105 protein-coding genes and 3 pseudogenes (1 of these 108 only partly in view) are annotated in these 113598 nt (G+C 62.3%); 43 read left to right on the top strand and 65 right to left on the bottom strand.

Going from position 1 to position 113598, the window contains the following annotated elements; all coding sequences use genetic code 11:
• Positions 1–151 carry the 5' portion of an N-acetylmuramoyl-L-alanine amidase gene (locus tag VCJ09_RS00540; protein WP_324732692.1) on the bottom strand. It extends 629 nt beyond the left edge of the window, so only the first 151 of its 780 coding nucleotides appear in the window; it begins with the start codon at positions 149–151; the stop codon falls past the left edge of the window.
• The gene (locus VCJ09_RS00535; protein ID WP_324732691.1) at positions 148–741 is read right to left on the bottom strand and encodes a MarC family protein; all 594 of its coding nucleotides are present in this window, start codon (positions 739–741) and stop codon (positions 148–150) included. Before VCJ09_RS00535 ends, VCJ09_RS00540 begins: the two co-directional genes overlap by 4 nt.
• 122 nt (positions 742–863) lie before the next feature.
• Here VCJ09_RS00535 and VCJ09_RS00530 point away from each other — a divergent pair, with 122 nt between their 5' ends.
• On the top strand, positions 864–2282 hold the full coding sequence (locus tag VCJ09_RS00530) for a DASH family cryptochrome (RefSeq protein ID WP_324732690.1): 1419 nt from the start codon (positions 864–866) through the stop codon (positions 2280–2282).
• A gap of 209 nt (positions 2283–2491) precedes the next feature.
• Here VCJ09_RS00530 and VCJ09_RS00525 read toward each other — a convergent pair whose 3' ends face one another.
• The 5 genes from VCJ09_RS00525 to VCJ09_RS00505 all read right to left on the bottom strand — a co-directional run bounded on the left by VCJ09_RS00525 (position 2492) and on the right by VCJ09_RS00505 (position 7042).
• The gene (locus VCJ09_RS00525; RefSeq protein WP_324732688.1) at positions 2492–4408 is read right to left on the bottom strand and encodes a diguanylate cyclase; all 1917 of its coding nucleotides are present in this window, start codon (positions 4406–4408) and stop codon (positions 2492–2494) included.
• Positions 4405–5286, bottom strand: a complete 882-nt coding sequence (locus tag VCJ09_RS00520; RefSeq protein ID WP_324732687.1) for an endonuclease/exonuclease/phosphatase family protein — start codon at positions 5284–5286, stop codon at positions 4405–4407. The genes VCJ09_RS00525 and VCJ09_RS00520 overlap by 4 nt, the downstream gene beginning before the upstream one ends.
• A 22-nt stretch (positions 5287–5308) precedes the next feature.
• Positions 5309–5935: a thiol:disulfide interchange protein DsbA/DsbL gene (locus tag VCJ09_RS00515; RefSeq protein ID WP_324732686.1), complete on the bottom strand. Its 627-nt coding sequence runs from the start codon at positions 5933–5935 to the stop codon at positions 5309–5311.
• 164 nt (positions 5936–6099) lie between these two features.
• Entirely contained in the window at positions 6100–6705 is a 606-nt protein-coding gene (locus VCJ09_RS00510; RefSeq protein WP_324732685.1) for a c-type cytochrome, read from the bottom strand.
• 46 nt (positions 6706–6751) lie between these two features.
• The gene (locus tag VCJ09_RS00505; RefSeq protein WP_079204171.1) at positions 6752–7042 is read right to left on the bottom strand and encodes a c-type cytochrome; all 291 of its coding nucleotides are present in this window, start codon (positions 7040–7042) and stop codon (positions 6752–6754) included.
• Positions 7043–7290: 248 nt separating this feature from the next.
• Between VCJ09_RS00505 and yihA the strand changes: the two genes are divergently transcribed.
• Complete coding sequence (yihA, locus tag VCJ09_RS00500; RefSeq protein WP_324732684.1) at positions 7291–7941, top strand: ribosome biogenesis GTP-binding protein YihA/YsxC; 651 nt, start codon at positions 7291–7293, stop codon at positions 7939–7941.
• A 317-nt stretch (positions 7942–8258) separates the two neighbouring features.
• On the opposite strand, the gene polA is transcribed toward yihA, so the two are convergent.
• Complete coding sequence (polA, locus tag VCJ09_RS00495) at positions 8259–11072, bottom strand: DNA polymerase I (RefSeq protein ID WP_324732683.1); 2814 nt, start codon at positions 11070–11072, stop codon at positions 8259–8261.
• Positions 11073–11146: 74 nt separating this feature from the next.
• Here polA and VCJ09_RS00490 point away from each other — a divergent pair, with 74 nt between their 5' ends.
• Positions 11147–11431, top strand: a complete 285-nt coding sequence (locus VCJ09_RS00490) for a DUF2782 domain-containing protein (RefSeq protein WP_324732682.1) — start codon at positions 11147–11149, stop codon at positions 11429–11431.
• Between the two features lie 15 nt (positions 11432–11446).
• Positions 11447–12397 carry a homoserine kinase gene (locus VCJ09_RS00485; protein ID WP_324732681.1) on the top strand — a complete coding sequence of 317 codons (951 nt, stop codon included), beginning with the start codon at positions 11447–11449 and terminating at the stop codon, positions 12395–12397.
• A gap of 39 nt (positions 12398–12436) precedes the next feature.
• Here VCJ09_RS00485 and VCJ09_RS00480 read toward each other — a convergent pair whose 3' ends face one another.
• The 4 genes and pseudogenes from VCJ09_RS00480 to VCJ09_RS00465 form a co-directional block, all read right to left on the bottom strand.
• A complete protein-coding gene (locus tag VCJ09_RS00480) occupies positions 12437–13135 on the bottom strand; it encodes a TSCPD domain-containing protein (protein ID WP_324732680.1) in 699 nt (232 codons plus the stop codon).
• Positions 13136–13198: 63 nt separating this feature from the next.
• Positions 13199–15349 carry an adenosylcobalamin-dependent ribonucleoside-diphosphate reductase gene (locus tag VCJ09_RS00475; RefSeq protein ID WP_324732679.1) on the bottom strand — a complete coding sequence of 717 codons (2151 nt, stop codon included), beginning with the start codon at positions 15347–15349 and terminating at the stop codon, positions 13199–13201.
• Between the two features lie 100 nt (positions 15350–15449).
• Positions 15450–15698, bottom strand: a pseudogene (locus VCJ09_RS00470) (zinc ABC transporter substrate-binding protein); the annotation flags it as partial.
• 134 nt (positions 15699–15832) lie between these two features.
• Positions 15833–16621, bottom strand: coding sequence for a class I SAM-dependent methyltransferase (locus tag VCJ09_RS00465; protein WP_324732678.1), 789 nt, complete (start codon positions 16619–16621; stop codon positions 15833–15835).
• 288 nt (positions 16622–16909) lie between these two features.
• Here VCJ09_RS00465 and VCJ09_RS00460 point away from each other — a divergent pair, with 288 nt between their 5' ends.
• A complete protein-coding gene (locus tag VCJ09_RS00460) occupies positions 16910–17980 on the top strand; it encodes a methyltransferase (RefSeq protein ID WP_324732677.1) in 1071 nt (356 codons plus the stop codon).
• A gap of 42 nt (positions 17981–18022) precedes the next feature.
• Here the strand turns inward: VCJ09_RS00460 and znuA are convergent, their stop codons facing one another.
• Positions 18023–19033 carry a zinc ABC transporter substrate-binding protein ZnuA gene (gene znuA / locus VCJ09_RS00455; RefSeq protein ID WP_324734736.1) on the bottom strand — a complete coding sequence of 337 codons (1011 nt, stop codon included), beginning with the start codon at positions 19031–19033 and terminating at the stop codon, positions 18023–18025.
• Between the two features lie 18 nt (positions 19034–19051).
• On the opposite strand from znuA, the gene VCJ09_RS00450 reads away from it, so the two are divergent.
• The 7 genes from VCJ09_RS00450 (at position 19052) to VCJ09_RS00420 (ending at position 24784) form a co-directional block, all read left to right on the top strand.
• Positions 19052–19537, top strand: coding sequence for a Fur family transcriptional regulator (locus tag VCJ09_RS00450; RefSeq protein ID WP_324732676.1), 486 nt, complete (start codon positions 19052–19054; stop codon positions 19535–19537).
• Positions 19534–20340 carry a zinc ABC transporter ATP-binding protein ZnuC gene (znuC, locus tag VCJ09_RS00445; RefSeq protein ID WP_324732675.1) on the top strand — a complete coding sequence of 269 codons (807 nt, stop codon included), beginning with the start codon at positions 19534–19536 and terminating at the stop codon, positions 20338–20340. Before VCJ09_RS00450 ends, znuC begins: the two co-directional genes overlap by 4 nt.
• A complete protein-coding gene (gene znuB / locus VCJ09_RS00440) occupies positions 20333–21121 on the top strand; it encodes a zinc ABC transporter permease subunit ZnuB (protein ID WP_324732674.1) in 789 nt (262 codons plus the stop codon). The genes znuC and znuB overlap by 8 nt, the downstream gene beginning before the upstream one ends.
• Positions 21122–21252: 131 nt before the next feature.
• The gene (locus tag VCJ09_RS00435) at positions 21253–22086 is read left to right on the top strand and encodes a tetratricopeptide repeat protein (RefSeq protein ID WP_324732673.1); all 834 of its coding nucleotides are present in this window, start codon (positions 21253–21255) and stop codon (positions 22084–22086) included.
• A 172-nt stretch (positions 22087–22258) separates the two neighbouring features.
• Complete coding sequence (locus VCJ09_RS00430) at positions 22259–23266, top strand: methionine ABC transporter ATP-binding protein (RefSeq protein WP_324732672.1); 1008 nt, start codon at positions 22259–22261, stop codon at positions 23264–23266.
• Positions 23266–23931, top strand: a complete 666-nt coding sequence (locus VCJ09_RS00425; RefSeq protein WP_324732671.1) for a methionine ABC transporter permease — start codon at positions 23266–23268, stop codon at positions 23929–23931. Before VCJ09_RS00430 ends, VCJ09_RS00425 begins: the two co-directional genes overlap by 1 nt.
• Positions 23932–24007: 76 nt before the next feature.
• The gene (locus VCJ09_RS00420; protein WP_079204158.1) at positions 24008–24784 is read left to right on the top strand and encodes a MetQ/NlpA family ABC transporter substrate-binding protein; all 777 of its coding nucleotides are present in this window, start codon (positions 24008–24010) and stop codon (positions 24782–24784) included.
• Positions 24785–24920: 136 nt separating this feature from the next.
• Here the strand turns inward: VCJ09_RS00420 and VCJ09_RS00415 are convergent, their stop codons facing one another.
• Positions 24921–25793: a LysR substrate-binding domain-containing protein gene (locus VCJ09_RS00415; RefSeq protein ID WP_324732670.1), complete on the bottom strand. Its 873-nt coding sequence runs from the start codon at positions 25791–25793 to the stop codon at positions 24921–24923.
• A 110-nt stretch (positions 25794–25903) separates the two neighbouring features.
• Here VCJ09_RS00415 and VCJ09_RS00410 point away from each other — a divergent pair, with 110 nt between their 5' ends.
• Positions 25904–26329 (top strand): VOC family protein, encoded by a 426-nt coding sequence (locus VCJ09_RS00410; protein ID WP_324732669.1) that lies wholly within the window; start codon positions 25904–25906, stop codon positions 26327–26329.
• A 40-nt stretch (positions 26330–26369) separates the two neighbouring features.
• On the opposite strand, the gene VCJ09_RS00405 is transcribed toward VCJ09_RS00410, so the two are convergent.
• The 5 genes from VCJ09_RS00405 to VCJ09_RS00385 are packed head-to-tail and all read right to left on the bottom strand — an operon-like array spanning position 26370 to position 30357.
• The gene (locus VCJ09_RS00405; protein WP_324732668.1) at positions 26370–27005 is read right to left on the bottom strand and encodes an SCO family protein; all 636 of its coding nucleotides are present in this window, start codon (positions 27003–27005) and stop codon (positions 26370–26372) included.
• Positions 27006–27016: 11 nt separating this feature from the next.
• Positions 27017–27916, bottom strand: a complete 900-nt coding sequence (gene cyoE, locus VCJ09_RS00400) for a heme o synthase (RefSeq protein WP_079204154.1) — start codon at positions 27914–27916, stop codon at positions 27017–27019.
• A gap of 21 nt (positions 27917–27937) precedes the next feature.
• Entirely contained in the window at positions 27938–29038 is a 1101-nt protein-coding gene (locus VCJ09_RS00395) for a COX15/CtaA family protein (RefSeq protein ID WP_324732667.1), read from the bottom strand.
• Between the two features lie 28 nt (positions 29039–29066).
• Positions 29067–29651: a hypothetical protein gene (locus VCJ09_RS00390; protein ID WP_324732666.1), complete on the bottom strand. Its 585-nt coding sequence runs from the start codon at positions 29649–29651 to the stop codon at positions 29067–29069.
• A complete protein-coding gene (locus VCJ09_RS00385; RefSeq protein WP_324732665.1) occupies positions 29626–30357 on the bottom strand; it encodes an SURF1 family protein in 732 nt (243 codons plus the stop codon). The genes VCJ09_RS00390 and VCJ09_RS00385 overlap by 26 nt, the downstream gene beginning before the upstream one ends.
• A 75-nt stretch (positions 30358–30432) precedes the next feature.
• On the opposite strand from VCJ09_RS00385, the gene VCJ09_RS00380 reads away from it, so the two are divergent.
• Positions 30433–30636 (top strand): twin transmembrane helix small protein, encoded by a 204-nt coding sequence (locus VCJ09_RS00380; protein ID WP_079204151.1) that lies wholly within the window; start codon positions 30433–30435, stop codon positions 30634–30636.
• Positions 30637–30689: 53 nt separating this feature from the next.
• Here VCJ09_RS00380 and VCJ09_RS00375 read toward each other — a convergent pair whose 3' ends face one another.
• The 4 genes from VCJ09_RS00375 to coxB all read right to left on the bottom strand — a co-directional run bounded on the left by VCJ09_RS00375 (position 30690) and on the right by coxB (position 34943).
• The gene (locus VCJ09_RS00375) at positions 30690–31577 is read right to left on the bottom strand and encodes a cytochrome c oxidase subunit 3 (RefSeq protein ID WP_324732664.1); all 888 of its coding nucleotides are present in this window, start codon (positions 31575–31577) and stop codon (positions 30690–30692) included.
• Between the two features lie 11 nt (positions 31578–31588).
• The gene (locus VCJ09_RS00370) at positions 31589–32140 is read right to left on the bottom strand and encodes a cytochrome c oxidase assembly protein (protein WP_324732663.1); all 552 of its coding nucleotides are present in this window, start codon (positions 32138–32140) and stop codon (positions 31589–31591) included.
• 69 nt (positions 32141–32209) lie between these two features.
• Positions 32210–33814, bottom strand: coding sequence for a cytochrome c oxidase subunit I (ctaD, locus tag VCJ09_RS00365; RefSeq protein ID WP_324732662.1), 1605 nt, complete (start codon positions 33812–33814; stop codon positions 32210–32212).
• Between the two features lie 4 nt (positions 33815–33818).
• Positions 33819–34943: a cytochrome c oxidase subunit II gene (gene coxB / locus VCJ09_RS00360; protein ID WP_154067123.1), complete on the bottom strand. Its 1125-nt coding sequence runs from the start codon at positions 34941–34943 to the stop codon at positions 33819–33821.
• Positions 34944–35296: 353 nt separating this feature from the next.
• Between coxB and VCJ09_RS00355 the strand changes: the two genes are divergently transcribed.
• The gene (locus VCJ09_RS00355; RefSeq protein WP_324732661.1) at positions 35297–35953 is read left to right on the top strand and encodes a hypothetical protein; all 657 of its coding nucleotides are present in this window, start codon (positions 35297–35299) and stop codon (positions 35951–35953) included.
• Between the two features lie 87 nt (positions 35954–36040).
• On the opposite strand, the gene VCJ09_RS00350 is transcribed toward VCJ09_RS00355, so the two are convergent.
• The 15 genes from VCJ09_RS00350 to prlC form a co-directional block, all read right to left on the bottom strand.
• Positions 36041–36754, bottom strand: coding sequence for a carbonic anhydrase (locus VCJ09_RS00350; RefSeq protein WP_324732660.1), 714 nt, complete (start codon positions 36752–36754; stop codon positions 36041–36043).
• A gap of 302 nt (positions 36755–37056) precedes the next feature.
• A complete protein-coding gene (locus tag VCJ09_RS00345; RefSeq protein WP_324732659.1) occupies positions 37057–38316 on the bottom strand; it encodes a maltoporin in 1260 nt (419 codons plus the stop codon).
• A 180-nt stretch (positions 38317–38496) separates the two neighbouring features.
• Positions 38497–40161: a glucose-6-phosphate isomerase gene (gene pgi / locus VCJ09_RS00340; RefSeq protein ID WP_324732658.1), complete on the bottom strand. Its 1665-nt coding sequence runs from the start codon at positions 40159–40161 to the stop codon at positions 38497–38499.
• A 38-nt stretch (positions 40162–40199) separates the two neighbouring features.
• Positions 40200–41141: a carbohydrate kinase family protein gene (locus tag VCJ09_RS00335; protein ID WP_324732657.1), complete on the bottom strand. Its 942-nt coding sequence runs from the start codon at positions 41139–41141 to the stop codon at positions 40200–40202.
• Positions 41142–41209: 68 nt separating this feature from the next.
• Positions 41210–42697 (bottom strand): xylulokinase, encoded by a 1488-nt coding sequence (xylB, locus tag VCJ09_RS00330; RefSeq protein ID WP_324732656.1) that lies wholly within the window; start codon positions 42695–42697, stop codon positions 41210–41212.
• Between the two features lie 16 nt (positions 42698–42713).
• A complete protein-coding gene (gene tal / locus VCJ09_RS00325) occupies positions 42714–43679 on the bottom strand; it encodes a transaldolase (protein ID WP_324732655.1) in 966 nt (321 codons plus the stop codon).
• 15 nt (positions 43680–43694) lie between these two features.
• On the bottom strand, positions 43695–45170 hold the full coding sequence (locus VCJ09_RS00320; protein ID WP_324732654.1) for a mannitol dehydrogenase family protein: 1476 nt from the start codon (positions 45168–45170) through the stop codon (positions 43695–43697).
• A 32-nt stretch (positions 45171–45202) separates the two neighbouring features.
• Entirely contained in the window at positions 45203–46306 is a 1104-nt protein-coding gene (locus tag VCJ09_RS00315; RefSeq protein ID WP_324732653.1) for an ABC transporter ATP-binding protein, read from the bottom strand.
• Between the two features lie 15 nt (positions 46307–46321).
• A complete protein-coding gene (locus tag VCJ09_RS00310) occupies positions 46322–47155 on the bottom strand; it encodes a carbohydrate ABC transporter permease (RefSeq protein ID WP_324732652.1) in 834 nt (277 codons plus the stop codon).
• A 13-nt stretch (positions 47156–47168) separates the two neighbouring features.
• On the bottom strand, positions 47169–48098 hold the full coding sequence (locus VCJ09_RS00305) for a carbohydrate ABC transporter permease (RefSeq protein ID WP_324732651.1): 930 nt from the start codon (positions 48096–48098) through the stop codon (positions 47169–47171).
• Between the two features lie 92 nt (positions 48099–48190).
• Complete coding sequence (locus tag VCJ09_RS00300; protein WP_324732650.1) at positions 48191–49501, bottom strand: ABC transporter substrate-binding protein; 1311 nt, start codon at positions 49499–49501, stop codon at positions 48191–48193.
• A gap of 226 nt (positions 49502–49727) precedes the next feature.
• Complete coding sequence (locus tag VCJ09_RS00295) at positions 49728–50633, bottom strand: AraC family transcriptional regulator (RefSeq protein ID WP_324732649.1); 906 nt, start codon at positions 50631–50633, stop codon at positions 49728–49730.
• Between the two features lie 161 nt (positions 50634–50794).
• Positions 50795–51856 carry a PA0069 family radical SAM protein gene (locus VCJ09_RS00290; RefSeq protein WP_324732648.1) on the bottom strand — a complete coding sequence of 354 codons (1062 nt, stop codon included), beginning with the start codon at positions 51854–51856 and terminating at the stop codon, positions 50795–50797.
• 332 nt (positions 51857–52188) lie between these two features.
• Positions 52189–52473 carry a YheV family putative zinc ribbon protein gene (locus tag VCJ09_RS00285; RefSeq protein ID WP_324732647.1) on the bottom strand — a complete coding sequence of 95 codons (285 nt, stop codon included), beginning with the start codon at positions 52471–52473 and terminating at the stop codon, positions 52189–52191.
• On the bottom strand, positions 52470–54554 hold the full coding sequence (gene prlC, locus VCJ09_RS00280; RefSeq protein WP_324732646.1) for an oligopeptidase A: 2085 nt from the start codon (positions 54552–54554) through the stop codon (positions 52470–52472). The genes VCJ09_RS00285 and prlC overlap by 4 nt, the downstream gene beginning before the upstream one ends.
• 88 nt (positions 54555–54642) lie before the next feature.
• On the opposite strand from prlC, the gene VCJ09_RS00275 reads away from it, so the two are divergent.
• Both VCJ09_RS00275 and VCJ09_RS00270 read left to right on the top strand, forming a co-directional pair.
• On the top strand, positions 54643–55185 hold the full coding sequence (locus VCJ09_RS00275) for a gamma carbonic anhydrase family protein (protein ID WP_324732645.1): 543 nt from the start codon (positions 54643–54645) through the stop codon (positions 55183–55185).
• A 14-nt stretch (positions 55186–55199) separates the two neighbouring features.
• Positions 55200–55847, top strand: a complete 648-nt coding sequence (locus tag VCJ09_RS00270) for an HAD family hydrolase (protein ID WP_324734734.1) — start codon at positions 55200–55202, stop codon at positions 55845–55847.
• Positions 55848–55950: 103 nt separating this feature from the next.
• Here the strand turns inward: VCJ09_RS00270 and VCJ09_RS00265 are convergent, their stop codons facing one another.
• Together VCJ09_RS00265 and pdxR are read right to left on the bottom strand one after the other, a co-directional pair.
• Positions 55951–56181: a DUF1161 domain-containing protein gene (locus VCJ09_RS00265; protein WP_324732644.1), complete on the bottom strand. Its 231-nt coding sequence runs from the start codon at positions 56179–56181 to the stop codon at positions 55951–55953.
• A 307-nt stretch (positions 56182–56488) separates the two neighbouring features.
• Complete coding sequence (gene pdxR / locus VCJ09_RS00260) at positions 56489–57946, bottom strand: MocR-like pyridoxine biosynthesis transcription factor PdxR (RefSeq protein ID WP_324732643.1); 1458 nt, start codon at positions 57944–57946, stop codon at positions 56489–56491.
• Positions 57947–58073: 127 nt separating this feature from the next.
• Between pdxR and VCJ09_RS00255 the strand changes: the two genes are divergently transcribed.
• The 3 genes from VCJ09_RS00255 to VCJ09_RS00245 all read left to right on the top strand — a co-directional run bounded on the left by VCJ09_RS00255 (position 58074) and on the right by VCJ09_RS00245 (position 61879).
• Positions 58074–59129 (top strand): TlpA family protein disulfide reductase, encoded by a 1056-nt coding sequence (locus VCJ09_RS00255; protein ID WP_407693000.1) that lies wholly within the window; start codon positions 58074–58076, stop codon positions 59127–59129.
• Between the two features lie 152 nt (positions 59130–59281).
• Positions 59282–61237: a protein-disulfide reductase DsbD family protein gene (locus tag VCJ09_RS00250; protein WP_324732640.1), complete on the top strand. Its 1956-nt coding sequence runs from the start codon at positions 59282–59284 to the stop codon at positions 61235–61237.
• Between the two features lie 15 nt (positions 61238–61252).
• On the top strand, positions 61253–61879 hold the full coding sequence (locus VCJ09_RS00245) for an FMN-dependent NADH-azoreductase (protein WP_324732639.1): 627 nt from the start codon (positions 61253–61255) through the stop codon (positions 61877–61879).
• A gap of 11 nt (positions 61880–61890) precedes the next feature.
• On the opposite strand, the gene VCJ09_RS00240 is transcribed toward VCJ09_RS00245, so the two are convergent.
• A complete protein-coding gene (locus VCJ09_RS00240; protein ID WP_324730628.1) occupies positions 61891–62919 on the bottom strand; it encodes an IS30 family transposase in 1029 nt (342 codons plus the stop codon).
• Positions 62920–63147: 228 nt separating this feature from the next.
• Positions 63148–64221, bottom strand: a complete 1074-nt coding sequence (locus VCJ09_RS00235) for an aminopeptidase (protein WP_324732638.1) — start codon at positions 64219–64221, stop codon at positions 63148–63150.
• An 81-nt stretch (positions 64222–64302) separates the two neighbouring features.
• Between VCJ09_RS00235 and VCJ09_RS00230 the strand changes: the two genes are divergently transcribed.
• The gene (locus tag VCJ09_RS00230) at positions 64303–64716 is read left to right on the top strand and encodes a PA0061/PA0062 family lipoprotein (RefSeq protein WP_324732637.1); all 414 of its coding nucleotides are present in this window, start codon (positions 64303–64305) and stop codon (positions 64714–64716) included.
• Between the two features lie 27 nt (positions 64717–64743).
• On the opposite strand, the gene VCJ09_RS00225 is transcribed toward VCJ09_RS00230, so the two are convergent.
• The 4 genes from VCJ09_RS00225 to VCJ09_RS00210 all read right to left on the bottom strand — a co-directional run bounded on the left by VCJ09_RS00225 (position 64744) and on the right by VCJ09_RS00210 (position 67693).
• The gene (locus VCJ09_RS00225; protein ID WP_324732636.1) at positions 64744–65169 is read right to left on the bottom strand and encodes an OsmC family protein; all 426 of its coding nucleotides are present in this window, start codon (positions 65167–65169) and stop codon (positions 64744–64746) included.
• A 67-nt stretch (positions 65170–65236) separates the two neighbouring features.
• Entirely contained in the window at positions 65237–66238 is a 1002-nt protein-coding gene (locus VCJ09_RS00220; protein ID WP_324732634.1) for an LLM class flavin-dependent oxidoreductase, read from the bottom strand.
• Between the two features lie 246 nt (positions 66239–66484).
• A complete protein-coding gene (locus VCJ09_RS00215) occupies positions 66485–66700 on the bottom strand; it encodes a dodecin (RefSeq protein WP_079204136.1) in 216 nt (71 codons plus the stop codon).
• Positions 66701–66805: 105 nt separating this feature from the next.
• A complete protein-coding gene (locus tag VCJ09_RS00210) occupies positions 66806–67693 on the bottom strand; it encodes a LysR family transcriptional regulator (RefSeq protein ID WP_324732633.1) in 888 nt (295 codons plus the stop codon).
• Between the two features lie 140 nt (positions 67694–67833).
• Between VCJ09_RS00210 and trpB the strand changes: the two genes are divergently transcribed.
• The 7 genes from trpB to VCJ09_RS00175 all read left to right on the top strand — a co-directional run bounded on the left by trpB (position 67834) and on the right by VCJ09_RS00175 (position 75378).
• Positions 67834–69045: a tryptophan synthase subunit beta gene (trpB, locus tag VCJ09_RS00205; RefSeq protein WP_324732632.1), complete on the top strand. Its 1212-nt coding sequence runs from the start codon at positions 67834–67836 to the stop codon at positions 69043–69045.
• A complete protein-coding gene (trpA, locus tag VCJ09_RS00200) occupies positions 69042–69851 on the top strand; it encodes a tryptophan synthase subunit alpha (RefSeq protein ID WP_324732631.1) in 810 nt (269 codons plus the stop codon). The genes trpB and trpA overlap by 4 nt, the downstream gene beginning before the upstream one ends.
• A gap of 179 nt (positions 69852–70030) precedes the next feature.
• Entirely contained in the window at positions 70031–70945 is a 915-nt protein-coding gene (locus tag VCJ09_RS00195; RefSeq protein ID WP_324732630.1) for a LysR family transcriptional regulator, read from the top strand.
• A 6-nt stretch (positions 70946–70951) separates the two neighbouring features.
• Positions 70952–71857, top strand: a complete 906-nt coding sequence (locus VCJ09_RS00190; RefSeq protein ID WP_324732629.1) for a LysR family transcriptional regulator — start codon at positions 70952–70954, stop codon at positions 71855–71857.
• Positions 71858–72102: 245 nt separating this feature from the next.
• On the top strand, positions 72103–72729 hold the full coding sequence (locus VCJ09_RS00185) for a glutathione S-transferase family protein (protein ID WP_324732628.1): 627 nt from the start codon (positions 72103–72105) through the stop codon (positions 72727–72729).
• A 67-nt stretch (positions 72730–72796) separates the two neighbouring features.
• Positions 72797–74872 carry a pyridoxamine 5'-phosphate oxidase family protein gene (locus VCJ09_RS00180; RefSeq protein ID WP_324732627.1) on the top strand — a complete coding sequence of 692 codons (2076 nt, stop codon included), beginning with the start codon at positions 72797–72799 and terminating at the stop codon, positions 74870–74872.
• 29 nt (positions 74873–74901) lie between these two features.
• Positions 74902–75378: a nuclear transport factor 2 family protein gene (locus tag VCJ09_RS00175; protein ID WP_324732626.1), complete on the top strand. Its 477-nt coding sequence runs from the start codon at positions 74902–74904 to the stop codon at positions 75376–75378.
• 116 nt (positions 75379–75494) lie between these two features.
• Here VCJ09_RS00175 and pbpG read toward each other — a convergent pair whose 3' ends face one another.
• Both pbpG and VCJ09_RS00165 read right to left on the bottom strand, forming a co-directional pair.
• On the bottom strand, positions 75495–76406 hold the full coding sequence (gene pbpG, locus VCJ09_RS00170) for a D-alanyl-D-alanine endopeptidase (RefSeq protein ID WP_079204128.1): 912 nt from the start codon (positions 76404–76406) through the stop codon (positions 75495–75497).
• Between the two features lie 133 nt (positions 76407–76539).
• A complete protein-coding gene (locus tag VCJ09_RS00165) occupies positions 76540–77460 on the bottom strand; it encodes a choline sulfate utilization transcriptional regulator (RefSeq protein WP_324732625.1) in 921 nt (306 codons plus the stop codon).
• Positions 77461–77571: 111 nt separating this feature from the next.
• Between VCJ09_RS00165 and betC the strand changes: the two genes are divergently transcribed.
• The 3 genes from betC (at position 77572) to VCJ09_RS00150 (ending at position 81747) form a co-directional block, all read left to right on the top strand.
• Entirely contained in the window at positions 77572–79080 is a 1509-nt protein-coding gene (gene betC / locus VCJ09_RS00160) for a choline-sulfatase (protein WP_324732624.1), read from the top strand.
• A gap of 92 nt (positions 79081–79172) precedes the next feature.
• A complete protein-coding gene (gene choX / locus VCJ09_RS00155) occupies positions 79173–80060 on the top strand; it encodes a choline ABC transporter substrate-binding protein (RefSeq protein ID WP_324734733.1) in 888 nt (295 codons plus the stop codon).
• A 118-nt stretch (positions 80061–80178) separates the two neighbouring features.
• Positions 80179–81747, top strand: a complete 1569-nt coding sequence (locus tag VCJ09_RS00150) for a SulP family inorganic anion transporter (protein ID WP_324732623.1) — start codon at positions 80179–80181, stop codon at positions 81745–81747.
• A 57-nt stretch (positions 81748–81804) separates the two neighbouring features.
• On the opposite strand, the gene aroE is transcribed toward VCJ09_RS00150, so the two are convergent.
• Positions 81805–82623 (bottom strand): shikimate dehydrogenase, encoded by an 819-nt coding sequence (aroE, locus tag VCJ09_RS00145; RefSeq protein WP_324732622.1) that lies wholly within the window; start codon positions 82621–82623, stop codon positions 81805–81807.
• Positions 82624–82847: 224 nt separating this feature from the next.
• Positions 82848–83762: an oxygen-dependent coproporphyrinogen oxidase gene (gene hemF, locus VCJ09_RS00140; protein ID WP_324732621.1), complete on the bottom strand. Its 915-nt coding sequence runs from the start codon at positions 83760–83762 to the stop codon at positions 82848–82850.
• Between the two features lie 190 nt (positions 83763–83952).
• Here hemF and VCJ09_RS00135 point away from each other — a divergent pair, with 190 nt between their 5' ends.
• The gene (locus tag VCJ09_RS00135; protein WP_324732620.1) at positions 83953–84930 is read left to right on the top strand and encodes an NADPH:quinone reductase; all 978 of its coding nucleotides are present in this window, start codon (positions 83953–83955) and stop codon (positions 84928–84930) included.
• Positions 84931–85103: 173 nt separating this feature from the next.
• Here VCJ09_RS00135 and VCJ09_RS00130 read toward each other — a convergent pair whose 3' ends face one another.
• The 3 genes from VCJ09_RS00130 to VCJ09_RS00120 form a co-directional block, all read right to left on the bottom strand.
• Positions 85104–85661, bottom strand: coding sequence for an L-threonylcarbamoyladenylate synthase (locus VCJ09_RS00130; RefSeq protein ID WP_324732619.1), 558 nt, complete (start codon positions 85659–85661; stop codon positions 85104–85106).
• 149 nt (positions 85662–85810) lie between these two features.
• A complete protein-coding gene (dprA, locus tag VCJ09_RS00125) occupies positions 85811–86923 on the bottom strand; it encodes a DNA-processing protein DprA (RefSeq protein WP_324732618.1) in 1113 nt (370 codons plus the stop codon).
• A gap of 108 nt (positions 86924–87031) precedes the next feature.
• Entirely contained in the window at positions 87032–88057 is a 1026-nt protein-coding gene (locus VCJ09_RS00120; protein WP_324732617.1) for a LysM peptidoglycan-binding domain-containing protein, read from the bottom strand.
• A gap of 152 nt (positions 88058–88209) precedes the next feature.
• On the opposite strand from VCJ09_RS00120, the gene def reads away from it, so the two are divergent.
• The 5 genes from def to VCJ09_RS00095 all read left to right on the top strand — a co-directional run bounded on the left by def (position 88210) and on the right by VCJ09_RS00095 (position 92936).
• Positions 88210–88716 carry a peptide deformylase gene (gene def, locus VCJ09_RS00115; protein WP_324732616.1) on the top strand — a complete coding sequence of 169 codons (507 nt, stop codon included), beginning with the start codon at positions 88210–88212 and terminating at the stop codon, positions 88714–88716.
• A gap of 68 nt (positions 88717–88784) precedes the next feature.
• A complete protein-coding gene (fmt, locus tag VCJ09_RS00110; RefSeq protein ID WP_324732615.1) occupies positions 88785–89729 on the top strand; it encodes a methionyl-tRNA formyltransferase in 945 nt (314 codons plus the stop codon).
• Complete coding sequence (rsmB, locus tag VCJ09_RS00105; RefSeq protein WP_324732614.1) at positions 89726–91030, top strand: 16S rRNA (cytosine(967)-C(5))-methyltransferase RsmB; 1305 nt, start codon at positions 89726–89728, stop codon at positions 91028–91030. Before fmt ends, rsmB begins: the two co-directional genes overlap by 4 nt.
• Before the next feature lie 116 nt (positions 91031–91146).
• Positions 91147–92520 (top strand): Trk system potassium transporter TrkA, encoded by a 1374-nt coding sequence (gene trkA / locus VCJ09_RS00100; RefSeq protein WP_079204116.1) that lies wholly within the window; start codon positions 91147–91149, stop codon positions 92518–92520.
• A 92-nt stretch (positions 92521–92612) separates the two neighbouring features.
• The gene (locus VCJ09_RS00095) at positions 92613–92936 is read left to right on the top strand and encodes a hypothetical protein (protein WP_324732613.1); all 324 of its coding nucleotides are present in this window, start codon (positions 92613–92615) and stop codon (positions 92934–92936) included.
• A 64-nt stretch (positions 92937–93000) separates the two neighbouring features.
• Here VCJ09_RS00095 and VCJ09_RS00090 read toward each other — a convergent pair whose 3' ends face one another.
• The 4 genes from VCJ09_RS00090 to VCJ09_RS00075 form a co-directional block, all read right to left on the bottom strand.
• Complete coding sequence (locus tag VCJ09_RS00090) at positions 93001–93660, bottom strand: 7-cyano-7-deazaguanine/7-aminomethyl-7-deazaguanine transporter (protein WP_324732612.1); 660 nt, start codon at positions 93658–93660, stop codon at positions 93001–93003.
• Between the two features lie 128 nt (positions 93661–93788).
• Positions 93789–94052 (bottom strand): PilZ domain-containing protein, encoded by a 264-nt coding sequence (locus tag VCJ09_RS00085; RefSeq protein ID WP_079204113.1) that lies wholly within the window; start codon positions 94050–94052, stop codon positions 93789–93791.
• A gap of 99 nt (positions 94053–94151) precedes the next feature.
• Positions 94152–95039: a lysophospholipid acyltransferase gene (locus VCJ09_RS00080; RefSeq protein ID WP_324732611.1), complete on the bottom strand. Its 888-nt coding sequence runs from the start codon at positions 95037–95039 to the stop codon at positions 94152–94154.
• Positions 95040–95201: 162 nt separating this feature from the next.
• On the bottom strand, positions 95202–95756 hold the full coding sequence (locus VCJ09_RS00075; protein ID WP_324732610.1) for a DNA-3-methyladenine glycosylase I: 555 nt from the start codon (positions 95754–95756) through the stop codon (positions 95202–95204).
• Between the two features lie 83 nt (positions 95757–95839).
• Between VCJ09_RS00075 and glyQ the strand changes: the two genes are divergently transcribed.
• The 6 genes and pseudogenes from glyQ to VCJ09_RS00045 form a co-directional block, all read left to right on the top strand.
• The gene (gene glyQ / locus VCJ09_RS00070) at positions 95840–96787 is read left to right on the top strand and encodes a glycine--tRNA ligase subunit alpha (RefSeq protein ID WP_324732609.1); all 948 of its coding nucleotides are present in this window, start codon (positions 95840–95842) and stop codon (positions 96785–96787) included.
• Complete coding sequence (gene glyS, locus VCJ09_RS00065) at positions 96784–98838, top strand: glycine--tRNA ligase subunit beta (RefSeq protein WP_324732608.1); 2055 nt, start codon at positions 96784–96786, stop codon at positions 98836–98838. Before glyQ ends, glyS begins: the two co-directional genes overlap by 4 nt.
• Positions 98839–98947: 109 nt before the next feature.
• Positions 98948–99478, top strand: coding sequence for a D-glycero-beta-D-manno-heptose 1,7-bisphosphate 7-phosphatase (gene gmhB / locus VCJ09_RS00060; RefSeq protein WP_324732607.1), 531 nt, complete (start codon positions 98948–98950; stop codon positions 99476–99478).
• 26 nt (positions 99479–99504) lie between these two features.
• Positions 99505–100278, top strand: coding sequence for a lysophospholipid acyltransferase family protein (locus VCJ09_RS00055; protein WP_079204107.1), 774 nt, complete (start codon positions 99505–99507; stop codon positions 100276–100278).
• Between the two features lie 257 nt (positions 100279–100535).
• Positions 100536–100866 (top strand): annotated as a pseudogene (locus tag VCJ09_RS00050) (CDP-alcohol phosphatidyltransferase family protein); the annotation flags it as partial.
• A gap of 91 nt (positions 100867–100957) precedes the next feature.
• Positions 100958–101324: pseudogene (locus tag VCJ09_RS00045) on the top strand (phosphatidate cytidylyltransferase); the annotation flags it as partial.
• A gap of 124 nt (positions 101325–101448) precedes the next feature.
• Here VCJ09_RS00045 and VCJ09_RS00040 read toward each other — a convergent pair.
• From VCJ09_RS00040 to dnaA, 8 genes are all read right to left on the bottom strand, one after another.
• The gene (locus tag VCJ09_RS00040; RefSeq protein WP_324732606.1) at positions 101449–102585 is read right to left on the bottom strand and encodes a BCCT family transporter; all 1137 of its coding nucleotides are present in this window, start codon (positions 102583–102585) and stop codon (positions 101449–101451) included.
• Positions 102586–103794: 1209 nt separating this feature from the next.
• Positions 103795–106182 carry a TOTE conflict system archaeo-eukaryotic primase domain-containing protein gene (locus tag VCJ09_RS00035; RefSeq protein ID WP_324732605.1) on the bottom strand — a complete coding sequence of 796 codons (2388 nt, stop codon included), beginning with the start codon at positions 106180–106182 and terminating at the stop codon, positions 103795–103797.
• A gap of 53 nt (positions 106183–106235) precedes the next feature.
• Positions 106236–106523 (bottom strand): type II toxin-antitoxin system RelE family toxin, encoded by a 288-nt coding sequence (locus VCJ09_RS00030; protein ID WP_324732604.1) that lies wholly within the window; start codon positions 106521–106523, stop codon positions 106236–106238.
• Entirely contained in the window at positions 106513–106752 is a 240-nt protein-coding gene (locus tag VCJ09_RS00025) for a type II toxin-antitoxin system RelB/DinJ family antitoxin (protein WP_324732603.1), read from the bottom strand. The genes VCJ09_RS00030 and VCJ09_RS00025 overlap by 11 nt, the downstream gene beginning before the upstream one ends.
• A gap of 623 nt (positions 106753–107375) precedes the next feature.
• Positions 107376–109793, bottom strand: coding sequence for a DNA topoisomerase (ATP-hydrolyzing) subunit B (gene gyrB, locus VCJ09_RS00020; protein WP_324732602.1), 2418 nt, complete (start codon positions 109791–109793; stop codon positions 107376–107378).
• A gap of 3 nt (positions 109794–109796) precedes the next feature.
• Positions 109797–110900: a DNA replication/repair protein RecF gene (recF, locus tag VCJ09_RS00015; protein ID WP_324732601.1), complete on the bottom strand. Its 1104-nt coding sequence runs from the start codon at positions 110898–110900 to the stop codon at positions 109797–109799.
• Positions 110901–110907: 7 nt separating this feature from the next.
• Positions 110908–112011, bottom strand: a complete 1104-nt coding sequence (gene dnaN, locus VCJ09_RS00010) for a DNA polymerase III subunit beta (RefSeq protein WP_079204102.1) — start codon at positions 112009–112011, stop codon at positions 110908–110910.
• A 32-nt stretch (positions 112012–112043) separates the two neighbouring features.
• Positions 112044–113498 carry a chromosomal replication initiator protein DnaA gene (gene dnaA / locus VCJ09_RS00005; protein WP_324732600.1) on the bottom strand — a complete coding sequence of 485 codons (1455 nt, stop codon included), beginning with the start codon at positions 113496–113498 and terminating at the stop codon, positions 112044–112046.
• Between the last annotated feature and the right edge of the window lie 100 nt (positions 113499–113598).

The raw sequence follows: 113598 nt of genomic DNA, 5'->3' as shown, positions 1-113598 counted from the left end.
ACGAGTTCGACAGATTGGTCGAGGTGTAATGCAGGACGATGTACTGCACCCGGCTGTTCTGGCCGATCGCCGTGTAACGACTGTCGATGCGCGGACCGCTGGCACAACCGGCGAGCAGGCAAAGCAACAGGGCAAGGCAAAGGATTCTCATGGGCTGATATGCAACACGCTTTGCAGGTTATCCAGCAGCATGTCGACGCTGAGCATGATCAACAGCATACCCATCAGTCGCTCCACTGCGGTCAGCCCGCGAGGGCCGAGGAAACGCTGCAGGAACGAGGCCTGCAACAAGATAAAGGCGGTCGCCGCCCACGCCAGGATGACGGCCAGGTAGAGCTCCCAGAGCGGCCCTTCGTGGGTATTGCGCAGGGTCATCAATACCGCCAGGGCCGAGGGCCCGGCTACCGCCGGGGTGGCCAGCGGCACCAACATCGGCTCGCCATCCGGCACATCGCCGAGCACGCCCTGCGGGCCGGGAAAGATCAGGCGCATGGCAATCACGAACAGGATGATACCGCCGGCAATCGCGGTTGCCTCGCGCGACAAACCCAGGGCGCTGAGTACTTTGTCACCAAAGGTAAGGAACAGCAGGAGGAAGGCCAGAGCACAGAGCAACTCGCGCCCCGCCACCCACAGCCGGCGCTTGGGCGCGACGTTCTTCAGCGCGGCGATAAAAATGGCGATATTGCCGAACGGGTCGGTCACCAGAAAGATCAACACCGCGATCCCGAAAATATCCATGCAGCACTCCTCGACAGGTCACGACAGTCTAATGTTGTAGTAGGCGTGAGTCTGTCGGCAAAACGCCTTCGTGAGGCTAATCGGCGGCAAGCGCACCTTCGCCGATGCTTGAGGAACCCACCATGCGCGCACTGCTGTGGTTCAAACAGGATCTGCGTCTCGACGATCACCCGGCCTTGCAGGCCGGACTGAGTGCCGAGTGCCTGCTGCCGGTGTTCGTCTTCGATCCGGCGCAGTTGCAGACCTGCGCCCTCGGCACCCGCCGGCTCGGCGTGCACCGTGCGCGCTTTCTCCTGGAGAGCCTGATGGTGCTGGATGGCGCGCTGCGCCAGCGTGGTTCGCACTTACTGGTTCTGCCGGGTACGCCAGAGCAGGTGCTCCCCCGACTGGTCAGCCAGCTCGGCCTGGATCAGGTGCTGACCCTGGAAGAAATCGCCCCGGACGAACGCGCGCAACTCGCCCGTGTGCAGGGCGCGCTTGCCGGCGTCGCGCTGCAGCAAGTACCTGGCAACAATCTGCTGCACGCCGAGGAACTGCCCTGTCCAGCCGAACAGCTGCCGCCGGTATTTAGCCAGTTCAAGAACCTGGTCGAGGAACGCCTGCACGTGTTCCAGCCCCGCCCCCCGCCGCAGTTTCTGCCGCCCTTACCGGACGGCGCGCAGGCGCTGCTGCAAGTGCTGCCAAGCCTGTCTCGGCTGGGCCTGGGCGAGCCGCTCAGCGTGCCGGCCAGCGCCTTCCCCTTCTCCGGCGGAGAAACCGCGGCCCAGGCTCGCCTGCGCGATTACCTGTGGAACAGCCAGGGGGTGCGCCACTACAAGGACACGCGCAACGGCATGATCGGCAGTGAGTACTCGTCGAAACTCTCCCCCTGGCTGGCCAACGGCAGCCTCTCGGCGCGGCGGGTGGTGGCCGAATTACGCCGGCATGAGGCGCAATACGGGGGCAACGACTCAACCTATTGCTTGTGGCTGCAGCTGCTCTGGCGCGATTTCTTTCGCTGGACCCTGGTTCGTCACGGCAGCGCACTATTCAAGGCGGGCGATTTGAAAGCCACGGAGCACGCCCCGCAACGCCTCGATCGAGGCTTCGACCGCTGGTGCCAGGGCCGTACCGGCATGCCGCTGGTGGACGCCAATATGCGCGAACTGGCCGATACCGGTTTCATGTCCAACCGTGGTCGGCAAGTCGTCGCCAGTTACCTGATCAACGACTTGCAACAGGATTGGCGATACGGCGCCGCCTGGTTCGAGGAACACCTGATCGACTACGACCCGGCGAGCAACTGGGGCAATTGGGCCTACCTGGCCGGCGTCAGCTGCGACCCGCGGCAGCAGCGGCCCTTCAACGCCCTGCGCCAGGCCCGCCACTTCGATCCGGACGCCAGCTATGTCAGCCTCTGGCTGCCGGAACTGCGCCATCTGCCGCCGCATTTACGCCACACGCCGTTTCTGCTCTCGCAACTGCAGCTGGACGCGCTCAACTACCCGCGCCTGGAACAGATTCCCGAAACCTGGCGACCTTATCTGCCCAGGGCAGCCTGAGGCCATCCGACCCCTCCTGCGACTAATGTCGCGACCCAGCTCAAGCCGCGATTAAACGGCCTCTCGGAGGCCGGCTTAGGCGCACGCGGGGTGATCCAGCAAGACCCGTTGCGTCGTGACCCATCATCGGTGCAACGCGGCCAGTATCGCGGCAATGCGCTTGATGTGGCGCGCCACGATGGCGGTGCCTGAGCGCGCAGATACCTTGCTCAGCCGGCCTCGACACAGTTCCGGCCGCCGCGCTTGGCCCGGTACAGCGCCTGGTCGGCGCGCTCGAATACCTGTTCGCTGCGCTCACCGCTGACGAAGGCACTGATCCCGGCGGACAGAGTGATGGTCACCCGCTCGCCCCTGAAGTGGAACGGGCAGGCTTCGATGCCGGCACGCAGGGTTTCCAAGAGCTGCAGACCACCGGCCAAGGGGTTCGCCGGAATCAGCAGGGCGAACTCTTCACCGCCGAAGCGGGCGATGAAGTCAGTCTTGCGCAGGCGCTTGTGCAGTTCGCCGGCGATGATTTTCAGCACCTTGTCGCCGGCCAGGTGGCCGTACTCGTCGTTGATCCGCTTGAAGTGGTCGATATCGATCACCGCCATCAGCAATTCGCCGCCATAGCGCTGCCAGCGTGCCAACTCCAGATCCAGGCGCTCGTTCCAGGCCGCGCGATTGGGCAGGCCGGTAAGCGGATCGAGCAAGGCTTTCTGCCGCTGCTCTTCCAGGTGCTGACGAAAGCCCTTGGCTTCCTGCTCCATGTTCGCCACTCGCTCGACCAGGGTTTGCAGGCGCCCGGCCACTAGCTGCTCGCGCTCGTCACGCTGACGCTGGTATTGCTCCATGGTGCCCAGCAAGCCGTCCAAGCGGTTTTCCACCAATTCCTTGAGACTCGGCAAATCCGTTGCCTGCTGCACGCTGCTGTGCAATCCGTCGACCTGCTGGCGCAGCTCGCTGTCCAGCTCACGTGCGGCATTGACCGAATCGGCGTAACCATCGTGGGCGTCTTGCAAACCGCCCTGAAAGGTCGCCAGGCGTTCATTGAGCTGCTTGAGGTAACCCTCGAACTCGCGCTGCCCGACATCGGCAATGGCCAGCATCAGCACGGCCAGATCTTCCAGCACCGGCACCAGCTCATATAGGTTCAAGCCAGCCAGAATGCGCTCGCGCAGCAGATCGGCCTGGTCCTGGTGGCGCTCCGGCAAGGCCAATTCGTCCAACAGACCGAGCAGAGTTGCCTCGACATGGCTGGCGATGGCGCTGTACCCAGGTTCTGGCGGCGATGGCAGGGCGAACTCGGGATCCGCCTCGGGGGGCTTATCAGCGGGGCCAGTCTCTTGTGCCTGCGCCGCCGGAGGTAACAGGCCGGCAGGTAGTGGCAGGCTGTCGAGCCTACTCGCCAGCAGGGTCGAGGCTGGCGCGTGAACAGCGCTCGGCTCGGCCTGGCTGGCGGCAACCAGCGTGGGTTCGACCACGGGGCGGGCGGACACCGGCGCCGGCAAGGACGCGACTGTCGATGGCATTAACGCCGACTGCAGCGGCATCTGCTGGGCCACAGACAGCGACGCCGGCACAGGCACGAATTCGGACGCGGCTGGCAGGTCACTGGCCGTCACGGCGCGGCCGGCGAACAGCCGCTGGAGCAAGCTCGGACGCTCGACCTGTTCGTGCCCCAGGACTGCCAGCGCCTGTTGCTGCAGGGTACTCAACTCGGCCAGCAACAGCGGCAACTCGCGTACCTGCTCGGCACGGCTATCGAGCTGCTTGGCGTAGTCTTTCAGCGGCCTGCGCACTTCGCGCGGCAGATCCAGTTCGAGCAGCTGGTCAACCAAGGCAACCAGCGCGCTGGAAACCTGCGCGACTCGTTGCTGGCGCCGCTGCTCGGAATCCAGAACGGCTTTTTCCAGACGCGGGATCAACCCAGCAAGGCCCGCATCCATGTCATCACGGCGCAGGATTTCACGCAGATCCTGCATGCACTGATCGACTGCTTTATCGGCGCCCTCGGCCGCCAGGCTGCTGCGCACCAGGCCACGCCGCAGCAGGTCGACCCGGGCATCCCAGCGCCGCTCGAGGACTTCCTGCTGCTCGAGGCTGGCCAGGTACTTGTCTTTCCAGCGCTGAACGTCGTTGTTCATTGCGATTTTTCGCCAGCGGACAGGTTAAGTGCAGGCAGCTGCGAGCTGCCCAGTGCTTGGGGCAGGCGAATTTCCACGGCCACGGGCAGATGATCGGAGATCGGCAGAGCCAGTACCTCAAACCGCTCCAGCGCCAGGCCAGGGCTGAGCAGGATATGGTCGAGGCAGCGCTGTGGCCGCCAACTGGGAAAGGTCGCTTCGATCTGTGGCGCCACCAGGCCGAGGTTGCGCAAGGGCGAGTTCAGCAGCAGGTCGCTGGCGTGGGTATTCATGTCGCCCATCAGGATCTGGTGCCGGTAGCCGCCAATCAATTCGCGGATATAGCTCAACTGCCGGGTGCGGGTACGCGCCCCGAGCGACAGGTGCATCATCACCACGACAATCGCGTCCTCGCCTTCGCCAATGCGTAATAGCATCGCACCGCGGCCCGGCGGGCCAGGTAGCGGGTGATCCTCCAACAGGCTGGGGCGCAGCCGGCTGAGCACGCCGTTGCTGTGCTGGGCCAGGCGGCCAAGATTGCGATTGAGCTGCTGGTACCAGTAGGGAAAGGCGCCGAGGCGGGCCAGGTGTTCGACCTGGTTGACGTAGCCGGAACGCAGGCTGCCACCATCGACTTCCTGCAGGGCAACCAGGTCGTAATCGGCGAGCAGAGTGCCGATGCGCTGCAGATTGCCGGCACGACCGTTGTTGGGCAGCAGGTGCTGCCAGCTGCGCGTCAGGTAGTGATGGTAACGCTGGGTGGTGATGCCGACCTGGATATTGAAGCTGAGCAGCCGCAGGAGCCCGCCGCAGGGCCAATCGACGGCAGCAGTGCACTGCGAGTTGACCTGCGGATCACACAGGCCAACTTGGCGGCTGCTCGTCCAACGACGCAGCATGCTCGGCGCTCGTGGCGGCCGCCTACTGCGCGGCGCGCTCTTTGTCGATCAGGAAATCGGCCACTTGCAGAGCCTGCTCGGCACCGCCTGCGCTGCCGATGTCGAAACGGTACTTGCCGTTGACGACCATCGTCGGCACACCGCTGATCTGGTAGGCCATGCCCAGTTTCTTGGCCTTTTCCATCTGGCTCTTCACGCCGAAGGAATTGTAGGTCTTGAGAAAGGCGTCTTTGTCGACCCCTTGGGTGGCGAGGTACTCGGCCATTTCTTCTGCCGTTGCCAGCTTCTTGCCTTGCTTGTGAATAGCGTCGAATACGGCGGCATGCACCGCAGGCTCCACCTTCAGCGCTTGCAGGGTGATGAAGCCCTGACCATGCACGTTCCACAGGCCACCGAACAAGGCCGGAACGCGCACGAAATTGACGTCGTCTGGCAACTGCTCGACCCACGGGTTGATGGTCGACTCGAACTGATAGCAATGCCCACAGCCGTACCAGAACAACTCGACCACCTCGATCTGCCCGGGCTTGGATACCTGCACAGGGCTGGCGAGTTCGACATAGTTCTTGCCGGCTTCGGGTTCCGCCTGAACAGCCAGCGCGAACAAGCTGCTGATGGCCAGGGCGGCGCCGAGGATCAGTTTACGCATGGGGGTACTCCTTGCTTGGTTGTTAAGCGTCGCCCAGCGACGAGTCGGTAGTCAGACCCTGTGCGACGGGCCAGGTTCCAGCCATTGTAGCGGGCTGACAAATGAAAAAGGGTGGCCGCAGCCACCCTTTTCGTTGCGGGTTCTTACGTCCCGCGCTGTTAGGCTCAGTGCAGGCCCTGGATGAAGCTGGAGACCGCCTCGATATCCTTGTTGCTCAGCTTGGCGGCGATGCCGCGCATGATCATGTTGTCGCCGTCGTTGGTGCGATTGCCTTCACGGAAATCGGTCAACTGCTTGGCCACATAGGCAGCATGCTGGCCACCGATTTGCGGGAAGCCGGCAGCGTCGAGACCCGCACCATCGGGCGAGTGGCAACCGGTGCAGGCTGGCATGCCTTCGTTCAACTTGCCGCCACGGAACAGCGCTTCGCCGCGGGCGACCAGTTTCGGGTCGGCTGCGCCAACGCTCATCGTCTGGCTGGAATAGTAGGCGGCGATATCGGCCAGATCCTCATCGCTGAGGTTATTCAGCAGGCCGGTCATTTCCACGACCTGGCGCTCGCCGGACTTGATGTCGTTAAGCTGCTTGAGCAGGTAGCGCTCGCCTTGACCGGCCAGCTTGGGGAAATTCGGTGCAGCACTGTTGCCATCGGCACCGTGGCAAGCGCCACACACGACAACTTTGCCCTGACCTGCAGCTGCATCCCCGGCGGCCTGGGCCAAACCGGTGATGCCTAGGGTCAACAGCAGACTCACGAGTATTTTGTTCATCAGCTAATCCAATTACGGCTAAGGGAAAAAGAGTTATGGGCCGGATTTACTCGGTCATCCACTGTATGACGGCTTGGTAATCCTCGGCGCTGCAGTCCATGCACAAACCACGCGGCGGCATCGCATTAAAACCATTGGTGACGCTGGTGACCAGCATCTCCATGCCTTTAGCCAAACGTGGCTCCCAGGCAGCTGTGTCGCCTTTTTTCGGTGCCATTGGCAATTGCCCATTGTGGCATGCCCCGCAAGCGCGGTTGAACACCGTTTGTGGATCCTGGGCAGCCTGGCTGTTGTAGGAAAACACCAACACAGCAGCGGCAAGCAGCATTTTAGTCATCAGATCTGACTCATCAGGGAAGGCAATGCACCGCCCTCTATGGACACCAAGGTCTAATTCGTCCCCGCAATACTCATCCAGCGGATGGGACAAAGCGCACACAAAATTTGCGGCATTATATACTGGCACCACTGAAACGGAAACGACGCCGCTTGCCGCGCCGCGTAGCGCCCGGCAGGATGTGCGCAAATGTCGCAAGGGCTGCGCACCTGCAATTTCTATTATGCCCGCCCTCACCGGATACCCTGATGCAAGCTAAGAACCCCATTATCGGCCTGTGCCAACAAGCCACCTTCCAGATCAGCGCCGCCAAAGTCGACCAATGTCCGGACGATCTGGGCTACGAAGTGGCCTTTGCCGGCCGCTCCAACGCCGGCAAGTCCAGCGCGCTGAACACCCTGACCCACGCCAGTCTGGCGCGCACCTCGAAAACTCCGGGGCGCACTCAACTGCTGAACTTCTTCCGCCTGGACGATGAGCGGCGCCTGGTCGATCTGCCCGGTTACGGCTACGCCAAAGTTCCCATCCCGCTGAAGCTGCACTGGCAAAAGCACCTGGAAGCTTATCTGGGCAGCCGCGAGTGCCTGCGCGGGCTGATGTTGATGATGGATATCCGCAAGCCGCTGACCGAGTTCGACATTTTGATGCTGGATTGGTCGACAGCCAGCGAGATGCCCATGCACATTCTTCTGACCAAGGCCGACAAGCTGGCTTTCGGTGCGGCCAAGACGACGCTGCTCAAGGTGCAGCAGGATATCCGCCAGCGCTGGGGTGACCGGGTGAGCATCCAGTTGTTTTCCGCACCCAAGCGTATGGGCATCGAAGACGCCCAGGCGGTGCTGGCTGAATGGCTGCAATTGGGTGAGTTCGCGCTGAGCGAGCCGGAAACTGAAGACTGAATCAGCGGCCGAGTACTTTTCTGCGGACAAAAAAAACCCCGAGCCTCATATGGGGAGAGAGAAGCTCGGGGTCTAAGGTCTGAACCGCTAGGGCGGGGTTCAGATATCTGCCAACACTTAACACAACAAGGAGCATTGAAAGGCTTTCTGGGCCATTCGTAAGTTCTGACTACTGGTGCAAACGCAAAGTTCAGTGGCGTCTTAGAATCTATTGGGCATAAAGCATCTGCACTTGATGCTTTCCGGTTTGAAAAGTCGGCAACCCAGGCAGTGGCCGCCCCCATCCGCTGCCTGATTCACCCGGCCAAACCGCCGTTTTAGTGCGCCTCGTCCCAGTTATCGCCCACGCCCACTTCCACCAGCAGCGGCACATCCAGTTCGGCGGCGCCGCTCATCAGTTGCTTGATCTGCTCGCGCACCTGCTCGATCAGGTCTTCGCGCACCTCCAGCACCAGTTCGTCGTGCACCTGCAAGATCACCTTGGCATCCAGCCCTGACTCGCTCAGCCAGTTGTCCACCGCGATCATCGCGCGCTTGATGATATCCGCGGCGGTGCCCTGCATCGGCGCGTTGATCGCGGTGCGTTCGGCGCCCTTGCGCAGGCCCTGGTTCTTCGCGTTGATTTCCGGCAGGTACAGGCGACGGCCGAACAGGGTCTCGACATAGCCCTGCTCGGCAGCCTGTGCGCGGGTGCGCTCCATATAGGCGAGCACGCCGGGGTAACGGGCGAAGTAGACGTCGATATAGGCCTGGGCCTGCTTACGGTCGCAACCAATCTGCTTGGCCAGGCCGAAGGCGCTCATGCCATAGATCAGGCCGAAGTTGATCGCCTTGGCGCTACGCCGCTGGTCGCTGCTGACCTCATCCAGGGGAACGCCGAACACCTCGGCCGCGGTGGCCTTGTGCACATCGCGGCCATGGCGGAAGGCGTCCAGCAAGCTCTCGTCCTTGGCCAGGTGGGCCATGATGCGCAGCTCGATCTGCGAGTAGTCCGCCGCCAGCAGCTTGTAGCCCTTGGGCGCGATGAAGGCCTGGCGAATGCGTCGACCCTCGGCGCTGCGGATCGGAATGTTCTGCAGGTTGGGGTCGGTGGACGACAGTCGTCCGGTGGCCGCCACCGCCTGATGGTAGCTGGTGTGGATGCGCCCGGTGCGCGGGTTGATCTGCTCCGGCAGGCGGTCGGTGTAGGTGCTCTTGAGCTTGCTTAAGGAGCGGTACTGCATCAGCACCTTGGGCAGTTCGTAGTCTTGCTCGGCCAGCTCGGCGAGCACCGCCTCGGCCGTGGAAGCCTGGCCCTTGGCGGTCTTGCTGATGATTGGCAGGCCGAGTTTCTCGTAGAGAATCACCCCGAGCTGCTTGGGCGAGGACAGATTGAATTCCTCACCGGCGATGTCGAAGGCCTGGCGCTCCAGCGCCACCAGCTTGTCGCCCAGCTCGACGCTGTGTTCGCCGAGCAGCTTGGCGTCGACCAGCGCCCCCTGGCGCTCGATCCGCGCCAGCACCGGCACCAGCGGTATCTCGATCTCGCGCAAGACCTTGGCCAGGCTCGGTTCGGCTTCGAGCTTGGCCCACAAGGTCTGGTGCAGGCGCAGGGTCACATCGGCGTCTTCCGCCGCATAAGGCCCGGCCAGTTCCAGGGCGATCTGGTCGAAGGTCAGCTGCTTGGCGCCTTTGCCGGCGATGTCCTCGAAACGGATGGTGCTGTGGTCGAGGTACTTCTGCGCCAGGCTGTCCATGTCATGGCGGGTGGCCGTGGAGTCGAGCACATAGGACTCGAGCATGGTGTCGAAGGCCACGCCCTGTACTTCGATCGGCGTCGAGGCATTGGCGAGGATATTGATGTCGTACTTGGCGTGCTGGCCGACCTTGGCCTTGTGCGGGTCTTCGAGAATCGGCTTGAGCGCGGCCAGCACCTGATCCCGATCGAGCTGCGCCGGTACGCCCATATAGGAGTGGGCCAGCGGAATATAGGCGGCCTCGCCAGCCGTGACCGCAAACGACAAGCCCACCAGCTGCGCCTTCTGTGCATCGAGGCCAGTGGTTTCGCTGTCGAAGGCGATCAGCTCGGCTTCGTTGAGTTTCTCCAGCCAGCGATCGAACTGCGCCTGGTCGAGAATCGTCTGGTAGCCCGTCGAGGCGGGGATCACGACGGCCGGCTCGGCTTGCGGCGCAGCGCTGGCGACCAGGTCAAACAGCTCATCGGCAGCTGGCGCGACGCTGCCGAGCTTGGCGCTTTTGGCAACCTGGCCCTTGTTCTGGCGCAACAACTCATCGCGCCAGCTCTTGAATTCCAGCTCGTCGTACAGCTCGAGCAACGCGGGCACATCGGCGGGGCCAGGATGCAGCGCGTCGATTGCCAGGTTCAAGGGCACGTCCAGCTTGATGGTCGCCAGCTCGTAGGACAGGTACGCCATGTCGCGGTGCTCGGTGAGCTTGGCCGCCAGGGTCTTGGCCCCGCGAATCGGCAGCCCGGCCACCTGATCGAGGTTGGCGTAGATCACGTCGAGACCGCCACCGATACCGACCAGCAGGCCTTGTGCGGTTTTCTCGCCGACCCCCGGTACTCCCGGAATGTTGTCGACCTTGTCGCCCATCAGCGCCAGGTAGTCGATGATCAGTTCAGGACCGACACCGAATTTCGCTTTCACGCCATCGATGTCATAGATGCTACCGGTCATGGTATTGACCAGCGTAACGTGCGGGCAGACCAGCTGGGCCATGTCCTTGTCGCCGGTGGAAATCACCACGTCACGGCCTTCGCCGGCGCACTGGCGGGCCAGCGTACCGATCACATCATCGGCTTCGACGTTATCGACACACAGCAGCGGGAAGCCTTGCGCCCTGACGCTGGCGTGCAACGGCTCGACCTGCACGCGCAGATCATCGGGCATCGACGGCCGGTTGGCCTTGTACTCGGCGTACAGCGCATCGCGGAAGGTTCCGCCCTTGGCATCGAAAACCACGGCGAAGGGGCTGTCGGGGTACTGCTTGCGCAGGCTCTTGAGCATGTTCAATACGCCCTTCACCGCACCGGTGGGCAAGCCCTTGGAGGTGGTCAGCGGCGGCAGGGCATGGAAGGCGCGGTACAGGTACGAAGAACCGTCGACCAGGACGAGAGGAGCTTGGCTCATGAGCAGGATCAACCTTTTCGGCGGGGGCGGCGTTAGAATGACCGCACCATTGAAAACAAAGGGACAAGGTTACCATGCGCACACTCAATCGCTTGTTGCTGGCCAGCCTGTTGGCAGTCACTTCGCTCGCGGCATTTGCCGATGATGCGCCCTCGGCCGAGCCGGATGTAACCATCCGCCAGGAAGGCGATCGCACCGTTAAGGAATACCGGGTCAATGGTTTCCTCTATGCAATCAAAATCACCCCCAAGACCGGCAAGCCCTACTTTCTGGTGCGCGCCGACGGCAGTGACGGCAACTTCGTCCGTTCGGATTCTCCGGACATGCTGATTCCGTCCTGGGAAATCTTCAAATGGTAAGTCGGCGGTTCTGATATGTCGGTATTCACCCCCTTAGAGCGTCACGAACTGGAAGCCTTTCTCGCACCTTATGGCCTGGGTCGCCTGCGCGACTTCCAGGGCATCGTCGCGGGCAGCGAGAACAGCAACTTCTTCGTCAGCCTGGAGCAGGGCGAATTCGTCCTGACTCTGATCGAACGCGGCCCCAGCGCCGACCTGCCGTTCTTTATCGAACTGCTCGATGTGCTGCATGCGGCCGGCCTGCCGGTGCCCTATGCCCTGCGCACCGAGAGCGGCGAAGCGCTGCGCAGCCTGGCAGAGAAACCGGCGTTGCTGCAGCCGCGCCTGCCGGGCAAGCACGTCAACCTGGCCAACCCGCACCACTGCCAGGAAGTCGGCGGCCTGCTCGCGCATATTCACCTGGCCACCCGCGCCCATGTGCTGGAACGGCAGAGTGATCGTGGCCTGGACTGGATGCTCGAAGAGGGGCCGAGCCTGGCGCTGAGACTGCCGGAGACGCAATTGCCGTTGCTGCGCGATGCCCTGGCGGAGATTCATGCGCTCAAGCCACGCATCCTCGCCTTGCCGCGGGCCAACCTGCACGCCGACCTGTTCCGCGACAACGTGTTGTTCGACGGTAATCACCTGGCCGGGGTGATCGACTTCTATAACGCCTGCGCCGGGCCGATGCTCTACGACCTGGCAATCGCCCTGAATGACTGGTGCTCGGACGCCGATGGCAGTCTCGATGCGCACCGCGCCCAGGCCCTGCTCGGCGCCTATGCCGCCCTGCGTCCCTTCACCCCGGCCGAGGCCGAACTGTGGCCGGCCATGCTGCGCATCGCCTGCGTGCGCTTCTGGCTGTCGCGGCTGATCGCCGCCGACTCCTTCGCCGGCCAGGAAGTGTTGATCCATGATCCGGGCGAGTTCCAGCACCGTCTGCTGCAGCGCCAACGGGTCGAGGTGGCGCTGCCGTTCGCCCTGTAACGGCGGCGCGCGGGTGTGGGCAGCGGCGTTACCCGGCGACTAGCCGCATTTGGAGTGGCCGCAGTTGAGGCAGGTCGCGCAGCCGTCCATCTGCACCACTGCCTGGGTATTGCACTTGCCACACAGCTGCGCACCGGCCGGGAAGCCGTCGCCCGGCTCCAGCGTCACGGCACCCAGGCTGGCCTCGTAGGCGGCGCGCTTCTCGGCCAGGTACTGGCGCTGGGTTTCGTCCAGTGCCTGCCCCTCAAGCATGCCGATGGCGATCAGGTGGCGCTCCAGCACTACACCGATCTCGGCGACTATGGAGGGCATGTACACCCCGCCCTTCTTCAGGTAGCCGCCGCGCGGATCGAACACCGCCTTCAGCTCCTCGACCAGGAAGGTGCAGCCGCCGCCCTTGCGGAACACCGCGGACATGATTCGGGTGAGCGCGACGATCCATTGGAAATGATCCATGTTCTTCGAGTTGATGAATATCTCGAACGGCCGGCGCTGCTCGTGGGGCGTGCCGGCATTGAGCACGATGTCGTTGACGGTGACATAGAGCGCGTGCTCGAACAGCGGCGACTTAATCTTGTAGGTGATGCCAATCAGGGTCTCCGGACGCTGCAGGCTTTCGTGCATTTCCACCACGCTGCTCTTGCTGGCCTTGTCGGGGGTGGTGCTGGCGGCGGAGCGTTCGAGGGCCTCGTCGACTACTTTGAAACCCGTGATACGCTGGCTGATCTTGACGGTCATGGTGCAATCTCTCCTGTCGGGCAGCGGCGGCGGCCCGAGTCTTGAACGGTGGCGGCGCCCGGCTCAGTACTTGCCGTAGTAGCCTTCTTTGAGTGCGTCGAACAGGTTGGCGGCGGAGTTCACCTCGCCATCGTATTCGACCTCCTGGTTACCCTTGAGCTCGACCGCGCTGCCGTCCTCAAGGACGAAGCGGTAGAGGGTCTTCTCCAGGTCGGCTTCCTTGACCAGTACGCCCTGGAAGGCCGCCGGGTTGAAGCGGAAGGTGGTGCAGCCCTTGAGGCCCTGGAGCCAGGCGTAACGGTAGATGTCCTTGAACGCCTCGAAGGGGTAGTCGGTCGGCACATTGGCGGTTTTCGAGATCGACGAGTCGACCCATTTTTGCGCCGCAGCCTGGATATCCACATGCTGGGTTGGGCTGACGTCGTCGGCGGTGATGAAGTAGTCCGGCAGCTGCTCGCCCGGCTCGATCGAACCCGGTGTGGCCCGCTGATTGATCAGGGTGCGGTAGGCCAGCAGCTCGTAGCTGAACACCTCGATCTTCTCCTTGGCCTTGCGCCCAGGACGGATCAGATTGCGCGAGTAGTGGTGGGCGAAGCTCGGCTCGATACCGTTGGAGGCGTTGTTGGCCAGGCTCAGGCTGATGGTGCCGGTGGGGGCAATCGAGCTGTGGTGGGTAAAGCGCGCGCCCCGCGCGGCCAGATCTTCGATCAGTTGCGGGGCGAATTCCGCCAGTTTCTGCATGTAGCGCGAATACTTGGCGTGCAGCACGCGACCGGGAATCTGGTCGCCAACCTTGTAGCCATCCGTCTTCATCTCCGGGCGCTTGCGCAACATCTCGGCGGTGACCTTGAAGTCTTCCACCAGCAGCGGTGCAGGGCCTTTCTCCCTGGACAGCTCGAGCGCCTCTTCCCAGCCGACCAACGCCATTTCGCGGGCGACTTCTTCGGTGAACACACAGGATTCCGGGCTGCCGTAGCGCAGCTTGAGCAGGGTCAGGGTCGAGCCGAGGCCGAGGAAGCCCATGCCATGCCGGCGCTTGTGTTCGATCTCGTGCCGCTGCTGCTCCAGCGGCAGGCCGTTGATCTCCACCACGTTGTCCAGCATGCGGGTGAAAATACGCACGACTTGGCGGTACTTGTCCCAGTCGAAGCGCGCCTCGACACCGAACGGGTCGATCACGAAGCAGGTCAGATTGATCGAGCCCAGCAGGCACGAGCCATAGGGCGGCAGCGGCTGCTCGCCGCAGGGGTTGGTGGCGCGGATCGCCTCGCACCACCAGTTGTTGTTCAGCTGGTTGACCCGGTCGATGAGGATAAAGCCCGGCTCGGCGTAATCGTAAGTGGAGACCATGATCATGTCCCACAGATGCCGCGCCTTGACCCGGCCGTAGATACGGCAGGCGACCAGGCCGTCCTCGCGGACGATATAGCCGTCGTGCACCGGCCATTCGCGCCAGAGCACCTGCTCCGGATCGTCCAGCTCCAGCTCGGCCTTTTCCTTGTGGTGCAGTGGGAAAATCAGCGGCCACTCGCCGTCGTTCTCCACCGCCTGCATGAACTCGTCGGTGATCAACAGGCTGAGGTTGAACTGACGCAGCCGGCCGTCCTCGCGCTTGGCGCGGATGAATTCGCGCACATCGGGATGGCCGATGTCGAAGGTGCCCATCTGTGCGCCGCGACGACCGCCGGCGGAGCTGACGGTGAAACACATCTTGTCGAAGATATCCATGAACGACAGCGGCCCGCTGGTATGCGCGCCGGCACCCGAAACGAAGGAGCCCCGCGGACGCAGGGTGCTGAACTCATAGCCGATGCCGCAGCCGGCCTTGAGCGTCAACCCTGCCTCGTGAACCTTGCCAAGGATGTCGTCCATCGAATCGGTGATGGAGCCGGAGACCGTGCAGTTGATGGTCGAGGTGGCCGGCTTGTAGTCCTGCGCGCCGGCGTTGGAGATGATCCGCCCGGCGGGAATCGCGCCGTTGCGCAGAGCCCAGAGAAATTGCTGATACCAGTGCTCGCGTCCTTCTTGCGGCTCGACATCCGCCAGCGCCCGGGCGACACGCTGCCAGGTGTCGTCGACGCTGTCGTCGACCGGCGTGCCGTCCTTGCGGGTGAGACGGTATTTCTGTGCCCAGATATCCTCGGAGGCCGCCTGCAAAGCGATACCGGAAATGTTGTCAATACCTGCCGCGATGGATCCGCTCGTCTTCGCCATGCCCTGCGTATCCTCGTGTCGATACTAAGAAATCAAAGCACTACAGGATAAACAAACTTACGCCGTACACCTTAACCTGCGTCAATTAGTGCACTACGAGTTACCGCGATTTCAGGCAACCAGCCGGTTGCGCGCCGAGGTTATCCAGCAAGGCCGCATAGCCATCGCCATCCACTGCCAGGGTGACGCCCAGGGTATCCAGTTCAGCCAGAGTCGCGGACAGTCCGGCGCTCAGGGCTTCGGCCAGGCGCGGGCGCCTCGCCGGCTCGCTGAGTACGCAGCTCGGGCCGGCCTGCTCCAGGCGGGTGCGCATGGCCGCGACCTGGCGGGCGCCCGGTTGCACTTCCCCTGGCAGCCTGTCGGGCTTGAACTCATCAATGGGCGGGGGCGGGGTGAATCGCTACGGCTTTCGTAGACACATTCGCGCTTACTCTTTTGGCCATTTTCGGCCTGAGCCACCAGTAGCTTCACGCCCCGAGGAAGTCATTCCCGCCAAGCCGGCGCACCCACATTGGTTGCGCCACTGTGCAGGGGATTCTCTGCGCACATCGGGCTGGGCGCCCTGAAATTGCAGGTCAGGTAGCGATTGCTGAAGCCGTAGCGCAGCATCGAGCGCAGACGTAGCAGCAGGTAGAAGGGGTGCTTGCGGTAATACTGCAGCACGGCGTTGCCCACCCCTTCGGAGCGGTGCTGCTTGATCGGACGTTTGACAAACAAGCCTTTGAATTGCCACCACTGGATCTGCTCGAACTGCTGATCCGGGCGTAGGCCATGGGCGCGGAACAGGGTGAAAAACGAGGATTTGCTGAAGTCATGCAAGTGGTGCGGGTTGCCGTCCAGGGTCGGGGTGATCGGCACCGAGGCGATCACCTGGCCATGCTCGGCCAACAGCGCGGCATAGTTGGCGACCAGTTGCTGCGGGTTTGGCAGGTGCTCGATGGTTTCCAGGCTGACGATGCTGTCGAAGCGCTGCTCGGCGCTGAAGCTCTGGGCATCGGCGCAGCGGTAGCTGAGGTTGGGCAGGCGGTAGTGCGCCTCGGCATAGGCAATGGCCGCCGGGTCGATGTCCACCCCCACTAGAATCTTGTCCGGGTGCAGCTCGGCCAGCAAGGCGGTGCCGTAGCCGCTACCACAGGCCATGTCGAGGATGCGCTCGCCGCTCAGGCAGGCAGCGGCAAAACGATAGCGCTGCAGATGAATGTTCAGGGTGTTCTGGTCGTCGACATTGTTCTGGTCGAGTTGCTTGGGGTAAATGCGTTCAATGGTCAGCATGCAGGCCTTCCCTGGTGAGCCAGCGGTGGCGTCGATAACGCCGGACTATAGGGCAGTGCCGCGCGTTTAAACAGGCGCGCAGCCCAAGAGCGTGCCGGGTTGGTGAGTTGGACTGAAACTGTCAGCAATCAATGCGCACGCAGGCATGATCGGGCAGGCTCTGGCGAGAATGTGCTGATAAAAAGCCCTATTGCAGCGAACTACCTTGAAGAGCCCGCCTATTCACGCGGTCAGAATGACCAGACCCTGGTGATTCTCTGTGTTCCACGCCCAACAACCGGAGTGACCATGACGAAGTGGTACCAGCACGACCCTCTTTCCGCCCTGCAGGCCAAGGAAGAAGCACAGCGACTGGCGTTTGCGCCAATCGCTTTTCAAACCGCACTGAGCTTGCGTGACCTGGGCATTCTCGAGGTGCTCGACCAGGCTGGCGATAGCGGTTTGCCTTCGGGCGTGATCGCCGAGCGTAGCGGCGTCAGCGAATACGGGGTCAAGGTGCTGTTGGACATGGCCCTCAGTGCACGCATCGTCACCGAGGACGGGCCCTGTTATCGGCTGGCGCGGCTGGGCCACTTCCTCCTGCACGACGGCATGACCCGCACCAATATGGATTTCACCGCCGACGTCTGTTACCGCGCCATGAGCCATCTGACCGAGGCCATCCGCACGGGCCGGCCGGCGGGACTGAAAGAATTCGGCGACTGGCCGACGCTGTACCAGGGCCTCTCGCGCATCCCGGAAAAGGCCCGGCAAAGCTGGCTGAGCTTCGATCATTACTACAGCGACAGAGCCTTCCCCGAACTGCTGCAGCGGGTGCTGGCCGAGCGCCCGCAACGCCTGGTGGACATCGGTGGCAACACCGGCAAGTGGGCCTTGCAGTGCTGCAAGCATGACCCCGATGTGCAGGTCACCCTGGTCGACTTGCCGGGACAGCTGGACATGGCCCTGAGTAACATCCATGTCGCCGGTTTTGCCGGGCGCGTGCAGGGCCATCCGATGAACATCCTCGACCCTGGGCAGAGCCTGCCGCAGGATGCCGATATCTGGTGGATGAGCCAGTTCCTCGACTGCTTCGCGCCCATGGAAATCCTCGCCATCCTGCGCCGTGTGCGCGCCGCCATGCGCGCCGACGCCAAGGTCTACATCCTGGAAATGTTCTGCGACCGTCAGCAATTCGAAGCGGCCACCTACAGCCTGAATGCCACCTCGCTGTATTTCACCTGCCTGGCCAACGGCAACAGCCGCTTCTACCGCAGCGACGACTTTATCGCCATCGTGCGCGAAGCCGGTTTTGTGCTGGTCGAGGATATCGACGATATCGGCCTTGGCCATACGCTGCTGCGTTTGCAGGCGGGCTGAGGAGCGATAAGAGGCAGAGCTGGGGCATGGCTGTCGTGGTTGTTACAGCCCTTCCAGGCACCCCGCCAACTCGCCCGCCAGATTCTCCAACAGGGTTTCATAGCCGTGGCCATCCACTGCCAGCGCACCGCCCATGGTATCCAGTTCGGCCAGAGTCGCCGGCAGGCCGGCGATCAGGGTTTCGGCCAGGCGCGGGCGCCTCGGCGGCTCGTAGAATACGCAGCTCGGCCCAGCCTGCTCCAGGCGGGTGCGCATGGCCGCGACATGGCGGGCGCCCGGCTGCACTTCCCCTAGCACGCTGAATACCCCGGCGTGCTGAAGGCCGTAGGCCGCCTCGAAGTAGTCGTAGGCTTCGTGGAAGACGAAATAGGGCTTGTCGGCCACCGCGCCAAGACGCTGTTTCAGACGCTGGTCGAGGGCCGCCAGACGCTTGCCGAAGGCGCTTAGGTTGGCCTGGTAACGCGCGGCGTTGGCCGGGTCGGCGGCGCTCAGATCGGCAGCCATCCGCGTGGCGATCACCCGTGCATTGGCCGGCAACAGCCAGAGGTGCGCATCCACAGTACCGGGGCGGTGATCCTGATCGTGCTGGTCGGCGACCGCCTGCTCATCCTCGGCGTGCTCGTGATGGGCCTGCTCGTGGTCATCATGCTCGGCATGCTTGTCAGCGAAGTGGCGCAGGTGCATGCCGGGCAGAGCCTGCACGGCGACGCTGGGCTTGCTGCGCCCGGCGAGCACCCGCGGCAGGAAGCTTTCCAGGTCGGGACCGATCCAATAGAGCAGCGCCACGTCGCGCACCCGCCGCACATCGGAGGGGCGCAGTGCGTAGTGATGCGGCGAGGCGCCGGGCGGCAGCAGCACTTCAGGGCTGCCGACACCGTCCTGCACGGCCGCGGCGATCAGCTGCAAGGGCTTGATGCTGGTCAGCACGCGCGCCTCGGCTAGGGCGGCAGAGCTGGTGAGGAAAACGGCGCAGAGCAGGCTGACAGCAGAAAAAAGACGCAACACGGAAGACACTCTGACGGGGAGGAAAGGGTAATATAATAACGTCTCCAGTCTCTGCCGTCCCTGCCCATGACTCAGCCACCGCTCGCCTCACGCCCCCACGACCATTCCCACTGCGTCAGCCATGCCCTGGCCGAGGCCGAAAGCATCTGCACGCATCAGGGGCTGCGCCTGACCGCCCTGCGCAAGCGCGTGCTGGAGCTGGTCTGGCAGAGCCACAAGCCGCTCGGCGCCTACGACATCCTCGCCGTGTTGAGCGAACTGGATGGCCGCCGCGCCGCGCCGCCGACCGTCTATCGGGCGCTGGATTTTCTCCTGGAAAACGGCCTGGTGCACCGCATCGCCTCGCTCAACGCCTTCGTCGGCTGCAGTCACCCAACGCATACCCATCAGGGCCAGTTCCTCATCTGCCGCAGTTGTCATGCGGCCATCGAACTGGAGCACGCGCCGATCAGCGCAGCGATCATCGGTGGCGCGCAGAGCGTCGGTTTCGTGGTCGAAGGGCAGACCGTCGAAGTGCTCGGCCTGTGTGCCGGCTGCCAGGAGGCCACATGAGCGATGCGCTGATTCGCCTCGCCGGGATTGGCGTCAGCTTCCGCGGCCAGAGCGTGCTGCAGGATGTGCAACTGAGCGTCAACCCCGGCCAGATCGTCACCCTGATCGGCCCCAACGGCGCCGGCAAGACCACCCTGGTGCGCGCCGTGCTCGGCCTGCTCAAGCCCGATAGCGGCAGCGTCTGGCGCAAGCCGAAACTGCGCATCGGCTATATGCCGCAAAAACTCCATGTCGATGCCACCCTGCCGCTCAGCGTGCTGCGCTTTCTGCGCCTGGTGCCCGGCGTCGATCGCGCCAGTGCCCAGGCGGCACTGGCCGAAGTCGGCGCCAACCAGGTGATCGACAGCCCCTTGCAGAGTATTTCCGGCGGCGAGCTGCAGCGCGTGCTGCTGGCCCGCGCGCTGCTGCGCGAGCCGGAGCTGCTGGTGCTCGACGAGCCGGTGCAGGGCGTCGACGTCAGCGGCCAGGCCGAGCTGTATCGCCTGATCACCCAGTTGCGCGACCGCCATGGTTGCGGCGTGCTGATGGTCTCGCACGACCTGCACCTGGTGATGAGCACCACCGATCAGGTGGTCTGCCTGAATCGACATGTCTGCTGTTCCGGCCATCCGGAGCAGGTCAGCGGTGACCCGGCCTTTGTCGAACTGTTCGGCCAGGACGCCAAGAGCCTGGCGATCTATCACCACCGCCACGACCATGAGCACGACCTGCACGGCGCCGTGGTCAACGAACCGAGCGCCGGCCTGAGCATCAAGGGTCCGGTCCAACCACACGTTCACGGAGATGGCTGCAAGCATGGCTGATTTTCTACTCAACGCCCTGCTCGCCGGCCTGGCCCTGGCCATAGTCGCCGGCCCCCTCGGCTCCTTCGTGGTCTGGCGGCGCATGGCCTATTTCGGCGACACCCTGTCGCATGCCGCGTTGCTCGGCGTCGCCCTCGGCCTGATGCTTGACGTCAGCCCGACCCTGGCGGTGACGGTCGGCTGCGTGCTGCTGGCGGTGCTGCTGGTGACCTTGCAAACCCGCCAACCGCTGGCCTCGGACACCCTGCTCGGGATCCTCGCCCACAGCACCCTGTCGCTCGGTTTGGTGGTGCTGAGCTTCATGAGGGATGTGCGCATCGACCTGATGGGCTACCTCTTCGGTGACCTGCTCGCCGTTGGCCCCAGCGATCTGGCCTGGATTCTTGGCGGCAGCGCCCTGGTGCTGCTGCTGCTGTGCCTGCTCTGGCGGCCCCTGTTGGCGATTACCGTGCACGAGGAGCTGGCCCGCGTCGAAGGCTTGCCGGTGGCGGCGATCCGCCTGAGCCTGATGTTGCTGATCGCCGTGGTGATCGCCGTGGCGATGAAGATCGTCGGCGTGCTGCTGATCACCTCCTTGCTGATCATTCCCGCGGCGGCGGCCCAGCGCCACGCGCGCACCCCGGAGCAGATGGCCCTGGGTGCCAGCCTGCTGGGCATAGTCGCCGTTTGCGGCGGCCTGAGTCTGTCGTGGTTTCAGGACACCCCGGCCGGACCCTCGATCGTGGTATCGGCGGCCAGCCTGTTCCTGCTCAGTTTCGCCTTGCCACGACGCACGGCCTGAGGCTCAGGCTACGCTGTAGCAGGCCTTGTGCATGAACATAGGAACTACCGGGCAATCGCAGCAAGGTTTGGTTGCGCTCGACTCGGCGGTGTAGAATTGCACGTTTTTTGCCCAACATGAGACTCGCAGAAATGATCTCGTTCGCCTCACGTTGTCTTTCCATCCTCGCCATTTCGCTGCTGCTGGCCGCGTGCCAGAGCACGCCGCAAGGGCCGGGCCAGGCCACCGACGAGCTGCTCGGTGACTTTCGCCTGCTCGAGCAGAACCTGGCCAGCGGTCAGTTGAGCGAGGCCAAAAGCCAGCTCAAATCCCTGCACGTGCGCGCCAGCGGCGATGCTCGCCTGGAGCTGTATCAGCGCCAGCTGGCCGAGGCCTATCTGCGGCAAGGACAAACTGCCCTGCAGACCGGCGATCTGGACCGTGCAGCCAAGGCCCTCAGCCAGGCGCGTCAATTGATGCCGCAGGCACCCGCGCTGACCACCGGGCTGGGTGGCGCCATTGCCCAGGTTCGGCAAACCGAGCTGGATGCGGCGGATCTGGCCAGCAACGCCGCCGAACAGGCTGCCGCCCAGGCCCAGGCCGCACGCGGCGAGCAGGCGCGCCAATTGCGCCAGGCGGCAGAACGCCAGGCGGCCGCGCTCAGGGCGATCCAGTTGCCCGAAGTGGCGCCGGAGCCGCACGCCCAACTGATCGACCCGGCCGCGCCCAGCAGCGTGGTTGCCCTGCCGATGCTGGACAGCCGGGACAACCAAGGCCTGTACCGTCTGCTCGATGCGGTCGCCGCAGATGTGATCAAGTTCCGCTGCACAGTGGAGATCCAGGTCCGCCAGGCCAGTGACTACCTGTGGCTCGCCCCGCTGCTCAACGCGCGGATCGAACGTCTCGATCCGCGCTTCAGCCCGACCATGAGCCAGGTGCTTGCGCCCGAGCAGACCCCGCAACTGCGGCTTAGCCCGCAACGCTAGGTCGGGAAACCGCCTGCCGCAACGACGTACGTAAGTGTTTGGCACTGCCCGCACTCATACGATCTGGCTATAACCATAGGTCTACAAAGATTTTTGCGGCCTAAACAGCGCCGGGTAGACTAGGCGCCTTTTCGCCTACCCGGCAGCTCGACAAACCCAAAAGGTTTAACGCGTGATCAATTTTCACCAGGTCCACAAGGCGTATCGCGTCAGTGGCCACGATATCCCCGCCTTGCAGCCGAGCGACCTGCAGATTTCCCGTGGCGAAGTGTTCGGCATCATCGGCCATTCCGGTGCCGGCAAGAGCACCCTGCTGCGTCTGATCAACCGCCTGGAAGAGCCGTCCGGCGGACGCATCCAGATTGACGGGGAAGATGTCACCGCGCTGGACGCGGCTGGCCTGCGGCGCTTTCGCCAGCGGGTAGGGATGATCTTCCAGCACTTCAACCTGCTCTCGTCGAAGACCGTCGCCGCCAACGTCGCCCTGCCGCTGAAGCTGGCCGGGACGCTGTCAGGCAGCGCCATGGCGGCGCGGGTGGCCGAACTGCTGGCGCGGGTCGGTCTCAGCGAGCACGCCAACAAATACCCGGCGCAGCTGTCCGGCGGACAGAAGCAGCGGGTCGGCATCGCCCGCGCGCTCGCCACCGAGCCGAAGATCCTGCTGTGTGACGAGGCCACCAGTGCCCTCGACCCGCAGACCACCGCCTCGGTATTGCAACTGCTGGCGCAGATCAACCGCGAACTGAACCTGACCATCGTGCTGATCACCCACGAGATGGACGTGATCCGCCGAGTCTGCGACCGCGTGGCGGTGATGGACGCCGGCGTGATCGTCGAGTCGGGGCCCGTGGCCGATGTGTTTCTGCATCCGCAACACGCCACCACCAAGCGTTTCGTCCAGGAAGCCGAGCAGGTTGATGAGGACGAATTGCACGACGACTTCGCCCATGTGCAGGGGTGCATCCTGCGCCTGACCTTCCAGGGCCAGGCGACCTATGCGCCGCTGCTCGGTACCGTGGCGCGCGAAACCGGGGTGGATTACAGCATCCTCGCCGGGCGCATCGACCGCATCAAGGACACACCCTACGGTCAATTGACCCTGGCCCTGACCGGTGGCGATCTGGATGCCGCGCTGGCGTGCTTCAAAGCCGCCGACGTACACATGGAGGTGCTGCGCTGATGGACGCTCTGCTCCCCAATGTCGACTGGCTGGAAATCTGGCAGGCCAGCCTGGACACCCTGAGCATGCTCGGCGGTTCGCTGCTGTTCACCATAGTCCTCGGCCTGCCGCTGGGCGTGCTGCTGTTCCTCACCAGTCCACGGCAGATGTTCGAACAGAAAACCTTCTACGGCTTTCTGTCGCTGCTGGTGAATATCCTGCGTTCGGTGCCCTTCGTCATCCTGCTGATCGTGATGATTCCCTTCACCGTGCTGGTCACCGGCACCTCGCTGGGCGTGGCCGGGGCTATTCCGCCACTGGTGGTGGGCGCCACGCCGTTCTTCGCCCGATTGGTGGAAACCGCGTTGCGCGAGGTGGATCGCGGCATCATCGAGGCGACCCAGGCGATGGGCGCGACTACCCGGCAGATCGTGGTCAACGCCCTGCTGCCCGAGGCGTTGCCGGGGATCTTCGCCGCCGTGACAGTGACCGCCATCACCCTGGTGTCCTACACCGCCATGTCCGGCCTGATTGGCGGCGGCGGCTTGGGCGATCTGGCGGTGCGCTATGGCTACCAGCGCTACCAGCCAGACGTGATGGTGGTGACGGTGATCCTGCTGCTGGTGCTGGTACAAATTCTGCAAACCGCCGGCGACAAGCTGGTGGTGCATTTCTCCCGGAAATAAAAAGCTCTCGAAAATAAACAGCCCAGAAAATAGGCCGGCCACCCGCCGCCACCCCTGATCCCACAAGGAGTCCTTCATGAAAAAATTGCTGACTGCCATCGCCGTCGTCGCCGCGTTTTCCAGCGCTGCCCAGGGTGAAGCCCTGAGCGTGGCGGCCACCGCCGTGCCGCACGCGGAAATCCTCGAATTCGTCAAACCAGCCCTGGCCAAAGACGGCGTCGAGCTGGAGATCAAGGTCTTCACCGACTACGTGCAACCCAACGTGCAGGTCGCCGAGAAGCGCCTGGACGCCAACTTCTTCCAGCACCAGCCGTACCTCGACGAGTTCAACAATAGCCGTGGCACCGAGCTGGTCAGCGTTGCCGGCGTGCACGTCGAGCCGTTTGGCGCTTACTCGAGCACGGTCAAAACCCTGGTTGAACTGCCGCAAGGCGCCAACGTGGTCATCCCCAACGATGCCACCAACGGTGGCCGCGCCCTGCTGCTGCTGCAGAAGGCCGGGCTGATCAGGCTCAAGAACGGCGCCGGAATCACCGCCACCGCCAAGGACATCGTCAAGAACCCGAAAGGCATCAAGATCCGCGAACTGGAAGCCGCGACGCTTGCGCGCGTACTGACTCAAGTCGACCTGGCGCTGATCAACACCAACTACGCCCTGGAAGCCAAGCTCAACCCGACCCAGGATGCGCTGATCATTGAAGGCAGCGACTCGCCCTACGTCAATATCTTGGTGGCTCGCCCGGACAACAAGGACAGCGCCGCCATGCAGAAACTGGCCAAGGCGCTGAACAGCCCCGAAGTCAAAGCCTTCATCCTGGAGAAATACCAGGGCGCGGTAGTGCCGGCGTTCTAAGCGCTCGCCTGCACGCCTCGAAAGCCCGCCCCGTGCGGGCTTTTTGTTGCCGGTAAGTGCTGCTGCGCAGGCACGCCAGAACCAGACTGGGCTTTAGCGCAGCGGTCATTTTACGGGGCTGCAGCGGATCGTCGCCCTAGCCATTCGACGTCGTCGTTCCGCGCAGGCACTCCAGCAGACACTCCAGGGCCGGCTGCTGCTGGGCGCGGCGCAGCAGCGCAACCAGTTCGCGGTGGAAGGTTAGTTCGCCCAACTCGAGCACCCGCAGCTGGGTCGGCCGCTGCAGCCACAAGCCGGCGCGCGGGATCAGCGAGACGCCGAGGCCGCATTCGACCATGCGTACGATGGCCTCCAGTTCGTCCAGCTCCAGCGCCTCGTGCACGCTCAGGCGCTGCTCGCGAAGGAACTGGCTGACCAGCCGGCCACCGAAGGAGCGGCGCTCGTATCGTACGAACGGCTGCTCGGCGAGAATCTGCAGCGGGTCATCGCCGGTAACGCCCATGGGCGTGATCAGAACGAAGGGCTCGCGCGCCAGACTGATTTGCAGCAGTTCCTTGGGCAACTCGAATGGCGGCTTGATCAGCAGCGCCAGGTCCAGTTCGCCGGCATCCACCTGGCTCAGCAGATTCAGCGACACGCCGGGCACCAGCTTCAGCTCGACCCGCGGCGCAGCGGCACGAAAGCGCGGCAGGGCTTCGGGCAACAGGCCGGTCTGCACACTGGCGATGGCGCCGACCTTCAGCTCGCCCTGCCACTCGGCAGCCGAAGTCGGCAGCGCCATCTGGGCATAGAGCGCGAGCATCTGCTCGGCCAGCGGCAGGGCATGCCGGCCGGCGGCATTGAGCATGGCGGCGCGGCCACTGCGGTCGAACAGGCGGACACCCAAGCCCTGTTCCAGCACGCGCATCTGCGCGCTGACCGCCGACTGGGTCAGGCTGACCTGCTGGCCGGCGGCGGCGAAGGTGCCGTGGCGGGCGACCATCACGAAGGTTCTCAACTCACGCAACATCGCCGCCTCGACTGATCAATTTTATTTGTGCTTGCGAACAAGAATATTCGCTTTCACTCAGTATCGCTGTTGCTGAGAATTAGCGGACAGTCACCACAAGGAATCTCTCCATGGCTCTCGCCCCCTTTCACCTGGCCATTCCGGTCCACGACCTGGCCGCCGCCCGACACTTCTACGGTGAGGAATTCGGTTGCGCCGAAGGTCGCAGCAGCGCGCATTGGGTGGACTTCGACTTCTTCGGCCACCAGTTGGTGATTCACCAGGCGCCGCAGATGGAGCATCAAAAGGCCGCGCACAGCAACCCGGTAGACGGTCACGAGGTACCGGTACCGCATTTTGGCGTGGTACTGGAGTGGGACGATTGGCAAGCCTTGGCCGAGCGCCTGCAGGCCAGGCACACCCGCTTCGTCATCGAGCCCTATGTGCGCTTCGAGGGCCAGGTCGGCGAGCAGGCCACCCTGTTCCTCCTCGACCCCTGCGGCAACGCCCTGGAGTTCAAGGCGTTCAAGGATGTAAGTCAGCTGTTCGCCAAATAGCGCTGTGAAGGGGCGTCACCTACGCGGCCCGACCCACCAATCAATTCACTGGTGTAATCAGCCCCGGTAGTTGTACCGCCAGTTTGGCGTTGTTCAAAGGCGCGCGAATAAAGCCGCGTTGGGTGCCGTCCGGGCCGATGATCACCAGGTTGCCGCTATGGTCGACGGTGTAGTCTTCCTTGCTGGTATCAGCCGGAATATAGGGAATGCTCAGCGCATTGGCGAATTTCTGCAGGGTGGCTTCCTCGGCGGTCAGGCCGACAAATCCGGCATCGAAGTAGTCGAGGTATTTCTTCAACTGCTCCGGCGTGTCACGGTTGGGATCGACGCTGACCAGCATCACCTGCAGGTTGGCACGGGCCTGTTCCGGCAGCTGGTCTTGCAGCTGCCGGAGCTGGGCGAGCGTAGCCGGGCAGATGTCCGGGCAGAAGGTGTAGCCGAAAAACAGCAGGCTCCACTTATCCTCGAACTGATCGACGTTAAACGTCTGGCCATTCTGATCAACGAAGCTCAGCTCAGGCAGCGTGCGACTCTGTGGCAGCAGTACGATGCCGGCATCGAGCAGCGCGGTCGGGTCGGCCTGGCCCTTGTTGCTCAGCACCTTGTTGACGGTCAAGCCGAGCACCAGCGCAACGACGGCAACAAGAATGAAAACGGTTTTCTGAGTACGGGTCATAGCACCAACGATTACAGGTTGAACAGCAGGTAATGATCGACCAGCAGGGCGATAAACAGCGAGAAAAGATACCAGATGCTGTATTTGAAGGTATTGATCGCCGCGTGCGGTTTGCTGTCACGGTACAGCACCCAGGCCCAGTGCAAAAAGCGCGCGCCCAGGCCGATAGCGCAGACCAGATAGAGCAGGCCGCTCATGTGGATGGCGTAGGGCAGCAGGGTCACGGCAAACATCACCAGGGTGTAGAGCAGGATGTGCACCTTGGTGTAGTGCTCGCCATGGGTCACCGGCAGCATCGGGATGTTGGCCTTGGCGTATTCGGCCTTGCGGTGAATGGCCAGGGCCCAGAAATGCGGCGGGGTCCAGGCGAAGATGATCAGCATCAGCAGCAGCGGCTCGGCGGTCAGCTCGCCGGTAACCGCGACCCAGCCCAGCAGCGGCGGAGCGGCACCGGCCAAGCCGCCGATGACGATGTTCTGCGGTGTGGCGCGCTTGAGAAAGCCGGTATAGATCACCGCATAGCCGAGCAACGAAGCGAGGGTCAGCCAGGCGGCCAGTTCATTGGTGAAGGTCAACAGCAGGCTAAGGCCCGCCACCGCCAACAGCAGGGCGAAGCTCAGCGCCGCCAGCGGAGTGACCCGGCCTTCGGCCAGCGGGCGTTTGTGGGTGCGCGCCATGATCGAGTCGATGCGCCGGTCCACCACATGGTTGACGGCCGCCGCCCCTCCGGCACACAGGCCGATACCCAGGTTGCCGAAAATCAATACCGTCCAGGGCACGCCGGCACGGGTAGCGAGGAACATGCCGACCAAGGATGTGATCAGCATCAGCACCACCACCCGCGGCTTGGTCAGCTCCAGGTAATCGCGCCAGCTGGCGTGAGCATGTTGTTCGCGCAGTAGAGTAGCCATACGGTCTCTCCTTGTTGTTCTTTATTGACCTGTAGGAGCCATGGGGACGCTTGGTCCTTGCTGGCGATCCGGCGTCCCGGCGTTGTGTTGCCGCACGCCTGGATCGCCAGAATGCCGGACCACAGCAAGCTGGCGGCTATGGGAGTTCAAGCGTACCCGGTAGTTAACCGACACCAGCGTCAGCAGCAATAGCGCACCACCGGCGTTATGCGCCACCGCCACCGGCAGCGGCAGATGGAAAACCACGTTGCTGATACCCAGGCCGACCTGCACGCCCAGCGCCAGCAGCAGCAAGCCGGCCAGACGCGACAAGCCGGCGCGGCGCAGTCGCCAGGCCAGCAGCAGCAGGACCAGAGTCACCACCAGCGCACCCAGACGGTGGGTCATGTGGATGGCCGTGCGCGCGTCGCTGTCGAGCTGGCCGCCGAGGTAGTTCGGACCAATATGCTGGGTAAGATGAAAGCCGTTGGCGAAATCCATCGCCGGCCACCATTCGCCGTGACAGGTCGGCAGGTCCACGCAGGCAACCGCCGCGTAATTGCTGCTGACCCAACCGCCGAGGGCAATCTGCCCGATCACCAGCAGCAGGCTGATCGCGGCCAGACCGCGCAGGCGGGCGGAAAGCGTGGGCAACGGCGGCGCCGCACCAGACAGGCGCAAGGTCAGCAGGAACAGCAGGCTGAGGGTGGCAAAGCCGCCGAGCAAATGGGCGGACACCACTTGTGGCCAGAGCTTGAGGGTCACCGTCCACATGCCGAAGGCGCCTTGCAGGATCACCAGGCCGAGCAGCAACAGCGGCAATTTCAGCGGTTGCCCCGGCTCGCCGCGACGGCGCAGTGCCTGAACCGCCAGACCCAGGATCACCAGGCCGAGACTGCCGGCAAAATAGCGATGGACCATCTCGTACCAGCCCTTGGCGACTTCCACCGGCGCCTCGGGGAAACGCACCTCGGCCAGTGCCTGCGTGTGCTCGCTCATGGGCACCGCGAGGAAACCGTAGCAGCCTGGCCAATCCGGACAACCCAAGCCCGCGTGAGTCAGCCGGGTGTAGGCACCGAGCAGCACTACCACCCCGGCCAGGACGGTGGCGAACAAGGCAAGGCGGTATCCGGGTTTGACCATCGTGGTACTCCTTGTGCCGTCGTCGTGATCAGCCGATCTGGGAAATCTTCAGCAAATGGCGCAAGTCGTTGAGAATCGCCTTGCCCTTGCTGCGGCTACCGTAGCGCAGCACCAGATTGCCACGCGGGTCGACTATCCACAGTTGCGCCCCTTCGGCTTTGCCGGCGACGTCGCCATAGGCCTGGAGTTCGAGTTGATAGCGGGCCAACTGCGGATATTCGCGGCGCAGCAGCGCGTCATAGTCCTCGGCCAAGGGTTGGCTGCTGGCCACGGCATGTGAGGCCCGTGCGGTATCACGATTGAGGCCGATATGAATTTGCCGCGCGAGGAACACCAGTTGCTTGCAATCCGTATCGCAGGCACCCGGGACTGTCACCAGCAACTGCCAGCGCTCCTCCGGCGCACCCGTGACACCGAGATCAGCACGGGACTGGCCGGTGCCAATCAACTCGCCGTGGTAGTTGCGGGTTTCCGGGACCCAGAAGCGCCACTGGTACATGGCGCTGGCCAGGATCATCGGCCCGATAACCACGGCGAGAATCATGATCAGCTGCAGGCGACCGCGCCGACGACGGCTGGGCGACACTTCAGGAAGAGTGGTGGCTGGGTTCATGGCGAGTCTCCCGCGCGTTATACAAACCTAAATAGATGAACAGGCCGAGCAAAGCCGTTGCCAAAGCGAACCATTGAAAAGCATAGCCCAGGTGTTTATCCGGGCTCATGGCGATCACCGGCCAGTCGACCCGAAAAGACCCAGGGCCGGGGGCCAGACGCACCTCATGACTCAGGCCCGCGCGCCCCAACTGGCGCCAGATTTCGTCCGCTTTGACCGCGCTGATCAAGCGTGGCCAGGCACTGCCCTGCGGTACCTGCTGCAGTTGCAAGCCATCGCCCAGGGACACGTATACCGAGGCCTGTAGGCGCAGCGGCGTATCTGGGGTGGCGAAAGTCGGGGTTATGCGGCGATCCGGCCAAGGCAGCCAGCCGCGATTGAGCAACAGCCAGAGACCGCTGGCCTGATCATGAAAGGGTTGCAGGACTTCGACGCCCGCCTGGCCATCACGGGTGCGGTTATCCAGCAAAAAACTGTGCTGCGCATCGAAGTAACCCTGCAGTTTTACCCGCACATAGGCAAGAGTTGCATGGTTCTCGAGTTCGGCGATAGCAATAGGTGCGGCCAACTGCTGCGCTTGATGGACGGCCAGCAATTCGCGCTTTTCTTCGGCGCGTGCCAGCTGCCAGAAACCCAGGCCGATAAGCGTAGGGAACAGCATCAGCACCAGCAGACTGGGCAGCCAGCCGGGGCGAAAAGCGCTCATCGCGCGCGCCCCGAAGCCCGGGCCAAGCTGGTTATACTGCATCTGCAACACATTCCTCTCCCCCCGGAGTTACCCATGCTCAAGATCGCGATCGTCCTCTTGCTACTCGCTACAGTGGTCAGCTTGTTCAGCGGTCTTTTTTTCCTGGTCAAGGACGAGGGTCGCTCTTCCCGAGTGGTCAATTCCCTGACCGTTCGGGTCACGCTCACCGCCCTGACTGTAGCCCTCATTGCCTGGGGCTTCTATAGCGGCCAACTGGCGCCCCAGGTGACGTGGTAGACACAGCTCACACGCCTGCCCCCCTTCCTGCCGCTTTTTCTAGGCCGCGCGGATCAGAGTACATAAACGAAAGTAAACAAGCCGAGCCACACCACGTCGACGAAGTGCCAGTACCAGGCGGCCGCCTCGAAGCCGAAGTGCTGCTCGGGGCTGAAGTGGCCACGAACGACGCGGACCAGCATCACCGTCAGCATGATCGCCCCCAAGGTGACATGGGCGCCGTGAAAACCGGTAAGCATGAAGAAGGTCGCGCCATAGATGCCCGAGCCCAGGGTCAAACCGAGCTCGGTGTAGGCATGGATATACTCTTCGGCCTGGAACACCAGGAACGCCGCGCCGAGTACCAGAGTCAACGCCAACCAGAGTGTCAGCGGCTTACGCTGGTTCTTGCGCAGGGCATGGTGGGCGAAGGTCAGGGTGAAGCTGGAACTCACCAGCAGCACGGTGTTGAGCAACGGCAGACCCCAGGCGCTGATGACCCCGCTGGGGGCCGGGTAGAGTTTGGGATCCGGCGTGTTGAGCAACGGCCAGCTGTACTCGAAACCCGGCCAGAGCATGTTGGCAATGCCTTTGTCGCCTTCGCCGCCCAGCCAGGGCCCGGCCCAGGTGCGCACGTAGAACAGCACGCCGAAGAACGCGGCGAAGAACATCACCTCGGAAAAAATGAACCAGCTCATGCCCCAGCGAAACGAGCGATCCATCTGCGCGCTGTACAGGCCTGAACTGCCTTCCTTGATCACTGTACCGAACCAGCCGAACAGCATGTAGGCGAGGAACATGCCACCAACGAAGAAGATCAGCGGGCCGTTGGAGTCGGCCCGCTCGGCCTTCATATCGTTGAACCAGGTGGCGAGCCCGACGACCGTGATCAGCAAGCCGATAGTGGCGATAATCGGCCACTTGCTCTGGGCCGGAACGTAGTACTGCTCATGAGCTGCCATCTTTATTCTCCTTATTGGCCCACCTGGGCTACAGGCGGTTTACTCGCAGTGATATCGAACAGAGTGTAAGCCAGGGTCAGGTGGCGCACATCTGCGGGTAAATCTCGATCGACGATAAAACGTACCGGCATTTCAATACGCTCACCGGGCTGCAGAACCTGCTGGGTAAAGCAGAAACACTCGGTCTTGTGGAAATACGCCGCCGCCTTGGAGGGGGCAATACTGGGAATCGCCTGAGCAGTCATCGGCTTGTCCGTGGGGTTGTGCGCGACGAATAACATCTGCGTGCTTTCACCCGGATGCACCGTCACTTCATCACCCAGCGGGCGGAACTCCCAGGCCATATCGGCCGCATTGGTGGCGAGAAACTGCACCCGCACCTGACGCGACTGGTCCACGCTTTGCTGCCCGGCCTCATAGACCCCGGCGGTTTTACCGTTAATCCCGAAGGCCTGGCACATCACGTCGTAGATCGGCACCAGGGCGAAACCAAAGCCGAACATCCCCACCACCACCAGCAATAAGCGGATGACCAGACGACGGATGGCCAGGGCGTCACTCATGGCCGGCTCGCAGGGCGGGCCGGTCAGCGGCCGAACGTGCCTGGCGAACTCGGTCTTCGCAGAGATTCATCACTTCACGTCCGGCGGAGTCTGGAAGGTGTGGTAAGGCGCTGGCGACGGCACCGTCCACTCCAGGCCTTCGGCGCCATCCCAGGGCTTGGCCGCGGCCGGCTTGCCGCCACGGATGCACTTGATGACGATGAACAGGAACAGCAACTGGGTCGCACCGAACATGAAGGCACCGATGCTCGAGACCATGTTGAAGTTGGCAAACATCATGTTGTAGTCGGGGATCCGCCGCGGCATGCCGGCCAGACCGACGAAGTGCATGGGGAAGAACGCCATGTTCATGCCGACGAAACTCATCCAGAAGTGCAGCTTGCCGAGGGTCTCGTCATACATATGGCCGGTCCACTTCGGTAGCCAGAAGTAGGCCGAGGCGAAGATGCCGAAGATCGCCCCCGGTACCAGTACGTAGTGGAAGTGCGCCACCACGAAGTAGGTGTCGTGGTACTGGAAGTCCGCCGGGGCGATGGCCAGCATCAGCCCTGAGAAACCGCCGATGGTGAACAGAATGACGAACGCCACGGCGAACAGCATCGGCGTCTCGAAGGTCATCGACCCCCGCCACATGGTACTCGCCCAGTTGAACACCTTAACCCCGGTGGGCACGGCGATCAGCAGGGTGGCATACATGAAGAACAGCTCGCCGGTCAGCGGTATGCCGACGGTGAACATGTGGTGCGCCCAGACGATAAACGAGAGGAAGGCGATCGATGCGGTGGCATAGACCATCGAGGTATAGCCGAATAGCGGCTTGCGCGCGAAGGCCGGGATGATCGCACTGACCGCGCCGAACGCCGGCAGGATCATGATGTACACCTCGGGATGACCGAAGAACCAGAACACGTGCTGGAACAATACCGGGTCGCCGCCACCGGCGGCGCTGAAGAAGCTGGTGCCGAAGTGGATGTCCATCAGCATCATGGTCACGCAGCCCGCCAACACTGGCATCACCGCGATCAGCAGGAAGGCGGTGATCAACCAGGTCCAGACGAACAGCGGCATCTTCATCAGGGTCATGCCGGGGGCGCGCAGGTTGAGGATGGTGGCGACCACGTTGATCGCGCCCATGATCGAACTGATACCCATCAGGTGGATGGCGAAGATGAAGAAGGTCACGCTTTCCGGCGCGTAGGTGGTGGACAGTGGCGCGTAGAAGGTCCAACCGAAATTCGGTCCGCCACCCTCCATGAACAGCGTGCTGACCAGCATGCTGAAGGCCGCCGGCAGCAGCCAGAAGCTGAAGTTGTTCATCCGCGGCAAGGCCATGTCCGGCGCGCCGATCATCAGCGGAATCATCCAGTTGGCCAGGCCGACGAAGGCCGGCATCACCGCGCCGAAGACCATGATCAAGCCATGCATGGTGGTCATCTGGTTGAAAAATTCCGGCTGCACGATCTGCAAACCCGGCTGGAACAACTCGGCGCGAATCACCATGGCCATGGTGCCACCGAGGAGGAACATGGCGAAGCTGAACCACAGGTACATGGTGCCGATGTCTTTATGGTTGGTGGTTAGCACCCAACGCATCAGACCTTTGGCTGGGCCGTGATGATGGTCATCCCCGGCATGGCCATGATCTTTATGATCCGTATCGATCACTGCACTCATGTCCTTACTCCTGAGCTTGTTTGAACGCGAGAACGTCTTGTGGTGTGACCATGTCACCCACTTTGTTGCCCCAGGCGTTGCGTTCGTAGGTGATGATCGCGGCAATGTCGACTTCCGACAGTTGCTTGCCGAAGGCGGCCATGGAAGTGCCTGGCTTGCCGTTGACCACCATGCCGATATGTTCTGCGGCTGGGCCGGTGGCGATGGCCGAGCCCTTGAGCGCCGGGAACATCGGTGGCAAGCCTTCACCAGTAGGCTGATGGCAAGCGGCACATGTGGTGTTGTAGGCTTTTTCGCCACGGGCCAGGAGTTCTTCCTGGGTCCACTCCTTGCTGGTCAGCTCCTTCTCGGCAAGCGCGAGCTGTTTGCGCTCGGCCAGCCAGAGGGCGAAGTCTTCCTTCGACTTGACCTCGACCACGATCGGCATGAAGCCATGGTCCTTGCCGCACAGCTCGGCGCACTGACCCCGATAGATCCCTGGTTCCTCGACCCGCGTCCAGGACTCATTGACGAAGCCGGGAATGGCATCCTTCTTCACCGCCAGGGCCGGCACCCACCAAGAGTGGATCACATCGGCGGAGGTAATCAGAAAGCGTACCTTGGTGCCAACCGGCACCACCATCGGCTCATCGACCTCGAGCAGATAATGCTCGCCTTTCTCGGCTTTATTATTGATCTGGTCTTGGGGAGTGGTCAGGTTGCTGAAGAACTCCACGTCCTGGCCCAGGTATTTGTAATGCCATTTCCACTGGTATCCGGTGATCTGGATATCCAGCTCGGATTCCGAGCTGTCGTAGATGTCGATCAGCGTCTTGGTCGCCGGGATCGCCATCAGCACCAGAATCACCAGCGGCACCACGGTCCAGAGGATCTCCACCGTGGTGCTTTCGTGAAAGTGCGCGGCCTGCTGCCCCGTGGAGCGGCGGTGAACCAGCATCGACCAGAACATCGCGCCGAACACCACCACGCCGATCGCGACGCAGATCCAGAAAATGGTCATGTGCAAGTCAAACACCGAGCGACTGACCTCAGTAGCTCCGGGCGCCATGTTGATCGTCCAGCTGGCGTGAGCCGAGCTGAATACCAAACACAGCAGGAGGCTCATCCAAACGCGTGGATGTCGCATCATTGCGGGTTCCCCTTATCATTCTTGTTATCCCGTCGGCGGAACATGCAGCAAAAGGATCGACGGCCATGACAACTGTCGAAACCTCTCCGTGCCGAAGCCCGTCCGGTGTTATCAGGTACTGTCTTTCGAATTCGAGTATAGACGGCGACTTCAACCTGGCAACGTCAAAACGAAAATCGCCAACACCGCGCAAGCCTTGTGCTAAACGCCACGGTGGGTGTAACACGGCTAGAATCAGGGGTAGCGCGTTATAGCGCTCTCGTATAAGTATGAAAAATTTATGACAATCGCGTCTGAGCAGTCGCCTCCAGCCAGCTATGGTTCACGCCCATGTCCTCACTTCAGGAGTAGTCATGAATACCCCCGCATTGCGCGAACTGATTCAGCGCGCTCACCAACACGAAACCAACAGCAAGCAGCTCTCTGCGCAACTGAGTACGCAACTGGAGCGCCTGCATCCCTCCATCCGCCTACCCGACATTGATACCCTCGAGGTGCTCACGCGCTTTGTCAGCGCCTATATCGAGCAGGTACCCGATGTGTTGGAAGCGGCCAATCAGGTCGCACGCGAAGCCGGCATCGAGGCGCAGATCAAGCCCGTACTGAAAGTCGCCGAACAATTTTTCCTCCAGCCACCCGAGCTGATGGCCGGACATGAGGGCCTCGATGGTCTGCTTGACGAAGCCTACCTGGCCCACCGCCTGGTCGAGGAGGTCAACGACCGCTACATCGCCCACCTCGGCCGACCCCTGATTCCGCTGGACACCACGGTGGCCAACCTGATCGCCCACCAGTTGATCGGCGAGCCATTTGCCAATCAGCTGGACGAGGCTGTGCACCACGCGGTGGATGGCATGCTCGATGAAGCCAGCTTCGACCAGGCCTCCGTGCGCGCCTATCGCGAGCGCTTGAGCGACCCGCACACCGAAGCCGCCTGGAAACGCTGGCCCTGCCTGTCAGGCCAACTGGGGGTTGAACTGCAGCTGGACGAATCGCGCACAGCGGGCTGACGAGCGCTCGCGCACGAACCGGGAACAACGCTTTCCCAGGGCTGAACAGAGCGCCGTCAGACCTTGCACGGCCCAATGCTGCCGGCGTCAGACCTGCAAATAACGTGGCCGCGGTGTGGCCATCGGCAGCGGGCCATCGCCAATCTGGCGGAACTCGCCTTTCTCGGCGTCATAGGCCTTGATCTCGCTGGTCTCGATGTCGTACACCCAGCCATGGATGAACAATTGCCCGCTGGCCAGACGCGAGGCTACCGAGGGATGGGTGCGCAGGTGGTCGAGTTGGGCCACCACGTTCTCCTCGGTGAGGATGCCCAGGGTGTTGTGGTCGGCGCAGCCGCAATTGTCCTCGACCACGATCTTGGCCACTTCGGCATGACGCAACCAGGCTTTTACCGTCGGCATGCGCTCCAGCTCTTCGGGGTTGAGCACCGCCTTCATCGCGCCACAGTCGGAATGCCCGCAGATGATGATGTGCTGCACACCCAGCGCCATCACCGCGTACTCGATGGCGGTGGAGACCCCGCCCATCATCTGCCCGTAGGGCGGCACCACATTGCCGACGTTGCGGGAAACGAACAGGTCGCCGGGATCGCTCTGGGTAATCAATTCGGGGACGATGCGCGAATCGGCGCAGGTAATGATCATCGCCCGTGGCGTCTGCTCATGGGCGAGCTTCTTGAACAACGCCTGTTGCTGCGGAAACACCTCCTGACGGAAGCGCTGAAAGCCTTCGAGGATATGCCGCAGCGCCTCCTCCGCGCTTTCCACCACACGAATGCTCTGCTGCTCTTGTTTATTCATAGGGCTGACCTCGAAAATCTGCGGGGTTGCATCCTTCTGGCGCGGCCAATGTCCCGAGTGAGTGATTGCGCACCCTTACTGGACACTCGACGCGCACCTTGGGTCACCGCGAACCCAGTCACTGGCGGCCGGCCGGGTCGCCTGTTCGATAAATAGCAATTCGCGTTCCAGGTGCCCTCGCGGGCGGACGGCAGAAACAACCCGGCCAGGGGATGCTCTGCAGCAGCCCCCGGCCGGGTTGTCGGCACGCCGGACCAACGCCGCGGCTTAGCCGGCAGCATCGACCCGCTCGGAACTGGCGATCACCACCAGTATTCGACCTGAGCGCCGACGTTGGAGCCATGCAGGGCGGTGTCGAAGGCGCCAGTGTCGGACAAGGCCGAGCCCGCCGCCAATACGTTGGCCGCACGCTGCGCCGCTGCGTTCCAGGTCGCATAGGTGTAGTACAGACGAATTTCTGGACGCACCCAGAAGTCAGGGCCGGACGGCGACCAAGTCGGGGCGATGGTGAACTTGGTCAGCTTGCGCGTGCCGCCAGGCGCCTGGACCTGATCACGACCCAGTTCGCCAATCAGCTTGAACTGCTCGGTGAAGGCATACGTTGTCCGCCCACCCACCGACAGCCAGTTCTGGTAGCTCTGATCCATTTGCTTGTCCTTCTGGTAGACCACCTGAAACTGCCCACCGAGACGCGGAGTCATCTGCCAATCAAAGAACTCGACCAAGCGATAGCGCTTGGCGCTGTCGTCCAAGTTGACATTGCCGGTCGAGCCCAGCGCAGTGCCGGGACCTGCGCCGTACTGCAGGGCAAAGGTGTTGTTGGCGCCGGAGCCGAAAACATCCTTCTGCTTATGCTGAGCCGTGATCGACCAGCCGCTGTAGGCGCCTTCGATATGGCGCGGCTTGTCGATATAGCTCAAGCCGAACTCCAGCTCACCCCCCGGATTGGTATCGAAGCCGGCCACGTTGAAGTCGTGACGGTTGATGTACTCCTGCTGGAACACACTGTCCTTGCGTGAAAAGGCGTAGCTGTATTTCAGACCACCTAACTCATAGTCCTCCACACCGGCACCGGTGGCGCTCTGGTTCCAGTAAAAAAAGTCGGAGATATGGATGTCGTTACGTTTGTAGAAGCGTCGCCCTGCCCACAGAGAACCACCGTTGAGTGCCGGCACCTTGCTCCATTCGGCGAACATCTGGTTCATCCGGGTAAAACCATGCTCGCCGGTGAATTCGGGCGTATGGCCGTATTCGTTGAACAACTGTGCCATGGCCTCGACACTTACCACCGAGCCGTCGTCCAGGGTCAATAGATCCTGGCGCAGGTCCAGTTCGGAGTACTGCTCGCACTCGTTGCCCAGGCGATACTTGGACTGGGCGCCGGGTAACTGGAAGCACGCTTGGCTGTCGCCACTGTCCGCACTACCCACACCGCTGCGCACATAGCCGGTGAACTCCAGGGCCTGGACCTGGGGCAAAGCCAGGGTCAGGGCCAACAGGTAGGGGGCGATACGTGCAGCGCCGGATACACGCGATGGCCGAGGGTTGAGACTGATCTGCATGATTACTCCTGATTGTTTTTTATTGTGTGAGGTGCTGCGGATAACCGCCGAAGCGACGGCTTGTTGCGGGTTATTCAGGCGCACAGCCCCCTGCCGAGCGACGAATCGCTCGGCTTTGAGCTCATGTAACGACTTGAGGGGGACGCTGCCGCGTTTTACGTCAGCCTTGTCAGCGTCCTATCAGCCGCGATGACGGCCGCGGAAGAAGTCGACCAGGCCCTGGGTCGAGCCATCTTCCGCAGCGCCTCTCTCGCTGCCGACCAGGCGTGAATACACGCCCTGACCCAGCACCTTGCCCAGCTCCACGCCCCACTGATCGAAGGCATTGGTGCCCCAGATCACGCTCTGGGCGAACACCTTGTGTTCGTACAGCGCGATCAAGGCGCCCAGGCGTCCCGGGCTGACGCGCTCGAGTACCAGGGTGTTGCTCGGCCGATTGCCGGGGATGACCTTGTGCGGGGCCAGGCGCTGCACCTGATCGTCGTCCAGACCCTGGGCGCGCAACTCGGCTTCGGCCTCCGCGCGGGACTTGCCAAGCATCAGTGCCTGGCTTTGCGACAGGCAGTTGGCGAACAGCCACTGGTGGTGGTCGGCGACCGGGTTGTAGCTGCTCACTGGCACGATGAAATCCGCCGGAATCAGCTGGGTGCCCTGGTGCAGTAATTGGTGATAGGCGTGCTGGCCGTTGCAACCGACCCCACCCCAGATCACCGGGCCGGTGGCACTGGTCACCGCGCTGCCATCCTGACGCACGCGCTTGCCGTTGGACTCCATATCGAGCTGTTGCAGATGCTTGGTGATATTGCGCAGGTAATGGTCGTACGGCAGGATCGCGTGGCTCTGCGCGCCCCAGAAATTGCCGTACCAGATACCCAGCAAGGCCAGCAACACCGGCATGTTGCGTTCGAAGGGCGCGCTCTGGAAATGCTCGTCCATGCGATAGGCACCGGCGAGTAATTCCTTGAAGTTGGAGATGCCGATCGACATGGCGATCGGCAGGCCGATGGCCGACCACAGCGAGTAACGCCCGCCGACCCAATCCCACATCGGCAAGATATTCTCCTCGCGAATGCCGAATGCCAGCGCCGCCTGGGTGTTGCTGGAAACCGCCATGAAATGCCGGTGCAACTCGACCTCGGAGCCGCCTTGGGCCAAGTACCAACTGCGCGCGGCCTGGGCATTCTTCAGGGTTTCCAGGGTATTGAAGGTCTTCGAGGAGACGATGAACAGGGTGGTTTCCGCGCGCAGCTTGGCGGCCAGTTCATGGAACGAGCTGCCATCGATATTGGCCAGGTAATGACAGCGCACGCCACGCTGGGCGAACGGCAGCAAGGCCTCGGAGACCAACTGCGGACCGAGGAAGGAACCGCCGATGCCGATATTCACCACGTCGGTGATCGGCTTCTCGCTGTAGCCGCGCCACAGGCCGTTGTGCACCCGCCCGACCAGCTCGCTCATCTGGTTGAGCACCCGCTGCACCTCGGGCATCACATCGACGCCATCGACCAGCACCTTGTCGCCGATTGGCCGGCGCAAGGCGGTGTGCAGGGCCGGGCGGTGTTCCGAGGCATTGACCAAGGCGCCGTCGAACAAACCCTCAATTGCCTGCTGCAGACCCGCCTCCATGGCCAGGCCGACCAGCAGCTCGCGGGTATCGGTGTTGATCAGGTTTTTCGAGTAGTCGAGAAACAGCCCGCAGTCGTTCAGGGAAAACGTGCTGAAGCGCTGCGGATCCTCGGCGAATGCCTGGCGCAGATTGAAATCATCGAGCTGCGTGCGATGGGCGGCGAGGGCCTGCCAACTGGCCAACTGGGTTACATCGACAGATGAGGGAGAGTGCGGCATAACGGCTCCTGCGGACAATGGATAGGCGGCTGGGCAATTCACAGTGCGTCGAGTTCGTGCCAAAACGGCAGATCCGGACCGACCCGCGAACAGGTCAGCGCGGCGGCCCTGATCGCCAGGTCGAGCATGGCGTCGAGCTGCTCGCGGGAGATGCCGGCCAACCCTTGCGGGCTGTCCAAGCCATGACGGGCCAGGTAGCAGAGCAAGGCAGCCTGGAAGGTATCGCCGGCACCGACCGTATCGCGGGTCTGCACCGCCCGGGCCGCCACTGACCAGTGACCATGGGCGCGACTGTGCACGCTGGCACCCTTGCCGCCATGAGTGAGGCACACCAGCTGACAGCGCTGGTCGAGCCACTGGCGGGCAACGTCCTGGGGATCGCGCTCCGGGTAGAGCAACTGCAGGTCCTCCTCGCTGACCTTGATCAGGTGGGCATGGGCGGCGAAGGCTTCGATGCGCTGGCGCCAGATGGCGATGTCCGGCTCGGGATTGAGCCGCACATTGGGGTCGAGACTGATCAGACGCTGGTCGCGCTCGCGCCCGACCAACTCGAGCAGGGTATCGGCGACCGGCGTGACCACCAGCGAATAGGAGCCGACATGCAGGCCGCGCACCCGCGCATCCAGCACCGGCAGGTGCTCGCGGCGCAGCAGGCGATCGGCGCAGCCCTGGCCGCGGAACGAGTACTGCGGCGAACCCTGGGCATCCACCCCGACCATCGCCAGGGTGGTGGGCGCATCGCTGGCGATCAGGTAGTCAGCGCTCACCCCTTCTTCAGCCAAGACCCGGCGCAGGCGAACGCCGAGGTGATCGCTGGAAATCCCGGTGAACAGCGCCGAATCAATGCCCAGCCGGCGTAAACCGACCGCGACATTGAAGGGAGAACCGCCAGCAAGCGCCTTGAAATCCAGCTCGCTGCTGCGCGCGCCGGGCTCCAGGCTGAAGAAATCGAACAGGGCTTCGCCGCATATCAGGTACATGCTTGTCTCCACATCAGGACCGGGCGCGGGGGCGCCGGGTTGAAAAGGGTTCACCGGGTTGCTCAGCACTACTGCCGCATGACCTGCTCGCGATAGCGCTGGTAAACCTGTTCGTACTGCTCGCTACGGCCGCGATCCGGCCGGGTTTCGCTGCTAGCATCGAAGCTGACGCAGCGTTCGCAAAGCGCCTCCAGCGTGGTCTCATGACCCTGCTCCCGATCCAGGCACCAGGCCGCCTGGATCGCCGCGCCCAGCGCTGCCGCCTCGGTGTGCTGCGGGCAGATCAGGGGAGTGGCCATGATGTCGGCGACGATCTGTCGCCAGATCGGGCTCTTCGCCGCGCCTCCGATCAGGCGGATGCTGCGGCTTTCGATACCGCTGGCGCGCAACAGGTCGAGGCCATAGCGCAGACCAAATACGCTGCCCTCGACCACCGCGCGGCAAAGGTTGGCGCGGCTCAGGTTGTCGCTGCTCATGCCGTGCAGGCTCGCGCGGGCATTGGGCAATGCCGGCACCCGCTCGCCGTTGAAGAACGGCAGCATCAGCACGCCTTCGGCACCGATCGGCGCTTGTGCCACCAGGGCGCCGAAGCTGGCCAGCTCCAGCTCCAGCAGTTGCTGGATGGCGCCAGTGGCACTGGTCAGGTTCATGCTGCAGATCAGCGCCAGCCATCCGCCGGAAGACGAGCAGAAGGTTGCCACCTGCGGCTGCGGGCTGACCCGCGGCTGGTCGGCATAGGCGTAGAGAGTGCCCGAGGTGCCGAGGCTCATGGTGATCGCCCCGGGCTGGATATTACCGGTGCCGATGGCGCCCAGCATGTTATCGCCGCCGCCGCTGGCGATCCGCACCGCGGGATTGAGGCCCAGCAGCTGGGCAATCTGCGGACGGATCGGTCCCAGGCATTGCTCCGACTCGATCAGCTGCGGCAGCGCCGCAACCAGCCGCCCCGAGGGATCGATATGCCTGAGTAACGCAGTATCCCAGGTGCGTCGGCGCACATCGAAATAGCCGCTGCCGGAAGCATCGCCGTATTCGGCACAGCAACGCCCGCTCAGCCAGTAGTTGAGGTAATCGTGGGGCAGCAGGATATGGGCGATGCGTTGAAAAATCTCGGGGTACTGCTCGCGGGTCCAGAGCAGCTTGGACACCGTGTAGCCCGGCGCGATGGCCACTCCCAGGCGCTCGAGCGAGCCGGCTTCACCGCCGAGATAGTCGAGCAGGCGCTGATTCTGCTCAGTCGACTCGGTATCGCACCAGAGCTTGGCCGGGCGCAGCACCTCGCCCTGCTCGTCGAGCAAAACCAGGCCATGCTGCTGGCCGGAGACACCGATGGCGAGAATCTGCTCGCCAGTGATCGCCGCCGCGTTCAGGGCCGCGTGAGTGGCCTGCTCGAACGCCGCCAGCCAGTCGCTCGGCTGCTGCTCGCGCCGGCCATTGGCGCCGCTGATCAGCTGGTGAGGGGCACTGCCCTCGCCCAGCACCCGGCCGCTGTCGGCATCCAGCACCAGCGCCTTGCTGCCCTGGGTACCGCAATCGATACCTAGAAATAAGCGCATCCGCTTTCTCCTCGGTTCAACGCAGCGCCCGCAGCCGCTCACTGAGCAGGGCTTCGAGCTTGAGTTGATCGGCATGGAACTGGCGAATGCCTTCGGCGAGCTTTTCCGTGGCCATGGCGTCTTCATTCATCTGCCAACGCAAAGCGTCTTCGCTCAACGGCGCCGGCGCCACCTGCCGCTGGCCATCGTCGGCCAGCGCCGGGGTAAGCCGGCCTTCGGCCTCGGCCAACTCGGCGAGCAATGCCGGGCTGATGGTCAGGCGATCGCAACCACCCAACGCCAGTACCTGCTCGAGGTTGCGAAAGCTCGCCGCCATCACCACCGTGGGGTAGTCGTGCTGCTTGAAGAAGCGGTAGATCTGCCGCACGGACAGCACGCCCGGATCGCTATCCGCGCTGAAGCGGCTGTCTGGCGCCTGCCGTTGGTGCCAGTCGAGGATGCGCCCGACAAAGGGCGATACCAGGTAGACGCCCGCTTCGGCACAGGCACGCGCCTGGGCCAGGTTGAAGATCAGGGTGAGGTTGCAACGGATGCCCTCGCGCTCCAGTTGCCGGGCCGCCTGGATGCCTTCCCAGGTGGCGGCGATCTTGATCAAGACGCGCTCGCCGGCAACGCCCAGCTCCAGGTACTGAGCATAGAGTGCGCGCGCCCGCGCCAGGGTGGCGTGCGTGTCGAAGGACAGGGCCGCCGGCACTTCGGTTGAGACCTTGCCGGGAATCTGCTCGAGAATCTCCAGCCCCATGCTCACCACCAGACGATCGCAGGCGTTGGCCAGCAGCGCCTCTGGCGAGCGACTGCGCGGCTGCGCCCAATCCAGCGCGGCGTCGAGCTGTTGTGGGTACTGCCCGGCTTGCAGGGCCTTGAGGATGATCGATGGATTGGTGGTGGCGTCCTGCGGCGCGAAGCGCTTGATCGCCGCGAGATCGCCGGTGTCGGCGACCACCACACTGTGTTGTTTCAGCTGTTCGAGCAGGTTGGACATATCGCTCTCCGTGGATCAGTCGCGCAGCAGGGTTTGCAGGGTGGTGCCGACGCCATGGGTGCGCAGGCTGTCGAGGCACCACTCGAAGGCGACAACAAACGCGCTGGATTGGCCCAGGGCGCTGCCGAAGATCGCCTCCTCGCCCAGTACCCGCGCGGTCAGGCCCTGCGGGTCGGCCACCAACGCCTGACAATGCTCGGCGCGCGGATCGGCAATGCGGTACTGCGCGCCGCGCTCATTGACGCCCTCGAGGTACAAGGCCCAGGCCGCCACCACCAGGGCCGTACGCTCGAGTGGCTGGCCGTCGGCGATCAGGCGGTTGATGGTCGGTACGATGAACTTGGGCAGCTTCGACGAGCCATCGGAGCAGATCCGCTCCAATTGATCGGCAATCGCCTGGTTGGAGAAGCGCTCGATCAGCGTGTCCTTGTACAGCTCCAGGTCGATGCCCGGCACCGGCGCCAGTTGCGGGGTGACATCCAGGTCCATGAAGGTCCGCACATAGCGGCGCAGCAACGGATCGTTCATGGTCTCGTGCGCGAAGCGATAGCCCTTGAGCATCCCCAGGTAGGTCAGCGCCAGATGGCTGCCGTTGAGCAGCTTGATCTTCATCTCTTCGTAGGGCGTGACGTCGTCGGTGAACTGCACCCCGACCTTTTCCCAGGCCGGCCGGCCGTTGACGAACTTGTCCTCCAGCACCCACTGCACGAAGGGCTCACAGACCACCGGCCAGGCGTCCTCGATGCCGTGGCGCTCAGCCAGTTGCTGGCGGTGCGCGTCACTGGTCATGGGGGTGATGCGATCGACCATGGCATTGGGGAAACTGACGTTGGCCTCGATCCAGGCTGCCAACTCGGGGTCGGACAAGCAGGCGAAGCTGAGCAGCGCCTTGCGCGTGACCGCGCCGTTGTGTGGCAGGTTATCGCAGGACATCAGGGTGAACGCCGGGGTGCCGGCGGCGCGGCGCTTGGCCAAGGCCGCACAGAGAAAACCGAAGACGCTGCGCGGCGCTTCGGGATGGCTCAGGTCGTGCTGGATGTCGGGCAGGTCGGCGAGAAACTCGCCGCTGCTGTCGTCCATGCAGTAGCCGCCTTCGGTGATGGTCAGCGAGACGATACGGATCGCCGGATCGGCCAGTTTGTCGATCAGCGCCTGGGGCGAATCCTCGGCCAGCAGCATGCCACTGATGGCGCCAACCACTTGCACCGCGTTGCGCGCGTCGTCGCCCAGTTCGACCAGGGTGTAGAGGTAATCCTGCCCGGCCAGGGCATCGCGCATGGCACGATCGGCGCCGCGCAGGCCAACGCCGCAGATGCTCCAGTCGAGGGCTTCGCCCCGGTTCATCAGGGCCTCGGTGTAGATCGCCTCATGGGCGCGGTGGAAGCCGCCGACGCCGATGTGGGCGATGCCCTGCTGGGTCGTGTCGGCACGGTAGGCGGGCAGCGCGATAGGCGCCGCCAGCTGTTCGAGATGCTGGCGATTGAGTTTCATCTGAGCTTCCTAAGCGGATCTGACGGGCGGCCTCAGGCCGCCTGCTGGAGTCGTTTGGCAATGGCCTGGCCATCGGCATCGAAGAGGTGGCAATGCGCCGGATCGAACGCCAACTCGAGGGTTTCGCCAGAGCGCGGGGAAAAATCGCCGCGCACACGAATGGTCAACATCTCCTTGCAGGCCGTGCGCACGTGGCAGTAGGTGTCGCTGCCCAGTCGCTCGCTGACATCGGCGGTGACCCGCAGCTGGCCTTGGCCTGCCGGCACTATATTGAAGTGTTCCGGACGCACGCCCAAGGTCACCGGGCTGCCTGCGGCCAGGCCGCCAGCGGCCAACGGCAGGCTCAGTTGCGCGCCGCACTCCAGCTTCACCTCGCAGGCGGCGCCGTCGGCCTTGCCAGCCTGGCCACGCAGGAAGCCCATCTTCGGTGTGCCGAGGAACCCGGCAACGAACAGGTTGGCCGGGTGGTGATAGAGCTCCATCGGCGAGCCGACCTGCTCGACCCGCCCGCCGTTGAGCACCACCACCTTGTCGGCCAGGGTCATGGCTTCGACCTGGTCGTGAGTCACGTAGATCATGGTCGCTTGCAGCTCCTGGTGCAGGCGCGCCAGTTCCAGCCGCGTCTGCACGCGCAGGGCGGCGTCGAGGTTGGACAGCGGCTCGTCGAACAGGAAGATCTTCGGGTTGCGCACGATGGCGCGGCCGATGGCCACGCGCTGGCGCTGGCCACCGGAGAGCTGCTTGGGCTTGCGCTCCAGCAGCGGATCCAGCTCGAGGATGCGCGCGGCGTTCTCCACCTTGTCCTTAACCTCGCTCTTGGCCACGCCGGCCAGGTCGAGGGCAAAGGACAAATTCTTGCGCACGGTCATGTGCGGGTACAGGGCGTAGGTCTGGAACACCATGGCCAGATCGCGCTTGGCCGGGGCCATGTCGGTGATGTCCTTGCCATCGAGTTCGATGGTGCCGCTGCTGACCTCTTCCAGCCCGGCGATCAGGCGCAGCAGGGTGGACTTGCCGCAGCCGGACGGACCGACGAACACCACGAACTCGCGGTCGCGTACGTCCAGGTCGATGCCCTTGATGATGGCGGTGCCGTCGAAGCCTTTTTTCAGGTTACGAATCTTCAAATCTGCCATGGGGAATTCCTCTAGTTACTTGACGGCGCCGAAGGACAGGCCGCGTACGAGTTGTTTTTGGCTGATCCAGCCGAAGATCAGGATGGGCGCACAGGCCAGGGTCGAAACCGCCGAGAGCTTGGCCCAGAACAGGCCTTCGGGACTGGAGTAGGACGCGACCAGCGCGGTGAGCGGGGCGGCTGCCGAGGAGGTCAGGTTGAGCGACCAGAAGGCCTCGTTCCAGCACAGGATCAACGACAGCAACATGGTCGAGGCCAGGCCGCCGCGAGCGATCGGCAGCAGCACGCGAGCGATCTCCTGCAGGGTGGTGGCGCCGTCCAGGCGTGCGGCTTCGAGGATGTCGACGGGGATGTCCTTGAAGTAGGTGTAAATCATCCAGACCACGATCGGCAGGTTGATCAGGGTGTAGATGACGATCAGCGCGATGCGTGAATCGAGCAGACCCAGGCTCTGGCAGATCAGGTAGATCGGCATCAGCACACCCACCGGTGGCAGCATCTTGGTCGACAGCATCCACAGCAGCGTACGCTTGGTGTGGCGGCTCTCGAAGAACGCCATGGAGTAGGCCGCTGGCACCGCGATGAGCATGCACAGCAGGGTCGCCACGGAGGAAATCAGCAGCGAGTTCCAGGCGAAGCTGAAGTAATCGCTGCGCTCATTGATCAGCAGGTAGTTCTCCAGCGTCGGCATGAAGAGAAACTGCGGCGGCGTGGCGAACGCATCGATCTCGGTCTTGAAGCTGGTGAGGATCATCCACAGGATCGGGAAGAAAATCAGCGCGCCAATGGCCCAGGCTGAAGTGCCTACCAGCACACTCTGCAGACGACGGGATTGTTTAAGCGTGAGCATGATCAAAGCCTCATTATTGGTTGGTGAGGTTCTTGCCGATCATCCGGATCAGCACGATCGCCGCGAGGTTGGCGATGACTACCGCGATCAGCCCGCCAGCCGAAGCCATGCCGACGTCGAACTGCAGCAGCGCGTGGTTGTAGATCAGGTAGGCCAGGTTGGTCGACTCGAAACCAGGGCCGCCGCTGGTGGTGGTGAAGATCTCGGCGAACACCGAGAGCAGGAAGATCGTCTCGATCATCACCACCACGGCGATCGGCCGGGCCAGGTGCGGCAGGGTCAGGTGCCAGAAAATCGCGATGGGCCCGGCACCGTCGAGGCGTGCGGCCTCCTTCTGATCCTGATCCAGCGACTGCATGGCGGTCATCAGGATCAGGATGGCGAACGGCAACCACTGCCAGGAGACGATCAGGATGATCGAGAACAATGGGTACTGGGCCAGCCAGTCCACCGGCTGCGCGCCAAAGAACTTCCAGATGGCGGCGAGGATCCCGGAGACCGGATGGAAGATCAGGTTCTTCCACACCAGCGCACTGACCGTCGGCATGATGAAGAAAGGCGAAATCAGCAGCACCCGGACGATGCCCCGGCCCCAGAACTCACAGGCTTCCAGCAACGCGGCGATCAGCACGCCGAACACCACGCTGATCAGCAGCACGCTGCCGACCAGCAACAGGGTGTTGGTCGCACCGGGGATGAAGCCGGCGTCGGTGAGGAAGTACTGGAAATTCTCCAGTCCGACGAACTGGTTCTCGCCGGGGTACAGCAGGTTGTAACGAATCAGCGAGAAATAGATGGTCATGCCCAGGGGGATGATCATCCACAGCAGCAGCAGGGCCACTGAAGGGCTGACCAGAAACCAGCCAGGCTTGAGCGGGCGGCGCTTACCGCCGGCAGTCGCGGGCGCACTTTTCAGGTGCGTGTCGAGGGTCGAAGTAGTCATGGCGACTCCGTATTGATTCGGCAAGAACAGACGGTCGGACACCGGCATTCAGGGCTGTATGCGCGGCGCCTGGACGGCCTATGGGAAGTGGGCTACTTCGGATAGCCCGCGCGTTTCATCTCACGCGCCGTGGACTGCTGGGCCGCCATGAGCGCCTGGTCGACCGACATATGACCGGTGAGCGCTGCGGTGAACTGCATGCCGACCTGGGTGCCGATGGCCTGGAACTCGGGGATGGTGACCAACTGAATACCGACATAGGGCACCGGCTTGAGCGTCGGATTCGCCGGGTCGGCCTGCTTCAAGGATTCCAGCGTGACCTTGGCGAACGGCGCGGCAGCCATGTAGGCATCGCTATAGGTCGAGGCGCGGGTGCCCGGCGGCACGTTGGTCACGCCATCGGTCTCGGCGACCAGCTTGGCGTATTCCTGGGAAGTAGCCCAGGCGCTGAAGGTCTTGGCCGCGGCCTTGGACTTGGAGCTGGTGGGAATCCCCAGCGCCCAGGAATACAACCAAGCCGAGCCCTTGTCGGTGACCTGCTGCGGCGCATGGCTGAAGCCAACCTTGTCGGCAATCTTGCTCTGGCTGCTGTCGGTGACGAAGGAGCCCGCCACGCTGGCATCCACCCAGAGCGCACACTTGCCGCTGTTGAACAGCGCCAGGTTCTCGTTGAAGCCATTGCTGGAGGCACCGGGCGGGCCTGACTGCTTCATGGTGTCGACGTAGAAGTTCAGCGCCTGCTTCCACTCGCTGCCGGTGAATTCTGGCTGCCATTGCTCGTCGAACCAGCGCGCACCGTAAGCGTTGGCCACGGTACTGATCAGCGCCATGTTCTCGCCCCAACCGGCCTTGCCCCGCAGGCAGATACCGTATTGCTCCTGCTCCGGCTTGTGCAGCTTGGCGGCGAACTCGCCCATCTGCTCCCAGGTCGGGTAGTCGGGCATGCTCAGCCCCGCCTGCTCGAACAGGTCGGTGCGGTAATAGGTGATCGAGCTTTCGGCGTAGAACGGCAGGGCGTACAGCGTGCCGTTGACCGACAGGCCTTCGCGCACGGAGGGGAAGACATCATCGAGCGCATAGTCGGCCGGCAGGTCGGTCATTGGCTCAAGCCAACCCTTCTCGCCCCACAACGCCGCCTCGTACATGCCGATGGTCAGCACGTCGAACTGGCCACCCTTGGTGGCGATATCGGTGGTCAGGCGCTGGCGCAGGACATTCTCTTCGAGCACCACCCACTTCAGGTCGATCTCCGGGTGCTGTGCTTCGAAGGTTTTCGAGAGCCGCTGCATGCGGATCATGTCGCTGTTGTTGACGGTGGCGATGGTCAGGTTTTCGGCGGCATAGGCGAACGCCGACAGGGACAGGCAAGAAACAGTAACGAAGGCTTTAGCTGAATGGTTCATTGATTTGAACTCCTCTCCTGCGTCGCTACTGCGACCGGAGATCGATATTGTTTTTGTATTAGTCGATCTGCATTACACCCCTCCTCAAAACCTCGGACAACGCCTCGACTGCACTATAACTAATACTTTTTTGCACTCTTAAAAGCGAACGCAAACACCACCACAAGACTCAACACCAGTGAGCCTAGGCCTCTAGAGGGGATAGCCGCGCAAGCGACTGACCGAATCAGTACAGGTTTTGCTCGGTCAAGCGCTGAACCACCAGCTTGCGGTAGTCGGACGGCGTCACCCCTTTCAACTGCAGGAAGCGTCGATTGAAGTTGGAAATGTTGCTGAATCCGGACTCGAAACAGATCTCGGTCACCGGCATCTCGCTCTTGCTCAGCAACTCGCAGGACTTGCTCACCCGCAACCGGTTGACGAACTCGACGAAGCCTCGCCCGGTGGCCTGTTTGAAGAAACGCGAGAAGTAGGTCGGGGTCATGCCCAGGTAATGCGCGACCTCGTCCTGGCTCAGCTCCTGGGCGTAGCGCTGAAAGATGTAGTCCACCGCACGGTTGATGCGCTCGACGTGATGCTCGTCGGCCAGTTGCGCGGCGACACTGCCGGAGAGCAGCTGGTAGTCCTCGCTGGCGGCCAGCAGCTCCAGGAGGATGAAGAAATGCCCGAGGCGGGCGATGCCCTGAGAGTCGGCGATCTTCTGCATCAGGCCCCTGGCCTCGCGGATGCAGCGTGGGTCGCGGAACTCGATACCGAACTGGGCATGCTCCAGCAACGGCGCCAGCCCCTTCAACTCGGCAAATACCGCGGTGCCGCGGTCGAGCACCTCGTCGGTGAAGTTCACCAGCATGTCGCGCTGGTCCAGCACCTCGCCCTCCTCGATCTGGCTGATCCAGTTGTGCGGCAGGTTGGGCCCGGTGAGGAACAGGCTATCGGGGGAAAAATTGCCGATGTAATCGCCGATAAACACCTTGCCGGAGCTGGCGACGATCAGGTGTAGCTCGTACTCCTTGTGGAAATGCCAGCGCACCAACGGACAGGGAAAACCATGCTGACGATAGATCAGCGAGTGGCCTTCGTGATCATCCATCAACTCGAAGGAGGGGTCGGGTACACGGGATGTGCGGGTCATATACTTGCGTCGTCAGTGAGCGCGTTGAGTACTCAAGTTTTAACACATCATCGGCGCTCATCAAGCGCAAAAAAGCAACCAACGCCAGCCACCGAGCAGACCGCAAACGCAGCCATGCGGCCAAGTTTCCACCGTCATCAGCAAACCGCAGCAGCGCTTGCTCAGAGCAGGCTCAGCTGCGCACCCGGCGGGCAGAATTGCGAGCAATCCAGACCCTGGGTGTCACGGCGATCCAGACCCAGTTTGCGACTGGCCAGGCGAAAGCGCTGGGCCAGCAGTTCGGCGAACGGGCCTTCGCCGCGCATGCGACTACCGAAGCGGCTGTCGTAGTTCTTGCCGCCGCGCGACTGGCGAATCAGGCTCATCACATGCACGGCGCGCTCGGGAAAGTGCGCCTGTAGCCATTGCTCGAACAGCTCGGCGATTTCCAGCGGCAGGCGCAGCAGCACATAGCTGGCCGAGCCAGCGCCGGCATCGCGGGCGGCCTCGAGCAGGCGCTCCAGCTCCATGTCGTTGATCATCGGAATCATCGGCGCACAGATCACGCTGACCGGCACACCGGCCTCGTGCAGCGTGCGCATGGCGCGCAAGCGTGCCCCTGGCGAGGCGGCGCGCGGTTCCATGATGCGTTTCAGTTCGTCGTCGAGGGTGGTCAGGCTGAAGGCCACGCTGACCAGGCGCTGACTGGCCAGCTCACTGAGCAGGTCGAGGTCGCGCAGGATCAGCGAGCCCTTGGTGATGATGTGCAGCGGATGCTTGTAGCGCAGGAGAATTTCCAGGGCCTGGCGGGTCAGGCGCTGCTCGCGCTCGATCGGTTGGTAGGCATCGGTATTGATGCCCAGGGCGATTGGCTGTGGCACATAGCCGGGCTTCTGCAACTCTTCCTCGAGACGGCTAGCCAGGTTGGTCTTGGCGATCAGCCGGGTCTCGAAATCGATGCCTGGCGACATATCCCAATAGGCGTGGCTGGGCCGGGCGAAGCAGTAAATGCAGCCGTGTTCGCAGCCACGATAGGGGTTTACCGAACGGTCGAAACCGACATCCGGCGAGTTGTTGCGGGTGATGACGCTCTTGGCGATCTCGCTGCGCACTTCGGTGGCTCGCGACGGCGGCGTCTCGTCCTGAAACCAGCCGTCGTCTTCGGCCACCGAACGGGTCGGCGCGAAGCGGTTATGCGGGTTGCTGGCGGCACCACGACCGCGGGTTGGCAAGAAAATGGACATGGGGCGACTCCGGCAGAATACTGTATATAAATACAGCTATTCTAGCTTGTCACCAAGTGCCAGCCGTCGCCTGCCGGCAGCATCCCCACCCCAGGCCGTAAACCCTATGGCCATGTGCAAGGCCTGCGGCATCGTGGATAAGCACCCGCGCAAACCGCGACAGCCTTCCTCGGATTGTCCAGGTCACCACGCTAGCCGGCATAAGCCTTTCATCGTTCCCACGCTCCAGCGTGGGAACGCAGCCCATAACGCTGCGCGTCAGCTACCAATCCAACACCGGGCAAACCGCGCCGGGGCTTATCCGGCTACTCAACCGTGTAGCCCGCGCGGGTTTACTCCTTGGGCTTCTTCAACTTGGGATTGGGAAAGAACTGCACCGCCTGCACCTTGGGATTGGCCACCTTGGGTTTCAGCGCGCTGATATTGACCCGGGTCGGCAGCTCCTTGGGCACCGAGTTGCCGCGCGCATCCAGGGTGTCGGCGTAGCCGCAGGCCACGCATTCGCGGTGCGGCACGCCGTCTTCGTCCCACATCTGGATCTTGTCCATCTCGCTGCAGGCCGGGCACACGGCGCCGGCGATAAAGCGCTTCTTGGTCACCTTGGGTACGTCGCTCATGCGGCCTCCTGACTCAGGCCCAGATGGCGCAACAGGGCATCGATGCGCGGCTCGCGGCCGCGGAAGTCGACGAACAACAGCATCGGTTCCTGCGAGCCGCCACGGGCGAGGATCGCCTCGCGGAAGGCGCGACCGGTGTCGCTGTTGAACACGCCTTCTTCCTCGAAGCGCGAGAAGGCATCCGCCGAGAGCACTTCAGCCCATTTGTAGCTGTAATAACCGGCGGCGTAACCACCGGCAAAGATGTGCGCGAAGCTGTTGGGGAAGCGGTTGTAGGCCGGCGGACGCAGCACCGAGACTTCGGCGCGGATGCTTTCGAGCACCTCCAGCACATCGCGGCCGTCACCGTGGGTCGCATGCAGTTCGAAGTCGAACAGGCTGAACTCCAGCTGACGCACCATCATCAACCCGGACTGGAAGTTCTTCGCCGCCAGCATCTTGTCCAACAGGTTCTGCGGCAGGGCGTCGCCGGTTTGGTAGTGGCCGGAAATCAGCGCCAGGCCTTCGGGCTCCCAGCACCAGTTCTCCATGAACTGGCTCGGCAGCTCGACCGCGTCCCAGGCCACGCCGTTGATCCCCGAAGCGCCGGCATGCTCGACGCGGGTCAGCAGGTGGTGCAGGCCATGGCCGAACTCGTGGAACAGGGTGGTGACTTCGTCATGGCTCAGCAGCGCCGGCTTATCGCCCACCGCCGGAGTGAAATTGCACACCAGGTTGGCCACCGGGCTGATCAGCCGGCCAGCGGCGTCACGACGCTTGTCGCGGGCGCCGTCCATCCAGGCGCCGCCGCGCTTGTTGGCGCGGGCGTAGAGGTCGAAGAAAAAGCGCCCGACATGCTCGCCGTGCTCCTTGATCTCGAACAGGCGGACATCCGGGTGCCAGGCGTCGAAACCGGACAGTTCCTCGATCTGGATGCCGTAGAGCTTCTCGACGATGGCGAACAGGCCGCTCAGCACCTTGTCGATGGGGAAATAGGCGCGGAGGATTTCCTGGGAAATGCTGTAGCGCTGCTCGCGCAGCTTCTCGCTGTAGTAGCCGACATCCCAGCTTTGCAGGTCGCTGCAGCCTTGCTCGGCGGCGAAGGCTTGCAGCTCGGCCAGATCCTGGGCGGCGAACGGCTTGCTGCGTACCGCCAGGTCACGCAGGAAGTGCAGCACCTGGTCGGTGGACTCGGCCATCTTGCTCGCCAGGCTCAGCTCGGCGTAGCTGGCAAAACCGAGCAACTTGGCCAGTTCCTGGCGCAAGGCGAGGATTTCCAACATCACCGGGCTGTTATCGTGCTGGCCGGCATTCGGCCCCTGATCGGAGGCGCGGGTGCAGTAAGCGGCATACACCTCTTCGCGCAGGGCGCGATCATCGGCGTAGGTCATCACCGCGAAATAGCTGGGGAATTCCAGGCTGATCAGCCAGCCGTCCAGGCCCTTGGCCTCGGCCGCTTGCTGCATCTGCGCCTTGGCCGAATCGGTCAGGCCGGCCAGCGCAGCCTCGCTGCTGACCTGCTTGCTCCAGGCCTGGGTGGCATCCAGCAGCTGGTTGGAGAAGCGGCTGCCCAGCTCGGAGAGCTTGCTCTGAATGGCGCCGAAACGCTGCTTCTCGAGCTCCGGCAGGTCGATGCCGGACAGGTGGAAGTCACGCAGGCTGTGCTCGAGGATGGTCTGCTGGGCGACGTCGAACGTGGCCGCCTCGGGGCTCGCGGCCAAGGCCTGATAGGCCTCGTACAGCACGCGGTTATGACCCAACTCGGTCGAGTACTCGGACAGCTTGGGCAGGCTGGCCTCATAGGCCGCACGCAGCTCGGCGTTATTGCACACCGCATTGAGATGGCTGACCGGGCTCCAGGCGCGGCCGAGGCGATCATTCAATTCGTCGAGCGCCAGCACCAGCCCACTCCAGCTCGGTGTGCCAGACTGTTGCTTGAGCAGTTCGGTAATGGCGGCACGGTTCTCGGCGAGGAGCGTATCCACCGCCGGCTCGACATGCTCCGGGCGGATGACGGAATAGGGTGGCAGGTCGAAGGCTTGCAGCAGCGGGTTGTTGGCGGTCACGATAGGGCACCTGTAACGAAATGGGTTTGAAGCCATGAGCCTGCGCTTGGCAGGGTGGACTCGGCACATATGCCCGTCATCATAATTACAATCACAGCTCACCGCAGCCTAAGAGGTTTCTATCGTGTCGATACGTACATACCAACAGTTCACTCCGCTGCTCGGCGAGCGGGCCTTTGTCGATACTTCCGCCGTGGTGATCGGCGATGTAGAAATCGGCGCCGACAGTTCGATCTGGCCGCTGGTGGTGATCCGTGGCGACATGCACAGCATCCGCATCGGCGAGCGCACCAGCATTCAGGACGGCTGCGTGCTGCACATCACCCACGCAGGGCCCTTCAACCCGCGCGGCTACCCGCTGAATATCGGTGACGATGTGACCATCGGCCACAACGTCACCCTGCACGGCTGCAACATCGCCGACCGGGTGCTGATCGGCATGGGTAGCATCATCATGGATGGCGTGGTGATCGACGCGGAAGTGGTGCTCGGCGCCGGCAGCCTGGTCACCCCCGGCAGCCACCTGGAGAGCGGCTACCTGTACGTCGGCAGCCCGGCGAAAAAAGCCCGCGCGCTGACCGAGAAGGAACGCAGCTACTTCCGCTACAGCGCCGACAACTACGTGCGCCTGAAGGATCAGCACCTGATGGAAGGCTATGCCAGCTGATGAAGCAGGACAGCATGCATTACCAGAACATCCTCTTCGACCTCGACGGCACCCTGACCGACCCGCGTGAAGGGATTACCCGTTCGGTGCAGCATGCGCTGGCGCAGCTGGGCATCGACGAGCCTGACCTGCAGGCGCTGGAGCACTTTATCGGGCCGCCGTTGTTGCAGTGTTTCATGCAGACCTATGCCTTCGACGAGGCGACGGCCTGGCAGGCGGTGCATCACTACCGTGAGCGGTTTCGCGACGTCGGACTGTATGAGAATCGCCTGTTCGATGGCGTGGGCGACCTGCTTGAGCTGTTGCTGACGCAGCAGCGCACCCTGTATATCGCCACCAGCAAGCCGGCGGTATTTGCCGTGGAGATTGCCCGCCACTTCGACTTCTCCCGGCACTTCGAGGTGATCTACGGCAGCGAATTGGACGGCACGCGCACCGACAAGGTCGAGCTGCTTGCCCATCTGCTGGCGCAGGAGCAGCTACCCAAGGACAGGACGCTGATGATCGGCGACCGCAAGCACGACCTGATTGGTGCGCGGCGCAATGGCCTGGATGCGGCAGCTGTTGGCTATGGTTTCGGCAGCCGCGAGGAGTTGCTGGCCGAGGCCCCGACCTATCATTTCGCCAGCCTGGCCGAGTTGCACCAGGCCTTTATCGACTGAAACCCGGCAGGGGCCGGCGCATAGCGCGGATAAGTCAGGCACGTAGCGGCGTAACCCATCGTATGGGCAGCATCGGTATCGCTCCGCTCAACCCAGCCTACAGTCAGCCGTTCTTCTGGTAGATGATCTTCCGGGTGCCACCGTCGCAGCTGCCGACCACCATGTTCTGATCCTGCACCTCGTCGTTGTCCACGATCTCCAGGGTGTAGCTGGAAACGCCAGCGGCCTGGATCTTTACTTCGATTTCCTGCTTCAGTTCCTCGCAGGGCTTGGGCGCCGCCAGGGTCGCGCAGCTAAACAGACCAAGCAGCATGGCCAGGGGGAATTTGTTCATGGCATCGCTCCTTTTGCGTGAACAGACATTACAGGTATTGGACTGGGGCCCGGGTACGCAAGTTCTAGGCGCCGGAAGATAGCGCGAAATTGCAGCTCACTTGACCCGCTATTTGCATAGCTCTTGACCCGTTGTTTACACCGGACTTGTCCAGTACGCCCATTCTCGACTGCTTGAAACTGCCCAAGCCAGTCGGTCGCGACAGGCAAAAACCGGCCAGGAGCGGCCTGTCGTTGCAGGAGGAATCAACCAAGAGTTGGCTTTGAACTCTGCATGTCTATGCCCTCCAGCCTAGCTAGTTGGATCATCAAATAGTTCGTTCAATCAGCAGCCTTAGCTGCTCGCAGTAGCTGTCCAGCTCACTCTCGGGCAGGTTTGTTACGCCGAGTAATAGCCCCGATTGACTCGCGTGCGGTTTGGCATACCACGTTGAGAGTGGCATTGGCGCAAGGTTGAACGCGGCTGCTTGAGCAACAATTGCCGCGTCGTCGACGTTGTCTGGCAGGCGCAACAGCAGTGCCAGCCCGGCCATTGCGTCGGTGACGTTGGAGAGCTGCAGTGCTTGACGCAGCGCATCAAGGCGGCTGCGATAGGTGCGTTTCATGCGCCGCAAGTGCCGCAGGTAATGACCCTTGCGCATAAACTCGGCCAGCGCTAACTGGGTGACGACGGAGGATGCCGGGGCCAGTGCGGCGGCAACGTCGGCAAAGTGATTGGTGTGTTCTAAGGGCACCACTATGAAGCCCATGCGCAAGGCTGGACTAACCGTTTTACTGAAGGTGCCGATGTGAATCACTCGCCCATAGCGATCAAGTGACGCCAGCGCGGGCGCTGCCCGCCCGGACAATTGCAGCTCGCTCAAATAGTCATCTTCAACAATCCAGCTGGCATTGCGCGCCGCCCAATCGAGCAGTTGATGCCGGCGCACTAGCGATAAGGTCATGCCCAGTGGTGCTTGCTGGCCGGCAGTCACCACAGCCAACGCGGCATTCGGGGCTTGAGCAATACCGTCGCTGACGCAAAGCCCTTGTTCATCGACATTCACGGCGATGGGATTGAGGCCGGCCATGCACAAGGCTGTGCGGGTCAGTGGATAACCCGGCTCTTCAACCCAGGCGCTGTTATTTTTCAGGCCAAGTGCATGAATGATCAAGCCTAAGGCACCCGTGTAGCCGTTGGTGATGATCACTTGCGCAGGCGAGCAGCTCAAACCGCGCGCGACGGACAAATAAGCCGCAATCTCGGTGCGCAGTACCAGTTCGCCACGCGGGTCCGGATAACTGACCGAACCGCCGATGGCCGTCTGACGTGCGGCTGCGGAAGTTAACCGGCCCCAGAGTTTGCCAGGAAACACATCCTGCGCTGGCACACCCATCTGAAACATCAACGGCGGCTGACTGAACGGCTGGATAAAGAACTCCGGCAGCGGGCTGCGCAGGTCGCTGGTATCGGCATGACTACCCGCAGGCAACTGGTGCGCCACATACGTACCGGCGGCGCCTTGCGAAACGATGAGTTGCTCATCAATCAGACGTTCGTAGGCAACCCGCACGGTGCCGCGTGCGACGCCCAGTTGAGCGCTGAGATCGCGCCAGGATGGCAGGCGCGCACCGGAATAGAGGCGACCACAGCGAATGGCTGTGCCAATCGCTGTGCTTATTTGCTCGGCAACCGGTACGCCGGCGTGCCGGTCAAGTTCGATATGTAAGTTATGCATGGCTAATGGTCTAGCGTAATGAGTAATTCTTGGGTCTTTATACTGCACCTTTATCGATGGATGATGATAAACATCACCCCGTTAATCATCATCGGTTCGATGCAGGGCAGCAGGTTCGGTTGATCTGTGGCGATCCATCGCGGGGTAATTTTTCAACGACGGCTTCAAGGAGTTCATGGTGCGACTATCAATTTTGTCCAAACCCTACAAGCATTTGGCGGCACTGCTTGTGCTCACCAGTGTTTTTCAGTTTGCCCAGGCGGATAGCAGCTACGACGCCGAAGGTGCCCGCCGGGCGCAAGCTGCCGGAGCGTCGCTGATCGGCAAGCCCGGTCCTGTTGCGGTGCTCAAGACCATTGATGGTGAAGAAATCGATCTGCCGAAGCTGTACGGTAAAAAGCCGGTGTATTTGAAGTTCTGGGCGACCTGGTGCGTGCCTTGTCGGCAGCAGATGCCGGGCTTTGAAAAAATCCAGCAGACGCTGGGCGAGCAGATTGACGTCATCGCCGTGAACACCGGCTTCAGCGATGACCGCGATGCGGTGATGGCTTATCGCAAGGAACTGGGGCTGACCATGCCCATCGTGATTGATGACGGCAGTTTGGCGGCCGACCTCAATCTGCGTGTTACGCCTCAGCATGTATTGATCGACCGCAGCGGTCGCATCAGTTATGTCGGCCATCTGGATGATCAGGCACTGCATGACGCACTGCAGAAAGTGCTGACCTCTGATGCGGAACAACCGGTGCAACCCACCGTAGAAACAGCCGATGCAGCGCCTGTGTTTGCTGTCGGTGAGCAGGTCACTGGCCTGCAAGTGACGAGCAATGATGGTGCAAAAATTGACCTTGGCCAATCAGCAGCGGGCAAGGCCCAGGGGCTGGTGTTCTTTGCGCCCTGGTGCGAGTCCTACCTGGAAGAGAGCCGCCCAAAAACCTCGAAAGACTGTCTGCGAGTCCGCGAAAGTGTTGAGACCCTGCTCGGCCAGAACGATGTGGAATGGCTGGGTATATCGTCCGGTTTGTGGGCAACCGAAGAAGACCTGCTGGATTATCAGAAGACCACGCAAACCAAACTGCCCCTTGTGCTCGATGCCAACGATGCACTGTTTCGCACTTTTGCCATTCGTGAGATTCCGAGCGTGGTGCTGATCGACGCCAAAGGGCGGGTGAGCAAGGTTGTAGGCCCGCGAGACACGCAGCTGCAAGAAGCTGTGCAAGCGCTGCGCTAAAGGTAATCGAGAGCCGGGCTGACGTGAGCGCGTCAGCCCGTTTGCTGTTTTTCTAACTAAAGCCCGAGTTCGCCTTGTCACTCTCCCCGATCAAATCCCTATTGCTAACGCTTTGCCTGTGTTGCACGACGGTGTCCGTAGCAGAACCCGCGATGCCCGGCATGGATGAGGTGTTGATCGCCTCGTCACTGGTTGTCGAAAGCCGGACGCCGGACGCTGGCAGCAGCACCACGCTGGCCATTTATATGCAGCCGCAAGGTGAATGGCATGGCTATTGGAAAGAGCCCGGCGATGCCGGACTGGCGGCCAAGCTGACCTGGCAGCTGCCGGATGGCTTGAGTGTGGGCGATGTGTCCTATCCCGTGCCGCAAAGCCTGTTGGCCGATGGCTTGATGAACCATGTTTACGGGCAGCCCTATGCGCTGCTGGTGCCGTTGAACATTCCTGCCGGTTTGCCTGCAGGCACTGCCTTGCCCATTCGGCTGAATATGCAGTATCTGGCCTGTCGCTACGATGCCTGCGTACCAGAACGCGCCACTTTGCATATCACGCTGACGGTGGGTGATGGCGAAGCTGATGCGGCGCTGCAAAAGCAGTTTGCCCAATGGCGCCAGGCATTGCCTCGGCCGCTTGGCTCGCAAACCAGCTTTACGGTTGAGAACGGTATTTTTCGTTTACTGGTCCCGTTTCCGGCTGCCATGCAGATCGACCAGCCCCACCTGTATTCGGCGACCAAAGATGCCCTTGAAAATGCAGCAGAGCAGCATTTCGAGCGCGACGGTGATGTCCTGGTTGTCGAGACGCAGGCGGGCAAGCAACCCATCGATGCGTTTACCGGCACCTTGTCACTGGGCAATGGCTTGGGCCTTGATGTCGAGGCCGTTGTCGGCGCAGCGCAAAGCAACAGCGAAAGCACGCTGACGCTGACGATGCTCGCGCTGGCCGGGGCGATAGTGGGTGGCTTGTTGCTCAACCTGATGCCGTGCGTATTCCCGATCCTCAGCCTGAAGGCGTTGAGCATTGCACGCTCCGGCAGCAATGCGGCGAATGCACGTGGCGAGGCGATTGCCTATTCGCTGGGCGTTATTCTCGTGTGCCTGCTACTCGGCGGCGTGCTACTGGCTTTACGCGCGGGTGGTGCTCAAGTGGGCTGGGCGTTTCAGTTGCAAGACCAACGGGTGATCCTCGTATTGCTGCTGCTTACCAGCGCGATAGCCTTCAACCTCTCCGGGTTATTCGAGTTGTCCTCGTTAAATGCCGGCTCGGGGTTGGCTGCACGTGAGGGCACAGCGGGTGCGTTCTGGACGGGTGCATTGGCAGCGTTTGTCGCAACGCCCTGTACCGGCCCGTTTATGGCAGCTGCACTGGGCGCGGCGCTGGTCCTGCCAACCGCCGCCGCACTGCTGGTGTTTGCCGGGCTGGGTTTGGGTATCGCTTTACCCTTTCTACTGCTGGGGTTCGTTCCTGCGTTGCAGCGCCGCCTGCCCAAACCCGGGCCGTGGATGCAGATGCTGCGCAACGTACTGGCGGTGCCGATGTTTTTGACCGCCCTCGCCTTGCTCTGGGTACTCAGCCAGCAAGTCACCGCGAGTGCCCTAGTTGCAGTGACCGGTTGCGCCATGCTGCTGGCTTTTGGCTTGTGGGCTACCGGCTTGCGCCAGCGTGTATTCAAGAAGGCTGCCTGGTTGCCAGCGGTTCTGGCCGCCGTGTTGGCATTTGGCCTTGGGCTCACCCAGCTAGGACAAAAGCCCGCGCTTGCTGCACAAAAAACTGATGCAATAGTTTTTGATGAGGCTCGGCTGGGACGCTTGCGCGAGGAAGGCAAGCAGATCTTCCTCTACTTCACTGCTGACTGGTGTGTGACCTGCAAGGTCAATGAGCAGGTGGCGATTGACCGCGATACAACCCATGCGGCATTTGCCGAAGCTGGAGTGGCGGTGATGCGCGGCGACTGGACCAATGGTGACGCGAACATTACGGCGTTTCTTGAACAGTACGATCGCTCGGGTGTGCCGCTGTATCTCTGGTACCAACCGGGCGAAAGCGAACCAAGGATATTGCCGCAGGTACTTACGCCAACGGTATTGATCGAGCAGCTAGCGAATTAAGTACAAGGAGCTTCGATGAAAACTGTTTTGGTCATAAACGCCAGCCCCAACCCAAGCGACTCATATAGCCGGATGTTAACTGAGCGATTTGTTGGGCTGTGGAAACGGCACAACCCGGAGGATACTTTCGTCTTCCGTGAGTTGGGCAATACCGATATTCCTCACGTCAACCAACACTGGGTCAAGGCTGCGTTTACCCCGGAACAGGCGCGCGGCGCCGAGGATCAGCAGGCCATAGCCTTCAGCGATGTGCTGGTCAAAGAGTTGCAAGGGGCTGATGTGATTGTGCTCGGTAGCCCGATGCACAATCTGTCTGTACCGAGCACGCTCAAAGCCTATATTGACCAGGTTATCCGCATGGGTATCACCACCTCGTTGGCGCCTGGTACACCGGGTAGCCCGTATATCGGTCTGCTGAAAAATAAAAAGGCTTACCTGCTTCTAGTGCAAGGAGGCTACGGCTTCGGCAAGGGTGAAATGTATGAGCACATGGATTTCCAGCAGCCCTATTTAAAAGCGATCCTGCAAATGCTCGGGGTGACGGATGTGACGACAGTCAAAATGAACCACACGACCATGAGCAAAGAGTTACGGCTCGATTCATATACCGATGCACAAACACAGGGCGGTTGCAGGAGCTGAGTGCAACACGGTTATTGAATTGAAGCGGGCGCATCATGTTGCATCGTCATCGCTTTTTCCATCATCTCTGACATCACCTCAATTGGGCACTTCCAGTTGAAGCGCTTACGTGGACGAATGTTCAACTCATAAGCGATGGCATCCAGCTGTTCCTGGCTACATACAGACAAGTCCGTGCCCTTGGGCAGATACTGGCGAATCAGGCCATTGATGTTCTCGTTGCTGCCGCGCTGCCAGGGGCTGTGCGGGTCGCAGAAGTAGATTGCCACCCCTGTTTTCTGGGTGATCTCAGCATGCCGGGTCATTTCCCTGCCCTGGTCGTAGGTCATGCTCTTGCGCACAGCCAGCGGCATCCGGTTGAGGGCCGCACTGAAACCCTCAACCGCCGAAGTTGCCGTTGCATCGTTCATCTTGATCAGCATCAGGTAATTGCTACTGCGCTCGTTCAGCGTGCCCACAGCAGAGGCGTTGGCCTTGCCTTTGATCAGATCACCTTCCCAGTGCCCCGGCATCAAGCGGTCTTCAATCTCTGGCGGACGCAGATGGATGCTCACCATCTCCGGGATCTGGTTGCGCCGATCAACGCCCCCTGCACGCGGCCTACGCGTACTCTTGCCCTGGCGCAGGCACTGGATCAGCTCCTTGCGCAGCTCGCCCACAGGCAGGGCATAGACCGCGCTGTAGATCGTCTCGCGGCAAACGTAAGCATCTTCAAAACTGGGAATATCCATGCTGCGCAGCTTGCCGGCAATCTGTTCGGGAGAGAAGTTTTTTCGCAGCAACTCCACCACCAACTCAAGCAGTTCGCTGCCCGGCACTAGCTTCTTTTGCGGGCGACACGCCTCTCGACGTTGACGCATATGCCCCTGGGCCGTAGGTGCGTGATAGATGCCGTTGGAGCCGGTGTTACGTCGCAGTTCACGACTGATCGTGGAGCGGTTGCGACCAAGTGCTTGGGCAATTGCTTGCTGGCTCATGCCATGCAACCGACCCACTTGAATCGTGGCGCGCTCTTCAATGCTGAGTTCGTGATATTCCATTGGGCCGCACCTTACCGGAAAGGTCAGGTGTTGCACTCAGTTTCCGCGGCCGCCCAGGTTGATGCGCTATTTAATTGATCAGTGGTAGACCCGTTCTTGCCGATTTCTGTCAGTGCCCACTGGCAGCTTCGGGTCGGTTTCGCTCAGTCGGGATATGGGGCTGACTGGGCAGATCCAATGCAAGCGACTGGTCAGGTTGAATGCAAATGGGTGGTCAAATCAGTGCAATTACTCAGATAGCGCAGCCAAGGCCTGACTCCGCTCGGCCTCGGACAGTTTGCCCAGGGCGGCGACTCGTTGGTAGAAGCGTGGCCAATCACCGCCGACCTTGGCGAACACGGCGGCGAACGCCGGTACCCACTTGTCGTAGAGGCCGAACGGCAGCAACTTGGCATTGTTCAGCGGCGCCGCGACCCAGGCGTCGTAGCGGCCACGACCGCCCCACTCGCGCTCACGCAGGGCCTGGTACTCCTGGCGCAGACGCTCGAATTCGGCCTGCTTGGCCGCACGCATGGCATCCACCGCCAGGTCGCTGGCATACAGCTGCTCCAGGCGCGCACGGCTAGCCAGCACCAGCGCACTGAACTGTTCGCGCTGCCAGGTTTCGTCCCGGTCGGTAGCCGGGAGGCCCTGCGCCTGTTGCCACTGACGCAGACCTTCGCGCTCGACGAAGGTGGCGAAGGATTCGTTGAACGCGGTGTCGTCGGCCACATACAGTTGCTGGTGGGCCAGTTCGTGGAAGATCACCGCCACCAGGCGTTCATCGTTCCAGCGCAGCATGGTGTTGAGAATCGGGTCGTCGAACCAGCCCAGGGTGGAATAGGCCTCGACCCCAGCCAGGTAGGTGTCCAAACCGCGCTGCTTGAACAGCGCCGCCGCGCCACGGCCGCGGCCCTGGCTGTAGTAGCCGCGATAGGCGACGCAGCCGGCGACGGGAAAGCAGTGCAGCTCGGGCTTGACGGAAAACTCCGCCGTGGCGAACAGGTTCCACACCACGAAAGGCCGCTGGATATCGGCATACAGGCGATAGCTGCGGTTATCCGGCAGGCCCAGCCGCGCACTGGCGAAGTCGCGCGCCTGCTGAGTCAGGATCAGGCGTTGCTGCAGGCCGGGGTCGACCTGCGGGTCACGCAGCAAGGCAGCGACCGGCGTGCTCGCCTGCAGCAACTGCAGCTGACCCCGCGCCAGGTGGCTGTAGTAATCCAGGGTAGTGCAACCACCGAGCAACAGCAGCGCCGCCAGCAGCGGAACCCAGTGCCGGCAGAGGGAGTCGATAAAAGCATGAGCAGTGCGATAGGTCATGCCCAGCAAACTAGCGCATTGCAGCTACTTTCCGCACTATCGGCGTAAGCTGATTGCATAGCGTCAATTTCGGAGACGTCCATGCGTTACCTAGCCCTGATCGTCAGCGCGTTGCTTCTCAGCGCTTGCGCCTCGCCATTGCCACCGCGCGACCCTGGTATGGCCTGGGTCGATCTGTACACCAGCGCCAGCGACCTGTTGATGGCCGAGAAACTCGACGGCAAGCGCCTCAACGACGGCCGTTACTTCCAGATCACCCCTGGCGCCCACGAACTGATCGCACGCTTTCACTTCGAAGTGCAGGGCGGTGGCAATCTGATGGCCGAGCCGATTCAGCGCACCTGTGAGATCCGCGTGCGTTACGACGACTTCGCCGCCGGCCAGCACTACCGGATCGAAGCCAGGACGCTGGCGATGAGCGCCCAGGCCTGGCTCTACGACGAGCAACGTAATGTGCTGGCGCGCGCCAAGGTGCTGCGCTGCGGAATGTTCTAACGGGTAGCGGCGCTCTGCCAATACCGATCAGCTGTCGAGCACGGCTTCCAGGGTGATCTCGGCATTCAGCACCTTGGATACCGGGCAACCATTCTTGGCGGCTTCCACCGCCTGCTCAAAGGCCGCCCGGTCCGCACCCGGAATCTTCGCGCGCAGGCTCAGGTGCACGGCGGTTATGGCGAAGCCGCCGTCGACCTTGTCCAGCGTCACTTCAGCCTTGGTCTCGATGCTTGCGGCGGTCATCCCGGCGTCACCCAATTCCTTGGACAGGGCCATGGAAAAACAACCGGCATGGGCCGCGCCGATCAGCTCTTCGGGGTTGGTGCCCGGCTGATCTTCGAAGCGCGTATTGAAACCGTAGGGGCTTTTCGTCAGCACACCGCTCTGGGTGGAAATAGTGCCTTTGCCGTCTTTGATGCCGCCTTGCCAGTGGGCCGATGCTGTCTTTTTCATCTGAACTCTCCATTGCATAAGGGCTACAGAGTTCAGAGAGCTATAGGCGCGACAAGTTCGCGGTGATTTAGCCGGCACGCACCTGGGCAAGAATCTCGAAGGCGCGCAGGCGGTCGGCGAAATCGTAGAGGTCGCAGGTGAAGATCAGCTCGTCGGCCCCGGTTTGCTCCAGCAGCACCTCCAGGCGCGCGCGGACTATTTCCGGGCCCCCGACCACCGCCATGCCAAAGAAGCTGGCCACGGCCTCTTTTTCGTGGGGCAGCCACAGACCCTGCATGCTCTTGACCGGCGGCTTCTGCACCAGGCTATGGCCACGGATCAGGGCGAGAATGCGCTGGTAGGCCGAGGTTGCCAGGTAGTCTGCTTGCTCATCGCTGTCTGCCGCGATCAACGGCACACCGAGCATCACGTAGGGCTGGTCGAGTACCGCCGAGGGTTTGAAGTGGTTGCGGTAGACCCGAATCGCCTCATGCATGTAGCGCGGCGCGAAGTGCGAGGCGAAGGCGTAGGGCAGACCTTTCTCACCCGCCAACTGGGCGCTGAACAGGCTGGAGCCGAGCAGCCAGATCGGTACATTGGTGCCCGTGCCCGGCATGGCGATGACCCGTTGCTGCGGCGTGCGCGGGCCCAGGTAAGCCTGCAACTCCTCGACATCACGGGGGAAGTCGTCGGCACTACCGGAGCGCTCGCGGCGCAGGGCATGGGCGGTGAATTGGTCGGCGCCTGGCGCACGCCCCAGGCCCAGGTCGATGCGCCCTGGGTACAGGGTGGCGAGGGTGCCGAACTGCTCGGCGATCACCAAAGGCGCGTGGTTGGGTAACATCACCCCGCCGGAGCCGACACGCAGGGTCGAAGTACCCGCAGCCAGGTAGCCCAGCAGCACCGCGGTTGCCGAACTGGCGATACCGTCCATGTTGTGGTGCTCGGCGACCCAGAAGCGGGTGAAGCCGAGGCGCTCGACATGCCGGGCCAGCGCCAGGGAGTTGTGCAGCGCCTGCTCGGGCCCGCCGTCATCGCGGATCGGTGCGAGATCGAGGGTGGAAATCTTGGTCTGTGCTAACGCGCTCATCGGCCCCGCCTGTTTGCTTGCATGGAGTTATCGGCGCATACCTGCGCCAATAACCCAGCGAAAGAGTAGGGCTTACTCTACGGATTGCAGGGACGAACGACCAGCAGGCACTTTTCAGTGCCATAGCCATTGAATGGTAAACAAGCAGGCAACAGCGGCTGCGTAGCATGATTCGGCAAGCCGGCTGCAATCGGGCTACCCACTTGCGGAGACGGTCGCAGTAGGCGGGAGATTTTTCACCACCGCTCAGCTCTCGCTGAGGCGGAAACCAACCTTGAGGGTCACCTGATAGTGACCGACCTTGCCATTTTCGATATGCCCGCGGGTTTCCAAGACTTCGAACCAGTCGAGGTTGCGCACGGACTTGGAGCACTCTTGCAGAGCATTATTGATCGCTTCATCGATGCTGTTTTTCGACGAACCGACGACCTCGATCTTCTTGTAGGTGTGGTGATCAGACATGGCGTTTTCTCCACTGTGGATAAGTAAACGCTAGTCGAGCACGCCGACTTTTGTGACATGTATTTGGTATATCCCGCCAAACTAAACGCGATAGTCAGACGCGGTTCAGCCGTCCAGCTCGCCGCGCAGCCACTCGGCCAAGCGCTGCGCGCGCTTATCCAGGCGTCGCGCGGGCACCCACAAGGCCAGCCGGGCCGGGGTTGCGACGAAGCCCCAGGGCGCGACCAAACGCCCGGCTGCCAGATCGTCGGCGACCAACTGTTGCGGGGCGATGGCCACGCCCAGGCCAGCCGCGGCGGCCTCCAGCAGGTAGTAGAGATGCTCGAAACCCTGGCCCAGCCTGAGCGCACCAGTATCGAGGCCATTGCTCGCCGCCCAACTTGGCCAGGCTTGCGGACGCGAACTGGTGTGCAATAAGGGTTCGCCCAGCAGCACCGCCGCTGGCGCCTGATGCAGGGCGGCGAAGCGCCCATAGCGCGGACTCAAGACCGGTCCGATGTGCTCGACCGCCAGCTCGAACACCTGCATGTCCGCCGGCCAGGGCGGCTCGGCGAACCACAGGGTGGCGTCGACCCCGACACGCCGCGGGTCCAGCTCACCCTCGCTGGCCGAGAGCTGCAGGCGCAACTCCGGCAGTTCGCGATTGAGTCGATCCAGGCGCGGAATGAACCAGCGCGCCAGCAGGCTGCCCGGGCAGGCCAACACGAATGGCGCCTCGGCCTGGCCCTGCTGCAACTCGCTGCAGACCGCCCGCACCCGCTCGAACGCCTCGCTGCTGACATCGCGCAGGCGCAACCCGGCATCTGTGAGTTTAAGGCCACGCCCGTCCTTGGCGAACAAGGCCACGCCGAGGTGCTCTTCCAGTGCCCGAATCTGCCGACTGACCGCGCCATGGGTGACATGCAGCTGCTCGGCTGCCTGACTGACGCTTTGCAGGCGGGCGGCAGCCTCGAACGCACGCAGGGCATTGAGGGGGGGGAGCGCTTGACTCATCTGTGAGTTTTCCTGACAGGTTGCGCCAATCTTATCGCTTTTGTCCTGGGCCACACAGTCTTATCCTGTGGCCATTGTCGCAGGAACCGCAGGACCGCCGCGTCCCGCTCCCAGACGCCCAACACTCCCAGGAGAACGCCATGACTTCTTTCCGCAGCGGCCCCGATGCCAACGGCCTGTTTGGCTCGTTCGGCGGCCAATACGTCGCCGAAACCCTGATGCCGCTGATCCACGAGCTGGCCGCCGAATACGAGAAGGCCAAGCTCGACCCCGAGTTTGCCAAGGAACTGGCCTACTTCCAGCGCGACTACGTCGGCCGGCCGAGCCCGCTGTATTTCGCCGAGCGCCTGACCGAGCATTGCGGCGGGGCGAAGATCTACCTCAAGCGCGAAGAGCTCAATCACACCGGCGCGCACAAGATTAACAACTGCATCGGCCAGGCTCTGCTGGCCCGGCGCATGGGCAAGCAACGCATCATCGCCGAGACCGGCGCCGGCATGCACGGCGTGGCTACCGCCACCGTGGCCGCGCGCTTCGGTCTGGAATGCGTGATCTTCATGGGCACCACCGACATCGATCGCCAGCAGGCCAACGTGTTCCGCATGAAGCTGCTCGGCGCCACCGTCATTCCAGTCGTCGCCGGCACCGGCACCCTGAAGGACGCGATGAACGAAGCGCTACGCGACTGGGTAACCAACGTCGACAACACCTTCTACATGATCGGCACCGTGGCCGGCCCGCACCCGTATCCGGCAATGGTGCGCGACTTCCAGGCGGTGATCGGCACTGAAACCCGCGATCAGATTCTCGCCCAGGAAGGCCGTCTACCCGACAGCCTGGTCGCCTGCATCGGCGGCGGCTCCAACGCCATCGGCCTGTTCCACCCCTTCCTCGACGACAAGGGCATACAAATCATCGGCGTCGAAGCGGCCGGTTACGGCATCGAAACCGGCAAGCATGCTGCCAGCCTCAACGGCGGCGTACCGGGCGTGCTGCACGGCAACCGCACCTTTCTGCTCCAGGACGACGACGGCCAGATCATCGACGCCCACTCGATCTCCGCCGGCCTGGATTACCCCGGCATCGGCCCGGAACACGCCTGGTTGCATGAAGTCGGCCGCGTCGAATACACCTCGGTGACTGACGACGAAGCCCTCGACGCCTTCCACAAGTGCTGCCGCCTGGAAGGCATCATCCCAGCCCTGGAAAGTGCCCATGCCCTGGCCGAAGTATTCAAACGCGCGCCGACGCTACCCAAGGAGCACCTGATGGTGGTCAACCTGTCCGGGCGCGGCGACAAGGACATGCAGACCGTGATGCACCACATGGGCGAACTGGAGAACCAAGCATGAGCCGCCTACAGACGCGCTTTGCCGAACTGAAACAACAGAACCGCGCCGCCCTGGTGACCTTCGTCACCGCCGGCGACCCGAACTACGCCGCCTCCCTGGCGATCCTCAAGGGCCTGCCGGCTGCCGGTGCCGACGTGATCGAACTGGGCATGCCCTTTACCGATCCCATGGCCGATGGCCCCGCGATCCAACTGGCGAATATCCGCGCTCTGGACGGTGGTCAGAACCTGGCCAATACCCTGCAGATGGTTCGTGAGTTTCGCGAGGGCGAGCAAAACACGCCGCTGGTGCTGATGGGCTACTTCAACCCGATCCATCATTACGGGGTCGAGCGCTTTATCGCCGAAGCCGTGAAATCGGGGGTCGACGGCCTGATCGTGGTCGACCTGCCGCCGGAACATAACGCCGACCTGTGCGACCCGGCGCAAGTTGCGGGCCTGGACTTCATCCGCCTGACCACCCCGACCACCGACGATGCGCGCCTGCCCAAGGTGCTTAACGGCAGCTCCGGCTTCGTTTACTACGTCTCGGTGGCGGGCGTCACTGGTGCCGGGGCAGCGACCCTGGAACACGTCGAACAGGCCGTTGCTCGCCTGCGCCGGCATACCGACCTGCCGATCAGCATCGGCTTCGGCATCCGCACCCCGGAACACGCGGCGACCATCGCCCGCCTGGCCGACGGCGTGGTCGTCGGCTCGGCGCTGATCGATCAGATCGCCCATGCCGAGGACAGCGAGCAGGCCGTACAGGGCGTGCTGAGCCTGTGCCGCGACCTGGCCGACGGGGTGCGCAACGCTCGCCTGTAACCCTCGCGCGCCAAGAAAGAAGCCGCTACTGCCACACCGGCATAGCGGCTTTTTTGTGTGTGCAGATCCTGCAGGCGCCAATCAACCCCAGCTTGATTGGCAGATATGCTGAATAACCACGGTCAAAACCCCAGCACTGTTGCCCATAATGGAATGACCAGCCAGCAGGAGACGCGCGAGTGGACAGGTTTCAGGAAATGCAGGTGTTTCTCGCCGTCGCCGAGGAACAGGGTTTTGCCGCTGCCGCCCGCCGTTTACACCTGTCGCCGCCCAGCGTGACCCGCGCGGTGGCGGCCCTCGAAGAGCGCATCGGCACCCTGCTGCTGGCGCGCACCACGCGCAGCGTGCACCTGACCGAAGCGGGCCAGCGTTATGTGGAAGACTGCCGGCGGATTCTCGTCGAGCTGCAAGAGGCCGAGGAATCGGCGGTCGGCAGCCATGCCATCGCTCGTGGTCTGCTGACGCTGACCGCCCCGGTACTGTTCGGCGAACTATTCGTCACCCCGCTGATGGTCGATTACCTCGAGCAGCACCCGGCGGTGACGATCAAGGCCCTGCTGCTCGACCGCGTGGCGAGCATGGTCGACGAAGGCATCGATGTCGCCGTGCGCATCGGCAACCTGCCGGACAGCGGCTTGCACGCCGTGCCGGTCGGCACGGTGCGTCAGGTGGTCTGCGCGGCCCCGGCCTATCTGCAACGGCGCGGCCGGCCAGCGCACCCGCGCGAGCTGCACGCCGCACGCATCGTCCTTGCCGCCAGCAGCAGCTTGCTCACCGATTGGCAGTTCAACACACCCGAAGGGCCGTTGAGCATCCGCCCAGAACCGCGCCTGGTGGTCAGCGCCAACCAGGCCGCGATCAATGCCGCGCAACTGGGCTGGGGCCTGACCCGGGTGCTCTCCTATCAGGTGGCCGCGCAAGTGGCCGCCGGCGAACTGGAGCTGCTGCTGGAACGCTTCGAGCCGCCGCCGCTGCCGATCCACGTGGTCTATCAGGGCGGCCGCCGGGTGCCCGCCAAGGTGCGCAGCTTTGTCGATTATTGCGTCGAGCGCCTGAGCGGCGACGCGGCGCTCAATCCACCGACGGATAGCTGACCGACGATGGACCGCTATCAACAGATGCGCGCATTTCAGGCCGTGGCCGAAGACCTCAGCCTGGCCGCTGCGGCGCGGCGCCTGAACATGTCCGCGCCCACGTTGACCCGCGCCATTGCCTCCCTGGAGCAGCGTCTCGGCACCGCGTTGCTGAGCCGCAGCACCCGTGGCGTAGAGCTGACCGAGGCTGGCCAGCGCTTCGCCCTCGACTGCCAGCGCATCCTGCACGAGCTGGCGGAGGCGGACGAGTCGGCCAGCGGCCTGCACCGGCAACCGCGCGGTCGGCTGACGCTGGCCATGCCGCTGCTGTTTGGTCAGCAGGTGCTGACGCCGATCCTGCTCGACTACCTGGATGCCTACCCCGAGGTGCAGATTCTCGGCCAGTACCTGGACCACGTGCCCAACCTGCACGAGGAAGGGGTGGATGTCGCGATCCAGGTCGGCGAGCTGGCGGACTCGTCGCTGTACGCGCGCAAGATTGGCAGTATCCGCCGGGTGGTCTGCGCCAGCCCGGCGTATCTGGCCGCGCAGGGCGAACCGGAGACGCCGCAGGGCTTGCATGCCCAGCAGATCATTCACTCGAGTGCCGATACGCGTTTGCCGGAGTGGCGCTTCCAGCACAATGGCCAGGCACTGACGGTGAGCCTGCGTCCGCGCCTCAGCTGCGCCACTAGTCAGGCGGCAATTGCGGCGGCCTGCCGGGGTGCCGGCCTGACCCGCTGCACGAGCTATCAGGTTCATGCGCAACTACAAACGGGCCAACTCCGAACGGTACTGACGGCCTTCGAACTGCCCAGCCAGCCAGTCCACCTGGTCTACCGTGAAGGCCGTAGGGCCGCTGCGCGGGTGCGCAGCTTCGTCGACTTTGCGGCAGCTAAATTACGCGAACACCCCGCGCTCACGCCAAGCTGACGACCTCTACGGATTGCCGCAGGTCGTCCCTGATCGGCTCCAGGTGCGTGCCGCACAGCCCGCGACGCAAGGCCGAATAGGCTTACAGTCGCCTCAGGCGTTATTGCGCAAACTGAAACAGTGGATTGTCATTTCTGGTGATTCTGCAACTTCCATCGAGGGTGGATCATCACTTGCATCGGCGCGGCCGCTGCTATTAGCGCCCGCCGCTGAGCGATCCACTCAACTACCTTGCGGAGCCTCCCATGTCCCAGAATGCCATCAAACTCTTTGGTTTCCCCCTGTCCGGTCACTCCCACCGGGTCGAGCTGATGCTGTCGCTGCTCGGCCTGCCGAGCGAGTTCGTGCTGGTCGATCTGACCAAGGGCGCGCACAAACATCCGGAATTCCTGGCGATGAACCCCTTCGGCCAGGTGCCGGTCATCGACGACAACGGCACCGTGCTGGCCGACTCAAATGCCATTCTGCTGTACCTGGCGCAGAAATACGGCGAAGGCCGCTGGTTGCCGAGCGATGCCGCCGGTGCCGCCGCCGTGCAGCGTTGGCTATCGATTGCCGCCGGGCCGCTCGCTGCGGGACCGGCCCGCGCACGGCTGATCACCGTGTTCGGCGCGCCCTACAACGCCGAAGAAGTGATCGCCAACGCCCACGCCCTGCTCAAGGTGATCGAGGCCGAATTGAGCGGTCGACAGTACCTGGTCGGCGAGCAGCCGAGCATCGCCGACGTCGCCAGCTACAGCTATATCGCCCACGCGCCGGAAGGCAACGTGGCGCTGGTCGACTACCCGAATCTGCGCGCCTGGCTGGCCCGCATCGAAGCGCTGCCGCACTTCGTAGCGATGCCGCGCACGGCCGCCGGCCTGCAAGCCTGACTCGCAGTGCCGGTCACCCGCACGGTGGCCGGCGCACTGTCGCCTGAATTGTTCTGGAGTCGCCGCGATGGTTCCTCACCCTCCCGAAACCGCGCCCTCGCCCTGGCATGCCGGGGAACAGATCCTGCAGCAACGCGTCGGCGTGGCCGAGCGCATGGAGGCGTTCGGGCGCAAGGTGATCCGCGATCACCTGCCCGAGCAGCACCGCGATTTCTACCGCCAACTGCCCTTTCTCCTGCTCGGCTCGGTGGATGCCGCGGGTAACCCCTGGGCCAGCATCCTCGAAGGCCTGCCAGGCTTTGCCCATGCCCCCGAGCCACGCTTGCTGCAAGTGGATGGCAGGCCAGACGCCAACGACCCGGCGGCGGCCAACCTGGCCGACGGCGCGGCGGTCGGCCTGCTCGGCATAGAGCTGCACAGCCGCCGGCGCAACCGGGTCAACGGCCATGTCACGGGCTCTTCCGCGACTGGCTTCGGTGTGAGGGTGGAGCAGGCTTTCGGCAACTGCCCGCAATACATCCAGCAACGCGAAGCGCACTTTGTCCGCGAGCCAGGGCCACAGCAAGGCCTCCAGCTGCAGCGGCTCGATGCGCTGGACGAGGCCGCTCGCGAGCTGATTCGCGGCGCCGATACCTGCTTCGTCGCCAGCTATATCGACCCGGACGGTGATCCCGCGCGGCGCTCGGTGGATGTCTCGCATCGCGGCGGCCAAACCGGCTTCGTCCAAGTCGAGGGCGACTGCCTGAGCATTCCGGATTTCGCCGGTAATCTGCACTTCAACACTCTGGGTAACCTGCTGCTCAACCCGCGCGCCGGCCTGCTGTTTATCGACGTCAGCAACGGTGATCTGCTGCAACTCAGCGGTCGTAGCGAGATCGTCTTCGACGGCCCCGAGGTGGCGGCCTTTCAGGGCGCCGAACGGCTCTGGCGGCTGCACGTCACCCAGCTGGTACGGCGGCCGGCGGCGTTGGCGCTGCGCTGGGCTTTTCAGGGCTTTTCGCCAAACAGCCTGATGACCGGCTCCTGGCCCCAAGCCCAGGCACGCCTGCAGGCCGAAGCGCTGCGCCACACCTGGCGCAACCTGCGGGTGACGCGCATCGAGGAGGAAAGCGCGAACATCCGCTCGTTCTATCTTGAGCCCGGCGATGGCGCCGGCTTGCCTCTGTTTCAGGCCGGCCAGCACCTGCCCATCCGCCTGCAACTGCCGGGCACCTCGACATTGCTGATCCGCACCTACAGCCTGTCCAGCGCGCCTTCGGATGGCCACTGGCGGATCAGCGTCAAACGCGAAGGCGCGGTGTCCAGCTACCTGCATGAGCACGTCACGGTGGGCGACCTGCTCGAGACGCGGGCGCCGCAAGGCAGTTTCGTCGTCGCTGCCGACGAGCGACGACCGCTGGTGTTGCTGGCCGCCGGCGTCGGAGTGACGCCCCTGCTGTCGATGCTGCGCGAGGTGGTCTACCAAGGCCAACGCACCCGCCGTACCCGCCGGACCTTCTTCGTGCAGAGCGCGCGCACCCTCGCTCAGCTACCGTTCAAGGATGAGTTGGCGGAACTGACCCGCCAAGCGGGTGAGGCGCTGAGCGTGCTGCGCCTGCTCAGCCAGCCGGAGGCGCATGCCCGCGCAGGCGAGGACTTCGAGCGGGCGGGACGCATCGACATCCATCTGCTGAAGGCGCTACTGCCCTTCGATGACTTCGATTTCTACCTATGTGGACCGAGCAGTTTCACTCAGGATTTGTATGACAGCCTGCGCGCGCTGCGCATCGCTGACGCGCGCATTCACGCGGAAACCTTCGGGCCCTCGACCCTGCGCCGCCAGCCCGATTCAGGCCCAGCCTTGCTCGAACAGACCATGGCGGCCACGGCACCGGTGCCAGTGCTGTTTGCCCAGTCGGCCAAGCAGGCGCGCTGGACGCCCGAAAGCGGCAGCCTGCTGGAACTGGCCGAGAGTCGTGGCCTGAACCCGGAATTCAGTTGCCGGGGCGGTTCCTGCGGCACCTGTAGCACCCGCCTGGTCAGTGGCCAGGTGCATTACCCGATTCCGCCGGCCGAGTTACCGCCGAGCGGTGAAGTGCTGATCTGCTGCGCCATTCCGGCGCACCCCAGCGAGGGCTCAAGCGGCCTGGTGCTGGAGCTTTAATCCACCGCTGACTACTGCGAGGCAACCCCATGAGCAACGCCGAAGCCCGTCCACCCTTGCCGCCCTTTAGCCGCGAAACGGCGATACAAAAAGTGCGCATGGCCGAAGACGGCTGGAACAGCCGTGATCCACAGCGGGTCGCCCTGGCCTATACCCTCGACAGCCGCTGGCGCAACCGCGCCGAGTTCCCCCAGGGCCGGGCCGAGATCCAGGTCTTCCTCGAACGCAAATGGCAACGCGAGCTGGAGTATCGCCTGATCAAGGAGCTCTGGGCCCATGACGGCAACCGCATTGCCGTGCGTTTCGCCTACGAATGGCACGATGCCGACGGCAACTGGTTCCGCGCCTACGGCAACGAAAATTGGGAATTCGACGAGCAGGGCCTGATGCGCGTGCGCCATGCCAGCATCAACGACCTGCCAATCAGCGCCGCCGAGCGCAAGTTCCATTGGCCGCAAGGCCGGCGCCCGGATGATCACCCCGGATTGAGCGAGCTGGACCTGTAACAGTCCCGTCCATGAAAAAGCCGCTGCTCCGGTCAGGAACAGCGGCTTTGCTGTGCGCTGGAGCGCCATGCCGACGCGCTCGCAAGAATGACCTCGCCTCCGCACTCACACGCAGATTAGGGCTGCGCCGCCTGCAGCTGCCGTTGCGCCATCTTCTGCTGGCGGTAGCTGATCGCTGCGGCTGGCACCGGAGTGACCTTGCCGGTTTCCAGCCAGCGCTTCAGGCGGTTGGCGTCGGCCATGTGGGTGTATTTGCCGAAGGCGTCCAGCACCACGAAAGCCACCGATTTGCCGGCCATCTGCGTGCGCATGACCAAACAATGACCCGCCGCATTGGTGAAGCCGGTCTTGGTCACCTGCACGCTCCAGTTGTCCTTGCGCACCAGGGCGTTGGTGTTGCGAAAGCCCAGGGTGTAGTTGGGTTTATGAAAGGCCACGGTTTTTTCCCGGGTAGTGCTCAGCTCGCTGATCAGCGGGTACTGCTGAGTGGCCTTGAGCAGCAGCACCAGGTCGTTGGCGGTGGAGACGTTGTGCTGCGACAACCCGGTTGGCTCGACGAAGTGGCTGCGGCTCATACCCAAGGCCCGGGCCTTGGCATTCATCGCCGCGATAAAGGCCACATGACCACCCGGATAATGGTGCGCCAGGCTGGCCGCCGCACGGTTTTCCGACGACATCATGGCCAGCAGGAGCATGTCGCGACGACTGACCTCGCTGCCCACTCGCACCCGCGAGAACACGCCGCGCATCTCTGCGGTGTCGCGGATCACGATCGGCAATTGCTGGTCCAGCGGCAACTTGGCATCCAGCGCGACCATGGCGGTCATCAGCTTGGTCACCGAGGCGATCGGTACGACCATGTCAGGATTGCTGGAATAGAGCACCTGGTTGGTCTTCAGGTCGACCAATAGAGCACTGCCGGCAGCAAGCTGCTGGGTCGGGGTCTTGGCGGCGGCCAGGCTGTTCGAGGCAACTACAAGGCTGCTGCAGATCAGCAGCAGACTGACTATCGAATGACGGATTTTCACAGGAGCATTCACTGGTTGGGTGGGGAAGTGCCAGGTCAGCGGATTCTGGCCGCGCCAGTATACGCAACTCGGCTATCACTCTTGCAGTGTAGGGCGTCTGCAGCACGGCATTGCGCCCGTTCGGCGGAACCTCTCAGACCGGCGGGGCTTCCCGTGTCAGTTCCAGCTTGAGCCAGTCGACGAACTGCTGAGTCAGGCGCTGGCGACGTTTGCGCTCGGGCAGCACCACGTAGTAGCCGAACTCGGAACGAACCTCGCCGACACAGACCCGGCAGAGCAGGTCCTGGGCCAGCAATTCGTCGACCAGATGGCGCCAGCCGATGGCCACGCCCTGGCCGGCAATCGCCGCCTGGATCAGCAGGGTGTAGTTGTCGAAACGCAACATACCCAGGCTCGGCGTATCGGCGATGTCGAACTCACGGAACAGGCCGTTCCAGTCGAACCAGCGCGAACGAATCTCCGGCCGCAGGTGCAGCAGGGGTAGCTCGGCCAGTGCCGTCGGCGCCAGAGGCAAGCTCCGCCCCTTGAGCAATTGCGGACTGCACACCGGAAACACCTCCTCGTGAAACAACAGATGGGCCTCGCCATGTTTGAAACGACCGTCGCCGAAGGCGATGGCGACGTCGATATCCGAAGGTAGGGTCCCCAGGTCACGCGCACTGCTGATCAGGCTGACGTCCACCTCGGGGTGGATCTGATGAAAACGCGGCAGGCGCGGCATCAGCCAATAGGCGGCGAAGGCGAAATCGGTGGCCACCTGCAAGACCTCGTGCTGCTGCCGGGCGGTGACTGCCATCAGGCCGGCGTCGAGCGACTCCAGGCCGCTCCGCACATAGCGCAGCAACAACTCACCGCCCTCGGTAAGGACGATGCCGCGATAGACCCGATCAAACAGACGGGTCGCCAGCTGCTGCTCCAGACGCTTGATCTGCTGGCTGATCGCCGGCTGGCTGCTGCCCAGCTCGCTCGCCGCCGCAGTGAAACTCAGATGGCGGGCGGCGGACTCGAACACCCGCAACACGTCCAGAGACACGCCCTCAATACTCTCAAACATAAGCTGTAGTTATCCGAGTCATGTGTTTCAAGCGGGTTTACCCGATTTATTGCCGAGTAGATTATCGCAAGCAGCAATTTCGCATAAATATTTAATATGGAAATACCCGCCATGAAACGCCCGAATATCCTCTTCATCATGGCCGACCAGATGGCCGCGCCGCTCCTGCCGATCCATGATCCGGCCTCGCCGATCAAGATGCCCAACCTGGTGCGCCTGGCCGAAACGGGCGTGGTTTTCGATTCAGCCTATTGCAACAGCCCGCTCTGTGCACCGTCGCGCTTCACCCTGGTCAGCGGCCAGCTGCCGAGCAAGATCGGCGCCTACGACAACGCCGCCGATTTCCCCGGCGACGTGCCGACCTATGCCCACTACCTGCGCAACCTCGGTTATCACACGGCGCTGTCCGGCAAGATGCACTTCTGTGGCCCGGACCAGCTACATGGCTACGAAGAGCGCCTGACCAGCGACATTTACCCGGCCGACTACGGCTGGGCGGTGAACTGGGACGCACCCGAAGAGCGTCTGAGCTGGTACCACAACATGTCCTCGGTATTGCAAGCCGGCCCCACCGTGCGCACCAACCAGCTGGATTTCGATGAAGAGGTGGTGTTCAAGGCCCAGCAGTACCTCTACAACCATGTGCGCGAGAACGCCGAGCAGCCGTTCTGCCTGACCGTGTCGATGACTCACCCGCACGACCCCTACTGCATCCCGGAAGAGTTCTGGAGCCTGTACCGCGACGAGGACATCCCGTTGCCGGGGGTCAACATCGACCAGCAGGACCTCGACCCGCACTCGCAGCGCATCCTCAAGGTCATCGACCTGTGGGGCAAGGACCTGCCCGAGGAGAAGATCAGGGACGCGCGGCGCGCCTATTTCGGTGCCTGCAGTTATATCGACGCGAATATCGGCAAGCTGCTGAAAACCCTGGGTGACTGTGGCCTGGCCGACGACACCATCATCGTGTTCTCCGGCGACCACGGCGACATGCTTGGCGAGCGCGGCCTCTGGTACAAGATGCACTGGTTCGAGATGGCCGCACGGGTGCCCTTCGTGGTCCATGCACCGAGCCAATTTGCCGCGCACCGGGTCAGCCAGTCGATGTCCACCGCCGACCTGCTGCCAACCCTGGTTGAGCTGGCCGGCGGCTCGCTGGACCACAGCCTGCCACTCGATGGCCGTTCCTTGCTGCCCCACTTGCAAGGCAGCGGCGGGCATGACGAAGTGCTCGGCGAGTACATGGGCGAAGGCACCAACAGCCCGCTGATGATGATCCGCCGCGGCGATTGGAAGTTTATCTACTCTGAAGTGGACCCGTTGCTGTTGTTCAACGTGGCCAATGACCCGAAAGAGCTGGAAAACCTGGCCCAGTCGCCCGATCACCAGGGTCTGCTCGCCGAGTTCCTCGAGGACGCACGCCAGCGCTGGGACATGCCCACGATCCATCAGGCCACTCTCGCCAGCCAGCGGCGTCGACGTTTCGTCGCCGAGTCACTGACCAAGGGCAAGCTGAAGAGCTGGGACCATCAACCCATGGTCGATGCCAGCCAGCAATACATGCGCAACCACATCGATCTCGATGATCTGGAGCGGCGTGCCCGCTACCCCCAGGTATGAGCGCGACAACCGACATGCGTGCGACTACAACTATAAATAAGTGGAGATGCCCCATGAAAAAGATCAGCACCCTATGTGCCGCGAGCCTGCTGATGGCCGCCGGCACCTTGCCAGCCCAGGCCGAAGACGCCCAATGCGCCACGGTGAAACTCGGCGATCCGGGCTGGAGCGACATCGCGGTGACCAACGGCATCGCCAGCTTCCTGCTCGATGGCCTGGGCTACAAGGCCCAAACCCAGATCCTGGCCGTGCCGATCATCTTCGCCGGCCTGCAGAAGGGCCAGGTCGATGCCTTCCTCGGCAACTGGATGCCGGCGCAACAGAGCAACTACGACAAGTTTGTCAGCAGCGGTGAGGTGGCCAAGCTGGCGCAGAACCTCAGCGGCACCGAATACACCCTGGCAGTGCCGACCTACGCCTATGAGGCTGGCGTGAAGACCTTTGCTGACCTCGACAAGTTCGCCGACAAGTTCAACAACAAGCTCTACGGCATCGCCTCGGGCTCGCCGGCCAACGAGTCGATCCGCAAGATGATCGAAGTCGACGAGTTCGGCCTGGGTGACTGGAAACTGGTGGAATCCAGTGAACAGGCAATGCTGGTGCAAGTCGGGCGCGCGGTGAAACGCGACCAGTTCGTGGTGTTCCTTGGTTGGACCCCGCACCCGATGAACGTCAACTACGACATCAAGTACCTCAAGGGCGGCGAAAAGTATTTTGGCGAAAGCGGCAGCGTCAACACCCTGGCCCGCAAGGACTATGCGGCGCAATGCCCGAACGTCAGTAAGCTGCTGAGCAACTTGAGCTTCACTCAAGACATGGAGAACAGCATCATGAACCAGGTGCTGAGCAAGCAGGCGAGCAACACCGAGGCGGTCAAGGCTTGGTTCAAGGCCAACCCGGCGGTGCTCGACAGCTGGCTCCAAGGTGTCACCACCCGCGATGGCGGCGACGCGATGGCGGCGGTCAAAGCTAAGCTTTGAATCGTCAGGCTGGATTGCGTAGGGTGAACCCAGGTTCTTCCTACGCTGGCCGCCCCGGATCAGCCGGGACTTGTGATCGACGGGGCAGCCCGCCTCCAGCCCATAACTAGACGCCCCCATGCAGCGACCCAACCGTCAAACGCTACTGCCTTTCCTCAGATGGCTGCCCAACACCAGTCGACGCAGCCTCGGCAATGATTTGCTGGTGGGTCTGAGCGGCGCCATCCTGGCCCTGCCGCAATCCATCGCCTATGCCTTGATCGCCGGCCTACCCGCGGAGTACGGCCTGTATGCGGCCATAGTGCCGGTGATCATCGCCTGCCTATGGGGCTCGTCCTGGCACCTGATCTGCGGGCCGACCGCAGCGATCTCCATCGTCTTGTTCACCAGCGTCAGCCCACTGGCGACGCCTGGCAGCGACGACTTTATTGCGCTGATCCTGTTGCTGACCTTTCTCGCTGGGCTGTTCCAGTGGCTGCTCGGTATGCTGCGCTTCGGCGCCCTGGTCAATTTCGTCTCGCACTCGGTGGTGCTCGGCTTCACCCTCGGCGCCGCGACTGTGATCGTCCTCGGTCAGTTGCCCAACCTGCTCGGCATCAGCATGCCCAGCCAGGCCACGGCACTGGCGACCCTGCTCAGCCTCGGCGAGCACTTGCTGGAAACCGACTGGCGCTCCCTGGCCCTGGCCCTATTCACCCTGGGCGTCAGCCTACTGGTGAGAAAACTCTGGCCACGCATGCCGGCCCTGCTGTTTGGCATAGTCGCCGGCAGCCTGGCCGTGCTGGCGTGGCCGGCCCAGCTCAGCGGCATCGCCCTGGTCAGTGCCTTCGACGGCCAACTGCCGCCGTTCCGCCCACTGACCTTCGAGCTGTCGAACATTCTCAAGCTGCTGCCCGCGGCAGTGGCCTGCGGCATGCTCGGCCTGGTCACCAGCCTGTCGATTGCCCGCGCCCTGGCCAGCAAATCCCAGCAGTTTCTCGACGCCAACCAGGAAGTCCGTGCCCAGGGTCTGTCCAACCTGATCGGCCCCTGGTTCTCCGCGTCACTCTCGGCCGGCTCCTTCACCCGCTCGGCACTGAACCTGCAGGCCGGAGCACGCTCGCCCCTGGCCGGGGTGTTTTCCGCATTGCTGGTGGCGTTGTTTGCCCTGTTTTGCGCCGCCCTGATCGCGCATATCCCGCTGCCGAGCATGGCCGCGAGCATCCTGCTGATCTGCTGGGGTCTGGTGGATATCGCCGGGGTACGCGCACTATTCCGGGTCAGCCGCTCGGAGTTCCTGGTGATGCTGCTGACCCTGCTCGCGACCCTGCTGATGGAGCTGCAAACCGCGATCTATGCCGGGGTGCTGGCATCGCTATTCTTCTACCTCAAGCGCACCTCGCAGCCGCGGGTGAAGTTCTGGAAGGAGGGCGAGGAGGAACTGTTGCGCGTGGAAGGCTCGATCTTTTTCGGTGCCTGCCACTACCTGCAACAGATCATCCAGCGCAGCAAAGGCGAGCGGGTGATCATCGATGCCCACCACGTCAACTTCATCGATTACGCCGGGGTGGAAATGCTTCACCAGGAAGCACGCCGCCTGCTGGCGCAAGACCGCAGCCTGATCCTGCGCCGCGCCCGACCGCAGGTGATCGAGGAAATTCATAAGCTGGAAGGCGCCAAGCAGTGCCCGGTGCAGTTCGAGGATTGAAACGTGGATGACGTTTTTTCATCCACCTCGCAAGCTTCATGGTGGATGGGTGAAGCGTCAGGCCAGCTGACGACGCAACTCGGCCAACACCGGCGCGCTGTCCGGGCGCACACCGCGCCAGAGGAAGAACGCTTCGGCGGCTTGCTCAACCAACATGCCCAGGCCATCCAGGGTGCGCGCCGCGCCCTGCTCGGCGGCCCAGCGGTTGAACGCGGTGGGCTCTTTGCCGTACATCATGTCGTAGCACAGCGTATGACCCGGCTCGATCAGGCTCGCGGCAATCGGTGGTAGCTCGCCGGTCAGGCTGGCCGAGGTGCCGTTGATGATCAGGTCGACTGGTGCGTCGATCCAGTCGAAGCCGCTGGCCACCACCGGCCCCAGGTCGGCGAACTCGCGGGCCAGCTGTTCGGCCTTCTGCACCGTGCGGTTGGCGATCACCAGAGTCGCCGGCTGCTCGGCCAGGAAGGGTTCGAGCACGCCACGCACGGCCCCGCCGGCACCCAGCAGGAGGATGCGTTTGCCGCGCAGGGCGAAGCCGGCGTTCACGGTCAGGTCACGCACCAGCCCGGCGCCGTCGGTGTTGTCGCCGAGCAGGCTGCCGTCATCCAGCTTCTTCAAGGTATTCACCGCACCAGCACGGCGGGCCCGAGCACTCAGGCTGTCGGCCAGCTGGAAGGCCTGTTCCTTGAACGGCACGGTGACGTTAGCGCCCTTGCCCAGGGCGAAGAAGCGCCGGGCGAAACCGCCGAAGTCGTCCAAGGGTGCGAGCAACGTCTCGTAGCTCAGCTGCTCGCCGGTCTGTGCGGCGAACAGGCGATGAATCAGCGGCGACTTGCTGTGGCCGATGGGGTTGCCGAAAACGCCGTAGCGGTCCATGGGAAATCCTTTGAAGTTGCAGAGTCCCCGCGTAGGTTGGGTTAGCGGCGCACTCACTTGTCTAGAAGAACCACGATTGAGGCCGCCGCGTAACCCAACATTGCATTGGCAGGCACAACGCAATGATGGGTTACGCCGTACCCAAACCGCGGCCTTGTTCGGTCTTTTCGTAGCGGCTAACCCATCCTACACACTGGCTGCTACAGACCAAGATCCGCGTATTTTTAATGCCCCGCCAGCCAGTCACGGTCGGTCAGGAAATACTCGGTCAGGCGCGCCTCTTCGCTGCCCGGCTCGGCCTTCCAGTCGTAATCCCAGCGCACGTGCGGCGGCAGCGACATCAGGATCGACTCGGTGCGCCCGCCGGACTGCAGGCCGAACAGGGTGCCGCGGTCGTAGACCAGGTTGAATTCGACGTAGCGGCCGCGGCGCAACGCCTGAAACTCGCGCTCGCGCTCGCCGTAGGGGGTCAGCTTGCGCCGCTGCACGATGGGCAGGTAAGCCGCGAGATAGGCGTCGCCGATCGCGCGAATGAAGGCGAAGCTGGTGTCGAAGTCCCACTGGTTGAGGTCGTCGAAGAACAGGCCGCCGATACCGCGCGGTTCGCCGCGGTGCTTGATCTGGAAGTAGCGGTCGCACCAGGCCTTGAAGCGCGGGTAGACCTCGGCGCCAAAGGGCGCGCAGGCCTCAAAGGCGACCCGGTGCCAGTGCACGCAATCTTCTTCGTTGGCGTAATAAGGGGTCAGGTCGAAGCCACCACCGAACCACCAGACCGGCTCCTCGCCTTCCTTCTCAGCGTTGAAGAAGCGCACGTTGGCATGGGAGGTGGGCACGTAGGGGTTTTCCGGGTGGATCACCAGGGACACGCCGAGCGCCTCGAAACCGCGGCCAGCCAACTCCGGCCGATGGGCGCTGGCCGAAGGCGGCAGACCGCTGCCAAACACATGGGAGAAGTTGACTCCGCCCTTTTCGATCAGTGCGCCATTCTCGATCACCCGCGTGCGGCCACCGCCGCCGGCCGGGCGCTGCCAGCTATCCTCGAAGAACTCGGCGCCACCGTCCTCGGCTTGCAGGGCGGCGCAAATACGGTCTTGCAGGTCCAGCAGATAGGCCTTTACGGCCTCAGTACGGTCACTCACGGCGCCACCTTGGAAGCAGTCAGGCCAGCCGGAGATTGTCCAGCAGGCGAAATCGACGCCAAGCATAACATTTGCCAATGCGCCCTCGCAGTTGACGCCGGTTAAACGAAACGATTGGATAGAGACCCCCGACGCGCCTCAGCCGCCATCATCGGCGGTTTGATCGAACCCCTGCAGCAAGGAGCCTTGTATGGCCAAGCGTATTCAATTCAGCAGCCACGGCGGCCCCGAAGTCCTCGAGTACCGCGACTACCAGCCTGCTTCTCCCGGCCCCTACGAGGTCCGCGTGCAGAACCAGGCGATCGGCCTGAACTTCATCGACACCTACTTCCGCAGCGGCCTGTATCCGCCACCGGCCCTGCCGTCAGGTCTGGGCACCGAAGGCGCCGGCATCGTCGAGGCAGTCGGCGCGCAGGTCAGCCAGTTCCAGGTCGGCGACCGCGTGGCCTATGCCACCGGTCCGCTGGGTGCCTACAGCGAACTGCACGTGCTGCCGGTCGGCAAGCTGGTAAAACTGCCAGACGCCATCAGCTTCGAGCAGGCCGCGGCGGTGATGCTCAAGGGCCTGACCGTGCAGTACCTGCTGCGCCAGGTATTTCCACTGCAGGGCGGCGAAACCATCCTGTTCCATGCCGCCGCCGGTGGCGTCGGCTCCTTCGCCTGCCAGTGGGCCAAAGCCCTGGGGGTGCAACTGATCGGCACCGTCAGCTCGGCCGAGAAAGCCGCGCGGGCCATGGAGCAGGGCGCCTGGGCGACCATCGACTACAGCCGCGAGGACGTAGTCCAGCGCGTGCTGGCGCTGACCGACGGCAAGAAATGCCCGGTGGTGTATGACGGCGTCGGCAAGGACACCTGGGAAACCTCGCTGGACTGCGTCGCCCCGCGCGGCCTGCTGGTCAGCTTTGGCAATGCCTCGGGTGCGGTGAGCGGAGTCAACCTGGGCATCCTCGCGCAGAAGGGTTCGCTGTTCGTCACCCGGCCGACCCTGGCTGGCTACGCCGACACCCCCGAGCGCCTGCAAATGATGGCCGACGAGCTGTTCAAGATGATCGAAAACGGACGGCTCAAGGTCGATATCAGCAACCGCTATGCACTCAAGGACGCCGCCACCGCGCAGGCCGCCCTGAGCGCTCGGCAGACCACCGGTTCGACCATTCTGCTGCCGTAGTGAGGGGGTAAGGCGCGCCAACCGGTTTCGCACGCACAGTCCAATAACTGCGCGCCGTAACCCACCATGGCCATCTGCGGCGCCTGAGCTGGTGGGTTACGCGGCGCTCACATAGCGCACAACCTATCGATTTCGTGACAATGAGCCGCTAACCCACCCGAAAGCCGAAAGCATCAGGATGGCCTGATCACATCGCCGGTAATCAGGTCGCGAATCAGGCTGGGGTTCTTGCGCCCGCCCAGGGCGCCGCCGAGCACCTTGTCCAGTTGCCGCGGAAAGTACTGCTCGACCCGCAGGCGCGTGCGTGCCGCCGGACGTCCAGCCGGGTTGGCCGAGGTCGATACCAGCGGGCCGGTGAGGGCGCAGAGTTCGCGCACCAGCGAGTGATCGCTGACGCGTAAAGCGACGCTGCTGTGCTCACCGGTGATCCACTCGGGCAGGCGCTGCTGATGCGGCACCAGCCAGGTATTGGGGCCCGGCCAGGTGCTGGCCAGGCGGTCTTGCCAGATCTCCGGCAGATCGTCGAGAAGAAAATCGAACTGCTCAATGCAGTCCGCCACCAGGATCAGGCCCTTGTTCATCGGCCGCTCTTTCAGCGCCAGGAGCCGCTCCACCGCAATTTCGTTCCACGGGTCGCAGCCCAGCCCCCATACCGCCTCGGTCGGGTAAGCGATGATTCCGCCCTGACGCACCACGCGCGCGGCCTGCTGTACCTGCCAACTGCTGCCCATTCACCACTCTCCCGCTAAAGGAATGCTCTGTACTAATTATGTGTTGATGGCAAAACGTAAGGTGGCCTTTACCCGGCCCACCTTACAGAATCGACTTACAACTGCTAACGAGTACATAGCCTAAAGGAATCCCGCGCAGTGTATCCAAGCTAGCGGACGCGGCCCACCCAGCGCCCAGCTTCGCAGGCTATATGGCCGTCCAGCTCCAGCTCGGTGAGGGCCGCCAACACCTGCGACAACGGCCAACCGCTGACCGCTGCCAGGGCCTCACTGCTGTGTGGCGCCGCATGCAACAAGTCGAGCAGCGGGTGCTCGAAGCGCTGGGCCGGCCTCGTCTGGTTCGCCAACGGCGGCTGCAGCTGCCAGCCGCGCAGCGCTTCGAGAATATGCTCAATGCTTTCCACCAGCACGGCGCCATCGCGGATCAACTGATGACAACCGCGCGCACCCGGATGGTGGATCGAACCGGGAATGGCATAGACCTCGCGGCCTTGCTCGGCCGCCAGCCGCGCGGTGATCAGCGAGCCGCTGGACGGGCTGGCCTCGACCACCAGCACGCCGAGGGACAGGCCACTGATGATGCGGTTGCGCCGAGGGAAATTGCTCGCATGCGGCGGGCAATCCAGTGGCAACTCCGACACCAACGCGCCACCATGCTCGACGATGTCCGCGGCCAACTGCCGGTGCCGCGCCGGATACAGGCGCTGCAAACCGGTGCCGAGTACCGCGATGGTTTTGCCTGCCACATCCAGTGCACCTTGATGGGCAGCGCCGTCGATGCCCAGCGCCAGGCCGCTGGTGATCACGAAGCCACCGGCGGCCAGGCTGCGGGCGAAGCTGTGCGCGGTATCCAGTCCGGGCCGTGAGGCGCGGCGACTGCCGACCATGGCCAGTTGCGGCTGCTCGAGCAACCCCGGATCGCCAGCCACATAGAGCAAAGGCGGTGCATCGCCGAGTTCGGCGAGCAAGCCCGGGTAAGTCGGGTCATCCCACATCAACAGATGATGCTGGTCAGCGTCCAGCCAGGCCAGGGCAGCAGCGGCGTGCTCACGCACCTCGCTGCTGCGTCGAGGCTCCGCGCAGGCGGCCGGCAAACCCAGCGAACGCCAGGCGCTGGCTGGCGCACTGAGGGCCGCGGAGGCACTATCAAAAGCGCTGAGCAATTTGCGAAAACGCCGCGGCCCAAGCTCCGGCAGGCTGTGCAGACGCAGGCGGGCTTCGAGTTCGGCAGGGGAAATGCAGTGGCTGGGGCATTGCGCCATGGCGATCATCCTTGATCGGGTGCGCCCGGTAACCTTGAGGGTTGTGGGCGGCAGGTAGCGAGGAAGCAGAAACGCCAACCGCGCAAGCGCACGGCTGGCGTTGAAGTGTTACGGGTTACGCACCTTGTCCATCACTGCAAGCTGACGAGTGGCGCCAAGGATCAGGCCATAACTGAGCTTTTCATAGGTGCGGAACACCATCAACAGACCGGCCCGCTCATCAGGGATCTTCACCGCATCGCCCGTGATCCGATCGCGTACGGTTTCGCCGGTCTTGTACACCGCCAGCACGTTACCCTCGGTCAGGCCATCACGCGTCCCCTTGTTCAGGGTAACCACGTCGAACTGACCGATCTGGGTCACGCCGCGCGGAACGTCGAGAATCAACCCCTTGATTTCGCTGCTCGGTTCGCTAGGCATGAAGGTCGAGGTGATCGCCCGCTCTTCGGTGGCGAACAGACGATCGCCAAGGCGTACTTCCTGGGTCGTGCGAGTCAGGTTCATGGTGCCGATATCGCCTTCCTCAGCAACGATCTCACCGCCACCGATGTCATCGGCGTTGATCCCGAGAAACTCCTGGGTATCCGGATCGATATAGGTTTTGCCCTGGCGGAAGATGCCATACACCGGCGCCGCTTCGTCAAAGGACCCACGTGCGTAGACGCGATCCCCGGCGCCGCTGACCACACGCTCGGCGTTGCCGGCGACGATATAGGGCGCTCCCTGGAATTCTTCCGGGGTATCAACGATGCGGTTACTCAGCAGAAAGCTGTTGATCGCCCCCAACGGAATAGTCGGAATGGCTTCGGCCATCGGCGTGCTGCGGATCTGCGGCGACAGCTTGATGGTGCCACGCGACTCACCACGGCTGAGCATCAGACGTGGTTGACCATCGACATAGACCAGGCTGAGCTGATCGCCGGGATAGATCAGGTGGGGGTTTGCCACTTGCGGGTTGGCATGCCAGATTTCCGGCCATTTCCACGGCTCACTGAGAAACCGCCCGGAAATATCCCAGAGGGTATCGCCCTTGACCACGGTATAACGGTCTGGGTGACCGTCCTTGAGATGCACTTCGGCCTGGGCCAAGCCGCTAGCGGCAAGCAATAGCAGGGCGAGTAGTGATTTCCTCATGCGGTGAATCCCTTTATTATGTGTCTTCACGTAGAGCGCCCTAGCGCCGCGACTAAACCCAGTAGTACTGCGGCGTGAAGCCGTTTTTCAATGCTGCTCATCATCTTAGCAGCGGATTTTGACTTTATTCCACAAGTGCATCACAAACGCATATGGCTATCTTAAACATCCTCGAATTTCCCGATCCACGCTTGCGCACCATCGCCAAGCCGGTGGACATGGTCAACGACGCCTTGCGTCAACTGATCGACGACATGTTTGAAACCATGTACGAAGCCCCGGGCATCGGCCTGGCCGCGACCCAGGTCAACGTGCACAAGCGCCTGGTAGTGATGGATCTGTCGGAAGACCGAAGCGAACCCCGGGTGTTCATCAACCCCGAGTTCGAGACCCTCACCGACGAAGTCGACCAATATCAGGAAGGTTGCCTGTCGGTGCCCGGCTTCTACGAAAACGTCGACAGACCGAATAAGATCAAGATCAAGGCCCTGGACCGCGATGGCCAGCCCTTCGAACTGGTCGCCGAAGGCCTGCTCGCGGTGTGCATCCAGCACGAGTGCGACCACCTCAACGGCAAGCTGTTCGTCGATTACCTGTCCAACCTCAAACGCGACCGCATCAAGAAGAAGCTGGAAAAGCAACATCGCCAGCAGGCTTGAGCCACACCTTGATAGAAGGCTTGCCGCGGCAAGCCTTCTTCTTTTTCAGTAGTGATTAGCGAGAATCCATGTCCGAGTCTTTGCGTATCGTCTTTGCCGGCACCCCGGAGTTCGCCGCCGAACACCTCAAGGCTCTGCTCGATAGCCCGCACCAGATCATCGCGGTGTATAGCCAGCCGGATCGGCCGGCCGGCCGTGGACAGAAGCTCACCGCCAGCCCGGTCAAGCAGCTCGCACTGCAGCATGGAGTTCCGGTCTATCAACCGCAAACCCTGCGCGACCCGGTAGCCCAGGCTGAGCTGGCAGCCCTCGCGCCAGACCTGCTGGTGGTCGTGGCCTACGGCCTGATCCTGCCGCAGGTGGTGCTGGATATCCCGCGTCTGGGCTGCATCAACAGCCACGCCTCGCTGCTGCCGCGCTGGCGCGGCGCCGCACCGATCCAGCGCGCCATCGAAGCCGGCGACAGTGAATCAGGCGTCACCGTGATGCAGATGGAAGCAGGCCTGGACACCGGACCGATGCTGCTGAAAGTCAGCACGCCGATTGCTGCCGACGACACTGGCGGCAGCCTGCACGACCGTCTGGCCGGTCTTGGCCCGCAGGCGGTGATCGAAGCGATCGGCGGCCTGGCCAGTAGCAGCCTGGTTGGCGAAGTGCAGGACGACAGCCTGGCCACCTACGCGCACAAGCTGAACAAGGATGAAGCACGCCTGGACTGGACGCGCCCGGCGCTGGAACTGGAGCGGCTGGTGCGGGCCTTCCACCCCTGGCCGATCTGCCACAGCACGCTGAGTGGCGAAGCGCTGAAGGTGCATGCGGCTGAGTTGGGCGAGGGCAGTGGTGCACCCGGCAGCATACTGTCGGCCGACAAGCAGGGCCTGATGGTTGCCTGTGGCCAAGGCGCACTGCGCTTGACCCGCCTGCAACTACCGGGCGGCAAGGCACTTAATTTCAGTGACCTGTACAACAGTCGCCGCGAGCAGTTTGCCGTCGACCTGGTGCTCGGCGTATGAACCCTCGTCTCGCCGCCGCCCGCGCCCTGGCTGTCGTACTCAATGGCAAAGCCTCGCTGGGCAGCAGCCTGCCGCCGCTGCTGGACAAGGTTGAGCAGCGCGACCGCGGCCTGGCCCAGGATCTGGCGTTCGGTACTGCACGCTGGCAACCACGCCTGGCGTTGATCGCCGAAAAGCTGCTGCAAAAACCCTTCAAAGCGGTCGACCGTGATGTCGAGGCACTGCTGCTGATCGGGCTGTATCAACTGTTCTACACCCGTATTCCCGCCCACGCCGCCATCGGCGAGACCGTGGCCTGTATCGACAAGCTGAAGAAGCCTTCGCTCAAGGGCCTGCTCAATGCCGTGCTGCGCAACGCCCAGCGCGAAAGCGAAAGCATTATTGCCAGCCTGGACCGCGATCCGGTGCTGCATAGCGCCCACCCACGCTGGTTGCAGAAAGCCCTGAAAGCCCAGTGGCCCGAACAATGGCAAGCCATCTGCGCGGCCAACAACGCCCATCCGCCGCTGATCCTGCGGGTCAATCGCCGTTTGGTCAGCCGCGATGACTACCTGGCTGAACTGCGCCAAAGCGGATTCGCCGCCGAACCCTGCACGTTCAGCCGCGACGGCATCCGTTTGCTCCAAGCATGCGATGTCACCAGCTTGCCGGGCTTCGCCGCAGGCCTCCTCAGTGTGCAGGACGAAGCCGCGCAACTGGCCGCCGAGCTGCTCGACCTGGCCCCCGGCCAACGGGTGCTGGATGCCTGCTGCGCACCGGGCGGCAAGACCTGTCACCTGCTCGAAGCCGAACCCGCACTGGCCGGCGTGGTCGCAGTGGACCTGGAAGCAAAGCGCCTGGTGCGGGTGCGCGAAAACCTCAAGCGCCTCAACCTTGACGCCGAGCTAATCGCCGCCGATGGGCGTGATACCGCGGCCTGGTGGGATGGCCAGCCGTTCCAGCGGATTCTGCTCGACGCGCCGTGCTCCGCCACCGGGGTGATTCGCCGCCATCCGGACATCAAGCTGACCCGCCAGCCCTCGGATATTCCCGCGCTGGCCCAGTTGCAGGGCGAGTTGCTGGACGCCCTGTGGCCGACTCTGCAAGTCGGCGGCATCCTGTTGTATGCCACCTGCTCGGTGCTGCCCATGGAAAACAGTGACAACATCGCCGCCTTTCTCGCCCGTACCCCAAGCGCACGTGAGCTGGAGATAAACGCCGACTTCGGTCTCAAACCGACTCATGGTCGCCAGTTATTGCCACAAATCGACGGTCACGATGGTTTCTACTATGCCAAGCTGAGCAAGATCGCCGCATGCTGAACAGATTCGTCGGCTGGGCCGCGCCGCGCAGGCTTGAGCCCAGCGCAACGCCCGTATAACTGGAGTTGGTGGACTCGAGCTGAACGCAGCCCAGCCCACCCAACAGGAGTGATCGCTTGAAAATCATCATTCTCGGCGCTGGCCAAGTCGGCGGCACCCTGGCGGAACACCTGGCCAGCGAGGCCAACGACATCACCGTGGTCGACACCGACGGTGATCGCCTGCGCCAGCTCAGCGACCGTCTGGATATTCGCACCGTACAGGGCCGCGGCTCCTTCCCCACGGTGCTGCGCCAGGCCGGCGCGGACGATGCCGACATGCTGATCGCGGTGACCAACAGCGACGAAGTCAACATGATCGCCTGCCAGGTGGCCTACACCCTGTTCCACACCCCGACCAAGATTGCCCGGGTGCGCGAGGCTGCCTACCTGACCCGCTCCGGCCTGTTCAACAACGAAGCGATTCCGGTCGACGTGCTGATCAGCCCGGAACAGGTGGTGACCAACTACATCAAGCGCCTGATCGAATACCCCGGCTCGCTGCAGGTGATCGACTTCGCGGAAGGTAAGGCCCAGCTGGTAGCCGTGCGCGCCTATTACGGCGGCCCGCTGGTCGGCCAGCAACTGCGTCAGTTGCGCGAGCATATGCCCAATGTCGACACCCGGGTGGCCGCGATCTTCCGCCGCAACCGGCCGATCATTCCCCAGGGCGACACCGTGATCGAGGCCGATGACGAGGTGTTCTTCATCGCCGCCAAGGGCCATATCCGCGCGGTGATGAGCGAAATGCGCCGCATGGAAGTCAGCTACAAGAAGGTGGTGATTGCCGGCGGCGGGCATATCGGCGAACGTCTGGCCGAGGCGATCGAGAGCCGCTACCAGGTGAAGATCATCGAGATGAACCCGGCGCGCTGCCGCTATCTCTCGGAAAATCTCGACAGCACCGTGGTCCTGCAAGGCAGCGCCTCGGACAAGGATCTGCTGGTCGAGGAGAACATCAGCGACGCCGACATCTTCCTCGCCCTGACCAACGACGACGAGGCCAACATCATGTCGTCGTTGCTGGCCAAGCGTCTCGGCGCGCGCAAGGTGATGACCCTGATCAACAACCCAGCCTACGTCGACCTGGTCCAGGGCGGCGAGATCGACATCGCCATCAGCCCGCAGCTGGCCACCATCGGCACCCTGCTGACCCACGTGCGCCGTGGCGATATCGTCAGCGTGCACTCGTTACGCCGCGGCGCCGCCGAAGCCATCGAGGCCATCGCCCACGGCGACGCCAAGTCGAGCAAGGTGGTCGGCCGCGCGATCAAGGACATCCCGCTACCGCCGGGCACCACCATCGGGGCGATCATTCGCGCCGAGGAAGTGCTGATCGCCCACGACGCCACGGTGATCGAATCCGGCGACCACGTGATCCTGTTCCTGGTGGACAAGAAGTACATCCGCGATGCCGAGCGCTTGTTCCAGGTCGGCCTGACGTTTTTCTGAGCATAGGAGCGGGCCATTCCCGCTAGCCGGGCAACGCAAGAGCTTCGCGGGCAAGGAACTAGGCGTTCCCCCCGCTCCTACTCGGAGGTTTTATGCTCGAATCCCTGGAAAAAATGCTGGCCAAAGGCGTGGACAACGCCCTGCTGCGCTTCGGTCTGGGCAAGGGCTATCTGGATGCCGGCGAGCCGGCGCGCGCCGCCGAACACCTGCAGCGCTGCGTCGAATTCGACTCCAAGTATTCGGCCGCCTGGAAGTTGCTGGGCAAGGCGCTGCTGGCCGCCGACCAACCGCTGGCGGCCCGCCAGGCATGGGAGCGGGGCCTGCAAGCCGCGCGCGATCACGGCGACAAGCAGGCGGAAAAGGAAATGACGGTATTCCTGCGCAAGCTGGATAAACACCAAGAGCGCCCCGAGTAGCTCAAGCCGAAGCATTTGAGCTCAGCCACTAACCGTATAAGCCACTAGCTAACGGGATTGCTCGTCAATCGCGGGAACACAACGCCTCGCGCTTGGGCACAGCCCGGGCGATGGCGTTGAGCAGCATGCCGTAGAGCGGCACGAAGAGCAGCAGGCTGACCGTCAGTTTGATTGCGTAATCCACCGCAGCGATCTCGACCCAGTGCTCGGCCATGAACGGGTCACTGCTTTGCCAGAAGGCGATGGAGAAGAAGGCGAAGGTATCCAACAGGTTGCCCAGCACCGTCGAGGCGGCCGGGGCCACCCACCATTGACGCAAGCTGCGCATACGGTCGAATACCTGGATATCCAGCAGTTGCCCGAGGACATAGGCGAGGAAGCTGGCCAGGGCGATGCGGGCGACGAATAGGTTGAATGCCAGCAACGCGCTAACCCCGGCGAAACTGCCGTTGTGGAACAGCACGGACACCGCATAGGACGCGACCAAGGCGGGCAGCATGACCCGCGCGATCACTTGCCGCGCCGGGCCTTTGCCGAGCAGGCGTACGGTGAGGTCGGTCGCCAGGAAGATGAACGGAAAGCTGAACGCGCCCCAGGTGGTCTGCCAACCGAACAGGGTCATGGGCAGCTGCACCAGGTAGTTGCTGGCAATGATGATAAGCATGTGAAACGCGATCAGGCCGGCCAGAGCCGGGCGCCAGATCGTCGCAGAGACCGTGGGCATGACATGTCCTTTTTCAATGAGATGGGGTTAGGGAACCCATTGCGGCGGCGGATGAATATTCACCGCGCGGCATTCTAGCGTTTTCTTGACCGCGGAGATAAGTTTTATTGTGCGCCGCGGACGGCTGGTCAGCGCTCGATGAAGCGCAGGCCGATACCCTCGGCGTCCATCCGCATCACTTCCATCTGCAGCACCGGCGCCTCGATCGGCAGATCCTGCACCTGACCCGTGACTATCGTGCCTTGGGGCAGGGCCAGCAGATCCGGGTGTTTGACGTAGACGCCGCCATCGGAGAGGTCGCGGGTCTGCGCCACCACTTCACCGAAACTCGGGTGGCAGATCTTGATCCGGCACTTCATCGAGGTACGTGGATGCTGGCGCTGACTGGGCATAGAGGTGACCGTCCGAAGCAGGTGAGGTGCGATTAATAGCGCAAAATCCTGGAAAAACCGAGCGCTAATGCTGAAAAGCTGCCGATTGGGCGCCTCGGTTCAATACCACTTCTTCTCGCCTGGCGGGCGCTTCTTGAAGCGTTTCATGCTCCACATGTACTGGCTCGGGTAGGCCCGCACGTATTTCTCGATGACCGCGCTCATGGCTGCCACCGCGACTTCCACATCTTCGCTGTACATCTCCGCTGGCGCAGCCTCGAGGATCACCTTGAAGCCGGAACCATCGGCCAGGCGCAAGGCATGCAGGAACACACCGCGGGCCTTGCCACCGACCAGCATGCCGGCCACGAACTTGCTGGTCAGCGCCTGGGTTGCCAGAAAGGGCACGAACACGCCCGCGGAGAGACTCGGCTCAGGGTCGGCGGGAATGCCCACGGCGCCGCCTTTGCGCACTTCCTTGATGACGCTGAGGATACCTTCGCGGGTCGAAGGGGCCACCCGGTTGCCCAGTTGGACCCGCTGCTTGCGCAGCAACTCGTCGACCGCCTTGAGCTTGGGCGGCCGGTAGAAGATGATCGGCTTGCACTGGTCACAATAGAAGTGATTGAGCACTTCCCAGTTGCCCAGGTGACTGGTGATGCCGACCACGCCCTTGCCGCTGGCCAGGGCTTGCTCGAGGACTTCCAGACCCTCGACCTCACGGATCAGGCCGATGGACTTCTGTGCCGGCCAGATCCAGGCGCAGGCGCTTTCGGTGAATGTCTTGCCGATGTCCTTGAGGCTCTGACCGACCAGGCGCTCACGCTCGGCCTCGCCCAGCTCAGGGAAGCACTTGGCCAGGTTGATCCGCACCACCTCGCGCGAGCTGTTCGGCAGCTTCCACATCAGCCAGCCAATGACATTGCCCACCGCCTGAACGGCGCGCCAGGGCAGCAGGGCGAACAGACGGAGAAAGCCGACCACCAGGCGGCCTTTGAATGCTTCCACGTATGACTCCAGGCAGTTGGGTAAAAGCCGGCATTGTAACCGGCTGAGCCGGTTGCGGGCGTGCCGCGTGGTTTGGGTTGGGACGTAGGGCGGGTGCAACCCGCCAGTCTCGCGGATGATCCAGGCGGGTTGCACCCGCCCTACGGGATCACACCATCTCCGCTAGGCACGGCACAGCGCGGCATAGCGGTCACAATCGGTGGTGTGGTCCATGACCATCCCCGTGGCCTGCATATAGGCGTAGCAGATGGTCGGGCCGACGAAGGTGAAGCCGGCCTTCTTCAACGCCTTGCTCATGGCTTCGGCCTGCACGGTGATGGCCGGCACCTGGCTGCGCTGGCTGAAGTGATTGAGCTTCGGCTGACCGCCGACGAACGACCAGAGCAGCGCCAGCGGATCCTCCAGCCGCAGCCAGGCCTGGGCGTTCTGCCGCGCGGCCTTGAGTTTCAAGCGGTTGCGAATGATGCCGGGGTCTTGCATCAGGCTTTCCAGATACTCATCGCTCATAGCGGCTAAACGCTGCACGTCGAAGCCGAACAGCACCTCACGGTAGCGTTCGCGCTTCTTCAGCACGGTTATCCAGGACAAGCCGGCCTGAAAGCCCTCCAGCAGCAATAACTCGAACAGGGCTTGGGGATCGCGCTGCGGCACGCCCCATTCCTGATCGTGATAGGCCTGGTAGAGCGGGTCGTCGGTACACCAGAAGCAACGCGGCATAGGGCCTTCCAGGGCGGTGGAGGCCGCGTCGATTGGGGTATACTCCCGCCCTTTCTGTCGCAGCCCCAACAGGTGAATTTTCCGTGAGCCAGACTACGCCTGCCGTGCGCACCTTCCAAGACTTGATCCTCACCCTGCAGCAGTACTGGGCCGAGCAAGGTTGTGTGGTGTTGCAGCCTTACGATATGGAAGTGGGCGCCGGCACCTTCCACACTGCCACGTTCCTGCGTGCCATCGGCCCAGAGACCTGGAACGCCGCCTACGTGCAGCCCTCGCGACGTCCGACTGACGGCCGCTATGGCGAGAACCCCAACCGCCTGCAGCATTACTACCAGTTCCAGGTGGTGCTCAAACCCAACCCGGAAAACTTCCAGGAGTTGTACCTCGGCTCGCTGCAGGCCATCGGCATCGATCCGCTGGTCCACGACGTCCGCTTCGTCGAGGACAACTGGGAATCGCCGACCCTCGGCGCCTGGGGTCTGGGCTGGGAAATCTGGCTGAACGGCATGGAAGTCACCCAGTTCACCTACTTCCAGCAAGTCGGCGGCATCGAGTGCTACCCGGTGACCGGCGAGATCACCTACGGCCTGGAACGCCTGGCCATGTACATTCAGGGCGTCGACTCGGTCTACGACCTGGTGTGGACCGACGGCAAGTTCGGCAAGGTCACCTATGGCGATGTGTTCCACCAGAACGAGGTGGAACAGTCGACCTACAACTTCGAGCACGCCAACGTCGAGAAGCTGTTCGAGCTGTTCGATTTCTATGAGTCGGAAGCCAATCGCCTGATCGAGCTGGAACTGCCGCTACCGACTTACGAGATGGTGCTCAAGGCCTCGCACACCTTCAACCTGCTGGAAGCCCGCCGCGCTATTTCGGTAACCGCGCGCCAGCAATACATCCTGCGCGTACGCGCCCTGGCTCGCGCCGTGGCGCAGAGCTACCTGCAAGCGCGACGCAAACTCGGCTTCCCGCTCGCCGCCCCCGACCTGCGTGATGAAGTTTTAGCCAAGCTGGAGGCAGCAGAATGAGTGCGCACGATTTCCTGGTAGAACTGGGCACCGAAGAGCTGCCGCCAAAATCCTTGAACACCTTGGGCCAAGCCTTCCTCGCCGGTATCGAAAAAGGCCTGAAAAGCGCCGGACTGAGCTATGGCAAGGTGCGCTACTACGCCGCGCCGCGCCGTCTCGCGGTGCTGGTCGAGCAGCTTGAAGCGCAACAAGCCGATCGCACCCAGAACCTCGATGGGCCACCCCTGCAAGCGGCCTTCGACGCCGAGGGCAAACCGACTCAGGCGGCGCTGGGCTTCGCCAAGAAATGTGGCGTCGACCTGGCCGAGATCGACCGCAGCGGGCCGAAGCTGAGATTCAGCCAGCGCATCCCTGGCCAGGCTGCCGCCGGGCTGCTGCCGGGCATCGTCGAAACCTCGCTGAACGAACTGCCGATTCCCAAGCGCATGCGCTGGGGCGCACGCAAAACCGAATTCGTCCGTCCAAGCCAGTGGCTGGTGATGTTGTTCGGCGACAACGTGATCGATTGCGAAATCCTCGCCCAGACCTCCGGTCGGGTCTCGCGCGGTCACCGCTTCCACGCCAATCAGGAAGTGCGCATCAGTGCGCCGGCCAACTACGCCGAGGACCTGCGCAGCGCCTATGTAATCGCCGATTTCGCCGAGCGTCGTGCGCAGATCGCCGCCCGCATCGAGCAACTGGCTAGTGAACAGCAGGGCACCGCGATAGTGCCGCCCGCGCTGCTGGATGAAGTCAGCGCCCTGGTCGAATGGCCGGTGCCGCTGGTCTGCTCCTTCGAGGAGCGCTTCCTCGAGGTGCCGCAGGAAGCGCTGATCATCACCATGCAGGACAACCAGAAATACTTCTGCCTGCTCGATGGCAACGGCAAGTTGCTGCCGCGCTTCATCACCGTGGCCAATATCGAAAGCAAGGATCCGCAGCAGATCATTTCCGGCAACGAGAAGGTGGTGCGCCCACGCCTGACCGATGCCGAGTTCTTCTTCAAGCAGGACCAGAAGCACAAGCTCGAGACCCTCAACCAGCGCCTGGCCAACGTGGTGTTCCAGGCCCAGCTTGGCTCGGTCTATGACAAGGCTAAGCGGGTGTCCGCCCTGGCCGGCTTCATCGCCCAGCGCGTCGGCGGCGATACCAGCCGTGCCGCGCGCGCCGGCCTGTTGTGCAAGTGCGACCTGGCCAGCGAGATGGTCGGCGAGTTCCCGGAAATGCAGGGTATCGCCGGCTATTACTACGCCAAGCACGACGGCGAGCCGGAAGACGTCGCCCTGGCGCTCAACGAGCAATACATGCCGCGCGGTGCCGGCGCCGAATTACCGAGCACCCTGACCGGCGCCGCGGTGGCCCTGGCCGACAAGCTCGACACCCTGGTCGGCATCTTCGGCATCGGCATGCTGCCCACCGGTAGCAAGGACCCCTATGCCCTACGCCGAGCGGCCCTGGGCGTGCTGCGTATCCTGATCGAGAAACAACTGGATCTGGATCTGGCGGCCACCATCGCCTTCGCCATCGAACAGTTCGAGGGCAAGGTCAAAGCCGGCGATCTGGCGTCTCAGGTGCTGGACTTCATCTTCGACCGCCTGCGCGCGCGTTATGAAGACGAAGGCGTCGATGTCGCCGTCTATCAGGCCGTGCGGGCGGTCAACCCGGTCTCGCCGCTGGACTTCGACCAGCGCGTGCAGGCCGTGCAGGCCTTCCGCACCCTGCCTGAAGCAGCCGCCCTGGCCGCCGCCAACAAGCGCGTGTCGAATCTGCTGGGCAAGGCCGGGGGCCAGGTCGCCGCGAGCATCCAGGCCCACCACTTCGATACGCCGAGCGAGTTCACCCTCAACGCCGCCATCCAGCAGGCAGAACAAGCCGTGCTGCCACTGGCCGAGGCGCGTCAGTACAGCGCCGCCCTGGCGCAACTGGCTGGCCTGCGCGAGCCGGTGGACGCCTTCTTCGAGTCGGTGCTGGTCAACGCCGAAGACCCGGCGGTGCGGGCCAACCGCTATGCCCTGCTGGCCAAGCTGCGCGGCCTGTTCCTCGGCGTGGCCGATATCTCGGTGCTGAGCTGACGCTTGCCTGATCGTAGGATGGGTCGGGCCGCGCAGGTTGAGCATAGCGATACCCATCATCACCTTCGCCGGGGTGCGGCCACCACCGCAACCCGGCTACGGACGCCCCATGAAACTGCTGATTCTCGACCGTGACGGCGTGATCAATTACGACTCCGACGCCTATATCAAAAACCTCGACGAGTGGATTCCACTGCCTGGAGCCGTCGCCGCCATCGCTCGCTTGTCCAAGGCCGGCTGGACAGTGACGGTTGCCACCAACCAGTCCGGGCTGGCGCGTGGCTATTACGACCAGACCGCGCTCGAGGCGATGCACGCGCACTTGCGCCTACTGGTCGCCGAGCAGGGCGGTGAGCTGGGACTGATCGTGCATTGCCCGCATGGTCCCGATGACGGCTGCGACTGCCGCAAGCCAAAGCCCGGTATGCTCCAGCAGATAGCCGCGCATTACGGCGTCAGCCTGGCCGGGGTGTGGTTCGTCGGCGACAGCAGCGGTGACCTTAAAGCCGCGCTTGCCGTCGATTGTCAGCCGGTATTGGTCAAGACCGGTAAAGGCCTGCTGACCCTGGCCCAGCCATTACCTGCCGGAACCCTGGTATTTGATGATCTGGCGGCGGTCGCCAGCCAACTTATCCACTGAAAGAAAGCAGGACGGTAAACGCTCCCATGTCGATATTGCAGACCCTCAGAACCTTCCTTTTCTACCTGTTGCTGTCTGCCAGCGCATGCTTCTGGTGCATCCTCAGCGTATTCGTCGCGCCCTTCCTGCCGTTTCGGGCGCGCTACCGGTTCGTCAATCAGACCTGGTGCCGGTGCGCCGTCTGGCTGGCCAAGGTGGTGATGGGTATTGGCTACCAAGTCACCGGCCTGGAGAACATCCCGCAGCGGCCCTGCGTAATCCTCGCCAAGCACCAGAGCACCTGGGAGACCTTTTTCCTCTCGGCGCTGTTCGAGCCCCTGAGCCAGGTGATCAAGCGCGAGTTGCTCTATGTGCCGTTCTTCGGCTGGGCCATGGCCATGCTCAAACCCATCGCCATCGACCGCAGCAATCCCAAAGCCGCCCTCAAGCAACTGGCCAAACAGGGCCACGAGCGCCTGGAGCAGGGCGCCTGGGTGCTGATCTTCCCGGAAGGCACGCGGATTGCCACCGGCCAGATCGGCAAATTCTCCCGTGGTGGCGCCTCCCTGGCGGTCAACGCCAACCTGCCGGTATTACCCATCGCCCATAACGCCGGCGAGTTTTGGCCCAAGCAGGGCTGGGGCAAAAACCCCGGTACCATTCAGGTGGTAATAGGCCCGGCCATGCACGCCGAAGGCACAGGCCCGCGGGCAATTGCCGCGTTGAACGAGCGCGCCTTCGCCTGGATCAGCCAGGCACAGCGCGATATCGGTGCCCTGGCCGCCGAAGGTACCGCTTGCGACACCCGCGAAAGCATCTAACCAACCAGCAGATTCAATACCATTGAGAATCCGCCGCATTCTTTAAAATTGTGGATAAGCTGTGCACAAAATATCGAATAGCTTCATTTATCCGGCATAACTAGCTGATTATTAATACTTTTATCCAAGGTATGAAAAGCTCGTCAGCTGGGTATAAGTTTTCAACCGTTGCGCTAATCCGGCACTACGCACCGTCACCGGACACCCAAAGCGCCTAAGCTATTCGCCCTCCTGTGCACTGAAGGGAATTCAGGCCGTTGCGCTCCATTTACCAACTCAAACCACACGTCCAGAACCTGCTGCGCCCTGGGGTAAAGCACCTCTACGACAGAAACGTGAGCGCCAATCAGGTAACTTTGACAGTGGCCATGATTGCGCTGCTGCTCGGCAGCCTTCTGCCGACCTTCCATCAACACGCCTGGCTGTTCGCCCTGATCCCGCTGTGGATGCTGCTACGCATGACGCTCAACGCCCTGGACGGCATGACTCGCCCGTGAATTCGGCCAGCAGTCGAAGCTCGTCGCCTACCTCAACGAACTCTCCAACCTGATCGCCGCCAGCGCCCTGTATCTGCCGTTCGCCCTACTGTTCGACACCCTCTACCACCGAGTGCGTCAAGGTCTGGCCGAAGCGGCCTGATCTGCCCACTCGACGTTGGGGCATCTCGATGTGCGAAGTAGACGACGTGCTGCAATACGTGTGCGGCAACTGCTAGGCAAACACATATCGTCCCACGCCTGTCGCCCTCGAAGACCGTGGAAGGCTTTACCGGTGGTGTCAGCCTGGCTTGCGTAGTTGGCGCGCTGCTGGGCTGGATCACCCCGTTCAACTTCTGGCAGGCGGCGCTGATGGCCCTGACCGTCAACCTGCTCGGTTTCGCCGGTGGCCTGGTGATGTCGGCGATCAAACGTGATCGCGGGGTGAAGGATCGGAGCCATATGATCGAAGGCCATGGCGGCATGCTCGACCGCCTGGACTCGGTGTGTTTCGCCGCCCCGATATTGTTCCACTTCGCACGCTACTGGTGGATGCCGCCACTGGCCTAGAGTCGGTGAGTCGGCCGCCAGGACAGCCCAAGGAATAAAACAGCCCCAGGTACTCGAGGGCTGCTTTATTCGGCTGAAGTGAAGCTCGATATACCGTTCTGTTAATACCCCAACAGCCCACTCTTCAGCTATTGATCGACGCCAACGCCGGACGATGCCGCCACATGATGGTCGCGATGGCCGCGGCATACAGGGCAATAACCACCAGCCCTACCGACTGAATTTCGAACGGGGTGAATTTGAACAGCAGGACCAAGGCGGCTAGCACACTCACGTTGAGCAAAATGAACTTCGGCCGCCCCAGTTTCTCGACCTTGATCCCCAGATTGTCGGTGTACAAGCGCACCAGCGAATCGACCGAATTGATCACGAAGATAATCCCCACCGTGACCATCGCCAGCTTCAACAGCAGGGTGATCTCAATGGCGTTGGCGAAGTAGTAGTACAGCACGGCAAACCATATCGCCAACGGAATGGACGGGATGATCAGCAGTGCCAGCAGCAGTTGATAGGTCTTCAGGCCGCCGACAAAGCGCGACACGAACTGGCCAATCATCACGCTCCAGGCAAACCACCAGAACAGGTAGAAGGCGTGGTAGTCGCTCAGCGGCAGGACAAATTCATGCAGCTCGGCGAAATAGCCGGTGCCGATCGCCGAAGCCGCCTCGGCCACATAGCCTGCATCGGCATCCATCAGCCACCACATCCCGGCAATCAGGGCGAAGAACAACCAGGTCGAGGCCACGCTCAAGATCTTCAGGTACTTGAGGTCGGTGCTCGAATAAACCGCCGCCAACAGAATCAGGAAGACCACTAGGTAACCCCAGGCTTCGCCAACTTCCGGTGCATACCAGGCGATATTCACCAGGAACAGGTAAGCCGTGAAGGCGCAGGTCGAGATGATCACCAAATTATTGATGATCTTCACCGGTTTCAGTTCGAAGAACTTCACCCGTGGCTCGATCACACAGAAGTAAAAGGTGGTGATGAAGTAAAACACCCAAATCAGAAAGCCCCAGAAGCCAAACTCAACAGCCAATGGGTTGGAGAATTGATATTCCGCATCCTTGGCGTAGACCGGGAACTCGGTCAGCGGAAATATGATCAGGCCCATGTCCAGGCCCGAGGTAAACAGGATGGCCATGAAGGTCAACAACCCCACAGGCTCAGAGCCATGACAGCGCTGATTACCCCAGCGCATCAGGACAAACAGGGTGATGAGCAACAGCGTGATAATCGCGCCGGACAAAATAATATTCATAGAAATCCCATGCCTAACGCCTTGCCTGATGCTGCGGGTCAGGATCAACCCTCAGGTCGACTTAAGCGGTGTGCTTTGTAGTTGTAATTGTTTGATGGACTGCTTGCGGATTGGCGCTTACCTGCTTGGCCACGGTGAGGCCCTAGCGACTCATAACCACGGCCCAACTCCGAGCAGCGGCTATGGCCCGGTTCATCTGGGCGGTTGAACCCACGGCCAACATCTTTAGCCCCAGGTTGGCTGCGTCATAAGCACGCTCAGCGGTCATCGTTATCCTGTCGTTCGCTGCAACCCCACGCATTCCTGTAGGCGACGTCTTTTATCCTGTCTCCGGCCAGGACACGCCACTGTACGAAAGATTACTTGGGGGGGAGGGGATCATCGGCTTGACCCAGGCGATTCCAGCGGCGTGGTTCTCCTGCTTGACCTGTTGGATTGCCTGACTGGCGGCAGGTTCCTACAGGCGGTTTGTTCGCTCGGCTACACCACCGCTATAGCCCAACCGATTGCTCGTCCGACGATCAATCGCCCTGAGTGACACCGCCCAACACTGGCGGCCGAGCGTCCGGTGTTACGACCGCCATCCACAGGTAACGTAACTGAGTGGTACGGAAACAGATCAGCCACACGCTACCTGGCAAATAAATCGATAATTTACCAATATGTTGATTTATAAGGATATTTTAAATCTGGCACGAGCTGTGCAATATCAATGGCAGAACAACAACAAAAATAGCAAAAAGAAAAACATCTCGACTCTGGCATAACAACAACAAAACCGCAGAGAAGTAGCAAACAGATTTTTTTGGAGAGGGTACGCTTTTCCGGGACTCTGAACCGGCAGCCAAGCTTAGAAGAATAAAACTACCTTGAGGTAGCCCGCTCTGGTTGGATCACTTAGTGACAATGGCAGTACCAGCAACCAAAAAAATACGTTTGCCCTTGATTCCTCCTGGGGATCTGATGAACAAGCTGCCGATCACTAATAACAACAACAGATCGCTAAACAAGAAAAACAAAGCACGCATTAATTATTAGAGGGGAGCCATCGGCTCCCCTCAGTGCTTTCTGGCCTCTCCATCTTTAGCAGGTCAGTCATCTCCGGTTAATCACGGCTTGCTACGGCGTTACTGCGAATCCACCCAGCTGGAAACAGCCGCCTTTTCCAACTGCTACGGATGAAAAGCTTGGTGCGTAAGCTAGGACTCGTTAGTCCTTTCCCAGCAGCTCCATTGAGCTGGACGAATCAGCAAATCGATACCCCATAGCCTTGTAACCCGCTTGGCGTTTGCTCCACATACGGAGCAAAGCAGGATGTCCGGCATCGATTAAGTCGATGATGCGCACATCAGCCTTACTCGCATGCTCCCGGTGCAGGCGACCCGCATACTGCTGGAGAGTGCCCTTCCAGGAAACCGGCATAGCCAGAACCAGGGTATCCAGTGCCGGGTGATCAAACCCCTCGCCAACCAATTTCCCGGTTGCCAAGATCACCCGCGGTGCATCAGGTGCTAACGCTTCCAGCCCGCCGATTAGTATGACGCGTTGCTTCTTGGACAGCCGCCCATGCAGGGTGAACAGATTCTCGACCCGACCAACCAACTGCTCCTCAATGGCACGGAGGTGATCCGTTCGCTCAGTCAGCACCAGGATCTTCCGTCCCTGGTCGAAAGCGTCTCCGACCTCAGCAACAATCTTGGCTGTTCGCTCCGTGTCGCTGCACACCTGCAAGAAGACATCTTGGATGCCTGCCCCTTCAGGCATGACTATCGGTCGAGACAGCCACTGCGGCATCACGACCAGATCAGCTGGAGCACTCTCGGGCCTGGTCGCTGTATGTCGAATGGGCCCGCACTGCATAAAGATGATCGGCTGCTGACCATCACGACGTACTGGCGTAGCGGTCAGGCCCAACACATATTTAGCACCAGCGGCCTTGAGGATGGCCTCGAACGAAAAAGCTGACAGGTGGTGACATTCATCCACGATGATTTGCCCGTAGTTTTTCACCTGCTCACTGACGTCGCCCTGTCGCGACAATGACTGCATCACGGCAACATCGATGATACCTGTCGGCTTGGCCTTACCACCGCCGATGCTGCCGACCGTCGTTTTGTCTGCATCCAGAAAAGCCTGCAACCGCTCCTTCCACTGCTGAAGCAACTCCGTCCGATGCACCAGCACCAGTGTGTTCACACCGCGCCGGGCAATCAATGCGGCAGCCGTGACGGTTTTTCCAAAAGCGGTTGGCGCATAAAGGACGCCGGTGTCGTGCACCAACATGCCTTCGAGAGCAGCCTCTTGATCCGGGCGTAGCGTGCCCGCAAAGCGGACATCGATGGGCGCTCCTGCGAAGCGCTCATCGCGCAGCAGCAGCTCAATCCCGTTGCCATGCAATAACGTCCGCACGTCATCCAGGCAACCACGCGGCACAGCAATATGCTGAGGAAAGTTTTCGGCACAACCGATGATCCGCGCCGTATTCCACACGGACATGCGCATAGCCTGTGCCTTGTAAAACTCCGGATTCTGAAAAGCCGCCAACCGAATGAGCTTGTTGACCAATGGCTGGGGCAGTTCCGACTTGTCGAAATAGATCTGGTTGGCCAGGGTCACGTTCACTGATGCGGGCAGCGCACACGCCAATTTCTGAGTCTTTGCCGGTGTGCGATGCCAGGGTTTCAGCTCATCGTCATCCGCCACTGCGGTGACATCCAATGGATGGCGAGCGCCAGTGGCCCGCAGGGTTGTCGGCGCAATGTCCTGCACAGGCATAGGCTGAATACTGGCCAGAAATGCCCACTGGTCGGGATAGGGCGTCAGCGTCTCATCGACAAAAACACTGCCTCCAAGCGAGCGGGCTCGCTTCTGCAAGGGCAGGGCAATCAAGTTGCCAAAGCCGCCTTTGGGCATGCTGTCCTGATTTGGGAAAAGCCGGTCATATGACCCCAACGTCAGTTGCCGGGTACGCTCGCAGGTATGGCTGATGATTGCTGCGCCAAGCAGGCGCGCCTCATAGGCGGGGACATTGCGCTCAAAGAAAACCCAGGCATGCGCACCGTTGCCTGAGCGGGATATTTCCAATGCCACGGGCACGCCCAACTCACGGCATGACTGAGCGAAAGCCGTGACATCCGCGCGCCAATCGGCTTCGTCAAAATCCACCGCCAGAAAGTAGCAGCTGTCATCTGGCAGCAAGGGATAAACGCCGATGACAATCTCGCCGGCCAGGTGCTTATAGAGCACCTGATCGGTCAGCGGCATGAGCTGACGGTACGAGCAGTCCCCACATTTGATCCGTGGCTTCTCGCACACACCCGGTCGCCATTCATTGCCGCAAGCGGGCGAGTAGCCTGCTTTACCGGCCTTGCTTTCCCAGCGCATGGGATACACATCGGCTCGGCCCCGGAACAATCGCTTGAACAGCGCCAGCTTGGCATCCGTATCGAGACTCGAACTTAACAGTGGCGGTGGGCTCGCCGGTTCAGCTTGCGATGACTCGGCAGGCAAACGCCACTCAATGCCATGCGATTGCAACAGAGCGATCAAGCGGGCATTTTCGACCTGTAAATACCCCAGCAGATCAGTATCACTCATAGCACCCAGGCCACTCTCTGTCAGAGATAAGCAAACGGTTGGCCCGTAAGCAGTTATTTGAAACGTTCGGCAGCCTTGCGGTAGGCCTGCTCACGCTCACGGCGATCAATCGCCACCACAAACACCAGCACCTCATGGTCGATCACCTGGTACACCAACCGATAGCCACTGCTGCGCAGCTTGATCTTGTAACAGTCGGGCAGCGTATGCAGACGGTTAGCCTCAATGCGCGGGTTGAGCAGTATCTCCGCGAGCTTGTTCTTCAGCTGCTGGCGAACGATATCACCCAGCTTGTGCCATTCCTTCAGTGCCCGCGCATCGAATTCCAGGCTATAGGTCATCCAGCGCCACCTTCACGCGCTGGGGTGCGGCCAGGCGGTCGCGCACGGTGGCGATCAAGACCTCGTCTTCCTCGGTCATCAGTACCGGGCGAAAGGGCAACTGGCCGCGCTCGGCGACATACTGCAAGGCTTGGCGCATCAGTTCGGACGGGGTCACGCCGAGGCGTTCCAGCTCGCGGTAAGCGCGGGCTTTCAGCTCGTCGTCGACACGGATATTGATCGAAGCCATGGCCATAGCCCTCACTGTAATGACATTCGTCATTACGATGGCAGGGCCGCCGACTTTTTGCAAACCGAATCCTCTGCGCGGCAACCGACGCCGACCGGCCAGGATTGCTGAACCATTGCCCCCGTATCTGGTGCCCTACCACCGCGCCAAGGTCTAGCTAGGGGCGCTATTGAACATAGGCGCCGTTATGCGAACTGCCGCGCGAGCCGCCTCGTCTGCATTAATCGCCCGGTTTGAAACCACCGAGCGTGCCACCCCAGATAACTGCCAGGTGTTTTACGCCCCGCCGAGGGCAAAGGTCAACGGCACAAAAGCGTGCTGCATTACCTCGCCCATCAGCGGATTCAGACGGCTGATGGGCGATGCTATTTTCATTGATCCAAATTGGCATCCGGATCCACATCGCTCAATTCCGTACATTTCTGTGCGCACAAAGACGAGATTTCCGAGCACTCGGGCAGCGCCCGAGCGTAGCTACATCTCACTCCCAAGTATCGCTTTCAAGCTACTCGTAACCGGCTGATCTAAAAAGAAAAACCCCGGCTTTCGGCCGGGGTTTTAGCTTAGGTCGCGACACTTATTCTGCGCGAGTGCGACATTTAATGTGCTCGTTTACAAAACGATCAGAAGTCCAGATTGGAAACCGCCAAGGCGTTGGCCTCGATGAATTCGCGGCGTGGTTCTACGGCATCGCCCATCAAGGTGTTGAAGATCTGATCCGCGCCAATGGCGTCTTCGATCGTCACCTTGAGCATGCGCCGTACGTCGGGGTCCATAGTGGTTTCCCACAGCTGGTTCGGGTTCATTTCACCGAGACCTTTGTAGCGCTGAATGCTGTGGCGTTTAGTGCTCTCGGTCATCAGCCAGCCCAAGGCGTCCTTGAAGGTGGTTACCGCCTTCTTGCGTTCGCCGCGCTGCACGTAGGCGTCTTCTTCCAGCAGACTGTTCAGTTGGTCGCCCAAGCTGGTGACGGTCTTGTAGTCGTTACTGGCGAAAAAGTCGCGATTGAAGGTGATGTAGCTGGAGACCCCGTGGGAAATCAGTTCGACCCGCGGTAGCCACAGGTGACGCTCCTGGTCTTCGTGCAGGCTGGTCTTGTACCCCAAACCGGACTTCTCCGTGTCTTTCAGACGGGCATCGAGCAGGCCTAGCCAGGCTTGCATGGCATCCTTGTCCGCCAACTGTTCGGTACTGGCGCGTGGAATGTAGACGAAGTGTTCAGTCAACTCGATCGGGTACAGCCGCGACAAGCGATTGAGGGTCTTCATTACCAGGCGGTAGTCATTGACCAGCCGCTCCAGCGAAGCGCCTGACAAGCCGGGTGCACTTTCGTTGACGTGCAGGCTGGCATCTTCCAGGGCCGACTGGGTCATGTACTCCTCCATGGCCTCGTCGTCCTTGATGTACTGCTCCTGCTTGCCCTTCTTGACCTTGTACAGCGGTGGCTGGGCGATATAGATGTAGCCGCGCTCGACCAGTTCCGGCAACTGACGAAAGAAGAAGGTAAGCAGCAGGGTACGGATGTGCGAACCGTCGACGTCGGCGTCGGTCATGATGATGATGTTGTGATAACGCAGCTTGTCGATGTTGTACTCATCGCGGCCGATACCACAACCCAGCGCGGTGATCAGCGTGCCGACTTCCTGGGAGGAAATCATCTTGTCGAAGCGGGCTTTCTCGACGTTGAGGATCTTGCCCTTGAGCGGCAGGATCGCCTGGGTCTTGCGGTTACGGCCCTGCTTGGCAGAACCGCCCGCGGAGTCCCCTTCCACTATGTAGAGTTCGGACAGCGCTGGGTCCTTTTCCTGGCAGTCGGCCAGTTTTCCGGGCAGGCCGGCGATATCCAGGGCACCTTTGCGCCGGGTCATCTCACGCGCTTTGCGCGCGGCTTCACGGGCACGGGCGGCGTCGATCATCTTGCCGACCACGGCCCTGGCTTCGCTCGGATTCTCCAGGAGGAAGTCCGAGAAGTGCTTGCCCATTTCCTGCTCGACCGCGGTTTTGACCTCGGAGGAGACCAGCTTGTCCTTGGTCTGCGAGCTGAACTTGGGGTCCGGAACCTTCACCGAAATAATCGCAGTCAACCCTTCGCGGGCATCGTCGCCGGTGGTGGCGATCTTGTGCTTCTTGGCCAGACCTTCCTGCTCGATATAGGCGTTCAGGTTACGCGTCAGCGCCGAACGGAAACCGGCCAGGTGGGTACCACCATCGCGCTGGGGAATATTGTTGGTGAAACACAGTAGGTTCTCGTTGAAGCTGTCATTCCACTGCAAGGCCACTTCGACACCGATACCATCTTCACGCTGGAAGGTGAAGTGGAACACCTGGTTGACCGCAGTCTTGTTGATATTGAGGTATTCGACGAAGGCGCGCAGGCCACCTTCGTACTTGAACAGCTCTTCCTTGCCGCTGCGCTCGTCCTTGAGCACGATGCCGACACCCGAGTTGAGGAACGACAGTTCGCGCAGACGCTTGGCCAGAATATCCCAGTTGAAATGGATATTGGCGAAGGTTAGCGAGGACGGCTTGAAGTGAATCTGGGTGCCAGTGGTGTCGGAGTTGCCAACGATACGCATGGGTTCTTGTGGCACACCATGCACGTAGGTCTGCTCCCAGATGTGGCCACTGCGGCGCACGGTGAGCAGCAGATGCTCGGAAAGGGCGTTGACCACCGAGACACCCACGCCGTGCAGGCCGCCGGATACCTTGTAGGAGTTGTCATCGAACTTACCGCCGGCATGCAACACGGTCATGATGACCTCGGCGGCGGAAACACCTTCCTCTTTATGAATATCCACCGGGATGCCGCGACCGTTGTCGCTCACGCTGATGGATTCATCCGGGTGGATGGTGATGGTGATGTCGCTGCAATGCCCCGCCAACGCTTCGTCAATCGAGTTGTCGACCACCTCGAATACCATGTGGTGCAGACCGCTGCCATCATCGGTATCGCCGATGTACATGCCAGGGCGCTTGCGTACGGCATCCAGGCCTTTCAAAACCTTGATGTTATTGGAGTCGTACGTTTGGTTTTCGCTCATGCTTCACTCCCGGTGGTCGTGGGTCTGGGTGATACGGCCATGTTCCACGTGGAACATGGCAACGGGCGTATCCGTGCGCCAGCCTTCCCTCAACAATTCATGGTCTACACAGGTGATGAACACCTGGCAGTGCAAGTCTTCCAACAAACGGCACAAGGCGTGGCGATGTTGCTTATCCAGTTCTGACGGCAAGTCATCCACCAGATAAACGCACTGCCCGCGCTTGGCCTGATTTACTAAATGGCCCTGAGCAATGCGCAGGGCACAAATGACCAACTTTTGCTGACCTCTCGACAATATCTCCGCAGCACTATGGGCTGCCAAACGTAATCTGAGATCCGCGCGCTGAGGGCCGGCCTGGGTATGACCTATTTGCTGATCGCGGAGCAGGGAAGTGGCCAACACTTCGTTCAGTTCACGTTCCTTGTCCCAGCCGCGGTAATAACTGAGGGTCAATCCTTCCAGCTCGAGCAACTCGCCTAGCGTGCGCTCAAACACCGGTTTCAAGGCCTTGATATAGGCTCGTCGATAACCATCGATCTCGTCGCTGGCCAGGCATAGCTCACGGTCCCAGGCCGCCTGCGAAGCGGCGTCAAGTGTACCATGCCGCAGCCACGAGTTCCGCTGCCGCAGGGCCTTCTGCAGGCGCTGCCAAGCCGGCATAAAGCGAGGTTCCACGTGGAACACTCCCCAGTCGAGAAACTGCCGACGAACCTTGGGGGCGCCTTCGAGAAGGCGGAAACTGTCCGGATTGATCAATTGCAATGGCAGCGCTTCAGCCAACTGGGCAGCACTGCGCGCATTCTGCCCATCGATGCGAATCTGCAACTCACCCTGACGATCACGGGCAATACCCAGACTACTTTGCCGGCCATCGGCCAGTTGCACTTCACCGAAAACAGTACAGGCCTGTTGCTCGTACTGAATCATTGGCAGTAGTCGTGTGCTGCGAAATGAGCGGGCCAAACCAAGCAGATATACGGCTTCCAGCAAACTGGTTTTGCCGCTGCCATTGGCGCCGTGAAGGATATTGATACGCGGGGAAGGGGAGAGGGTCACCGGGTGCAAATTGCGCACCGCGGTGACCATGACGCGGGTGAGGGACATTTAGCAGTTACAGACGCATGGGCATAACGACATAGGCGGAATCGTCGTTATCGGCCTCCTGCACCAGAGCACTGCTATTGGAGTCGGACAGAATCAGGCGTACTTGTTCAGTCGTCATTACACCCAGGACATCGAGCAGGTAGCTGACGTTGAAACCGATCTCCAACTGATTGCCGTTGTAGTCCACGGCAATCTCTTCTTCGGCCTCTTCCTGCTCAGGATTGTTGGCCTGAATTTTCAGCAGGCCGCTAGCCAATTGCAAACGAATACCGCGGTACTTTTCGTTGGAGAGAATAGCCGTGCGGCTGAACGCTTCGCGCAGGCCCTGACGATCGGCGACCACCAATTTGTCGCCACCGCGCGGCAGGACACGCTCGTAATCCGGGAACTTGCCGTCGACCAGTTTGGAGGTGAAGGTGAACTCACCGGTGGTCGCCCGAATATGATGTTGGCCGAGGACGATGCTGACGTTGGCATCCTGCTCGGTCAGCAGACGCGCCAACTCGAGAATACCCTTGCGCGGCACTATCACCTGATGCCGTTCGGTTTGTTCGATCTCGGCGGCCATCGAGCACATGGCCAGGCGATGACCATCGGTGGCGACTGCGCGCAGAATACCGGTCTGAACTTCCAGCAACATGCCATTGAGGTAATAGCGCACGTCTTGCTGCGCCATGGCAAAACTGGTGCGCTCGATCAGGCGGCGCAATCTGCTTTGGCTCAGGCTGAGGGTCAACGAACCCGGTCCTTCCTCGACGGTGGGGAAGTCATTGGCCGGCAGGGTCGACAGGGAGAAACGGCTACGTCCGGCCTTGACCAGCAACTTCTGATCGTCGACGCGGATGTCGATCAGCGCATCATTTGGCAAGCTTTTGCAGATATCCATCAGCTTGCGCGCCGGTACGGTGATTTCACCGGGCTCTGCCGGTTCATCCAGGCTTACCCGTCCCACCAACTCGACTTCGAGATCGGTACCGGTCAGCGACAGTTGCTGGCCTTCGACCACCAGCAGCACATTGGACAGAACCGGCAAGGTCTGGCGGCGTTCCACGACGCCGGCGACCAGTTGCAGCGGTTTCAACAAGGCTTCGCGTTGAATAGTGAAATGCATGGTCTAGTCCCTTGCCTAGTGGAGTGGCGTAATCAAGTGGTCAACGTACGCAGCAGATTTTTGTAATCCTCGCGGATGTCCGCGTCGGATTCCTTAAGTTCAGCAATCTTACGGCAAGCGTGCAATACCGTGGTGTGATCGCGGCCGCCGAAGGCATCACCGATCTCCGGCAGGCTGTGATTGGTCAATTCCTTCGACAGCGCCATCGCCACTTGTCGCGGTCGCGCCACCGAGCGCGAGCGGCGCTTCGAGAGCAGATCGGAGATCTTGATCTTGTAGTACTCGGCGACTGTGCGCTGGATATTGTCGATGCTGACCAGCTTGTCCTGCAGCGCCAACAGATCCTTCAGCGATTCACGAATCAACTCGATGGTGATGTCACGGCCCATGAAGTGCGAATGCGCAATCACCCGCTTGAGTGCGCCTTCCAGCTCACGCACGTTGGAACGGATGCGTTGGGCGATGAAGAACGCTGCGTCGTGTGGCAGATCGACTTTGGCCTGATCGGCCTTCTTCATCAGGATCGCCACCCGGGTTTCCAACTCGGGCGGTTCCACCGCCACCGTCAGGCCCCAACCGAAGCGCGACTTCAGGCGCTCTTCAAGGCCTTCAATTTCCTTCGGGTAGCGGTCACTGGTCAGAATCACCTGTTGGCCGCCCTCGAGCAGTGCGTTGAAGGTGTGGAAGAACTCCTCCTGGGAGCGTTCTTTCTTGGCGAAAAACTGGATGTCGTCGATCAGCAAGGCATCCACCGAACGGTAGAAACGCTTGAACTCGTTGATCGCATTCAACTGCAGCGCCTTGACCATGTCGGCAACGAAGCGCTCGGAATGCAGGTACACCACCTTGGCATTGGGGTTCTTCTGCAACAGGTGATTGCCCACCGCGTGCATCAAGTGGGTCTTGCCCAGGCCCACACCGCCATAGAGGAACAGCGGGTTGTAACCGTGCTTGGGGTTGTCCGCCACCTGCCAGGCCGCCGCGCGAGCCAACTGGTTGGACTTGCCCTCGACGAAGTTGTCGAAGGTGAAGGTACGGTTCAGGTAGCTGGTGTGCTTGAGGCCACCTTCCACTTGTACCGTACGCTCAGTGCGCGCAGGAGCGGTCTGGCTGGCAGCCCCTGCCATCGGATCGAAACTGGAACGCGAGGGCTCTGACAGCGCGGGGGCGGCCCTGGGCGGCGCCGCTGGCCTGCTGGGCACGACTGGCGCAGGCGTGGCAGCCAAGCGAGGAGCGCTGCTGCGTTTGCTGCCTATTAATAAGGACAGTGCCGGCACCATGCCATTGGTGCGTTCGGCGAGCAATTCCAGCAGCCGCGTCAGGTACTTTTCATTGACCCAATCAAGCACAAAACGATTCGGTGCATAGACGCGAAGCTCGTCGCCTGCGGCTTCAACCTGCAGCGGTCGGATCCAGGTATTGAATTGCTGGGCAGGCAGTTCATCGCGCAGAAGCTCTACGCACTGCTGCCAAAGTTCAACGGACACGGATAACCCCTAAATAGGAAAGCGGCGAGGCAAAAAACAGCCGCCATTGTAGCTGCCGAAGACCGAGTTATCCACACGTAACGGCCGCTCTGGTGAGATA

The organism is Pseudomonas paeninsulae (assembly GCF_035621475.1).
GTDB lineage: Bacteria > Pseudomonadota > Gammaproteobacteria > Pseudomonadales > Pseudomonadaceae > Aquipseudomonas > Aquipseudomonas paeninsulae.
This window is presented reverse-complemented; position numbering and strand designations above follow the sequence as displayed.

Coding starts and splice junctions, on each gene's coding strand:
- VCJ09_RS00535 (WP_324732691.1), bottom strand. CDS start 741: ATGGATATTTTCGGGATCGCGGTGTTGATCTTTCTGGTGACCGACCCG.
- VCJ09_RS00530 (WP_324732690.1), top strand. CDS start 864: ATGCGCGCACTGCTGTGGTTCAAACAGGATCTGCGTCTCGACGATCAC.
- VCJ09_RS00525 (WP_324732688.1), bottom strand. CDS start 4,408: ATGAACAACGACGTTCAGCGCTGGAAAGACAAGTACCTGGCCAGCCTC.
- VCJ09_RS00520 (WP_324732687.1), bottom strand. CDS start 5,286: ATGCTGCGTCGTTGGACGAGCAGCCGCCAAGTTGGCCTGTGTGATCCG.
- VCJ09_RS00515 (WP_324732686.1), bottom strand. CDS start 5,935: ATGCGTAAACTGATCCTCGGCGCCGCCCTGGCCATCAGCAGCTTGTTC.
- VCJ09_RS00510 (WP_324732685.1), bottom strand. CDS start 6,705: ATGAACAAAATACTCGTGAGTCTGCTGTTGACCCTAGGCATCACCGGT.
- VCJ09_RS00505 (WP_079204171.1), bottom strand. CDS start 7,042: ATGACTAAAATGCTGCTTGCCGCTGCTGTGTTGGTGTTTTCCTACAAC.
- yihA (WP_324732684.1), top strand. CDS start 7,291: ATGCAAGCTAAGAACCCCATTATCGGCCTGTGCCAACAAGCCACCTTC.
- polA (WP_324732683.1), bottom strand. CDS start 11,072: ATGAGCCAAGCTCCTCTCGTCCTGGTCGACGGTTCTTCGTACCTGTAC.
- VCJ09_RS00490 (WP_324732682.1), top strand. CDS start 11,147: ATGCGCACACTCAATCGCTTGTTGCTGGCCAGCCTGTTGGCAGTCACT.
- VCJ09_RS00485 (WP_324732681.1), top strand. CDS start 11,447: ATGTCGGTATTCACCCCCTTAGAGCGTCACGAACTGGAAGCCTTTCTC.
- VCJ09_RS00480 (WP_324732680.1), bottom strand. CDS start 13,135: ATGACCGTCAAGATCAGCCAGCGTATCACGGGTTTCAAAGTAGTCGAC.
- VCJ09_RS00475 (WP_324732679.1), bottom strand. CDS start 15,349: ATGGCGAAGACGAGCGGATCCATCGCGGCAGGTATTGACAACATTTCC.
- VCJ09_RS00465 (WP_324732678.1), bottom strand. CDS start 16,621: ATGCTGACCATTGAACGCATTTACCCCAAGCAACTCGACCAGAACAAT.
- VCJ09_RS00460 (WP_324732677.1), top strand. CDS start 16,910: ATGACGAAGTGGTACCAGCACGACCCTCTTTCCGCCCTGCAGGCCAAG.
- VCJ09_RS00450 (WP_324732676.1), top strand. CDS start 19,052: ATGACTCAGCCACCGCTCGCCTCACGCCCCCACGACCATTCCCACTGC.
- znuC (WP_324732675.1), top strand. CDS start 19,534: ATGAGCGATGCGCTGATTCGCCTCGCCGGGATTGGCGTCAGCTTCCGC.
- znuB (WP_324732674.1), top strand. CDS start 20,333: ATGGCTGATTTTCTACTCAACGCCCTGCTCGCCGGCCTGGCCCTGGCC.
- VCJ09_RS00435 (WP_324732673.1), top strand. CDS start 21,253: ATGATCTCGTTCGCCTCACGTTGTCTTTCCATCCTCGCCATTTCGCTG.
- VCJ09_RS00425 (WP_324732671.1), top strand. CDS start 23,266: ATGGACGCTCTGCTCCCCAATGTCGACTGGCTGGAAATCTGGCAGGCC.
- VCJ09_RS00420 (WP_079204158.1), top strand. CDS start 24,008: ATGAAAAAATTGCTGACTGCCATCGCCGTCGTCGCCGCGTTTTCCAGC.
- VCJ09_RS00415 (WP_324732670.1), bottom strand. CDS start 25,793: ATGTTGCGTGAGTTGAGAACCTTCGTGATGGTCGCCCGCCACGGCACC.
- VCJ09_RS00410 (WP_324732669.1), top strand. CDS start 25,904: ATGGCTCTCGCCCCCTTTCACCTGGCCATTCCGGTCCACGACCTGGCC.
- VCJ09_RS00405 (WP_324732668.1), bottom strand. CDS start 27,005: ATGACCCGTACTCAGAAAACCGTTTTCATTCTTGTTGCCGTCGTTGCG.
- cyoE (WP_079204154.1), bottom strand. CDS start 27,916: ATGGCTACTCTACTGCGCGAACAACATGCTCACGCCAGCTGGCGCGAT.
- VCJ09_RS00395 (WP_324732667.1), bottom strand. CDS start 29,038: ATGGTCAAACCCGGATACCGCCTTGCCTTGTTCGCCACCGTCCTGGCC.
- VCJ09_RS00390 (WP_324732666.1), bottom strand. CDS start 29,651: ATGAACCCAGCCACCACTCTTCCTGAAGTGTCGCCCAGCCGTCGTCGG.
- VCJ09_RS00385 (WP_324732665.1), bottom strand. CDS start 30,357: ATGAGCGCTTTTCGCCCCGGCTGGCTGCCCAGTCTGCTGGTGCTGATG.
- VCJ09_RS00380 (WP_079204151.1), top strand. CDS start 30,433: ATGCTCAAGATCGCGATCGTCCTCTTGCTACTCGCTACAGTGGTCAGC.
- VCJ09_RS00375 (WP_324732664.1), bottom strand. CDS start 31,577: ATGGCAGCTCATGAGCAGTACTACGTTCCGGCCCAGAGCAAGTGGCCG.
- VCJ09_RS00370 (WP_324732663.1), bottom strand. CDS start 32,140: ATGAGTGACGCCCTGGCCATCCGTCGTCTGGTCATCCGCTTATTGCTG.
- ctaD (WP_324732662.1), bottom strand. CDS start 33,814: ATGAGTGCAGTGATCGATACGGATCATAAAGATCATGGCCATGCCGGG.
- coxB (WP_154067123.1), bottom strand. CDS start 34,943: ATGATGCGACATCCACGCGTTTGGATGAGCCTCCTGCTGTGTTTGGTA.
- VCJ09_RS00355 (WP_324732661.1), top strand. CDS start 35,297: ATGAATACCCCCGCATTGCGCGAACTGATTCAGCGCGCTCACCAACAC.
- VCJ09_RS00350 (WP_324732660.1), bottom strand. CDS start 36,754: ATGAATAAACAAGAGCAGCAGAGCATTCGTGTGGTGGAAAGCGCGGAG.
- VCJ09_RS00345 (WP_324732659.1), bottom strand. CDS start 38,316: ATGCAGATCAGTCTCAACCCTCGGCCATCGCGTGTATCCGGCGCTGCA.
- pgi (WP_324732658.1), bottom strand. CDS start 40,161: ATGCCGCACTCTCCCTCATCTGTCGATGTAACCCAGTTGGCCAGTTGG.
- VCJ09_RS00335 (WP_324732657.1), bottom strand. CDS start 41,141: ATGTACCTGATATGCGGCGAAGCCCTGTTCGATTTCTTCAGCCTGGAG.
- xylB (WP_324732656.1), bottom strand. CDS start 42,697: ATGCGCTTATTTCTAGGTATCGATTGCGGTACCCAGGGCAGCAAGGCG.
- tal (WP_324732655.1), bottom strand. CDS start 43,679: ATGTCCAACCTGCTCGAACAGCTGAAACAACACAGTGTGGTGGTCGCC.
- VCJ09_RS00320 (WP_324732654.1), bottom strand. CDS start 45,170: ATGAAACTCAATCGCCAGCATCTCGAACAGCTGGCGGCGCCTATCGCG.
- VCJ09_RS00315 (WP_324732653.1), bottom strand. CDS start 46,306: ATGGCAGATTTGAAGATTCGTAACCTGAAAAAAGGCTTCGACGGCACC.
- VCJ09_RS00310 (WP_324732652.1), bottom strand. CDS start 47,155: ATGCTCACGCTTAAACAATCCCGTCGTCTGCAGAGTGTGCTGGTAGGC.
- VCJ09_RS00305 (WP_324732651.1), bottom strand. CDS start 48,098: ATGACTACTTCGACCCTCGACACGCACCTGAAAAGTGCGCCCGCGACT.
- VCJ09_RS00300 (WP_324732650.1), bottom strand. CDS start 49,501: ATGAACCATTCAGCTAAAGCCTTCGTTACTGTTTCTTGCCTGTCCCTG.
- VCJ09_RS00295 (WP_324732649.1), bottom strand. CDS start 50,633: ATGACCCGCACATCCCGTGTACCCGACCCCTCCTTCGAGTTGATGGAT.
- VCJ09_RS00290 (WP_324732648.1), bottom strand. CDS start 51,856: ATGTCCATTTTCTTGCCAACCCGCGGTCGTGGTGCCGCCAGCAACCCG.
- VCJ09_RS00285 (WP_324732647.1), bottom strand. CDS start 52,473: ATGAGCGACGTACCCAAGGTGACCAAGAAGCGCTTTATCGCCGGCGCC.
- prlC (WP_324732646.1), bottom strand. CDS start 54,554: ATGGCTTCAAACCCATTTCGTTACAGGTGCCCTATCGTGACCGCCAAC.
- VCJ09_RS00270 (WP_324734734.1), top strand. CDS start 55,200: ATGCATTACCAGAACATCCTCTTCGACCTCGACGGCACCCTGACCGAC.
- VCJ09_RS00265 (WP_324732644.1), bottom strand. CDS start 56,181: ATGAACAAATTCCCCCTGGCCATGCTGCTTGGTCTGTTTAGCTGCGCG.
- VCJ09_RS00255 (WP_407693000.1), top strand. CDS start 58,074: ATGGTGCGACTATCAATTTTGTCCAAACCCTACAAGCATTTGGCGGCA.
- VCJ09_RS00250 (WP_324732640.1), top strand. CDS start 59,282: ATGCCCGGCATGGATGAGGTGTTGATCGCCTCGTCACTGGTTGTCGAA.
- VCJ09_RS00245 (WP_324732639.1), top strand. CDS start 61,253: ATGAAAACTGTTTTGGTCATAAACGCCAGCCCCAACCCAAGCGACTCA.
- VCJ09_RS00240 (WP_324730628.1), bottom strand. CDS start 62,919: ATGGAATATCACGAACTCAGCATTGAAGAGCGCGCCACGATTCAAGTG.
- VCJ09_RS00235 (WP_324732638.1), bottom strand. CDS start 64,221: ATGACCTATCGCACTGCTCATGCTTTTATCGACTCCCTCTGCCGGCAC.
- VCJ09_RS00230 (WP_324732637.1), top strand. CDS start 64,303: ATGCGTTACCTAGCCCTGATCGTCAGCGCGTTGCTTCTCAGCGCTTGC.
- VCJ09_RS00225 (WP_324732636.1), bottom strand. CDS start 65,169: ATGAAAAAGACAGCATCGGCCCACTGGCAAGGCGGCATCAAAGACGGC.
- VCJ09_RS00220 (WP_324732634.1), bottom strand. CDS start 66,238: ATGAGCGCGTTAGCACAGACCAAGATTTCCACCCTCGATCTCGCACCG.
- VCJ09_RS00215 (WP_079204136.1), bottom strand. CDS start 66,700: ATGTCTGATCACCACACCTACAAGAAGATCGAGGTCGTCGGTTCGTCG.
- VCJ09_RS00210 (WP_324732633.1), bottom strand. CDS start 67,693: ATGAGTCAAGCGCTCCCCCCCCTCAATGCCCTGCGTGCGTTCGAGGCT.
- trpB (WP_324732632.1), top strand. CDS start 67,834: ATGACTTCTTTCCGCAGCGGCCCCGATGCCAACGGCCTGTTTGGCTCG.
- trpA (WP_324732631.1), top strand. CDS start 69,042: ATGAGCCGCCTACAGACGCGCTTTGCCGAACTGAAACAACAGAACCGC.
- VCJ09_RS00190 (WP_324732629.1), top strand. CDS start 70,952: ATGGACCGCTATCAACAGATGCGCGCATTTCAGGCCGTGGCCGAAGAC.
- VCJ09_RS00185 (WP_324732628.1), top strand. CDS start 72,103: ATGTCCCAGAATGCCATCAAACTCTTTGGTTTCCCCCTGTCCGGTCAC.
- VCJ09_RS00180 (WP_324732627.1), top strand. CDS start 72,797: ATGGTTCCTCACCCTCCCGAAACCGCGCCCTCGCCCTGGCATGCCGGG.
- VCJ09_RS00175 (WP_324732626.1), top strand. CDS start 74,902: ATGAGCAACGCCGAAGCCCGTCCACCCTTGCCGCCCTTTAGCCGCGAA.
- VCJ09_RS00165 (WP_324732625.1), bottom strand. CDS start 77,460: ATGTTTGAGAGTATTGAGGGCGTGTCTCTGGACGTGTTGCGGGTGTTC.
- betC (WP_324732624.1), top strand. CDS start 77,572: ATGAAACGCCCGAATATCCTCTTCATCATGGCCGACCAGATGGCCGCG.
- choX (WP_324734733.1), top strand. CDS start 79,173: ATGGCCGCCGGCACCTTGCCAGCCCAGGCCGAAGACGCCCAATGCGCC.
- VCJ09_RS00150 (WP_324732623.1), top strand. CDS start 80,179: ATGCAGCGACCCAACCGTCAAACGCTACTGCCTTTCCTCAGATGGCTG.
- aroE (WP_324732622.1), bottom strand. CDS start 82,623: ATGGACCGCTACGGCGTTTTCGGCAACCCCATCGGCCACAGCAAGTCG.
- VCJ09_RS00135 (WP_324732620.1), top strand. CDS start 83,953: ATGGCCAAGCGTATTCAATTCAGCAGCCACGGCGGCCCCGAAGTCCTC.
- VCJ09_RS00130 (WP_324732619.1), bottom strand. CDS start 85,661: ATGGGCAGCAGTTGGCAGGTACAGCAGGCCGCGCGCGTGGTGCGTCAG.
- dprA (WP_324732618.1), bottom strand. CDS start 86,923: ATGGCGCAATGCCCCAGCCACTGCATTTCCCCTGCCGAACTCGAAGCC.
- VCJ09_RS00120 (WP_324732617.1), bottom strand. CDS start 88,057: ATGAGGAAATCACTACTCGCCCTGCTATTGCTTGCCGCTAGCGGCTTG.
- def (WP_324732616.1), top strand. CDS start 88,210: ATGGCTATCTTAAACATCCTCGAATTTCCCGATCCACGCTTGCGCACC.
- fmt (WP_324732615.1), top strand. CDS start 88,785: ATGTCCGAGTCTTTGCGTATCGTCTTTGCCGGCACCCCGGAGTTCGCC.
- rsmB (WP_324732614.1), top strand. CDS start 89,726: ATGAACCCTCGTCTCGCCGCCGCCCGCGCCCTGGCTGTCGTACTCAAT.
- VCJ09_RS00095 (WP_324732613.1), top strand. CDS start 92,613: ATGCTCGAATCCCTGGAAAAAATGCTGGCCAAAGGCGTGGACAACGCC.
- VCJ09_RS00090 (WP_324732612.1), bottom strand. CDS start 93,660: ATGCCCACGGTCTCTGCGACGATCTGGCGCCCGGCTCTGGCCGGCCTG.
- VCJ09_RS00085 (WP_079204113.1), bottom strand. CDS start 94,052: ATGCCCAGTCAGCGCCAGCATCCACGTACCTCGATGAAGTGCCGGATC.
- VCJ09_RS00075 (WP_324732610.1), bottom strand. CDS start 95,756: ATGCCGCGTTGCTTCTGGTGTACCGACGACCCGCTCTACCAGGCCTAT.
- glyS (WP_324732608.1), top strand. CDS start 96,784: ATGAGTGCGCACGATTTCCTGGTAGAACTGGGCACCGAAGAGCTGCCG.
- gmhB (WP_324732607.1), top strand. CDS start 98,948: ATGAAACTGCTGATTCTCGACCGTGACGGCGTGATCAATTACGACTCC.
- VCJ09_RS00055 (WP_079204107.1), top strand. CDS start 99,505: ATGTCGATATTGCAGACCCTCAGAACCTTCCTTTTCTACCTGTTGCTG.
- VCJ09_RS00040 (WP_324732606.1), bottom strand. CDS start 102,585: ATGAATATTATTTTGTCCGGCGCGATTATCACGCTGTTGCTCATCACC.
- VCJ09_RS00035 (WP_324732605.1), bottom strand. CDS start 106,182: ATGAGTGATACTGATCTGCTGGGGTATTTACAGGTCGAAAATGCCCGC.
- VCJ09_RS00030 (WP_324732604.1), bottom strand. CDS start 106,523: ATGACCTATAGCCTGGAATTCGATGCGCGGGCACTGAAGGAATGGCAC.
- VCJ09_RS00025 (WP_324732603.1), bottom strand. CDS start 106,752: ATGGCTTCGATCAATATCCGTGTCGACGACGAGCTGAAAGCCCGCGCT.
- gyrB (WP_324732602.1), bottom strand. CDS start 109,793: ATGAGCGAAAACCAAACGTACGACTCCAATAACATCAAGGTTTTGAAA.
- recF (WP_324732601.1), bottom strand. CDS start 110,900: ATGTCCCTCACCCGCGTCATGGTCACCGCGGTGCGCAATTTGCACCCG.
- dnaN (WP_079204102.1), bottom strand. CDS start 112,011: ATGCATTTCACTATTCAACGCGAAGCCTTGTTGAAACCGCTGCAACTG.